The following is a 115343-nucleotide window of genomic DNA, read 5'->3' as shown; positions in this document are numbered from 1 at the left end:
CGGTTATCTCTGTATCTTACAGCGGAAATTCTTTCCTGGATACACTAGACACAGAAAATCTACCAGATATTGTACTTACAGATCTAAGAATGAAAGATGGTACTGGTAAAGATGTGGTAGATGAACTAACGAAACAATATATTGGTATCAAAACAATAGTTATATCATCGCATTACCAACCCAATTATATTGGGTACATGTTTAAATCAGGTGCTAACGCCTTTATACCAAAAGAAATCGACAAAAAAGAATTGGTAAAAGTAATCCGTAATGTAAATGCCAATGGTCATCATCTAGACATCGAACAAATGGAAACGATGCGAAAACAAATTGCATCAAATACCCCAGTAATTCCTACCAATAATATAGCCGAACTTACTCCAAGAGAGATCGATGTGCTCAAACTGTTATGCTATCAACTGACCGCCAAAGAAATTGGAGAAAAACTCTTTGTAAGCAGAAAAACAGTAGAAACTCATAAGTCTAATTTGCTTTCGAAAACAGGAGCTAAAAACATTGCTGGTCTTATCATTTTTGCCGCACAAAATAAAATCATAGAGTTAGATAAGATTATACTGACCTAAAAAAGCCCCACCATCATAACCCTTTTTTAGTTTTTAATTTCAGCAAAAAACTCATGTGTCATATTGATCAGTTCTACATAGGTATTTGGAAATTTATGACTAAGAGGGATTGTAAAGTATACCGTAATTGCCGGATTTTCCTCATGTAAACCATCGAATCCTACATTTTTGCATCGCAAGTCTGAGTATGCCAAAGTGTTTTCGAAATAATTGATAAATATGTGGTCTTTTAAAAGATCAAAAATCCATTTTAATTTAGGTCTATGCGGAAAAGCCAAATACACCTCCTGCACTTTATGTTCTAATTTTTGCAGCCATATCCCTGATCTGTTTTTGGCCTCTTCTGTTTGCATAACATCTTTAAAAAAAGTATCCAATTCTGGGTGAATAAAATCCTGAACTTCTCTTTTTTTTAACCCGGTTTTAAAAATGTAATTAACTTTATCATACGATGCTTCATTTCTCCACCGAAACGCATTAATCGTATTTTGGTTTAGTTCATGTATATACAGGCATTTGTAGTCCTCTGTAAGTAGTGGCACTCTAATCCCATTATACATCGATGTCCCAATAGAATTCTGCTGAAATCTTAACACTTCTAATGGGCACCCTAATCTTTCTAACAACACATTTAGTTTTTGATATACTGAAAGATCGTTGGCCTTATGATAAACATAGAAGGTGGGTTTGCATCGAGTTTCAATTCTATCCTTAGTAATTTTAAGAGACCATTCCAATATTTGAAGGCTGTCGCTGTCAAATAATGATCTAAACAGTTTTAATGGATCTCTTTCCAAATCAATTTTTGAATCAGCTATCATTACCATTTTATAAGATTATTCTGTACGTTTTTTTGCTATTTGAAAGCAACTCATTAAAAAATTAGTAAACTCATCCGCCCCCAAATTCTCTACCATACCCCCCAATAGAAAAATAAAAGTTAAGATGAGTTTATTAAAATATCATTACCAATGATCCCAATGAGAAACTGCATGCCATATATCTTTGGCTGCAGAAGCAAACTTTCCTCCAAGAGATTCAAAAGCGTCTTTAATTTGATTGGCACTATATCCTGCACCTTGCATGATGTCATTGATAACTTTTGGTGCAATTCCAAATGCGGATTGTAGCGCCTGTGCAGTTTCTTTGGCTCCAAATCCTACTACTTTTAAAGCACTAGCCACTTGTTTGTCTGAAGCTCCAAAAGCAGTCTTTAAAGCATCTGCAACCACTGTAGCCGGAGCACCAAATGCAGTTTTGAGACCAGACGCCACTTCGTTCATGCCATACCCCGCTCCATGCATAATGGAAGCCACTTCTTGTTCAGATTTTTTAAAAGCGGTTTTAAGACCTTTTGCTACCTCATGAACACCGCTTATAAAAGCTTTCTTCACAAAACTTGCCCATTTTGAAGCATCTTGAATTATTTCTTTAAAAATAGCTTCAGCATTATCCAAAATATAATGTTCGACAGCGGCTAACAGATCTTTTATACTAGAAGTATTAATATCAGCATCAAAGGGTCCAAATCTTAAGCTCAACCCTTCAAAATTGAAACCACCGTGCACCTTAAAATCAATGTCTGAAGTTGAAGTAGCTATCGCAAGTCCCATATTACAATCAGCTTTCACCTTCAGCGTACCTAAACTAAATCCTGCAATGGTAGGAAATGGCACATTAATATCTAATCCATAGCTGAAATCACCCGAAAAATTATGATAATTTTGAAGTATACACTTCATTTTGGTCTGTAGGATAGCCCCATAATCCAACTCAAAAGCTATCCCTTTTTTGGATATAGAAGCAGCGATCTTTTCTTTGATTATATCAAACAAACTTACCTGAGCGCCCAAAGTAAAATAAGGAGATGATGAAGTACTTACGGTCATTTCAGGACCTCCTGGAGCAACCAATTGTTTGGTTGTTGCATTTTCTATTACCTTTTTCTCTGCAGCTGTCTTGGGGATGGTATTGTTTGGGATTGGATTTCCATTTGCATCAACTTTTATCGTTACTCCCTTTCCATCTCCTGATAACTTGAACAACTTCCCCATCGCCAAAGGAGACATCGTAATATCTCCAGAAACACCATGAGTCATATCAATCTCTAAAGCCCCGTAAAAGGTTAATCCCAAAATATCCATATATGCACTAAAACCATACCCTATAGGAGCTAATGATCCATCGGGTAGCACTACTGGCTCCATTGGGTTTTCTGCCCATCGAAATGACAAATCACTAAAAGTAACGGGCACATCAAAATTGTACGAGGTATTTGTAAAAATGGTAGTTACCTCATCAAAATCCAATTTGGGCACATAGAATGCCAAATACAACGGGTTAGGCACCTCTTCTTCCATTTCGCAAACAATGGCAAATTGATCATCATCTAACTTAATTCTATCTTTTTGATCACCAATATGAAAAGTACCGTCCACACCTATGGCAAATCCTGGAGGTTCAAAAATCAATCCCATACCTACACCAAAGGAATCAAAATGCAATCCCTTGACAATGGAAGGTGTTAACAGCGAAGTTTTATTACCAGTTAATTCTACTCCAACTTCTGCTTCGATGTTATCGATGGTCATGGCTATTTGTGCGTCAAAAGTTGGGCTTTTGAATATGTTAAAAGGTATAGTAGCTTTTATCTCGAATACGACAAATTTGAAAAGTGGATTGATGGTAAGCATTAGGGTAGGTTGATCAATATCAAAGGTCTTACTGTTTCCTATCGGGATCTTGATATCATCTAACATAAACTTCAGGCATATGACCCCCATACTAAACCCTGGTTTAAGCACCACTTCTATATCAAATGTAATCTCTGGACTTGGTAAAAAGGAAAGAACATGATCCAATACACCTTCTTGAAATGTGACATTATGGATATTTAGTTTTCCTCCCAGTCGCAAAATCTCGTTAGCTTCAGAACAAAAGAAATCTGAGATTACTACATCAGGAAATCCTGATGGCCAATCAATACCCATATACTTGGATAAACTGCTTAAGGAGTACTCTTGTTCTTGTGGCGGTTTGTTTTTGGCTTCTGGCGTTCTTGCAATCGTCACCGCTGCCAGCATGTACGAAATAAATGTACATGAGGTGTAATCTTTGGTACCCTTAAAAAAGGTATTTACTTCATTGGGCTTTGCGTTCCCGCCTTTAATAAGCTTTTGAAAAGCTACACATTGTGGATCGTTAGGTGATTTTTCAAGTAATGTAATAAAAGACTGAGTTTGTGTCATAATAGCTACATCACCCTGATCAACAGTAAAAGTTTGAGGAGCGTTACCCATCGTAAATACCCTTTTTATCGGGTTATGGTTCGAATCATAAATGATATATGTAGAGATTGGCCCGTGTATAGGTTCAAAAACTTCACTCGCTCCGGAACTAACTGAAGTGAGATCGGTTAGAGCCCCAAAAAAGTTAGACAGGCTTTGATCATCTTTGTTATTCTGAAAAGCATCATATACGATTACTTCTTCAGATAATTTGTTGTCTAGTGTTATTTTTGGAAATGCCATGGTGTTGTTTTTTCATGAAATATTTACCAACGTATGAACTATTTGAGTTCAACCGGTTCTGCCTCTTCGTTACCTATACTGGCTTCGTATTCTTTTATTGAAGAAGCTTCTTCTGACTCCTGATACTCGGTGTCTATTCGTTCCCATTCATCGCTTGCCGATTGTGCGGTTTCAATAGCTTTATCACTGCCCGTTATCAAATCGTCAACCGTACTCTGATGAGCCTCACTTAAGGTTTTTACAGCTTCTTTTAATGTAGCTCGAGAAGATTCTAAGTCTGTTATCGCCTTTTTGACACCTTCTCCACTTTCAGAAGCCTCCTTTGCTGCTTTCACCTTCTTCCCAAGATCTTCCAGAGCATCTTCGAAATCTTCTGTTGGAGCTATACCATCAGTCTCCATTTTTTCTTTAATACCACTTAACAGTTTATCTACATCTTCCAAAGAGCTATCGATAGTTTTTTTGGATGGAGTGGTTAATTCTTCTTTTATTTCGGCGATTTGAGATTTTAGTTTTTTCAAAATGTCAGCATCGCTAATTGTGTTAAAATCCTCTACTCCCATAATATCACATACTTTTCCTTTTAAAGCATCGGATAGTTGAGTACCTGTAACAGATTTTGTAGTAAAACTTTCACTTTCGCCATTAGCAATCGCATTATTGGCAATTAGGCTTAAATGTTTAGGCTCAATATCGGGAGGCAAAAAGGCTTTTGAGGCCACACTATTCCCAAAATGTGGCTCCGTTTGTCCAGGTGACATATCTACCACATTATCTCCAGTGGTAGGTGTTGTACTCATGGGGTCTCCTTTCAACAATAATTTCCCCGTGGACTTATCTATTGTAAAATCAGAATCAGGATACTCTGCTACCTTCTCTATAAAATCTATCGAAGAAAAACCTACAGCCCTTTTGTTCTTAAAAAAAGCTCCCGTTTCTCCTAGGTCACTTCCACTAGATCGTCGCCCTAATTCTAATCTGATCCTCACAAACTTTTTTGTTTCGGTATCATATTGATAGTAGGATGAAAACTTTCCGCTTCCTTCTGTAAATGTTCCTTTAGAAGGATCTGTAAACCATGTAATGATCATAATTGTATCTTTTTAATGTTGTTATAGTGCCATTTCTCCTTCTGGGATCGAATCTGTCTCAGGCATGTCATCGTTTTCGTTAAACCCAGAATCATCAGCCTCATCTTTTATTTCCTGATCGTGCTCTTCTTGTGCTTTATCCAAAGCATCAGACTCTTTTGCTGCATTGTCTACAGCTTCAGAAGACTCCTCTAGAGATGACTTTTCCCAATCTTCCAAGCTACTCTCATTATTCTTCAATGTTTTATCCATATTTTCAGAAACATCACTCAACTTGGTATTGGCTTCAGAGAAATTACCATTCTCTATATCTGTTTTAATCTCTTCAAAAGAATTTTCCATTTCACTTACAGCATCCTCAAAATCTTGCGTAGGGGTATATCCTTCTTCTATTTGATTGCTTAATTCTTCTTGAATATTTTTAGAGGTATCCTCCATAGTTTCTGTCATCACATTCTCCTGAAGTGCTTCTGAAGTTTGGTTATAGCTTTGAGAAACATCTTCGGCATCTGTATTAAATTCTGATTCTTTTGAAGTAGCTTCTACCGTTACTTCCTGGTCTGGTGTCTTGTCGATTGTTTCTTCTCCGTCTTTAAAATCCTTATCCGAATTTGCTTTTTCTTTGAGTTTATCCACTTTTTCTTTGGCAGACTTTCCTATTTTCATCGCAAATTCTCCCAAAAAGAGGAGTCCGACGATTAATCCTACCATTTGACCTAATTTTGCAAACGACGCATCAAAAGAAGACGCTTTCTTAGTATTTATTTTTTTACTTTCTGGTAATTGCCTAGCAGTTTGTGAAGACACTACTTTCTTGTTTGCTACTGTACCAGTTACCGCAGGTCCTGCTAAATAACTAGAAACGGGAGTTCCGTTTTTCATGCTTGTTTGGATCACATTCATCCATACTGGTGTCAATGTAACCGATACATCTTGCCCGGGGTTATCATCCCCCATGGTACCATCTCCATTCATCACCACTGTTGTATGCTGAGGTGGATTGGCAAAAACCGGATTCCCTTTTGCATCTTCGCTACACATACTCAATGTTGCTAAATTTTCTTTGGCACTGGACACAATATTCAGGGTAGCTATCAAAACCGGAACGTAATTCGCAGGTAAAGGAGTTGGTGCTTCCTCATACAAATAATAAGGGCCTTGCCAACCTGAAGTAAACATCTGCAACCACGTTTGTACAATATTCCAGGAGCTAAGCGTACAATTTTTGAAGTTTTTTGTACTCGCAAAAAAAGCATTTACGCTATCTACGCTTCCCTTTTTGAGTGCACTGTATAAATTTTTGGTAAGTGCCGAATTTGGATTAGCCATGGTAAAGCGATGAAACAAAAAAGATTGGATTGTTGACGCTTTATCACTGGTTTCTATGCTATAGGCTAAAGGTGGTGGATTATCAAAGGTGAATTGAATAGCCGACATCGTTTTTATCGGAAATTGATAATAGTATTTATTGTCAAGTTGTTCTATTACTCCGGTAAACATGGCTTGTAGTAAAGATCCTTTTCTGATGGTCTTTACATCTAAAGTCGCTCCTGAAGCAATTGTACTCAGTTTAGTATATTGATACGCCTCTTTTACTCCTCCTTTTGAAGGATTAAAAACATCATATACCTCGATTTCATGTGGTAAGTTGTTGGTTACTTTTACTATTGGGTATGTATTATTGGTACTCATATCATTAGGTTTTAAAAGAAAAGAGAACAATACCGATGGCACTGTTCTCTTTAAAAATTAGTGTTCTGAATGTACAGGAACATTATTTATTTTTCCTCTTCCATAAGAGAACCCTCCTTGGCCATTCCATGAATCGTCTATATCCATATAGGCAGTAAATTTCTGCAGGATAGAACCGATTGCTGGTGGTGGGAACGAGTAGATATACTCTCCTTCTAAATTTACAATCTTGGTAACTTTACCATATCCAGTAGATCGGATATTTCCTTTTACCGAAAATATCCCGGTATTTCCGTTTTCGATCGCCTGGGTGATTTCTACAGAACCTGAAACCGTGTTTTTGGATGGGACTACGACCAAAGAAAAATGCGCGATAGGTGCTCCAGGCATACCCACATTTCCTATTGTCCCTTTTGCCAAATACGCTTCGGCAATTGCAGAGTTTGATTCGAGCTGTGCTGTACTCATGTCTTTGTTATTTAGACTTTATTCCTACTCTATTCAGGGTTTTCGGATTACCCCTTTGGGGAAATAGTTCATCTTTCTATAAAGTTGAAAAGTGTTAATCTTGACTCTTATCAAATTTCTTTATCTCTTTCCTATTTTCTTTCAGTGTTAATATGGAAATTGGTAAAATCGGTAATATTACCCTATTCGATAGATCTAAGATCTTACTCTGACTTTCAACCTAAATCAAATCAGGAATACATCTTATTTTTATAAATAATGCTAATCCCAAATTTTTAAAATTGCACTGTATGTCGGTAATTATGAATAAGTTGTTATTTTTGCTCAGCAAACTTTTACTATGAACGTTATAAAAGCCCTATGGATAAGCATGTTACTGGTTGGTAGCACTTATTCTTCCTTTTCTCAAGATACACTTGCTACGAAAAACACTTCTGGAACTCCTCGTTCCTCAGAACAAATGACGACATGGCAGATTATCAAATATGATGGATTATCTGTATATGGAGGCGTAAAACATGCATATACTCAACCTTTTAAATGGAAAGAAAAAGACTGGGCCCTCTTTGGCGGTGTAGTCGCCGGAACTATGACATTACTTGCCTTGGATGAACCAGCAAATGATTATTTTACGAATCAGGCAGAAGGTGTTCCCGATTTTGTAGAGGAAACAGGATTCAGATTTGGAAAACCTTTGGTTAATTATGGATTAACAACAGGCATATATGCTATAGGCTTAATCACTAAAAATGAAAAAATAAGAAAGACAGGAGTACTTCTTATTGCATCGGCTACAGCAGGAGGTGTATTTCAGACATTCACCAAAACGCTGGTAGGGAGAGCAAGGCCAAATACCGACGAGGGAAACCTCAGCTTTCGTTTATGGTCTAATGAAGCGGGATACCACTCCTTCCCATCGGGACATACTATTCTTTCTATTAGTACTGCACACGCTTTGGCAAAACAATTTCAAAATCCATATGTAAAAGGAGGTATCTATGCAATAGGTTTATTATCCCCCGTATCACGTCTTTGGTCTGGAGCGCATTGGTTAACAGATGTTGTTCTTGGTGCTGCCATTAGTATCGCTGTAGTGGATAGCGTTGACAACTACCTTAAAAAAGAACAACGCTACGCTTACAATCCTAAAAAGAACAAAATACGATGGAATTTAAGCTTTGGTGCCGGACAAGTTGGAGTCGTTGGCAGATTCTAATCTATTTGAAGTAGTCTACCAAATTTCTTAGTTCTCCAAAATAGGAACAAAGATTTCGGCTTTCCAATCTAGCTGATTTCCACCAGCCATGGGATTGTTATGAAATACTTCAAAAGGTTTGTTATCCAACTTGATGTTTTCTCTTTTTGCATAATCCAACAAGGCAAACCAAGCTTCGTCACTAATAGCATAATTACCGTAAAAAGTGGCTTTTAAAGCTTTTTGAGACTTGACGTTACCAAATACAATATTGGGAATTGTATCGGGAAGGGTGTCCTTATGAGCAATAGGGATTCCAAAATCAAACGTAATAGTATCTTCCTCCGTATCCCAATTCTTTATGTTTACAAAGGGAGGTCCATCTTGTGTAATACCGTTTTCAGCAAGTTTAGGATATAGATACGAGTTTGCTTTCATCATAGCAGTTGCCTTCTTATCTCGTTTTACCTTTGCATTTGTAGTGATTATTTCCATTGCTGGCATTTCACTTTCTCCATCAATAGTTACTTTAAACATATTGGTATACTTACTAAACTGCCATCTAAACAAAATCAACTCATCTTTTACTGTTTTTACCAATGGTGATTTCTTGAATAAAGCCTGTAAACGATGTTTTATGGAATTTTCTGTAGTAATGATCCCTACGTTTACTTTGGTAATAGTATCTGCTACAGCTTTAAATTTCCAATCCAAAATAACTTTTTGATTATCTACAAGCACTTCCTGTTTAAAGGATTCGAAAAGTACCTTGTCTATTATAATAGCATTATCTTGTATCGAAGTGGTATCAATAAATTTTGCATCCTTAACATGGTTATATACGCTACTTTGAGACGCATTTGCATTAAATGTGATTACATGGTCGTGTTCTTTTACCATTAAAAACCAGACTGCAACTCCAACTAAGATGACCAAAATACCAATTACAACTTTCTTCATTATTTTTTCCTAAAAATTACTTTTTCATTTCAAGTTTTGCGATCACAAAACTACCTAAATTACGTCCTTGTTCCAAACCTAGATCTATAGCTGCCCGATAATGTATCCCCCCATACAATCTACTAATAGCTGCTTCTTCTGCCGCTTTATTAAAAGATAAGAAAGATCGAATAGGTAAACCATAGGGTATTTCGGTATCATCATTAAAAGCAAAATCATCACCAAAAATCTCTGTGAGTACCGTAGAAGCAGCACCAGAAACTACAGAATGTCCACTAGTATATTCTGGAAACGGAGGTGTTTGTAAAACGGGCTCCCAATTCTCATCAATATGCTGATTGATTAGCGTTTCTGGACGAATTAAATTACTTCGATATTTTTCGTCCCAACAACTTATAAAAGCATCGGCTATGGCTATCGAAGTTTTAGTATACGCATATACTGTCTTTTCAAAATCCGAATTTGTTTTTCTGGTAGCAATTTTGCATATCCCAATCCAGTGTGCTCCCGGAGTTATCTTCTTGGTGGCAAACATCAAGTGGCCTTTGTGCGTAGACACATAAGGGTTACAATCCCAAAATCGAGCGATTTGAATCCTTTCTGAGCTTTCTCCTTCCTCTTTAATGGCTACCCCCACCTCATAGGTTTCTAAAAGTTCTTTGTAAAAAGGTGATTCTTTTTCCAAGGAGAAATCTGGGTGTCTAGAAGGTGTAAATTGAGAAGCAGAATCAATGATTGAAGGCCTGATTTCTCTCCAATGTGGTTCTATCCCATCCATATAGTCCGGTGGTGTTGGCTGCCATCTGGATGGATCTTCAGTGTTTACAGAAAACTTGGGCATTGTTCTGGTCTGTGCATAATTATCCTTGGATAACCACTCTTTAACATGCTCCGCAACTTCTAATCCATAAGTTTTGGAAGCACTGTAACTTTTTGCATTTTTCTTTTCCCAAACACCATACAAACTATCTTGGTAAGATGCTATTCGGTGTTCAGAAAAAACCAATGTCTTTCCTACCTCCAGATAAGCAATCAATGCTGCCAGTCTAAAATTAATTCCGCTAGTGGTATCGGCAACCGGTATAGGTTTAAGATCATGTAACTGCCCTGATAAAGTGTTATATTCTTGATTTCCTTGCGCTATGATTTCGTAGGCCGCTATATTAGGATAATTGTATATTCTACTAGCAACAGGAGGTGAGAATATATCATGTACCATTACTGCCGTCAGGTTATCTATGGCAGTATGATAATGATCTGCAGAGATTTCAATTTCTTCGGGTTGCTGACAAGAGATGAAACTCAAAACTGTCCCTAAAACAGCTAGTAATCTATATGGTTTATTGATGAATCGCATAAATTTCTGCTTTTCCATTATTTACTGTAATTATCAAATATTCCTTATTTGCAAAATTAATGATATTACTCGCTACTACCGCTTTTTGTGTTAGGTTAATATTGAGCTCATTTGCTTCCAAAATCTTACCATTTTTTTGAAGCAATGCGCCTCCAAAACCGTCAAATCTTCCATGATATGGCGTAACTCCAAAATAGTTCCCGGCTAGCAGCACTTCTTCTTTACCATCTTTGTTAAAATCGTGTGCTAACATCGATGTGATCGGTGCTATTTGTAATTCATTACTAAACGGCACGAATGTAAAGGTTCCTCCTTCATTTTTCAAATATCCTGATGCCAATTGATGCACCTCAAACAGAGTAGCATTACTCAATTGTTCTTCGTCAAAAATCTCATCAACTGTTTTTCCTGCAAACGATGCATAGGTAGTAATTTTTTTTCGTAAAAAATTAAGTTGAGCGGATAATTCGTCTAGTCCTAGAGCGGTATAATATTTCCCTTCTCTAGGGATTGCCACGATAGTCTCTGTTTTTTGATTGCTATCAAAGTCATCGTAATACATCCGTAAAGGGGTATCTGCTGAGGCTTTGAATTTTGTGTTCAACCCCCAATTACCTAAAATATAATCCAAATCTCCATCATCATCGATATCAAAAGCTTCAATAGACTGCCATAGTCCATTTAATTTTGCTTTGGATACCGATGTCGTAGCATCTACTAACTTTCCATTATCATTCTTAAAAAATGTAGGTGACATCCACTCACCAACCACAATTAAGTCCTTGTTGTTATCTCCATCAAAATCGGTCCAAATGGCATCAGTGACCATCCCTACGCTTTCTAACAATTCATGTTCCTGTTTTTTAAAACTTCCCTTCTCATTTTTAAGAATATAAGAGCTTGGAATTTTACCAAAATCCCCTGGCACTACATATCCTCCAACAAAGAGATCTTGATCTCCATCATTATCCATATCACCGGGTTGTATTACGGAGGTATGATTAAATAATTCGGGGAAATCGGTTTTATGCATTCCTTCGTCGGTATATAAGTAACGCCGATCCAATACTCTTTTGGAAGGGCCAAAAACCTCTCCATCTGAAGAAGCTACCAAAAGATCATTTGCTTTATTATCATTCAAATCTGTGATGACCGCTGCTACATCTTCTGCAATTTTATCAGTTTCAAAAGTTGTTGTTTGTACTTTTTCAAAGCCAGTGTTGGTTTGTATAAATAGTTGAGAAGGACTATTTCTAGAGCTCCCGAAAAAAATATCTTCCTTACCATCATTATTGAGGTCTCCTACCGCAGTGGCTGGTCCCTTATTCGATACTTTGTAGGGAATCAGTTTCTGTCCATTGAAATCCACATAATTATTCTCTCTATGCTCAAAGTCAAACCCTGGGATACTATCCACCTTTGAAAACCAACCTTTAGAATTTGGAAAAATCGTTTTATAATCAATCGTATTTCTTTTGTTTAATAACCGGATAGTAAGTGTTTGGTTGGTTTTAATACGTTCCGCCATCTGTATGGTATGGTCTGGCCAGATGATCTTCAACGAATCCACATACTTTGTTTTTCCATATCCGAAGTGAATCATAGCTTCAGAAGAAGATTGAAACCCCTTGCTCGTATACATTTGTCGATATTGAGGAATCCCTTGATGATAAGAAATGACCTTGGCCCCGATACCGAATAGATTTGATTTTTTATATTGAAGTTTTAGTTTCAAATAATTGGAGGTAGTATCCACGGTATTCTTATAAAAAGTGGCTTGAGCTCCACTATTATTCGTTACGATATCCAGATCTCCATCGTTATCAAAATCGGCATATGCACTCCCATTGGAGATCACTGCATCATTTGGTAACCACGCTAAAGATTGATCTTTGAATTGAATATCTCCTATCCCCTGAAACATCATATTTTGTACTATTCCCGGGGGCATAATCTCTAATGCTTCCTGATCAATCAGCTTAGTCTTCGTTATTTTTTCTTTGATTTGATCATTGGATATATATCGGATATAGTCCAAATCATTAGGACGTTTCGGGATCCCATTTGAGATAAAAACATCTTGCTCTCCATCTTGATTATAATCTGCAAAGAGAGCGGACCAACTCCAATCACTTTCTGCTACTCCACTTAACAAAGCAGTTTCAGAGAAAAATTCTCCTTTGTGATTGATGTGCAACATATTACGTGCATACTGGTAATGATAACCCAATTGATTCGTTCTCATCTCCAACATGTCCACAGTTTCGTCCCCGGCAGAGGCTTTGAGTACTTTCTCTTCTTTAGGGATCATATCTAAGGTCATGATATCTATATATCCGTCGTGATTGATATCTGCAACATCACTCCCCATCGAAAACCGACTGGTATGCCCCATCTTTTCTTTTAAAACTTCAGAGAAGGTCCCGTTCTGATTATTCAGGTAATAATAATCATCCTCATGAAAATCGTTACTTATATAAATATCCGTGTATCCGTCATTATTAAAATCTGCCGTAGCAATTCCCAATCCATATCCGTTGGCTCCTCCATAAATTCCGGCACTTTCGCTTACATCTACAAAAACATCGCCATCATTACGTAGTAATTTATCTCCACTACGATCATCTCTTTGGTTTCTGATAGCTGCTTTTCCAAAGGAATGTTGTGTATGCACCGCATGATTGAGCAAGTACATATCCAGATCTCCATCATTGTCGTAATCAAAAAATGCAGCGCTAGTACTGTAATTCTTAAAGTTTACTCGGTATTGCTCTCCCTTTTCGGTAAAAGTACCATCGCCATTATTAATAAATAATTCGTTACCCCCTTTTAACCCTTGAATACCGACCACGGCACACACATAAATATCCAGAAACCCATCTCCATTTACATCGGCCATTACCGTACCAGTATTCCAATCGGATTGTCCTGCTACACCTGCCTGCTCGGTAATGTCTTCAAATTCAAAATTCCCCCGGTTTCTATATAGTTTATTTTCTCTCTGGTTCGCGGTAAAAAAAACATCAACCAAACCATCATTATCAATATCTCCAACAGCAACTCCTCCTCCGTTATAAAAATATAAGTAGTCCAGGATATTCAGGTTTTCCGTGTTTTGTAGTGTATTCTGAAAGGTAACTCCACTGATTTCCGAAGAAACTTTCTGAAATAAGGTATTGCTATTTTCTGTTTGCTTACAGGAAAACAAGCTTATTGCAATTAGTATTAAAACTCTTTTAATCATTACTAGTAAGATGAATGAACTAAACCACTATGCTCATTCCTTATTTTTGAGTTTAAACATTCTTGGAGTTTCATTATTAATCCCAGAAATTAAATATTTAATTCCGGTTTTATTGGACATCCAATTCAGATTTTTGATCTCTCCTTCTACCAAAAAACCGGAAGATGAAATCGGTTTGTAACTTTGTTTTCCAGTACTTAACAAGACAATTCCTCTACTTGCATCTAGTCGGGAATATTGAGGTTTAAAATTATAGTTATTACCTCCTAACACCAGATCTAGAACTCCATCCTCATTAATATCTATAGTTTCTATAGCATTGATGCACGATAACTGGGCTACTTGGGGTAAATGTACAAATTCAAAATTGCCCTGACCATCGTTATAAGCGATAAGGCTAGAAAAGGTATTCACTTCTTTAACGATAGTGTTTTCCAGAACTTCTTTCGGAAATAAATCTTTGATTGATTTTTTGGCGTATTCTGAAAACTTAATATTCTGTTTTTTCAAGGAGTTGATTTGTGCCGTTATCTCCTTTTTGAGCTGTATAGGAACATCTCTGGAAGCAATATGTTGTGTTACTATCTGTTCTACTGTACCATTGCTATCAAAATCGTTAACATATAACCTCATCGGGTGTTGCTCGGTGGCCTGGTATTTGGCATTGAGGCCGCGATTACCCAACACCAAATCGATATCTCCATCATTATCCAGATCTTCTGCTTTGACAGTATTAAACCACCCCGAGATCTCATTAAGGTTATTGTCCTGATACTTTAGTTTTCCTTTGGCGTTCTTGAAAATTTTGGGTGACATCCATTCTCCTACCAAAATCAAATCTTTTAGTTCATCGCCGTCCACATCTTTCCAGATCGCCTCTGTGATCATCCCTATTTCTTTGATTTCTGGAGCATGGGTAAGCACTACATCCTTAAAATTACCATTACCCACATTTTCTAATAGCAAACTCTGAGGAGAAACTCCATATACACCTACCACATTTAAGCATCCTACGAACAAATCTATATCACCATCCTGATCATAATCATACGAAGCAATAGTCGATACATTGGCATTGGTAGCAGCAACTATCTTTCCTCGAGAAAAATTCCCCTTTCCATCATTGGTATAAAACCGAACTCCGGTTCTTGCACCTTTAAAATTTCCTCCAGACCCTACGATCAGGTCCAAATCACCGTCAGTATCAATATCCAGAAATGCCGTAGCTGTATCCTCAAAAACTTCCTCTGTTTCAAAAGATGACGCTACTACTTTTCCATTTTTTTGTTGCAAATACAATCTACCTGATTGTTTGAAGGCTCCTCCAACAAAAACATCTTCATTTCCATCTCCATTCACATCACCAATGGCTATAGCGGGACCTTCTCGTGATTGCATTTTATAGATCAATCCCTCATAGTCAAAATCTACATAAGGATCTTCCTCATGCGGTTGTAAGCCTGTAGTAACCTCATCAAAATAAGTCACCTGGTTTTCTGAAAATAGTTTATCTTTTTTCTTTCCCGCTTCTTGATCGAATTGTAATAGTGTATTGACATTTACACTACTAATACTTTGAGTTTTTTGGTTAGGAAATGTCACCTTTACTGAATCTATGTTATTGATCTTTCCGATTCCAATAGTCATGATATACTCTGTAGAGGATTGAAACCCTCTTGTGGGTACGAGCTCCTGTCTGATAATCTCATGATTTGCATAAATCTCAACGACACTCCCAATGGCAAAGGTGTTTTTATCTTTACCCTTAATTTGCACTCTCACAAAATTGTTTCCTAATCGCTCACTTTTGTTTTGATATACCGAGACCGGCATATTAAAATTATTGACAATAAGATCCAGATCCCCATCATTATCCAAATCGCCATAAGCAGCACCGTTAGAAAATGTAGGTTCCTCAAAACCCCAAGCTGTAGTAGCATTGTCAAATGTCAAATCTCCATTATTCTTGAAAGCATAATTCGAAATTGGAGTAGAAGGCATTCTATTAATGATGGAGTCTACCTCTTCCTTTTTACCGGTAAGTGTCATTTTTTGAATGATATCATTGGCAAAAAAGTTCATAAAATCCTGATCCGTTAAATCGTGATAAATACCATTACTCACATAAATATCCTTATAACCATCATTATCCATATCAAAGAGTAATGCTCCCCAGCTCCAATCAGTTTCTGCTACACCACTGTAAAAGGAAATTTCAGAAAACGAACCATTTCCATTATTGAGCTGCAATGAATTCTGCATGTATTGGTTATAGAAGTCTCTATTTTTCTTGAGTTGGTAGATATCATAATTCTCAAAAGAGGTGGTCTCTTTGAGCCGTTGATCCTTTTCTGGCAGCATATCGGTAACAAAAATCTCTGGAAGACCATCATTATTGATATCCGCCATGTCTGCTCCCATAGAGGATAGACTTAAATGTTGAATCCACTTTTTTACTTCTTCCCGAAAAGTGCCATCTCCATTGTTAATGTACAAGTAATCCCTCTCGTAAAAATCATTAGAAACATAGATATCAGGCAACAAATCTTGATTTACATCTCCGATCGTAACCCCTAATCCAAATCCAATTAGACTTCCATAAATCCCCGCCTCCTCGCTTACATCAGTAAAAACTCCATTATCATTACGTAACAATTTATCCCCACCTCCTTTAAGGATCTCGGGAATATTCCAGTCTTTTGCCCGTAAATCTCTTTTGTTGGTAAATCCCAAACTACTTACCGGGATAAAACTATTGTTCAAAATATAAGCATCCAGATCCCCATCCTGATCGTAGTCAAAAAATCCTGCATGTGTTGTAAAACCACTATCGGCTAAATTGTATTCTTCCGCCTTCTCAGTAAACGTAATGATTCCCGAATCTGCCGAAGGTCCATTATTGATAAAAAGTTCATTTTTTTGATCATCTCCTTTTACATTTCCCGCATTGCAAACATAAATATCCAAAAAACCATCGGCATTGATATCTACCATAACTACCCCAGTAGACCATGAGTTCTTACCTGTAGTTTTTGAGGATTTGGAAATGTCTTCAAACTTAAAATTTCCTTTATTGAGATAGAGTTTGTTTTCTCCTTGATTTGCGGTAAGATATACATCTGGTAACCCATCGTTATTAATATCTCCGATGGCTACACCTCCTCCATTGAAATAATTTCTGTAGGTGAAAATGTTGAAGTCTTTCTGACTTTCTACGGTATTCTCAAAATGAATATTAGATGTTGCAGCCGTCACTTTGGTAAACAAAGGCTCTTGATCTATTTTAGTTTCAGTATTTATTTTCTCCTTTTTACAAGAACCCAAAACCATAAATACTAACAGGCAGCTATATACTATTTTATTCATTGGTTGTTATTTTAATTAATTGAAGACTATCGTTATTAATTCCAAACAAGAGATATTTTTCTTGGTTGACATCGATAGATTGTATAGATCTTATTGCTCCTTTTATATTCAATTTTGGTTTATTCCCAACCTCAAAAGTTCCTTTTTGAGTATTCAATAGTACAGAACCGTAAGAGGCGTCTAACCGACTTAATTGTGTATTTACTTCATATGTATTACCTCCCAGTGCAATATCTGGATATTCATCCTGATTTATATCAAGAACATGCATGGCATGCACCGAAGATATTTGTGCTTCCCATGGTAGCTCTTGCGCTTCAAAATTGCGATTCCCCTTATTTTCAAAATAAGTTGTCGCCAGGGTAAAAACCTGCTTGACTTCAGCTTCTTCAATTGCCAAAGCCGAAAAATAATCTTTGAAATCTGCCTTTGCAAAAGTAGTATACGATAAGAATTTCTTATTCAGAACTGGAATTTGTTTTGACAGTTCATCTTTGGTTGCTACTGGTGTTTCTTTTCCTTTATAAAAATAGGTGACAATAGGGTCTTTTTTTCCGTTTTTATCAAAATCATTCAAATACAATCGTAATGGCTCTTCAACCGAAGCAGTAAGTCGGGTATTAAGTCCCCAATTACCTGCAATGATGTCGATATCCCCATCCATATCCATATCTTGAGCTACCAGGCAATTCCACCAACCTTTGGTATTTTTCAGCGAATGGTTCTCTTCTTTTTTGAAATTGCCTTTTCCATCATTCATCAATATCGTAATTGGCATATAATGTCCAACTAAAATCAAGTCTTCAGAATCATCATTATTAAGATCCATAAAAGCAGCATCGGTTACCTGGCCTATGGTAAATAATTCTTTAGCAACAGCTGCTGTTTGCTCCTCAAAAACGCCCTTACCATCATTCTTAAAAATATATTGTTTTGGAGTAACTCCATATTTACCAGGAACACTATTACTACCAACAAAAAGATCCAAATCTCCATCATTATCAATATCTGCGGATATCACCACAGATGCATTGATAGTATGATCTACAAATGAATTTTCAGTTTTAGTAAAGTTTCCTTTATCATTAATATACAAAGCTGGTGGACTTTGATACCCGGAATAATTTTCGTTTCCTCCAAATACGGTAATTAGATCCTGATCTCCGTCTTGATCTGCATCCAAAAAGCACTGTTGTACATCTTCATATTGTTGATCCATCTCGAGGGATGGCAACCTACTTTTTATAAAATCTCCGTCTACAGATTGTAAAAAGAGGGACGTAGATTGTAGTTTTCCTCCAGAAACGACAAAATCCGTGCGTCCATCGCTATCTACATCTGTTATGGCAATATGAGGCCCTTCGTTAGAAAATGCGTATGGCGCTAAAGGCTCTATACTAAAATCCTTGGTTTCAAAATCTTGATGTTTGAATTTGACACCTCCCAAATTACGTTCTTTTCCTCCGATAGTACTAATATTTGAATCATTAGGTAGAGTATCATTCTTATTGACAACCAGCGTCTGGTTTGACATTATATTTTTGAGGATAGACCTATTACCCTCTGGCCAATGAATTTGTAAAGAATCTACCGTTGTATTTTGTCCCAAACCAAAATGTAAAATTGGAGATACTGATGATAAATAGCCTTTGGTTGTAAAAACTTCGGCATGTTGCATTTTGCCCTCAACAAACAAGATCACTTTGGTTCCTATAGCATCTAAATTAGGCTTTGTCCCTTTGAGTTGGATTTTCAAATAATTGTGATTTGTCTTCTCTAAGGAGGTATTAGCATACACAAAAGCAGGTTCATTTACATTATTAATCACGATATCCAAATCTCCATCATTATCCAAATCTGCATAAACCGCTCCATTACTGTATGAAGGAGGGTTTTCTGCCCAAACATCAGATGTATTTTCGAAAGTCAGATCTCCTTTATTCTGATAAAAATAGTTGGAAGTTTTCTTGCTGGGTAGCTCATTGATCAGCGATAGATCTTCTTTGGTCATTCCTTGATTAATCCTTTCTTGGATCTTTTCATTAGCAATAAAACTGATAAAATCCATATCATTGGTCGCTCCCTTGATCCCGTTGGAAATAAAGATGTCTTTGTACCCGTCATTATCATAATCTGCAATAAGCGGAGCCCAACTCCATTCGGTGGCTGCAACTCCAGAAAAAAAAGCGACTTCGCTGAAATTAGCATCTCCTCGATTTAGCTGCAATGTATTTTGCATGTATTGTGGTTGATACCCATTTTTCAAATATTGATTGTAGGTAGTGTAATTGTATTCGGTACCTGAAGATTTATAGGTCTCCAGATTCTCGGGAAGCATATCCAATGATAAAATATCAGGAAGACCATCATTGTTAATATCACTGATATCTACACCCATAGAAAAGTGCGAAGTGTGCTGAAGTTGTTTTTGATTTGAAGAAATTATTTCTTTAAAAGTTCCATCCTTCTGATTGACATACAAATAATCATTTTCAAAAAAATCATTACCTACGTATATATCTGGATAACCATCATTATTGACATCACTTGTTGCTATACCTAGACCATAGCCTATAGCTCCTTGAAAAATACCTGTTTCTTGGGAAACTTCTGTAAAAATACCTTGATCATTTCTATACAGCCGATCTCCAGAGAGTGAATCTACCTGGTTTCGTTTACTTCCTTTTCCATAGGTTCTATTGGGATGCACAGAATGGTTCAACAAATACATATCCAGGTCTCCATCAAGATCATAATCAAAAAAACTAGCTTGCGTAGAAAACCCAACAATATCCAGGTTATATTTTTCTGCCTTCTCTTCAAAAATCACTTTACCCTCTGGATCAAGTCCTTTATTGACAAATAACTTATTTTTTCCTTTTATCGCTCTGTATTTCCCAACTTTACATAAATAAATATCTTTAAGCCCATCACTATTGATATCCACAACGGTAACCCCCGTAGACCACCCCTCATTGTCTTCTAATACTGTTGGTGTTGCTTCTTTAAACTGAAAGTTTTGCTGATTAAGATATAGTTGGTTCTTGCTTTGATTAGCCACAAAGTATAGGTCTTCCCAACCATCGTTATTAAAATCGCCTACAGCAACACCCGCCCCATTGTAATAATAAAGATAAGTGAGGATATTCAAATCTTTGGAGTCTTTCAATGTATTCTGAAATGTAATTCCAGTATCAGTACCCGACAAGTTTTTGAAGAGATAAGACTTTTTCTCCTTCTTACAACAAATCAAGGTAGTGAAGAGAAATACAAGAGTAAGTATACGATATCTAAGGTTATAAATCACTTAAGTTCTTAAAACTATAAAAATACGAATTAGCAGAGCCCCTCAAAACTGAAGGGCTCCGTTTCTAATTCATATAAATTCACTTAAAAATCTAATATCCAGGATTTTGAGGGAATGTTGACAATGCTCCTGCCGGAATTGAAAATAACACTCTTTCTGGTCCAGACTCGAATGATTTTAATTCTTTTGCATTCAAATAGGTACCAAATCTGATCATATCATTACGTCTCCATCCTTCCCACCAAAGCTCTCTACCTCTTTCTGCATAAATATCATCAAGAGATCCTGTGATTGCCGCTTGAGAAGCTCTTGCTCTAATAGCGTTTACAATAGATTCTGCCGTATCTCCACCTGTTGGTGTTCCCCCTCTTGCAATTGCCTCTGCCTTCATTAATAACGCATCAGAGTATCTTGCTAATACATAGTCATTATCAGGACTACCAATATTATCATAGTCTGGCTTATACTTCACTCCACGAACACCAGCTGTTTCTAATGTACTACCTTCGGTAAGCAGGGAAATCTCTTTGGTAAATACCAGAGGGTTTCCGTTTCTATCTTCCAGTGCTGTTCCAACCCCTGGTCCTCCAGGGCCAAATTGCTGTCCAATCTGGAATCCTAAATTATACCCACTATTAGTTAATGCATCAGCATCTGGGTTATTGATCCTAATATCATTTGGATCAAATCGATCGTAGTACTCTGCCAGGGTAGTAAAACCATTCCACCCATCAGGGCTTTGGTTATAGTGGTTCCCCATTCTCCATCTAGATTGCACATTTCCACCATCTCCACCTTGTATATTTCTAGATGCAAAAACGATTTCAGGAGAAATTTCAGAGTTATTAGGAACAAAATTATCCCAATAATCTGTTGCCAAAGTATTGGTCATAGCATCTACGTTTTGAATAACCGCATTCATATCTCCAGCATCAAAAGTGTAAGGACCAGCTGGGTTATCGGCCATAAATACGGCTTTGTTTAGATATAGTTTTGCCAATAAAAACCTTGCTGCATCTTTGTTAGCTACCGTAGGATCCATACGATCTGGTAAATCACTGATAATACTTTCTAGTTCATCAATGACAAACTGTGTTCCTTCTGCTCTTTCAAAAAATGTAGGGTCTTGAGTAAGTGGACTCCCTAACTCTCTAAACGGCATGATCCCAAACATATCTAACACAAAATAGTAATGATATGAGCGAATTAATCTGGCCTCTGCAGCTTGTTGTGGGGATGGATTATTATCCAGGACTTGGTTAGCATTAAAAACTCCAGTTAACATATCATTCCACGAATCTCTAATAAATCCATTCAAAGGATTCCAGGTATGCACATGCAACTGTCTCCAAACTCCATTGTCGTCCCAATCGGCTCCTCTGGTTGGCCCCACCAAGGCATCAGAACTATGTTCTGAAACAATATGTGATCTTGCTTGGTCCTGATACGTTCGTAAGCCCTGGTAGGCTGTCTGCAATTGGGAATCTACCGGAATAGAACTCCCACTTCCATCATTTGTAATCTCGACACCGTCCAAAATCTCGGCATCCAAATCCGTACAGCTACATATCATACCTGCCGATATGATCATAGCTATAAATAACAACTTTCTATTTTTCATGACAATCATTTTTTTAAAAAGAAACACTTAAACCTAAACTAAAGTTAGTCAATCTAGGGTAGGATAAATAATCTATCCCAAATTGAGAAACTCTTCCAAATGCAGTAGCTGCATCAACTTCTGGATCAAATCCGGAATAGCTTGTAATTACGAATAAGTTAGAACCTGTTGCATAGATTCTAGCTGATTTCAATTTCAAGGTTTCCAGTATTGCATCATTAAAATTGTATCCTATAGTTACGTTAGATAATCGTAAAAAATCACCTTTCTCCAAAAATCGAGTAGATGCTGCCAAAGGATCTCCTACTGCCTGATCGGTGTTCGCAAGATCTCCTGGAACGTTATTCCCCGCATTAAATACCCCTCTAGAGAAAAGCGCATTGGTTGTATTATTATAGATATAATTTCCTGCTACCCCATACCACGTAGTGTTAAAATCCCAATTTTTGTAAGCAAGATTGGTACTAAAACCAAAGTTTACTGTAGGCAATGGTTGTGCATCAATAAGGATTGGTACCGCCGTACCATCTGATACAGGAGTGCCATCTGGCCCCGTATATAAACTTACTCCATTCTCATCAAAACCTCTAAAATCCAGTAAGAAATAATTATACAGGTCTTCTCCCGTGGCAATCACCTGGGTAAACGCTCCTGATAATCCCTGACCATTTACAAAACCTGTGGGCTCAAAAATTCCAGGAATATTTACTTCATTTCCTAAGAATGCAGCATTTGCACTAATATCAAAGTTTAAGTTTTCACTTTGATATACATTATAGTTCAGAGAAAGCTCGATACCCGAATTATCTAATGTACCATCAAGATTGATAAACTGTCGTACACTTGGTCCTGGCTGATTGGCCCCGAGTGTTTTGATAAACAGCAAATTTTCTGTTTCTCTGGTAAAGTAATCTATCGACCCTGATAGTTTATCTGAGAATGCAGAAAAATCAACTCCGATTCCAAAAGAAGTGGTTTCCTCCCATTTAAGATTTGGATTGGCTGCAGTAACAGTTGCAAAAGCACCATTTCCTGTAAATTCTCCGATCTCTACAGCCGAGTTTACCGGGAATTCCTGGTTACCGGTGATACCCCAACTACCTCTTACTTTCAAGTTATTCAACAATCCATCTTCTCCTTCAAATACTTTGTATCCTAAACCAACTGATGGGAAAAATCCATATTGCTCGTTCTCACCAAATTTACTGGATCCATCAACTCTAAATGTTGCAGTATACAGCAGTTTCTTATAATCTCCATTAACTCTACCAAAGAACGACTGCACATCATACGAATTTCTGAATACTTCATCAAATCGATTTGGATCGAAATCATTTCTGATTTCCGTCTGTACCGCTCCTTCTGTATTATTAATCAAATCCGTTTGAGCAGGCACAAACCCTCTAGCAGTTATTGAGTTCCCATCAAAATTATAGTCATAAAAAGAATATCCTAATATGGCATTAAAATTCAACTCATTCCAAAATGTATTTCTATAGGTTAGCGTGTTTTCAAAAATCCTTGAGAAGGAATTATTATTGCTAATATCAGCTCTTCCTAATTTTTCTTCGTTAGTTATTGGATCTGTAACTGCTAAACCTTGGAAATCAAAAGTTGGCAACAATTGACTTTTACGTTCTGATCGGGTACGATCAACACCAAATAAAAATTTATATTCTAAATGTTGTCCTAATTTCAAAGTAGCAGAAACATTTCCTAAGATTCGTAAAGTGTTTGTAAAATCCTTATACGAGTCCAATAGTTCCTGGGGATTCAAATTAGATTGATTATCTACAAACGTATAACTCCCATCTGGCTGAAAAAGTGGTCTGGTTGGATTCCAACGCAAGGCTGCAGAAAATAAGTCTCCAGTAAATCCAGCATCACTTGCAAAAGCTTCAGCTTCATCTTTAAGTGAAGTTACTAAGGCATTTACATCGATAGTAAGCTTATCATCGTAATATTTGGTATTAGAATTAAATGATACGGTGTACTTGTCTAAGCCGGTATCTTTAACAATACCTTCTTGAGATGTGGCACCCAAAGAAAGACGATAACTAGATCTTTCTGAATTTTGTGAAATAGAAATATCGTTATTTACCTGGATGGCATCTCTTAGGATCACATCTGTCCAATCATATGATCTACCTCCCAAATCGTTCACAGTGATGTTTGGATCGTTTTGTGCAGTAGAAACAAATGCCTCAGGACTTAATAAATCGATATCTCTAGCCAATGTACTTACTCCAAAAGAAGTATTAAAAGTAATCGAAGGTTCTATACTTCTACCTTTTTTTGTAGTAATCAAAATAACACCATTAGCACCTCTAGACCCGTAAATTGCAGTTGCAGAAGCATCTTTCAAGATGTTTATACTTTGGATATCATTCTGATTGATAAAGTTTAACGGGTTTCTTGGTGCTGTTCTACCAAAAGGACTGGCACCTCCAGCACTTACGTTTCCACCATCAATAGGTACCCCATCAATTACAATCAAAGGATTATTCCCAGATCGAAGCGATGCACTACCACGTACCCGAATATTTACTCCGGCACCTGGCTCACCACTTGCGGTCGTTACCTGTACCCCAGATACCTTACCTCTAAGGAGCTGAGCTGGAGAGGCTGCCGCCACTTCTTTAAACTTATCTGCCTGGATGGCATCTATGGCACCTGTTGCGTCGCTTTTCCGTACACTACCATATCCAACCACCACTACTTCATCTAATTCTGCTGCATTTTCAGACATGGTAACATTTATTGTAGTTTGTCCGTTAACAGCAACTTCCTGAGTTCGGAAACCAATGTAACTAAAGACTATAATTGCATCTTCGGCAACATTGTCGATAGTATATTTACCGTCAAAATCGGTACTGGCCCCCTGGTTAGTACCTTTAACGATAACATTAATTCCCGGAATTGGTCCATTGGCATCTGAAACCACCCCAGAAACTGTAATTTGTGCAGACATCATACCCCCGGATAAAAAAATCAGCAGAAATATGAGCCTTTTAAGTATCATACTTTTCATAATATAGAGTTTGATTTAAATTTGAAAGTTCCTAATAATTGATTTATGGTTAATATTACTATTTCTAAATAAGTTAAAGTAACAAGGGAGGCATCGTAGCCTCATTACCACATTCTGACTGATTTCTGCAATTATACTGTCTTAGGACACTATTAAGTTACAAAAAAAATTGATGCCTCCATTGTTACACCTTTAAGAAGTTCTCAATACTGAGACCTCTTCGCTAACAAACAAAAACTAATTTCACTTTCTACAGTATAGGTGTCTGTTTTTAGTTCATTTCCAAAATCACTCCCTGGTAAGGTTTTAGTGTCATTTGGTTATTTTCTATATTTAAATCTTCGTAATTACTAATCAATATTTCTGAAGCAACATTACTTGTATCGAATTTAAATTCAATCTCCTCTTCACTAAAATTAAGTGCTACCAGAATTTCTTCATTTTCTCTTTTCTTTTTATAAGCATAAATATTGGGGTTGTTGAATTCCAGTTCTTCAAAATCCCCGTGAACAAATACATCGTATTGTTTTCTTGTCTTCAGTACTTTTCGATAAAAATTTAATATTGAATCTTTATCCTTGTCTTGCTTTTCTACATTAATCACTGCATAATTTGGATTCGTCTTTAACCATGGCGTATGCGTAGAAAACCCTCCATTTATTTCATCACTCCATTGTATTGGTGTTCTAGCATTATCTCTTCCTTCTCGATTGATCATTTCCAAAGCATCTCGGTTAGAATACCGTTTTGTCTCCAGGTTTTCATTGTAAAAATTCAAAGACTGTACATCTCTCACATCTTCTACAGATTCTAATACAATATTGGTCATCCCTATTTCATCACCTTGATAAATGTTTAAACTACCATTTTGTGTGGCTTGCATAAGGAGTAACATCTTGGCCGATTCTGACCAATATGAGGTATCGTTTCCAAAACGAGATACCATTCTTGCAAAATCATGATTTCCCATTGCGTTTGCCAACCAACCTTTTTCGTGAACCGCTTCTCTCCATTTTTTAAAGATGTTCTTCAGATTAACTAGGTTAAATACTGAAGATTCTTCAAACTTGCCGTTTACTATGGTACACTCTAAAACATCAAAATGATATAGCATATCCAGCTCTTTTCTATCCTTATTGATATACAATCCGGCATTCTCATGATTGATTCCAACTCCTTCGGCTAATGAAAATGCATCATATTGACTGACCACATTTGTATTCATCTCTTTCAAGTATTCATGCACTCTGGGTCCATTCGCATATACTTCTTCAATTATTTTTCTGAATCCTTTCTTTGGTGCATCAGGATACCCTTCTCTTTTTGATATTAGCGGAATAACATCCATTCTGAAACCATCTACACCTTTATCCAACCAAAATCGCATTGCATTATAAATCTCTTCTCGCACCTTGGGATTTTCCCAATTCAGATCCGGTTGTTTTTTGGTAAACAAATGCAGGTAATACTCTCCGGATATAGGATCTAACTCCCATGCACTTCCTCCAAAAAATGACTTCCAGTTGTTGGGTGGACCACCGTTGGTAGCAGGTTTTCTCCAATGAAAATAATCTCTATAAGGGTTGTCTTTCGACTTTTTTGCTTCCTGAAACCAACGGTGTTCGTCGGAACAGTGATTGGCCACCAAATCTAAAATCAATCGCATTCCGCGATGATGCGTTTGTTTCAATAGTTCGTCAAAATCTTCCATCGTCCCAAACTCAGACATGATATCACAATAATCACTGATATCGTAACCATTATCATCATTGGGAGACTTGAAAATTGGACTTAACCATAAAATGTCGACTTCTAAACTTTTTAAATAATCTAGTTTTTCTATAATTCCTCTTAGATCTCCTATCCCATCATTATTGCTATCGTTAAAACTCCTAGGATAGATTTGATAAATAGTTCCTTTTTTGAACCAAGTAAGCTCCATGCAATTCAGTTTTAAGATTTTAAAATCGTTGGTTGCAAAATATTTGATTTTCCTCCTGCATTTTAAACAATGTTTAATTCGAATTAAGCATTATTTATCCTAAATTAGCATAGCCGCATGGCACCTTGAGCGTAAGGTATTTTGGGGAAAGTTGATTAAAAAAATGACTTTTTTAAGTAGGTATTATTATGAATTGCTCAAAAAATCATAACGACTAATACAAATTACTAAACAATTCATATAACTGAGAAACAATCGATAGGTTTAAAAAAATGCAAACGTTTGTATTATCATATTTTTAGCGAAATTGATGTTTTAATAACAATTTTTTAACGTAATTTTAGGTAAATTTGAAAAAAAGACGGGTAAAACTTGAGGATATCGCTAGAAAGCTTAATATTTCTATAGCTACGGTTTCTAGGGCCCTGGACAAAAATCCCAGAGTAAAACCGAGTACCCGTGAGAAGGTTTTCAAAACCGCAGAGGCCATGGGCTATATGCCCAATCAGATTGCAAAAAGTCTCAGTTCTGGTAAAACCAACATCATAGGAGTCATCATCCCCAGATATGACGAACCTTTTTTCATTGAAGTTTGTCGTGGCATTGACCATTATGCCCGAGAACACAACTATAAAATCCTTATTAGCTCTTCCAGAAACTCTTTCGAATTTGAAAGAGAAAATCTTATTTCCTACGAAAGAGGTATTGTAGATGGTATTATTCTATCTCCTACCCATGAAACAGAAACGTTTACCCATATCAGGAGCATCATTGGCAAAGGTATTCCTGTTGTTTTATTTGACAATATTAAAGAAGAAGTTTCGGGTGCAGACCATGTATTAATCCAGGACGATAAAGCCTCTTATGAAGCAGTAGAACATTTAATCAAAACCGGTAGAAAACGGATCGCTTTTATTGGAGGCATTAAGGAGAAAAAGGTTTTTCAGGATCGTTTCAAAGGGTATTTAGACGCCATGCAAGCAAATCAAATTGAAGTTCTTGACGAATTGATTCTACATTGCAAATCTTTGGATAGAGAATTTGAAGATACAGAAATCAACGAGTTCCTAAGTAACTTACCAGAGTTTCCGGATGCTATTTTTACCTGTACCGATAATTATGGTTTACTCACCATGAAAACATTGCTTAAAATGGGATATCGTATCCCCGATGATGTTGCAGTGATTGGCTTTGGGGATTTGGGATTAGGTGAAGTTTTTGTACCATCAATGACTTGTATTGCGCAGCCCAGCTTTGAAATGGGACAAAAGGTAGCCGAGTTACTTATTCAGCAATTTAATGAACCCATAGATAAAAATCATCGTAAAAAGGTTGTGAAATTAAAAACCGAATTGATTTTGAGGGATAGTACATAAATCCATATATTTATCTACCACAATACGCTAATAAACAATACTAACATAGTTCTAAAGCAGGAGTTAATGCTATTAAAGCACCTTAAATAGCACACTACTATTAACTTAAATTGTTTATTGTTATGATCACACAAAAAATCAAAGGATTACTAGCATTTCTATTTCTCATCACCTTAAGTACCACTGCTGTTTCTCAAGAAAATGGATGGTCAATTTCTACTACAAATCAAGAAAATTATACCGGAATTGTAGCCGCCAACGGTAGAATCGGGATCCTTCCTGCTTCCAACATTTTCAAAACAAAACAGATTATCCTGAATAACGTTTACGACAAAGAATCTCCACTTGGAGTTAGTAGAATTTTACAAGGGATGAACTTTGGAAATTTAGAGGTAAAAATCAACGGACAACTACTTGATAATAATGTTATTGACAATTGGACCCAAACACTACACATGAAAGAAGCTCGTTTTACAACCTCTTTCTCCTATAAAAACCTAGCGACCATTTCGTATAGCATCTATGCACTTCAGAATGTTCCCTATACAGGATATATTGATGTCGAGATACAAGCCTCAGAAGATATTGACCTAAAAGTAACTGCAAAAATTCAAACTCCAGAAGAGTACAACTCACCAAATAGTACTTTTCGGATTCTGAAAGATCTTGAAACCACCATGCCCATACTACAAACTGTAGCAAAAAGTAGACTCAACCGACATACCGTAGCCTCTTCTGGAACCTTTATTTGGCATGATATCAACTCTACAAGAGAACACCAGCGACCAAAATTAACTCATCAAAAAGTATCTGAGTACGACAATAGATTATCGTTTGAAAAGAAAATAACAAAAGGAGAAAACTATCAATTTGCCTGGACTGGTGCACAATGTACAACGCAAGATTTTTATGACCCACAAACCGAAAGTGAGCGTTTTGTAATTTTTAATCTACTTACTCCTCAAAAAGATCTATTGGCACAACACAAAAACCGTTGGAAAGATCTATGGAAAGGTGACATTATTATTGAAGGTGACCTGCAATCACAACTCGATGTGCGTTTGGCCTTATACCATCTATATGCATTCTCTAGAGAAGATTCGAATCTGAGTATTGCTCCAATGGGGTTAAGTTCACAAAACTATAACGGTCATATTTTTTGGGACACCGAATTATGGATGTATCCACCATTACTGGTTCTAAACCAGGGAATCGCAAGATCATTAGTGAATTATCGCTCGGACCGCCTTGAAATTGCCAAGAAAAAAGCCATTAATTTTGGATATAAAGGAGCCATGTTTCCTTGGGAAAGTGATGATACAGGAGAAGAAGCGACTCCGGCATGGGCACTAACCGGAACTTTTGAACATCATATTACTGCAGATGTAGGTATTGCTTTCTGGAACTATTATCGTGTTACTAAAGATAAAACCTGGTTAAAAGAACGTGGATATCCATTACTTAAAGAAGTTGCTGATTATTGGGTAAGTCGATCTTCGCTCAATGCGGATGGCTCATACACCATCAAAAATGTAGTAGGAGCCAATGAGTTTGCTCCAAACGTAGATGATAATGCGTTTACCAATGGATCTGCCATCACCTGCTTACAATATGCTGAAAAAGCCGCAACCGAATTGGGTTTGCCTTCAAATCCAGAATGGAGCAAGGTTGCAAAGAATATCGTGATCCATAAATTTGAGGATGGCACGACCAAAGAACACAGCACTTATGATGGAGATCGTATCAAACAGGCAGACGTTAATCTACTGTCGTACCCATTAGATATTATCAGTGATAAAGCAACCATTCTTAAAGATTTAAAATATTACGAACCCAAGCTTGCAGAAGAAGGGCCAGCAATGGCACAAAGTGTATTTGCAGTTATCTATGCTCGTTTGGGCGACGCCGATAATGCATTTCGATTGTTTAAAAGAAGCTATGAACCCAACAAAAGACCTCCGTTTGGTGCATTAGCCGAAGCTGCAACCAGTAATAATCCTTACTTTGCAACAGGCGCAGGAGGAATGTTACAAACTGTCATTTTTGGGTTTGGAGGACTTCATTTAACTGACGACGGGATCATTCAGAAAAATCCAATTTTACCAAAACAATGGAAAAAACTAACGCTTACTGGTGTTGGTCCCGATAAGAAAACTTATGTTATTGACTAAATCTAACTTTATTTGGTAGATTCTCTTACAATCAAAGAAGTTTTTACGATCTCGGTTGCGGTTTTATAGTTTTCATCAAAATCATCGACAAGATGGCCCAGTAAAATTTCGGCGGCTTTTGCTCCCAAATCCTCCGCATGCTGAGATACTGTGGTCAACTTGGGATACGAATGCTTAGATAATAATCCGTCTGTAAATCCAATCACAGAAATATCTTGAGGAATTTTATACCCTAACTTATGAGATATATTGATAGTAATAGCAGCAGCGGTTTCATCAAGACCTAATACAGCATCAAGATCATTCCCTTTAAGAAATTTCTCAATTTCGTTTTCTATGGCATTAGATTCTTTTTCTACTAAATCGATTATCGTGTCTTTTACTTCAAGATTTATTAATGAAACATCTTTATTAGCCTCTGCAGCTTCTCTAGCTCCTTCTAATCTCAATTTAGCAACACTAATATCTCCAATAGTAGTAACTATGGCAATTCGTTTGCATCCTGTATCGATAAGGTATTGCATCGCATTTTTGGAAGCTACTTTGTCGTCTACAATCACTTTATCGCATTCAATTTCGTCACTTACTCGATCAAACATTACCACTGGAACATTTTCTCTTTTCAATACCTTAAAATGGTCTAATTCATTAAGTACTTGGGTTTCCTGACTCAACGCCACGATAAAGCCATCAACACTACTATAGTTGAGCATCTCTACATATTCTACTTCTTTTTGGTAGGATTCGTTGGTAATGCAGGTTACTATTTTATATCCATTTTTGGCGGCCTCTTTTTCAATTCCAAAAAGTGCTTTTGCAAAAAAGTGATTGAGTATTTCTGGTAAAATTACCCCTATGGTTTTGGTTTTGTTACTTTTTAAACTAACGGCTAATGCATTGGGTTTGTAATTGTAAAAACTTGCTAATTCGTGAACCCTATTGATTGTTTTTTGACTGATTTCGGGATCATTCTTTAAAGATTTCGAAACTGTGGATATCGATAAATTTAATTCTCGAGCAAGTTGTTTTAAAGTAACCTTTTTCCTCATGACCTATGTGTAATAAATTATAATTCTTATTTCAGAAATAAGAATATCTCGCAAATTGACTTTCGAGTCTAAATTAAGCTTTTTTCTTAACGTAATATTAAAACATCGGCACTTTGTGCTCTTATTCCTATGATGTTTAAGAAATAACCATTTTATTCGTTAAGGTTTTTTTATATTACCTAAACTTTAATTTTTCAAAAAAAATAAAGTTAATTTTAGAAATGTAGTGTAAGTCATACACTATAAACAACGACAAATAAATTTATTCCCAAATAAAACAACAGCATATGTCTAAAACATATTATGACCCGGCGGATCTTAGAAAGTTTGGTAAAATCACAGAATGGAGCGAAGAATTAGGTACTAAATTTTTCGATTACTACGGAAAAGTATTTGAAGAAGGTGCTTTGAGTGCCAGGGAAAAATCTTTGATTGCCCTTGCCGTATCTCATGTGGTAAAATGCCCATATTGTATAGATGCATACACCAAAGATGGATTACAAAGAGGAATTACAAAAGAAGAGATGATGGAGGCGGTGCACGCAGGAGCAGCAATCGAAAGTGGTGCTACTCTGGTACATGGTGTACAAATGATGAATAAGTACGAGAAACTCTCTATGTAGTTTCAAATCGTAAAAATATTAAAGGAAAAATGTCTGAAACAAAGAAAAAACAGTCGCTACATAAAAGAAATGACCAGTTAGCCAATACCCAAAGACAACTGGAAATTTTAAACAACGGTATTTTTGCCAATGGTGAATTACCCAAGTTTGCCGACAAAATAGCTGAAATTAATCAGTTCCCATTACGGCCTCGTAAGCTTGAAATACTACAAATCAACGTGGGATATATGTGTAATCAGGTTTGTGAACACTGTCATGTTGATGCCGGACCGGACCGAAAAGAGATCATGACCAAAGAAACGATGATGCAATGTTTGGAGGTGATCAGAAATACAGGAGCGCATACGTTGGATTTGACAGGAGGTGCTCCGGAGATGAATCCTAATTTTAGATGGTTTGTTGAAGAGGCTAGTAAAGCTGGAATCAAAGATTTTATCGTAAGAAGTAACCTTACCATCATAAGAGCTAATAAGAAATACTTCGATCTTCCGGACTTTTTCAAAAAGCACAATGTGCATGTGGTTTCTTCGATGCCGCACTGGACTCGTGGTAAAACTGACAAACAAAGAGGAGATGGTGTTTTTGACAAATCGATCAAGGCACTTCAGGAACTCAATGAACGTGGGTATGGGATGCCGGATAGCGATTTGCGATTGGATTTGGTCTACAATCCTTCGGGTGCGTTTTTACCTGGGGATCAAGCTTCAATGGAAAAAGATTTCAAAAAGGCATTACTCGAAGATTTCGGAATTCAATTCCATAATCTGTTTGCGATCACCAATCTACCTATTAGTAGATTTCTGGATTACTTAATTGCTTCAGAAAACTATGAAGACTATATGTATGCCTTGGTAGATGCCTACAATCCTTCAGCCGTTGCCAATGTAATGTGTACCAATACCATTTCTGTAAGTTGGGACGGTTGGTTATACGATTGTGATTTCAATCAAATGCTTGATCTTAAGGTAGCAAGCAAAGTAAAACATATCAGCGAATACAACGAAGATTTGCTAAATAATAGAAATATCGTAATTTCACAACACTGCTATGGTTGCACTGCAGGTGCAGGTAGTAGTTGTCAGGGAACAGTAGCGTAATAATATATATGCATTCAAAAACAGCCATATTAGTTTTTGCAAATTCTGCCAAAGAAGAATCATTGCATAAGCCTATGAAAGGTGGTGAGCAACTATTTGCTCAACTTAATGAATCCACCATCGCTGTTGTAAAAAGCACTGATATTCCTTACTATGTAATCACCGAAGAACAACAATATGGGGTTGACTTTGGAGAACGTTTTGTAAATGCTGTCCAAAGTATCTTTAAGAAAGGATACGAAAAAGTAATTACTATTGGTAATGATACTCCGCTACTCAATAAAACACATTTGCTGCAAGCTGCCCAATTGCTAGAGGAAGATAAATTTGTAATTGGCCCTTCTGCTGATGGAGGATTCTATTTAATGGGATTATCTAATACCCATTTTGATCCTTCTTTGTTTTTAAATTTACCCTGGCAATCAAGAACACTTACTGTAAATCTCATTGCCACTCTTGGAGCTTGGGAAGTAGCTATCTCCAAACTCCAAGTATTATATGATATTGATAGTGTTTCTGATTTAAAAATTATTCAAAAATTTAGCAGGAGATTATCACTTGGGGTTCTAAAAGCGTTGGAACTCATTCTTTCTCATTCTAAAAGTATTCGAAACGTAGTTTCTCTAGAAAACACTACCATATATCATACGATTGCTTATAATAAAGGATCACCTACCCTGTAACATTCCTTAATGGTCTTTTTTCGTCATTCAAAAGAAGTCTTGATTTACGAATCAGTTATAACTTATAAAGACCCAGATATTCTCAGAATACCATGGAGAATAGTTATCAAAACACCATAATGAATATTGAATAGCAAAATATTGCGCTAACTATATGCTTGTAAAAAAAGGTATCATCCTACTTTGTTTCTTATTCCCTTGGATTCATTCAGGTCAGGATTCTATTGAAGAATTATTGACCATGTATAATACCGAGAGCATCCCATATGTAACCATCGAAGATATAAAGGATGAAATCGACAACATTGTGGTTCTTGATTCTAGAGAAATAGGTGAGTATACGGTTAGTCATTTAAAAAATGCTATTCATATAGGATACGATCAATTTGATATTACTAAGGTTTCTGAAATCCCCGGAATCGATAAAAACACCAAAATTGTAGTGTATTGTAGCCTTGGGATTCGATCAGAAGTGACTTCAGAAAAATTAAAACTAGCAGGATATCACAATGTATATAATTTATACGGCGGAATTTTTGAATGGATCAATCATGGCTATCCTGTTTTCAATAGTAAAGAACAACGAACAGACCAAGTGCATCCCTTTTCTGAAGAATGGGAAAAATGGTTAGAAAAAGGCACTAAAAGATATCAGGAATGAATACAAAAAACTTGTTATTAATATTTACCCGTAACCCAGAACTGGGCAAGTGCAAAACACGACTGGCAGCCACCATTGGAGATCAGGCAGCTCTAGATGTGTACAAAATGCTTTTGCAACATACCGTTTCTATTACAGAAGGGTTAACATGTGTAAAAGAGGTACACTACTCGGTATCTGTAAACTCAAATGATATTTGGGATCCAACCATATACCAAAAGAAAGAACAATTTGGAGAAGATCTAGGTGCCCGGATGAAATACGCATTTGCCGAAGGGTTTAAACAGGGTTTTGAGAAAATTATCATTATAGGTAGTGATATGTATGACCTTGAGCAAAGGGATCTAGAATTTGCTTTTGAGCAGCTAGAAAATTACGATTATGTAGTAGGGCCAGCCCAAGATGGAGGATACTACTTGATGGGAATGAAATCTTTAAACAATGCTGTTTTTGAAAATAAAGCTTGGGGTACCGACACTGTTTTTAGAGATACATTACATGACATAGAACAACATAGCCATAAATTATTAGACATACGAAATGATGTGGATTATTATGAGGATATCAAAGATATTCCTGCATTTCAAAAATTTTTAAAACAAACAGATGATCAAATACATTGAAGAAACTACGAATTATTTAAAAGATAAAGGGTTTGAAGCCCCTGAAATCGGAATTATCTTAGGAACCGGATTAGGTCAGTTATTGAATAATATCGAAGTGATCAAAGAGGTGAGCTACAATCACATTCCTAATTTCCCAACAGCCACAGTAGAATTTCATAAAGGAAAATTAATTTATGGAAAGCTAGAAGGAAAAAAGGTGGTTGTTATGCAAGGGAGATTTCATTTGTATGAAGGGTATTCTCTTCAGGATGTGACATTCCCGGTACGTATTATGCATCAGCTTGGGATCAAAAAATTATTGGTTTCTAATGCTGCAGGTGCGATCAACTTGGATTTCAAAAAAGGAGAACTAATGCTAATTGACGATCATATCAATCTTCAGGGAGGATCCCCTCTGGCTTTTAAAGGAGTGGAACAACTTGGAAGTCGCTTTACCGATATGAGTGCTCCTTATCATCCAGAAATCAATTCAAAATTAGAGGCTATTGCGGCCAATCACAATATAACACTACACAAAGGTGTATATGCCTCTGTTGTGGGGCCACAGCTTGAAACTAGAGCAGAATATCGCTACTTGAAAATTATTGGTGCCGATGCTGTTGGTATGAGTACAGTACCAGAAATCATTGTAGCCAATCATCTGGATCTTCCCGTTGCAGCGGTATCCGTTTTAACCGATGAGTGTGATCCAGACAACCTGAAACCTGTTAATATCGAAGAAATTATCCAAATGGCTGGAAAAGCAGAACCTAATTTGATTCTCCTTTTCAAAGAGCTAATAAAATCTATGTAAACAAAAAAAGAAAGAACTATGAGTTATTTAGATACAACACATGATGTATATAAAGAAGCAGCCATAACCCCAGATGTTGGGTTATGCTGTACTACAAATCCTATCTGGGAATTACCAGGCCTTAAAATTCCTAAAATCATGCAGGAAATGAATTATGGCTGTGGGAGTACGGTAAACGCAAGAGATTTGACTAATAACCCCAAAATCCTTTACGTTGGTGTAGGTGGTGGAATGGAATTATTACAGTTTTCGTATTTCTCTCGTCAAAAGCACGGTGTAATTGGTGTTGATGTGGTTCAGGAAATGTTGGATGCTTCCAAAAAGAACTTTAAAGAAGCCGAAGCACAAAATGACTGGTTCAAAAGTGAATTTGTAGATCTTAGATATGGAGATGCACTTAATCTTCCTCTCGAAGATAACAGTGTGGATGTAGCTGCTCAAAACTGTCTTTTTAATATCTTTAAAGAAGAAGATTTAAAGAAAGCTATCGAAGAAATGTACCGTGTATTGAAGCCACATGGTAGGTTGGTGATGAGTGATCCTACTTGTGAGCAGCCTATGAATGACAACCTTCGTAACGACGAGCGGTTACGAGCACTTTGTCTAAGTGGAAGCTTACCGATTGCTGATTATGTAAAAGCTTTGACGGATGTAGGGTTTGGTACCATCGAAATTAGAGCACGTAAACCGTATCGTATTTTGGATCCAAAGAATTATGATACCGACGAATTGATCTATATCGAGTCTATAGAAGTTGCTGCCATCAAAGATCCAATGCCAGAGGATGGGCCTTGCGTGTTTACAGGTAAAGCTGCCATCTATTATGGAGATCAAGACTATTTTGATGACAAAAAAGGACATGTTTTATTAAAAAACCAGCCTATCGCTGTATGCGATAAAACTGCCGGTGCACTAGCAGACCTTGGCAGAGATGATATTTTTATTAGCGAATCTACTTATCATTATGATGGAGGAGGATGCTGCTAAAATTCAAGGCTAATTAACTATAATCATGAAGCCGGGAGCAATTGTATTTGCTTTCGGCTTCTCTGTTATGCAAATTTCTTGGCCATCGCTTTTCTAAACTCGTAAACAATTAGAAACATAGAACACCAAAGCGGGCTCATATTACGTTTCAATCCCTTCCCTTTAGAAAATCGTATCAGTTGCCTGGCATAAAACCCACCCTCTGCAGCGTCTTCAAACTGTTTCATTCCGGTTCTTAACACCAAATTTTCAAGTACTTTAACTTCTCCTTTCAAAAATCCAGGAATATCGTCGTTGTTCGTAATAAACGGACGCCCCATACCAATGAGGTCTACTTCCCCATTTTGTAAGACTTCATTACAAAAATCATACGATCTGAAACCACCTGTAATCATCAAAGGTAGTGTTGTAATTGCCCTAATTTTTTTTGCGAAATCAATAAAATAAGCCTCCCTTCTTTTGGTGCTCTCTTTTACCTCTTTCCCTTCTTCATTTAAGATAAAAAAAGCGAGTTTCTCATACGTCCCTCCAGAAATCTCTAACAAATCAATCTTTTCGTTATCCAGCATTTTTACCACTTCAAGAGACTCTTCTTCTGTAAATCCTCCTTTTTGGAAATCTGCAGAATTCAATTTTACGGCTATCGGAAAACCTGGCCCTACCTCTTTACGAACTTCTTTTACGATAGTGATTAGTAATCTACTTCGATTCTCAATACTACCTCCCCATTGATCTTTACGAACATTGGTTCTAGGTGATAAAAACTGACTCAACAAATACCCATGTGCCGCGTGGATCTGAACTCCTGTAAACCCAGCATTCTTTGCAATTCTTGCTGCTCTCACAAAACCAAGAATCACTTCTTGGATATCTGCTTCGGTCATTGCTTTGGGTTTTCCGAAGAGCCCCATTTTTTTAAGTTGTACCTCTGAAGGGGCTAACGGCCTTCCTGTACTAAATTTGTTAGTTTGCCTACCAGAATGTGAAATCTGTACCCAAACATGATTGTGATTTGCTTTCGCCGCATCAGCCCAACCACTTATTTTGGGCAACATGTCTTCGGTATCAAAGCATACATTACCGGCCGATTCTAAGTGTTTACGATCAATTACTACGTTTCCCGTAATCAATAAACCTGCACCCGTATCAGACCACATTTTATACAGCCTGTTATGACCATTGGTGGGCTCAAATTTTTTATCACTAATCCGCTCTGTCATTGCAGATTTAACTAACCTGTTTTTGATAGTCACTCCACAAGGAAGTTTCAATTCTGTACTAATCATATAAAAATAGTTCGATTACAATAATACATAATCCTGTAGGATAATACAATCTCTACTTGTCAACAAATGTTAAAATTTTAACAATTAAAACAAGTTTCTACTTACAAAACCTACGTTTAACCTGTAAATTTTGCATTTTATCGATAAATTTCGTTATTTTATGGATATAAAAAATATAAACCGATTCATTCTTAGTTATTTGAACAAATCTTAAACCTAACAAAGATGAAAAGATATAGAATACTCACAATATTTGTTTTATTGTTAACCATTGCTCAGACTTTCTCTCAAAAAAGGCCTGATCATACGGTATGGGATCAAATACTTATCCTCAATGTGACCGAACAGGGTAAAGTAAATTACGAAGGTATTATGAAAATCAGTCCTTTATTCTATAAATACTTTAGGTCTCTATCAGAAAACCCTCCTACAGACGAGTGGTCCAAAGACGAAAAACTTGCCTATTGGATTAACGCTTACAACTCAATTGCCGTAAAAATGATCATCGATAATTATCCGGTAAAAGATATCAATGAGTTACATGATCCTTGGAATCAAAAGTTTTTCAGAATAAAAGATAAACGATACAGTCTTGATGATATAGAACACACTATACTTAGAAAATTTAATGAGCCTAGAATTCACTTTCTAATCAATTGTGCGTCATTTTCTTCCCCTAAGCTAATGAACAGAGCCTACACTGCCGAAAATATAAACATGGCACTAGAAAAGTGTACCAAGGAGTTTATTAACGACCCTACAAGAAACATTATTACCCCTAGCAAAGTGCAAATTTCTCAGATTTTTGAGTGGTATAAAGATGATTTCAACCGAGGAGATGTGGTTAGCTTTATCAATAAATACTCTGACGTAAAAATTTCTGAAATACCTAAAGATGGTTACATCACTTATAATTGGGATTTAAATAATTAAATTCCTGAAAGGTTACCTGATCGGATTCGACCAAAAGAACTTCGCACGGGAACCGGAAAAATTGCATGTAGGAAACCACCAAACTTTGCCCCAAAATACTTGGACCTGCCAAGTTGGCCTGAATTTTGGTCTTAACTTCCTGCAAAAGAGATTGATTTATAGTATTTGATCCATATATAAAACGATATATCTATGGAAACACATACCATATTCGTCGAAATGTAGCCCAAAACCAGGTTTAACCCAATAAATAAACGAACTATGAACAGAGTACTTTTTATGTTATTGGTAGGGATGTCTTTTTCTTGCACTACAAGTAAAGCAGCAGTCCAGACCACGCAAGAAACGCCTATTGCCGAAAACATAACTGCTGAAAAGGATACTGATTCTCCTGATGTAATTATAGAGGAGAAAGCTCCTGATACCATTATTGTTGAAGAAGTAGAAGAAGAGAAATCTGAGAATATTACTCCCATAACTGACACTATTCCTAAAACAATAAAAGAAAAACAAGAACCTATAAAGGCAATAACAGAAAACACTTCTTTTGATCATGAACCATGGAACACCTTATTGGGTAAATACATCTCCAAAGATGGAATGGTAAACTATAAAGGGTTTAAACAAAACGGAAAAGCCTTTAGAGCTTATTTGACTTCCTTGAGCAATAATCCTCCAAAACAATCCTGGAGTAAAAATGAAAAACTTGCCTATTGGCTAAACGTGTATAATGCATTTACCGTAAAACTTATCGTGGATAATTATCCCGTGGTCAGTATAAAAGATATCAAAGACCCATGGGATCTTCGTTTCTTTAGGATTGGTAAAAAATGGTATACGCTAAATGATGTAGAGCATCGAATGCTGAGAAAAATGGGAGATCCAAGAATTCATTTTGGGATTAATTGTGCTTCATATTCTTGTCCAGCATTATCCAATAAAGCCTTTACCGCTCAAAATGTAAATCAAGAGTTGGAAAGGTTAACCATTGCCTTTATTAACGATACGAGTCGAAATCATATATCCAAAGACAAGATTGCGCTATCCAAAATTTTCTCCTGGTTTGCAAAGGATTTTAAGAAAGAAGGTACCATTATCGATTTTTTAAATAAATACTCTAAGGTTACAATTAGTAACACCGCCAAAAAGAGTTTCCTAAAGTACGATTGGGCATTAAATGAATAATAATTCATAGCTTTTTCTTATGTCTTATAACTCGTTACAACCTTTTTAATACCTTTAAAATCAAAAAGTTAATTTTTTTATAAATCTTTAATGAGTAAAATTTGCCTGGTTTGATCTCAACTAAAAAAGGCCAAAAACACAAATAACTGTTTTTCAGTTATTTACAATTTTTAATTTTGAGATTATTTGCATAAAACTCTCTGTTTCTTTGTTTATCAAATTCCTACAATCAACAACAAAAACCTGCACTTTGTGTAAGGTTAATTCTTAATTCCCTACTAAATCCCCACAATAACTGATCAGGTTACGACAATAAAAAACAATTAAGTATTAACCATTCAATTTAAAAACACAAAGAGATGAAAGCTCCAAAAAATATATTCGTTCTAATAGCAGTTTTATTTTTTACTCAAATCAACGCACAGGATAAATTTGATCATAGTGTTTGGGATCAAGCACTTTTACTAAACGTTTCTGAAGACGGAAAGGTAGATTATGACGGTTTTATGAGAGATAGTTCTCAATTGTATAGATATTTTCAACAACTTTCTGAAAATCCGCCACAGGAAGACTGGTCTAGAGAAGAAAAACTAGCATACTGGATCAATGCATATAATGCGTACACTATAAAATTAGTGATCGACAGTTATCCAGTAAAAAGTATTAAAGATATTGATAACCCATGGGGTAAGAAATTTTTCAAGATAGATGGTGTATGGCACAGTCTAGGAGAACTAGAGCATAAAATCCTAAGAAAGTATGGAGATCCAAGAATCCACTTCGCTATCAACTGCGCATCTATTTCTTGTCCAGTAGTATGGAACAGAGCATATACAGCAGAGAATTTACATACGGCTCTAGATCAGCAAACCGAAAAATTTATCAATGATCCAACGCGTAACGTAATTACAGAAAAAGTGGTAAAAGTTTCTAAAATATTTAGCTGGTACAAAAAGGATTTTAAAGTAAATGGTGGAGATGTAAAAGACTTCATCAACAGATATTCTGCAGTAAAAATCACGAATCAGCCAAACAAAGGATACAAAGATTATGATTGGGGATTAAATAAAGGAGCACAAGTAACACCAGCTTTTGTTGTTGACTAAACAAATAGCAAAACAACAGATAAATTTGGTACTTAAATATGTAAATTTATAACCTAATTCTAAGACTCCAAAATTGAAAATATCGATTGTTATTCCTATACTTAACGAAGCAGCTACCATTGGTAAGCTGCTTTCTTACTTAATTCAAAATAGATCTAATAATAATCATGTACAAGAAATTCTTGTTGTGGATGGAGGAAGTACCGATGGATCTCAGGACGTCGTCAATCAGTATGCCATCAACAGTGAAGTACAAGTTAGGTTGATCCCTTCAAAAAAAGGAAGAGCAGTACAACTAAATACCGGAGCGCGAAATGCTACAGGTGATATCTTGTATTTTCTTCATGCAGATTCTTATCCTCCAAAACATTTTGATCATGATATTGTGACCGAAGTTACTAATAGCAATCCAGCAGGGTGTTTTAGAATGAAATTTGATTCTCGTCATCCCTGGTTACTGTTTCTGGGTTGGCTTACACAATTTGAAAGTAAAAAGTGTCGAGGCGGAGATCAAAGCCAGTTTATCACCAAAGAACTATTCGACGAAATTGGTGGATATGACGAGGCTTATATCGTTTATGAAGATAATGATTTGGTAGATCGGCTTTTTGAAATCAACAAGTTTGTCATTATTCCTAAAAATGTGATTACCTCGGCAAGAAGATATCGAGAAATTGGGGTATGGAGACTACAATATCATTTTTTGAACATCCATATGCGAAGATGGCTAGGTGCATCTTCAGAAGATCTCTATCGATACTATAAAGAAAAAGTTGTTTCTTAAAACTTCTTCTTTATCTTTAAAGAAGTGAAAACATTTGATATCTTTTTGGTAGTACTACTTTGTATTGGTGCGATACAGGGTATTGTTTTTGGTATAATTTTATGGCAAAGACAAGGAGTACATTATATTGCTAACAGATTTCTTTCCACTATTCTCTTCTTTTTTTCTTATCGACTGCTGGTAGAAACTTTAAATCTGTTTGGACTTGGCAGGTATGATTTATGGTATCATATTTTATTAGAATACAATTGGATTTATGGTACTCTAATTTACTTCTTTGTAAAAAGTTACGTCAACCCAAAGTTCAAATTACTGAGGAGAGATTGGATTCATTTTCTACCCGTAATCATAGAATTTATTTGGAGTTTTTTTATCAAAGCTCAAAACTTCTTTTGGGATGGAACAAGAGAAAGCCTAACTTGGTTGGGGTACTGGGGGTATGTTGTTTGGATGCACTACCCAACAATGTTTGTCATTTCCGGAGCATTAATTATTTTCTATTGTATCAAAGCAGAAAAAATATTAGATAGAGATCTACAGATTGAAGGTTATCAAATTATCAAAGAAAAATTGATTTGGATTAAACGAGTAGTCACAGTTATGAAAGTATTTTCTATCATTTATGTGTTAGGAATACTCATTGACTTTTTCTTTTTCAATTTCGCCAGTAACTTTTTCTATGGTCACCCCGTATTTATTGGCATGGCTATTATCACGTATTGGTTGGGGTTAGAAGGGTTTTCTAGGAGAAAAGAAAGTGCTTTTAAAGAAGTAGCCACACTATCCACAAAAGAAAAAAAACAACTCGAAAATATAGCAAAAAGCCTGGAAGCAAAAATGAAAGATGATCAACTGTATAAAGATCCAGAGCTTACCTTATCATCCTTATCCAAAGCACTTTCTGTAAAACCCTATTTGGTAACAAAATGTTTGAACACCATTTATCAGAAAAAATTCAATGATTATATTAATGAATGCAGGATTGAAGAGGTAAAAAGATTAGTAAACGATCCCAAGAATGATAATTTCACCTTGCTTGCCCTGGCCTATGAGGCTGGTTTTAACTCCAAAGCTTCTTTTAATCGAGCAGTAAAGAAAATAACCGGAAATCCTCCTAGCGCTCTAAAACTGGCCAATTAGAGGTTTCAATTAAATAATTGAGCCCATTAACTTCTTTCAAAATAGTCTCATTTGTAGAATTGAAACGATTCTCTAATACTTCTGATTCATATTTGTACTCGTAAACATTTAAAATCAAAAAAATGAAACGATCAAATACCGTAGTACTTACAATTTTTATTACCATACTCAATGTTTCAGTTTGCTTATCTCAAACAGATACAGATAGATTGAATGTATTTCTTGGTGAATGGAAAATAGATCTCAGTCCTCAGGATACTACAGATACCAACTTTGCTATGATGCGAATTGATAAAATCAATAGTAAAACAGTAAAAGGTACATTTTATAGGGAAGGAGTAAAAATTACCGAGGGGAGAGTGAACACCCAATTAAATACTGTCTATGTTGCCTTGGTATCTGGCGACAACAGTGGTAGCTATAATACTGCATTTTATTATAAAGATGGAAAATTATATGGTTCTACGCATTCTATCGACAAGGATTTTCTGGCCGTATGGATCGCAGAAAAAAAGAACTAATCATGAAAAACATTGTACTTATTATGTTTGCTTTCAACTTATTTGTTGGCTATGCACAGAGAAATTATGGGACACCTATAAATGACGAACTACCTCAAGAGTTAAAAGAGCTTCGTAAAGTAATTGAGGTAACCAACTTCCCTAAAAAAATTGACCCTATAAAAATAGATGATCAATACTACTGGAAACACAATACGGCTATTTTGTGCAAAGAAAGTCAGATACAAATTATAGAATACGGGGCCTACCTCTTCTACAACGATAAATGGAACTTGAGAAAAAAATACCCGTTGAAAGAGCTCAACAAAAAATTTGGAACTAAAAAACAAATAATACTGCAAGCACATCCGTACACTTGGACAAATAATTGGAGGGTAGATAAAACATTATACGCTGGATGGGCCATGTGGTACTTTATCGGAATTACCAAAAGTGGAGAAAAAGTCTGCGGATACCAAAGGATCCAAACTACAGATCAACTTCTAAATTAACAACTTATGAAAAGCATAAAATTCATATTGATCTTGTCCATACTAATACTGTCAAAATACCAGTGTTGGTCTCAAGAATTTAAATTAGACATAAAGAACTCCAAAATATCCTGGACAGGTAACGCAGCCTTTAGCAGTTATTCACTTACCGGAACCTTAAAAGCAAAAAGTGGTATCCTAAAAATGGACCAGAAAACAATTACCAATTTAAAGGTTGTAATTGATATGAAAAGTCTAAACCATGAAAATAAAGATCTGAGAAGGCATCTCAAAAGTGAAGATTTTTTTGAAGTAAATAAATACCCCACATCCGAATTCAGGTTAGAACAATCGACTTCGGTAGATAAAGGTACCTTGTCTGGATACCTTGTCATAAAAAACCAAAAACATCAAGAAGACATCCCAATAACGTTCCTTATCGAAAAAAATCAAATTTCTTTTATTTTCGAATTTGATGTTGATCGTACCAAATATGGGATTAATCACAACTCGCCAAGTATCTTTAAGAAGCTAAAAGAAACTGCAATCGCCGATAATTTCAAATTAAAAGGACGATTAGTATTTACCAGGTAACTTTTATAGTAAGAAACCTTTATTCTAATATTCTAATTAAAAGTCTTACGAAACGCCAATGGCGATTGATTGGTTTTATTTTTGAATAATTTGGTAAACGAAGCAGGTCGCTCAAAGCCCAGGTTATAAGCAATTTCACTAACAGAAAGTTGAGTAACCGAAAGTTGTTCTTTTGCTCTATCGATAATCGTGTTCTGGATATGTTGTTGCGTGCTCATGCCAGTTAAAGATTTCAGCATGCTACTCAAATAGTTGGGAGAAAGCGTTAATTTACTTGCAACATATTCTACACTTGGCAATCCTAATTCTACCAAATTATCTTGATCAAAATACTCAGAAAGTATAATTTCTAATTGCTCCAAAACATGGTGATTGGATTTATTTCGGGTAATAAATTGTCGCTCATAAAAACGTTCTGCATAGTTAAGCAATAACTCCAACTGAGAAATAATGATTTTCTGACTGAATTTATCAATGTTTGCCTGGTATTCGAGTTCAATATTCTTTAAAATACGTATCATCATTTGCTCTTCTTTTTCTGACAAAAACAAAGCTTCATGAACTGAATATCCAAAAAATCCATAAGATTTGATCTTTTGGGCCAGAGTTGTATTCCAAATAAAATCAGGATGGATAAAAAGTAACCACCCTGATGGCTTTTTGGATCCTATATTTGGATTTTTATCCATACTCATCACCTGATTTGGCGAAATAAACGTCATCAACCCTTCATCAAAATCATACTTCTGCTGGCCATAGAAAAACTTATAAGGTACATTACGTTTTAAACCGATCGAATAATACTCTTGTACTAGTTTTATCCCCTTAACATCTTTTGGATATTGCACCCGGCTATACTCCACCAAACTAATCAGTGGATGTTCTGGTGCGGGAAGATTTGCAAAATTATGATAGTCGCTTATGGTCGAAAGTCGATGTATTGCTGCCATTATAGTAAAGGTATGAATTCACAGTTAATTTTACACTAGACAAGCATCCCTCCAGAAACTTCAAGTCGCTGTGCATTTACCCAACTTGCTTTGTCCGAACATAAAAAGGCCACTACACCTCCGATATCTTCAGGTTCACCGACTTTGCCCAAGGCAGTTATCTGTGAAATAATCGCTCTCTTTTCTTCATTATCACGATTTACTCCTCCTCCAAAATCCGTAGCAATAGCGCCCGGTGCCACTACATTTGCAGTGATTTTTCGATCTCCCAATTCCTTTGCCAAATACCTGGTAAATACTTCAATTCCACCTTTCATCATAGCGTAGACAGAAGCCCCCGGAAAACTAAATCTAGACAAACCACTTGAAATATTGATAATACGACCTCCTTCATTCATAAAGGGTAGAGCTGCCTGAGTTAAGAAGAATATACTCTTCAAGTGTATATTCATCATTTCATCAAACTGAGTTTCTGTAGTATCCTTTATCAAACTATGCAAGCCTGTACCTGCATTGTTAATTAAGAAGTCGAAATGTGTATTTCCCTGTGTCTCCTGAAGATAAACGGTTACCTCATCTATGAATTCTTTTCCTGAAAGTGGTTTTGTTGCATCATATTGAAAAGCTTTGGCCTTTGCTCCTAATGCTTCAATTTCAGAAATGACCTCGTTCGCTTTGGTAACATTTTGATGATATGAAAAGATAATGTGTACTCCATCTTTGGCTAAATTTAATACCATGTCTCTTCCTAATCCACGGCTACCTCCTGTGATAATTGCTATTTTTTGACTCATCTTTATTGTTTTTAAAAATTACAATACAAAGTTGAGCTAATTCTAGCATCGTTTTTTATCCAAATCTTCGTTTATATTGCCGATATCTACTATTTTGATACGGTTCCTTAAAAATACTGTCCAATACCAAACACAAAACCATTGGTAGCATCTTCGGTAACTCCATACCCATAATCTATTCTAAAAGTGGCATTAAAGATCCTTTTATGTATAAATCGTAGACCTACTCCAGGATACAATCGAAAGTTTTGAGAATCCCCAAAATCTCCAAAATCTCCACCAGGATTCCGCCAACTTCCTCCATCGATAAACATATTACTTTGCAGTACAAACCAATCTTTTTCGTACAACGTATGTCTGTATTCTGTATTTAATACAATCACTCCGGTTCCTCGATCAATGGTATTTCCTACACCTCGAATATTTAAGTTATTATCTACTGCAAAAGGAGCAAAGGGAGAATCATCATTAGACGCCAGACCTAAGCGAAGTCTCGAGGCCCAGTTTCCTTTTTTTCCTATACGAGCATGATATAAAAAGTCATTCCACCAAATGATGAAATCAGGGAGCACATTCTGTGTACTAATCACATATTGTGCATTAAACGTACTTTTAAAACCTGAAACATACTGATAATCATAATCTAAATTATCATACTCATATATAAGCTTGAACAAGAGTTTATTTACATCAAAATCCTGAGGAATCCCTTCTGCAGTTACTCCTCTTTTGTACTCATAATCTTCATTAAAGTAATTTACCCCAAGTTCTACTCTATTCTGAAAGTTGAACTGATAGAGACCTAATAATTCATATGAAGTATTGTTATACTTATAATCTGCAGTTCCATTCTCTAAAAAAACAGGTTCTTCGGTAGTGAGGTTACTATAATTTAAAGCCAATCCAAATTTCTTACTAAACAAAAATGGAGCTCTTAAATTGATTCCATAAGAACTATAAATATCATATTGATACAATCCTCCCAAGGTAATATTACGACCTAATAGATTAAATTCGTACAATCCCAATCTGAAGGCAAACTCGTCATCATTAGTAGTATAAAGATTAGCAGAAGGAATGATCGTAAAGTTTTCTTCAACTCCATAAACCACTTGATATCCTTCTTCTTTTTGATGCACCTGATAATAGGCATGCGCGATAGAAGGTAATCTTTTTAATCGTTTGATATCTTCTTCAATAAGCAACGAATCCAATGCAGCTCCTTTTTTTATAGAGCTCAATTTGAGTAGTGCCGAAGTCTTGGTCTTTTTATTCCCTTGAATAACAATTTCTGAGATGGTATTCTCCTGGGCTTGACCAAAAAAGCAATACAATAGGGTAAGTAAGACAAGAATTAGTCTTTTTCGCATTTAGTTCGATTTGTATGAAGCAATTTTATCACAAATGTAAGTCTTATTACACTCTAAATCAAAAATATTGGCCAATCCCAAAGGTAATTCCGTTGGTAGCATCATCACCAATACCATAACCATAATCCAATCTAAAAACAGCATTAAAAATACGTTTGTGGATCAAACGAATTCCTAAACCAGGATAAAATCGCAAGGTGCTGCCATCTACTAATTCTACCAGATCTCCTCCCGGATTACGCCACGTTCCTGTATCAATAAAAACATTACTCTGCACTACAAACCAACCTTTTTCGTAAAAGGTGTGGCGATATTCTGTATTCAAAACAATGGCTGCAGTACCTCTATCAATGGTGTTTCCTGCACCACGAATATTCAATTGGTTATCTACAGCAAAAGGAGCAAAAGGAGTATCGTCGTTTGATGCATAAGCCAATCGCAATCGGCTTGCCCAGTTCCCGAGTTTTCCGACTTTTTTGAAATATTCAAAATCATTTCTTCCAATAAAAAAGTCGTTGAGTAACCCTTCTCCACCAGTTACAAAACGTACATCCAATAAACTTCTAAAACCAGACACATACTGATAATCGATATCAATATCATTATACTCGTATTCTCCTCTATATGTGATTTTATCTGCCGTAAGCCGAGTTGGAGTTCCCAAAGGCAGATCACCGTCCAGAAAATCATATTCTTCGCTGGCGATGTTAATCCCTACTTCTGCTCTATTGTGAAAATTAAATTCGTATAACAGATTTGCTTCAAAAGTCCTGGTATCAAATCGATAATTTACAGTGTTGTCATTTTCGAAGAAAACAGGTTCTTGAGAGACCAGGTTTTTGTAATTGATCCCAAATCCAAACTTATTGGTAAAAAGGTAAGGAGCTTCCCAATATCCCCCATACGAATCAAAGACATCTCGTTGATAAAATCCACCTAAAATCTGATTTCTTCCTAATAAATTAAATTCGAAAAGCGAAACCCGAAACGCAAACTCATCATTGTTATCGGTAGCAATATTGATCCCAGGAATTATGGTGAAGTTTTCTTCAATAGTATAGGTAATCACATAATCAGATCCTTCTTTTTGCAGCTCTGACTCGGCATTGGCGACTCCCGGAAGTCTTTTTAGACGTTCTATATCGGTAGCTACACGTAATGAATCATAGGCAGCACCCGGTTTTACCTTAACTAATTTTCTTATAAAAGATTCCTTGGTTCTTTTCAATCCATTAATGCGTAATTCTGTAACTACCGCATCTTGAGAAAAAGCACAACAAGACATCAAGAAAACCAGAGAAATTAGGATCTTCTTCATAGCAATTTTTTTGTACTGCTATAGACGAATGAGTATGGCTTAGCTTACAAGATTATGGGATAAATCAAGGCTGAAATTGCCTTTGAAGCAAAAGATTGACCCAATTATCCTCGCTCACTCCCATCAATGTATATCCATAATCTTCTCCTACCTCTAAAGTAGGAGGAGTATCTCTGGTAATATTAAGGACAACATTATCTAATTTGTAGTATTGAAATTGCCTTTCGAAAGTATATGTACCTGATAATAATTCGTCATTACGATCAGAAACGACTTGAAAATAGATCTTGTTATCATCAAAAACCCCATCATTCCAACTAAATATTGGCATCCCTGCAACTCCTGTATCAATGGTTACTTGATCACTAAATTCTGTAGGTTTTGTAAGATGTTTCAGCCGAATCGGATTAGAAATATGAAGAACTTCATTTTCAAAAAAGGTGATGATCACCCATTTTTCATTGTCTGAAATTCTATTGAATTTTTTGAGATATCCATTAAAAAAATCAGTAGGAGCTATAGCAACGCTGCGGTAGGCAGTAAAATCATTTTTATCCACATCTAGAGAAGATGTTTCAAAATATCTGATATCTGTGGCTCCAGGTCTGGGATAAAGATAGGTAATGGTCTCATTTTGTTGGTCTGGAGATGAACTGGCACAAGCAATCACATTATCAATTTCTATAGTATTGACAGCTACCAGAGCGGCCAATGTATTGTCCACAACCTGATCATCATCACTTTTACAGGAAAAGAAAAAGATGATTACCAAACCTATACAATATGATAGATATCTATTCAATTTTATATAAAGATCTAATTAATGCTTCTGCAGGTTTATTCTGAATGGTAAAACGATTATTGTTTTTCCCGCCTACATCATCATGATTGTGATACCATTTCCATAAAAACCCTCCGGCAAACCATTTTTCTTGCCAGAATTCTTCATGCAACGCTGATAATGCATTGTTTTGCGCTACCAGATTAGTTTGTCCCTGATTTCTGCTAGAATCCCAGGGTTCTTTGCCTGTATAATGGATACTTCGATATCCAAATTCAGTAAACAAAACAGGCTTTTTTATTTTGTCTTTTAAAGCTACAATCTTTGCTTTATGTCTTTGCCAACCCGACTTTAATTCTTCTATACTTGGCGTATGACTATCTGAGACAGGAAAGTATGCATCTATCCCGATATAATCCAACTGGCTCCAAAAAGGAGCCTTTTCAAACTGATCCCAGTTCTCGGCATAGGTCAACTTGCCCTTATAAATACCTCTGATTTCTTTGATTAAATCGTTCCAATACTTTGGTCTGGTTTGCACGAACGTATGCAGCTCTGTGCCGATACATAGAATTGGTACTTGCATTTCTTGAGCTAAACTGGCGTACAAAAGAATAAAGTCCTTGTATGATTTCTCTAATTGTTTCCATTGTTCTTCAGATTTCATGTTAATATTACCAGTAAACTCACCTCTCCAAACCCAGATTTGTGGCTTTAACATCACCTTTATACCTCGGGCGTTAAGTAGTTCTATGGTTTTTTTGGCACCATCCCTTCGTTCTCCCCACCATTGTCTGTCGATATTAAATACTACAGTCGGTGTTTCCAGATTTCTAAGAAACCCAAAAGGCATCACCGCAGCCCAATTGGCATTTAGTTGCACCACGGGATCGATAGTTTCGGGACCTATCTCTTGTGGAGAGCCAACAAAACTAATCCCATTAATCTTGTTTTGCTGACCCGAACATCCACTTACAATGATTGTAAAAAGCAGTAAAAAAACCTTTTTCATTCGTTTTTTTACTGCTGAAAATACAATTTTATTAGAATACGGCTCTTAAACCTATATTAAAAGTTTCACCTAATCCAGTACTATTTCCTCGGACAAAATTGGTATAAAGTGCTTCTATATTTAATTCTTTGGTAAGCTGATACTTTGCTCCTCCGCCTAGTGCGGTAAAATCTTGTTCGAAATCATTCCCCAAATCAATTAGTTGAGAATGTTGCGCTAAAGCCAACACCGTAAATTTTGAGCTTGGGAAGTAACTAAAAAATACTCCCGGAGTTAGACGAATACTATTATTTGCAAAACTTCCTTGAACTGAAGTTCCGTTTTCTACGATATCTTCTTCTCCAAAGTTTAATTCAGAGTTTAACTCAGTAAATAATTGGAACTTATTCCCAGGAAATGTATAATCATAAAAGAAACGATTTTGCCAAATAAATCCGTTTTGATCAAAAAACACTCCATTTTCAAATTCATTATCCACTAATGGAATAAAAAATGAACTTTGGATCGAAAAGTTATTTACATTTTTAAAAGGAACAAACTTTACCGACGGAGCAATTGATGTTAATCCTGATCTTGCAGTATTACTTTCTCCATCAAACTGAAAAACCTCTAGCGCACCTCTATCTCCTACTACATTTGATCTAAACTCTAATATCAATCCAACATTCCATCGTTTGTTATCCCCAACCCCAGTGTAAGCCTCCAAAGTTGAAGTGAAAAAAGTTTCTCTATCCAAATCTTTGGTTACATCTCCATTATCGTTCGCTGCTCTAGTCTGCGTATATAGGTTATTGAACCATTTAATATCGTATTGACCTTTACCTATTAATTTTGAGGGTGTTAATGTTTGAATTACCGAACCTCCCTGATCATCTTCGTCTTGTGCAAATCCTACAGTGATCGCGAACAAAAATAAAAAAGTGGTTACGATGTTTTTAGTTGATTTCATTTTTTGAGTATTTATCATATTACTAAAACACACAGGGCATATCACTCCCTAATTTTAACAACATGTAGTTAATTATTATGATTATTTATTTGATTGCATTTAAATTCCAGTTGTATGGATAGTAGGAGATCTTAGCTTTGGCAGGAATCTTTTCTTTTCTGAATTGATTTACATAATCGATTTCTGACCCATTATGGGTAAAATCTTCTTTGTACCACTCAAAGATTTGAGACAACTGTACTTTGTTTCCTTTTACCTTGATAAACCTTGGATTATTAAGCGCCTTGGTCGTTTGACGTTGTAATTGTTTATCTAAAGACTCAGGGGTATATGCTTCAGAAATAATTGGGGGACATCCTAAACCAGCACATACCAAAGAAAAGTGAAACCTAGCTTCTTTTGGAAAATTCTTCCGAAGGATCTTATTCTCCAAATCATTAAGCGTAGTTTGCTTACCTCCTAGATTGTAAGTGGTTTTATCAAAAAACCCTTTAATGTTCAACGGTGATTTTACTGGATATTTATTCGTTACTCCTTTTATCACTGCCAAGTTATAGGCATTAATATAAAAAGCTTGAAATGTTTTAGGCTCACTTTTCGAAACTCGAATTTTTGCGGCCTGATCGATCAATTCATTTAATGAAGAGGGGTCTTTCTTAATCTCTGTATAGTTTACTTTACCGTTAACCACATAGGTTTTAAAAAATGCGTCCGCTTTTTTGAAAAACTCCGACGTACTTTGAGAAAACCCTAATTGGGAGATCAACAATATTGCGATGATGATTACTTTTTTCATGAGTATTTTTTTTGTCTATTTATCCTTTATAATGAAGATAAATCCTAATTTTCTACAATTCTAGATTACCTTGGTAACGGTCAATCAGTCGCACCCAAAATGTGCTGCTTACAAATAAATTTTGATTTTGTTCAATTTGTTTTCTACAACCAGAAACAAAGTGAACCATGTTCGATTTAGTTCTCGTTCCTTACAAACTCAATTGTTTTTAGACTGATTCTAAATTATTTGAAGCTCTTAAGTTCTTATATTTATGTACGACTTACTTTGGGAAGTTTTCACTTCTCATTAAAAATTGACAATCAACAACTATCACTTATGGAACACATCGTTATTATCGGAAATGGTATTTCGGGGGTCACTGCTGCTCGGCATATTCGTAAAATGTCTGACAAAAGAATCACCATCATTTCTGCCGAAACAGATTACTTCTTTTCCAGAACAGCGTTGATGTATGTATATATGGGGCATATGAAGTTTGAACATACACAACCCTATGAAAATTGGTTCTGGGAAAAGAACAATATCGAACTTAAACAAGGTTTTGTATCTCAAGTAAAGCATGAATCCAACGAATTAGTCTTTGATTCTGGAGAGACCATGAGCTACGATAAGCTTATTATCGCAGCAGGTTCAAAACCCAATAAGTTTGGATGGCCTGGTCAGGATTTGGATGGTGTCATGGGAATGTACCATAAACAAGATCTGGAGAATCTAGAGAATTATGCTCCCGATAATAAAACATGTAAAAGGGCTGTAGTAGTAGGTGGTGGATTGATCGGAATCGAATTAGCCGAAATGTTACATTCTAGAAGTATTCCGGTTACTTTTTTGGTAAGAGAAGATAGTTTCTGGAATGGTGTATTACCTGCTGGAGAGAGCGCAATGATCAATAGACATATCCTAAATCATCATATTGATTTACGATTAGGAGTTAACCTAAAAGAAATTTTGGCCGACGAAAATGGTAAAGCCAGAGCGGTCGTTGTACAAGAAACCGGAGAAGTAATTGATTGTGAGGTTGTTGGATTAACTGCCGGAGTATCTCCAAATATTGATTTCTTAAAAGACTCTGGGATAGAATTAGGCCGTGGAATCAAGGTAAATCGGTTTTTAGAAACCAATATCCCTAATATCTATGCTATCGGTGACTGTGCAGAACAACACGAATCTATTGGAATGCGAAGACCTATCGAAGCCGTTTGGTATACTGGACGTATGATGGGTGAAACGGTAGCACAAACAATCTGCGGAAATCGAATTGAATACAAACCTGGACACTGGTTTAATAGTGCAAAATTTATGGATATTGAATATCAAACCTATGGTTGGGTATTTGGTAGACCACAAGAATACGAACAACAATTTCATTGGAAACACGAAGACGATACCAAATGTATCACCGTATCCTTCCATAAGGACACCAAAGAATTTTTGGGGATCAACACCTTTGGGATACGAATGAGACACGAGGTTTTTGATCGTTGGCTGACCGAAAAAAGAGATGTGGATTACGTCATGACCAATCTGGCTGAAGCTAATTTCGATCCGGAATTCTACAAAAAACATGAATCCCAAATTCTTTCGGCTTATAACAGTCATCAATTTCAAACTGCATAAGCTTCAAAAAATCAAAACAACAAAAGTCTTTTGACTAAAAAATATTAGAAATGAGTAACAAATTAAATCATAGTATGTCTCTTGCTAGTCCAGATGCCAAGGGAATTACAACCAAACAAAAAGTAGCACTAGCTATTGGCTTTGTAGGAATGTTTATCATGATACTGGCTCTTGCCAATACCAATTTCCCTAACAAAGGAATCTTTTTAACCGCTGCTTTGGGCTTGATTACCCTGGGTACAGTTTTATTTGCCAACAATGCCTATCTCACAAAACTTGAAGGAATAAAAAATGACGGTGTTTGGTTCAAGTCGATGTCTTCTCGAGGAGTTTTAGGATGGCTTACCGGAGTAGTGCTTACCGCATTTTATATTGTGTTGTACTTTTATCCAGAATTATTGGGAATGGGTACAAACGGAGAAGCCAATACAGGATTGATTTCGCTTTTTGATCCCCTAAGTAATTTATTAAGTGGTAGACCAGCAAGCCAGTGGTTCGTTTATGGAACCTTATACACTATAGCTATTCTTGCTTTTGGATATAAATTCATTCTGAAATACAGACATAATAGATACCAACAGTTGCGAACTGTTTCGGTAATGTTTTTTCAATTAGGTTTTGCATTTTTGATACCCGAATTTATGTATGTTATGAATTCAGATGTGCCTTACTATGATCTTAAAAATATGTGGCCTTTGAATTATTATAACTTTGATCAATATAGAATAGATGCCTTTATCAAGACTGAAACTATTGGTCTTAGTCTATTAGCACTTGGTATATTATCCATTTTTGTAATTTCTCCGTTCCTTACCTATAAATATGGAAAAAGATGGTATTGCTCATGGGTTTGTGGTTGTGGTGGATTGGCCGAAACTGCAGGAGATGCATTCAGACAATTATCCAGCAAAAAAGTAAGCGCATGGAAACTAGAAAGATGGTTAATTCATACCGTACTTGTTTTTTCTGTAGTAATGACTACTGCGGTCGTGTATACCTATTTAGGTTATGATCCCAAAAAATATTGGCTGACAAAAGATGTATTCTTGATTAGCGTTGCTGTTTTCTTAACGCTAGTTTTTGCCGGAGTCTTATTATTCAAAAGAAAAGAATTAGGTAAAGATGCCAGATATGGTGCAATAGGGTATTTTGCAGTGATTATTGCTCTTGTAGCGATGCATTTTTCCGGTACTACAAACGAAGTATTTTTAATTAAGGCTGGAACGATGAGATCTGCTTATGGTTTATATATCGGTTCCATATTCTCTGGAGTAATCGGTACAGGATTTTATCCCATACTAGGTAACCGTGCCTGGTGTAGATTTGGTTGTCCTATGGCTGCAATCCTAGGATTTCAACAACGATTATTCTCAAAATTCAGAATTACTACAAATGGAGGACAATGTATTTCTTGCGGAAATTGTTCTACCTATTGTGAGATGGGTATCGATGTAAGATCTTATGCCCAAAAAGGAGAGAATATTGTACGATCGAGTTGTGTAGGTTGTGGAATTTGCTCTGCAGTATGCCCAAGAGGGGTACTGAAATTAGAGAATGATAAGTTAGAAGGTAGAATCAATCCTACAGAAGTTTTATTAGGTAATGATGTGGATTTGATGAATTACGTAAACAATAAATAAGCATACATACTGGAATACTTTCTTCATACAAATGCCACATCCAAAAATTAGGTGTGGCATTTTTAATTCATTAACTTTAAAAAAAATGTTAGTATCCCTATTAGCTTTCGTCTAATGCAGTGTTGTTAACTAATACATCATGATTCATAAATCGTTACTTCTCATCTTAGCCGTTGTATTTTCTGGCCTCACTGCGTTTTCGCAAAAAGAATATCATTACGATTTTTACGCAGATGGTACTGTAAAAGCCGAAGGTTGGTTAAAAGATGGAGTTAAAGTAGATTTTTGGCATTTTTACTATCCCAATGGTGTTGTTTCTAAAGAAGGACACTTTAAGAATAACAAGAAACATGGCTATTGGTATTATTATTCTAAAACCAAAGAATTAGTAAAAGAAGGTCATTTTATTAATGACAAAGCCGAGAAATGGTGGATTATTTACGATATTGCAGCCGGAATAACGCGAAAATACCAATATAAAAACAATAAAAAAGAAGGATATTGTCTACTGTATAGAAACAGCAAACTTTTCAAAGCAGAACGTTATGTAAATGATATTAAAACCGGTGAGTGGACCGACGTTTTCAGCTTTAAAAGAGACAACCCCAACGCTTCATTATAATGCCACCAATCATAAAAGTAATCATACCAGCTTTTAACGAAGAAGATTCTATTGCTCATGTTATTAAAGAAATTCCTGACATTGTTCAGGAGGTAATCGTAGTGAGTAATAATTCTACAGATCATACAGAAAGTGTGGCAAAAAATGCTGGAGCCACAGTATTGAAAGAACCTCAAAAAGGATATGGTTTTGCTTGCTTGAAAGGGATGGAGTATATCGCAGCGCAAGATATTAAACCCGAAATAGTGGTGTTTTTGGATGGTGATTACAGCGACTATCCCGAAGAACTTACAAAAATTGTCAACCCCATAATAGAAAAGGATATAGACCTTGTGATCGGTGCCAGAGTAAAAAATCTGCGAGAATCTGGTTCTATGACTTTTCCGCAAATATTCGGTAATTGGCTAGCAACCAGTTTGATGAAACTTTTTTTTAATGCAAAATTTACCGATCTTGGTCCTTTCAGAGCTATTAAGTACGACAAACTTCTTGACTTAGAAATGGTAGATAAAACCTATGGCTGGACTGTAGAAATGCAACTAAAAGCATTAAAAAAGCATTATAGTTATACCGAAATCCCAGTTCGCTATAAAAAGAGAATTGGTGTCTCAAAAGTTTCAGGAACCATAAAAGGTGCTATATTTGCAGGCGTTAAGATTTTAAGTTGGATTTTTAAATATAGCTTTTCATAATGGATATTGCTATCATTATAACGTATACATTGGCCCTACTCATTATTTTTATGTATAGTTTGGCACAACTGAATCTGCTTTCTAATTATTTAAAAGCACGAAAGCAACCTGATAATGCTCCCACTTTTGATTTTTCCAATCCAGAAGAAATCCCTCATGTTACTGTACAGTTACCTGTTTTTAACGAATTGTATGTGATGGATCGTTTACTGGATAATATCGCAGAGTTAGAATACCCAAAAGAGAAGCTAGAAATTCAGGTACTTGATGATTCTACAGATGAATCTGTGGTTTCTACAGCTGCTCATATCGAAAAACTTCAGAAAACAGGATTAGATATAAAGCATATCCGAAGAGAAGATCGATCTGGGTTTAAAGCCGGAGCCTTGAAAGAAGGACTTAAAATTGCCAAAGGAGAGTTTATTGCCATATTTGATGCCGATTTTTTACCAGGTAAGAAATGGTTATTACAGACGATTCCTTATTTCAAAGATGAGAATATTGGAGTGGTACAAACTCGATGGGGACATATTAATCGAGATTATTCGATGTTGACCAAAATTCAGGCATTTGCTCTGGATTTCCACTTTACTATGGAACAGGTAGGAAGAAATTATAAAGACCACTTTATCAATTTTAATGGTACCGCAGGAGTTTGGAGAAAGAAATGTATAGAAGATGCTGGAAACTGGCAAGGAGATACGCTTACCGAAGATCTTGATCTTAGTTACCGTGCCCAGTTGAAGAAATGGAAATTTAAATACTTGGAGGAAGTAGAAACCCCTGCAGAATTACCGGTAGTGATAAGCGCTGCGCGTTCTCAACAATTTAGGTGGAACAAAGGTGCTGCCGAAAACTTCCAAAAATTATACTGGAAACTGCTTAAAGACAAGTCGGTTCCTTTCAAAACAAAGTTTCATAGCTTTTTCCACTTACTAAATAGTAGCATGTTTTTGTTAGTATTGCTGGTAGCTGTCCTAAGTGTACCTGTGATGTATATCAAGAACAGCAACCCAATGTTTAGTTGGTATTTTAATGTGATCGCCTTCTTTGCGTTGAGCACCGTAATCTTTTTCTTTTGTTATTGGTTTACTTTCAAAAAAATACACGGAAAAGGATTCTGGAATTTTATGGAATACATCAAAATGTTCTTTACTTTTTTCTCTATTGCAATGGGATTCTCTGTTCACAATTCGATGGCAGTACTTGAAGGTCATTTTGGAAAGAAAAGTGAATTCGTACGTACTCCAAAGTTCAATGTAAAATCGTTGAAAGACTCCTGGAAAGGAAATAAATATATCAACAAAAATATTTCGGGGAATACGATTATAGAAGCCCTGCTGATGGCCTATTTCGGCTTTGCATTGTATAGCGCATTCGAATTGCAGGATTTTGGTCTGTTTTTATTCCACATCATGCTATTCCTTGGTTTTGGTTTTGTATTCTTTAAGTCGGTAACCTCTAAGCTATAATGTTACAACAATGGAAATACCATAAGTTTTCCATACTTCTTGTTGTACTGGGGTTATTATTTTATTGGAGTTTTGCCTACCAATTAGTCCGAACTGATTTTGTAAAAATGATTTTCCTTTGGGGAGGCTTGTTTGTTATATACTATAAGCTCATCCAGGAAAACACTACTCAATGGAGATTTCTTGCCATTGCTGCCCTACTTTTTCGATTGGTGTTTTTGTTTGCCATCCCCAATCTATCACAAGATTTTTATCGTTTTATCTGGGACGGAAGAATGCTATTAGAAGGGTACAATCCTTACCTATCCTTACCCGAAGTTTGGGTTGCCCAAGGCAATGCTCCTATCGATCAGGCTGCAGAGCTCTATGCAGGTATGGGAACACTAAATGGAAGTCATTTCACCAATTATCCCCCCATTAGCCAATTAGGCTATTTGATTGCTGCAATTTTTGCCAACAAGAGCATCCTAGGTTCTGCTATGGTATTTAGAGTACTACTCATTTTGGCCGATGTCGGCACCTTTTTCTTTGGAAAAAAGCTATTAGCATCACTCAAAATACCGACATATCATATATTCTGGTATATCTTAAATCCATTTATCATCATCGAACTTACCGGAAACCTTCATTTTGAAGCCATTATGGTATTTTTCTTAGTTTGGGCTTTATACCTTTTACATAAAGGATATTGGTATTGGGCTGGAGTCATTTTTGCATTTTCTATTTCGGTGAAGTTAATTCCTATGCTTTTCTTGCCAATATTCTTTCAGAAGTTTGTTTTAGCACAGAAAGAGAATCAAAAATCGAAACCTCTCCAGGGGCTATTGAGATTAACAGGGTTTTACGTTATAGTTTTAACAACAGTAGTCTTGACTTTTGCTCCCTTTTTATCTGAATCTTTTGTACAAAACTTTACCAAAACCATTAGTCTTTGGTTTCAGAATTTTGAGTTTAATGCCAGTATTTACTTTATCATACGCTGGATTGGTTATCAAATTGTAGGTTGGAACGTGATAGAAACCGCTGGTAAAATCCTTCCATTGGTAACTATAAGTATTCTTTTGGCCCTCACATTTTTCAGAAAAAACAAATCCACACCACAAATGATCACTGCTATGGTGTTAGGTATTTGTGCATATTATTTCTTATCGACCACAGTACATCCATGGTATTTGGCCGTACCATTAGCATTATGTGTGTTTACCAAGTATAGATTTCCGGTAATATGGTCTTTCACCATTATATTTAGCTATACGGCTTACATTCATCCTGATTTCAAAGAAAACCTATGGATGGTAGCTTTAGAATATCTAATTGTTTTTGGATTTTTAACCTGGGAAATTTACAAGATGCGAGGAAACAAAACTAATGAAGTACTTACAACATCTTCAGATTGATCACTTCTTGTTCGGTTAGTTTTCTCCAGTGACCACGAGGTAAGTCTTTCTTGGTTAGGCCACCAAAAATTACTCTATCCAATTTGATTACATCATATCTAAAATGCTCAAAAAGCTTGTGTATGATATTGTTCTTTGTAGAACTCAATTGGATTCCTATTTCTTTTTTTGAAGCGCCTTCGATATAAGAGATTTCTTCAACTTCGATATAGCCCTCGTCTAGCTTCACACCATTTTGGATCTTCTCGATGTCTTCGAACTTAAGATTTCGATCCAACTCTACATGAAAAATCTTTCGCACATCGGTATTATGATGCGTTAGTTTTTTCTCAAGGTCAACATCATTGGTAAACAACAACAAACCTGTAGTATTGCGTTCTAATCTCCCCACAGGCTTAAGCTTGACTCTTGAAGCGTTTGCCACAAGCTCCATAACCGTTCGGTTTTTATCAGGGCTTGTTGTCGTAATAAAACCTTTGGGTTTGTTCAATAAGATATATTCTTTCTTCTCGGGTGTGATGAGACGACCATCAAACTTTACCTCATCGGTAAGCTTCACCTTATAACCCATCTCGGTCACTGGTTTTCCATTCACCCATACACTTCCTGTTTGGATATACAGATCTGCTTCTCTTCTGGAACATACTCCAGAATTAGCTACAAATTTATTGAGTCGAATCTCATCGGATTCTTGTTTTACCACATTCTTTGGTTTCCTTACAGGCGCACCACTTTTGGAAGATGGTTTTCTTTTTGAATTACTCCCAAATTTCCCTCTGTTATTTCCTTTGCCAAAATTACCTCCTCGACTCATGTATTTATTTTTGTGCAAAGATAGTTCTTTAGAAACAAGGAAAACAACTATTCTTCATCAATCCACACCGTGCTTTGTCGTTCGCGATTCACACTAAGCTGCGTTACATCTGGTCTTGAATAATGACCTACCGGGTCAAAGTTTTGTCTTTCTTGGAATACTCTGTTAAAATCGAGTGTTTCTATCAATAGTCCTTCTGTATGCAATACAGGCTCCATCACCCATTCGCCATCCGGTCCGGCAATACAAGATCCTCCGTTTCCTAAAATCTCCGGAGCGTTCTTTAAAATTTCGTTGAGATGCGGTGTGTCTTTCGGGAAATCATCTTTTCGCATCAAGCTTGACACGGATATAACATAAGATCTGGATTCTCTCGCAATAAAGCGCGTAATGTCTTTGGTATTATAATCACTACCTGGCCAAACCGCAATATGCAGATTCTCTCCCTGACCATACAAAGCCGTTCTAGGCAAAGGCATCCAGTTTTCCCAACAATTCAACCCCCCAACAGTAAATGCTTTAAGAGGGTGTACTCTAAGGCCATTTCCGTCTCCTGGAGCCCAGGTTAATCGCTCTTCGTAGGTAGGCTGTAATTTTCTGTGCACCGACTTGATTTCTCCCTGTTGATTAATATAAACTAAGGATGCATACAAACTATGACCTCCTCTATCCAAAGGGCGTTCTATGATCCCCAGATATACTGCCAAATTATGTTCTTTGGCAATCGTACAAACAGTATCCAGATCTCCTTGTTCAATTACAACAGCGTTTTGGGCATAGTGCGCATGTATTTCCTTTTGTACAGCACTATCAAATTGAGCCCCATCGGTAAGAGAAACCCAAAAAGGATACCCCGGTAATAAAGCTTCTCCAAAAATGATTAATTCGGCTTTTTGAGCTGCAGCTTCTCGCATCGAGTTTTCAATTTTTCGCAGGGTCCCTTCCTTGTTTAACCACACCGGTGCTATTTGCGCCAAAGCGACTTTTAGTAATTGATTTTCCATTAACTAGTTTTAGCTATTTTTATTAAACTTTGATCAAAAATCTACTGATCCTTTCTTTATACATCATTAGAGAAATTCTAAGATTTCATTAACAATAAATTAACATGTAAAAAACTGATTTATAGTGGTTTAAATTCATTTTTAAGAAATTCAAAAAAAGTATTTCTTAACATTAAGGAAACATTAGAAAGGTCTGAAAAACGAAAAATTCGCATCGTTTTGAATCCTTTACTAAGAATACAGCAACACTAAAATCTATTCTACTATTAACCTCGAAAAGTAAACATATAAAAAGTATGTTTTAATCAAAGTTTAATTTACGTTAAAACGCACACATTTTAACTTAAACGTAATCCTAATGATACGTTCTAATAAACAACAAACCTCAAAAAAAATACACACTCGATCTAAATTTGTCTTGTAAAACAAAAACAACAATATTTATTTAATAATCTCAAATCTTAAAACCCAAAAACAATGAAAAAGTTAGCCGTAGTAGTATTAGCAATTGTATTAGGAACAAGTTCGTTATTTGCTTCTAATGAGAACCCTACTAAAAATGCTGAAAAAGATCTAAGAGATCAAATCGCAGTATTATTAGAGAGACCAGAAATTAAAGTAGAGAAACAAGAACTAAAAGCAGATATCGAATTTGTTTTGAATAACAAAGGAGAAATCGTAGTACTTTCTGTAGATGCAGAAAAAGAAATCATTGAAGATTACGTAAAAGCACGATTAAACTACAAGAAAGTAGCGCTTGAAAACGTAAAAATCGGAAACAAGTTATTTCAATTAACTTTAAAAATCGTAAAGCCACAAGCGTAGTTTTCGATCAACAAAGAACAAGACAAATTAAAGCAGCTGTAGTTTTTACTACGGCTGTTTTATTTTACCAGAGAATTCGATCCAAAATCATATTGACATCGATAAGAACAATACTAAAAGTACCTGCAACAATAATTAATTTCAGGATATTGTGTAACCAAACATAATGTGTTCTCCCTTTTGATATCCAAAGGGCAAGTAGCAAGATAAAAAGTAGTGCCACACAGAGATAAAAATACAAATACATATACCCAATCTCATAAGTGGTTAACAAGAGGTAGATAGGCCCACAAGAAATCAAAATAAGGACACTTATGATTCGTTTTGAAGTCAATTCTCCATAGGCTACAGGAATGGTTTTATAATTTTGTGCCATATCCCCTTTCAAGTTCCCCAAATCCTTTATCATTTCTCTAATCATGAGCATCAAAAACAAAAAGGTAGCATGAACAAAAATGACCTCATCAAAGTTCCTGTAATAGATAAAAACCGCAAAGAATGGAATAATGGCGAGTATAGATGCCACTGTATTTCCAACAATTGGAAATTTCTTTAGTTTATGAGAATAGAACCAAATTGCAAAGATGTAAAGCGAAAAGAAAGCCACCGCCCTAAAAGACACATAGCTTGCCAATACTACTGACAAAAAATTTAAAAGAAAATACCCTGTAAGTTTAGTCTGCTGACTTACCAAACGATCAAGCATGGTCTTTTGAGGCCTATTGATCAAATCTTTTTCTTTGTCGTAGAAGTTATTAATGATATACCCTCCTGCAATTACTCCAGCAGACGCTAATACAATCACAAAAAGATTAGGATCAAAAACAACATTTCTCAGCTTGATATGAGGAGCCAGAATAAAAATAGAGGTAAGATACTGAGCGATGATGATGATTAGAATGTTATAACCACGCACCACAGAAAACAAACTCAATAGTTTTAAAAAAAAGAGTTTATTTCTCCTACTCAACAACATGAGTTAATCCCTAAAAGTTGTAAACCACTTCTAACTTGTAGTCTTTAAGTGAAGCTTGAGCCTTTTCAAAATCCTGGGTAAAACCTAAGATGTAACCACCTCCGCCAGAACCACAAAGTTTAAGGTAGTAATCGTTGGTCTCAATTCCATTTTTCCATAGCGTATGGAACTGTTTTGGAATCATTGGCTTGAAATTATCCAATACCACGTGTGATAGTTGCTTGATGTTAGAAAACAAAGATTTTACGTCTCCTTTAAGAAAATCATCAACACAAGCATCGGTATATTTCACGAATTGATCCTTAAGCATGTTTCTGAAACCTTCTTGTTTCATGTTTTCCATAAAAATACTAACCATTGGTGCAGTTTCACCAACAATACCACTATCTAACAAGAAAACTGCTCCTTTTTTGTGTTCTGTACTTTGCGAAGGAATCCCTGCAGGCTCAATATTATCTTTAGAATGTATTAAAATTGGTAGGCTTAAGTAACTATTCAATGGATCCAATCCAGAACTGCTACCGTGGAAGAATGACTCCATCAATCCAAAAATTTCTTTCAGCTTTAATAGCTTATCTCTGGTTAGATTCTCAAGAACGGTAATTTTATCCTCGGCATATTTGTCATAAATCGCAGCTACCAATGCTCCGCTACTTCCCACTCCATAACCTTGAGGTATACTACTATCAAAATGCATCCCGGCATCGATATCTTCTTGAAGCTTTTGTAAGTCAAACTTGACCACACCTTGCTCCTGGATCTCTGCTAAGTATTTTGCAAAATTTCTAAGGTTTTGGTTAGAATCTTTGGCTTCTTGATCCAAATCATCAGCAACTTTTAAGGCGCCTTTGAAAAAATTGTAAGGAATAGAAAGCCCTTTGGAGTCTTTAATAATTCCGTATTCTCCAAACAATAATATCTTAGAATAAAATAGTGGTCCTTTCATTAGTTCTGGGTATATCTATATCTTATATGTCGCCTTACTAGGATAAAGTTACAATATTTTTGCTCCCCATCCTACTTTATCGCAAATATACTGCCCATTCTGGCAATACGCAACTAACTCGCTAGTAATGAACTCCAAAACCTGTTCTTTTTCCGAATTTGGGTATAAAACATGAACATTTGCACCCGCATCCAAAGTAAAACATATCTTGGATCCTGTTTTTTTACGATATTCCCAAATTTTCTCAATCACCAACAGCGTATTGGGTTTCATCAAAATAAAATACGGTAACGAAGTCATCATCATCGCATGTAGTGTCAAGGCTTCACTCTCTACAATCTCAATAAAAGCATCAAGGTCCCCAGAAGTCAATACCTCTTTTAATTTTGTTATGTTTTCTGTTGCCTGCTCAAATCTCTTGGAGGCAAAAGGGTGTCCATGCATCAAATCATGACCTACAGTGCTACTTACTTGTTTTTCGCCTTTGTCTATCAACAAAATCGTATCCTGATAGTTATCGAAATGTTCGTGTATTGGATATGGAAATTTGACTGCGAAGCCATCACTACTTCCAGTTATCTCCTGGTGCTTTCCCCAAACTGTCATAGGTCCCTCTATACTGCGACAGGCACTGCCAGACCCCAATCGTGCCAAAAATGAAGCTTTTTGCAAACATTCTTCATTGGTCATTTCAGGATGTATCATTTGCTCTAACTGCATGATGCAGAATGCTAATGCACTCATACCACTTGCCGAAGAAGCTATCCCGCTACTATGCGGAAATGTATTACTCGTTTCAATAGTAAAAGCGTATTTTTTTAAAAAAGGAACATATTTTTCGATACGTTCGAAGAACTTCTTAATTTTCGGGCGGAATTCAGGTTTGGGTTTTCCTTCAAAAAGTAAGGTGAAATTAAAATCCTCTGAAATTAGATCTTGATGCACATATTTAAGTGAAGTTGTTGTCTTGCATGCATCCAGTGTAAAACTGATTGATGCATTTTCTGGCAACTGCACTGGGCGTTTCCCCCAATATTTCACTAAAGCAATATTACTCGGAGAAGAACAGCTTATTATTCCTTCTTTTGGTAAATTTGCACCAACAGAAGAAGTAAATTCAAGATAATCGTTCATGGGATAAAATTTAAGCAAATATAAGTGCTGTATAGGACTTAAAAGTATAAGTAGTTAAAATAAATTGCTATTTTAGTATTGCACTAACTCATTTTAATGAAAATAAAGTTATTTCGTATTGGTATTGCCGTCGTATTATGCCTTTTAATAGGTTTTTTAAGTAGTATTGCTACTAAGACATCTATCGATACGTGGTATCAAACACTTAATAAGCCTTCATTTACCCCACCAAACTGGCTTTTTGGGCCGGTATGGGCGGTCTTATATATTATGATGGGTGTTGCAGCAGGAATTGTATGGAGCAAAGGTTTTTATCATAAATGGGTAAAAATTGCGTTATATCATTTTGGGTTTCAGTTATTACTGAATGCTGCATGGTCCATTTTTTTCTTTGGATTGCAAAACCCATTAATTGCATTACTGGATATTATTGCCCTTTTTATCCTGTTATTTTTTACCATTAGATGGTTTAAAGTTGTAAACAAAACTGCCGCTTACCTACTTATCCCTTATATTGCCTGGGTTGCTTTTGCGACTGCGTTAAATTTTGGCATATGGCGATTAAATTAAATGAAGAATAAGGAATAAGTTTTTGTATGAGCAAAAAAGCAATAGTCTTACAGACTACTCTAGAATTAATTACTAAACAAGGGATTAATGCAACCTCTCTTTCACAAATTATCAAAGAATCTGGCGTTGCAAATGGAACAGTATATCATCATTTTAAGAATAAAGAAGAAATTATAACAGAGTTATATCTAATGCTTACTCAGGATTTTGGTACGGTAGTTATGAGAAATGTACCCGAAGATGATTTAAAAAAGCAATTTACCGTGATGTGGCTCAATTTATTTTATTATTTCATCAATAACCCTTTGGCGTTTATATTTTCTGAGCAAATTGCCCGTTCTCCAGAGATCCCACAATCTCTTAAGGATAGGGCACGTGATTATTACAATGAAATTCAGGAATATTTTAAGAAAGGGATCAAAAAGAAAATCTTCAAAGCATACAACACCCTTGTTATGGAAGAATTGTTCTTTGGAAATGTAGTGTCTTTGGTGAAAATACACGAAAACGAGCAGCTAAAACTTCAGGAAAAACATATTAATCAGGCGATAGAAATCTCGTGGAGAGGTTTTTTGAAAGATTCAACGATTATCAATTAAAAATAATAAAACCCGCATTTTGCGGGTTTTATTTATATCATTTTTGATGCTAATTAAACACAATATTCACACAGGAATCTTTATACAAATTCTTTAAAACAAATTCTACAGCTTTTCTAGAATTTTCTGCTCTGCCTATGTCCCCTCCTTTAAACGTAAGTTTACCAGTATCTCTGCTCCAATAAAACTCTTTATTATCAGATTTGATAATTCTCTTATTGTCTTTGGTGGTTACCTGAAACGCATCAAATTCCTGACTGTATTCTAACCCTGTTGGAAAATATACTTCGGTAACAAACTTGGTAGTCCCTTTACCATACAAGTAGCAAACGCATTCTCCTATATCTTTAGCTTCAGAAACCCGAACCATATTATTTTGTACGATTTTCCATACTCCATTGGCTCGAATAGCAACCATATCCATCAACATTGTTCCTTTTTCTGCCAATCGCTTGTCGATAAAAGATTCGAAATTAACTACTGCAGAAATGGTTCCTGCTCGTTCCTTTTGGGTTTTGAATACTACTTTATCCAGAGTCAGCCTGAACTTGTAGTTATTATCATCAATAATATCATCTAATTGGGACGATATATCCTTCTTACTGTAGTTTTTCCTTACCAATGCTCCTGATAAGTTTACATACACTGTATTTCCACTATATTTCTCATCAAACAGCTCTAATACGTCCATTTTATTGGTTCCTTGCGTAAGGGCATTCATCTTATTGATATACTCGGATAGCAATTTTTCAATCGGTTGCCCATTGTTGGCCCAGCTGGCCGATCCATCAAAAACAAAAAGCAAAACAAGGAAAAGGGTAATTTTTTTCATAGTTAACGAGGTATTGGTTAAACTCCTTTAATTTACGAAAAAAAGCTTAAAATAGCTAGTTAACACCCTCTTAAAACCTACAACAAATTACTTAATTCCAACAATTTAACCACAGTTTTCAAATTCCGAGTAGTAGCACTGCAGTTCAATTTTTTTTCAAAAAAATTGTTACTTAGTTTTGTTTTTCCATAGCCATTGCCTGCATAGAAGTATACCACTTCGTGTCTAATCTCAATTTTCTCTTTTTCGTGCGAAGCTGCTGAAATTTCATGCATACGAGACTCATTAGGGGGGCTTCCTAAAAACGTAAACAGCATTTTTTTCTCGTCCAGTTCTTCGTTCTCTAATTGTGTAAAAAAAGGATTAGCATGATAAATCGATAGCAGCACATTGGTAGACAATACCAAAACAGGAACATCAAAATCAAATGTATCTTTGATTCCCTTTTTGATTGTTTCGGCAATCGTATGTTTATCTATCATTTCACTTTCAAAAACGACATTCCCACTCTGTATATAGGTAGTTACATTACTAAACTTCAATTTCTCAAACACGGATGTAAGATCAACCATTTTTATTTTCTTATGGCCACCTACGTTGATTCCTCTTAATAGTGCTATGTACTTTTGCATCTTGGTTATGGTATATCTAATTTTTATTCTGTGGTAATCTCCAGGCCGAAAGACATCTGTATTACGAATTTATAGCTTGTGCGGCAATAAAAGCACCAGTCCAAGCATTCTGAAAATTAAACCCTCCGGTAATAGCATCAATATTCAGGACCTCTCCTGCAAAATATAGGTTTTTATGTTTTTTACTTTCGTAAGTCTTGAAATTAACCTCTTTCAAATCTACTCCTCCCGCAGTTACAAACTCTTCTTTAAAGGTACTCTTCCCTTTTATGGTGAAAACACCTGCAGTTAACTCTTTGGCTAGTGCCTGAAGTTGATTTTTATTGATATCTGCCCATTTTTGATCCGATTGAATTTGAGCTGCAGTAACCAGGCTTTGCCAAAGTCTTTTAGGCAACTCAAACTGTGTATATTTTGAAACCTGTTGCTTCGCCATTTTTGTTTTAAAAATCTTCAGTTCTTCAAGGGTTTCATCAAAGGTGTAGTATTCCCTCCAATTTACCTTGATTTCGAAATTGTAGTTTAGGGCATGCAGCTCTGCTGCTCCCCAGGCCGACAACTTCAAAATGGCGGGCCCACTCATCCCCCAATGCGTAATCAACAATGGGCCTTCACTAGATAATTTGGAGTTCTGAATCTTTACGGATGCTTGAGTAACCACTCCCATCAACTCCTTAATTCTCGAGTCTTTGCAATTAAAGGTAAACAGCGATGGAACCGGATCAACAATGCAATGACCCAAATCTTTAAGCATTTTCCATATCTTGGGATTGCTACCTGTTGCAATCATCAATTTCTTGGCTTCAAAATCACTCGCATTAGTAGTTATCCTCCAACAATCATCCTTTGGTTGAATTTTTTTTACCGCTTGATTGGTCAACACCTCAATATTCAATCTTTTGGTTTCTCCCAGAAAACAATTGATAATAGTTTCTGAAGAATCTGTAACCGGAAACATTCTACCATCTTCTTCTATCTTCAACTCAACACCTCTTTGTTCAAACCATTCTATAGTATCTCCTGTCATAAAGGTATGGAAAGGTCCTTTTAATTCTTTTTCTCCTCTGGGGTAGTTTTTTACCAGTTCGTTAGGAATAAATTCGGCATGAGTAACATTACATCGCCCACCTCCAGAAACTCGTACTTTTGACAATACTTCTTTTCCTCGTTCCAGAATAGCAATTTTCAATTTTGGATTGTGTTCTGCGGCATTGATCGCGGTAAAAAAACCCGCAGCACCACCACCCACAATAATCAAATCATAGTTCATAGTGCAAAATTCGGAAAATCTGTGATCACTCCATCAACATTCCACGATTTTGATTTACGAATCAACGATATATCGTTTACTGTCCATACAAATACCTTAAAACCCTTGTCTTTTGCCAATATAACTTCTTCTTTGGTAAGGTTGCGAATTGGCGGATGGACAGAAAAGGCTTCTAATTCTTTTGCAACCAGTAGAGCAACAGCAATACTTTCTTCAGTGAGCACACCAATTCTGTATTTTGAAGTAACTGTTCTAAACTGTCTTAGTTGTTGGTGATCAAAACTAGATAAGATAAAATCAGCGTTTTGCCAATTTGAATTTGGAATATACTCATCCAATAACTGTAAAGTGGGTAAGGCAGTGTGTTTCCCTTTCAACTCGATATTTAATTCACATCTGCCATCAATGAGCGCTAATACTTCTTGTAAAGTCGGAATCAAAAAACCCTCTTCGGTACTGAATTGTCGTAATTCTCGTAGTGTAAAATCAGAAACCTCTCCTTTGCCATTGGTGGTTCTTTCCAAAGTTTTATCATGAATCACGACTAACTCTCCAGAACGGCATTGATGGATATCAATCTCGATCCCATCTACTTTGAAACGCAAGGCTTCCTTTACTGATTCCAGCGTATTTTCTGCTACCAATCCGGCAGCCCCTCGATGACCAAATATTTTCATATCTATTTCAGAAAAAAAATCTTCAGTTTCAGAATTTGAAACTCTCCCGCTGTACTATTGCCTTGTAGATGAATTATAGGTTTATGAATAAGGTATATAATGAGTACCTAAACAATTATTCTTCTATGGGAATATAAGCTTCAATATCCATGCAAGGGTAGGACGAGACATCGGATTTGAAGCGATACAGTCAATTTATTTGCTTTTGACGATTAACTGTTTTTTTGCAATTCCCTAAATTCTCCTACACCGAGGTGTAGGAGAATTTTATAATTATTATTTAAACGCCGGCATCCCGGTAATATCCATACCTGTGATCAACAAGTGGATATCGTGAGTCCCTTCGTACGTAATTACACTTTCCAAATTCATCATATGTCTCATGATACTGTACTCTCCTGTAATTCCCATACCTCCGAGCACTTGTCTTGCCTCTCTTGCTATTTTTATGGCCATTTCTACATTATTTCGTTTTGCCATAGAAATCTGGGCAGAAGTTGCTTTTCCTTCATTTCGAAGTACTCCTAAACGCCAGGCCATTAACTGTGCTTTGGTGATCTCGGTGATCATTTCGGCCAATTTCTTTTGTTGTAACTGGGTAGCGGCAATTGGCTTATCAAACTGAATACGTTCTTTGGCGTATCGCAATGCAGTATCATAACAATCCATAGCAGCTCCAATAGCTCCCCAAGCGATCCCATATCTAGCAGAATCTAAACATCCCAGAGGTGCTCCCAATCCACTTTTATTCGGTAACAGATTTTCTTTGGGTACTTTTACATTATCAAAAATCAACTCTCCAGTGGCAGATGCACGAAGTGACCATTTATTATGGGTTTCAGGTGTTGAAAATCCTTCCATACCTCTTTCTACAACAAGCCCATGAATCCTTCCTTCTTCATTTTTGGCCCAAACCACCGCAATGTCCGCAAATGGCGCATTGGAAATCCATAGTTTGGCTCCATTTAACAAATAATGATCTCCTTTATCTTTAAAATTGGTAGTCATCCCACCAGGATTAGAACCATGATCAGGTTCGGTAAGACCAAAACACCCCATGAACTCTCCTGAAGCTAATTTGGGTAAATATTTTTTACGTTGTTCTTCATTTCCATATTTCCAGATCGGATACATTACCAATGAAGATTGTACCGACGAAGTAGAACGTACTCCAGAATCACCTCTTTCAATCTCTTGCATGATCAAACCATAACTAATTTGATCCAGCCCTGCTCCTCCATATTCTTCAGGAATATAAGGTCCAAAAGCACCAATTTCTGCTAAACCTTTGATAATCTGGTTGGGAAATTCTGCACGTTGTGCATATTCTTCTATAATTGGCGAAACTTCTCGTTTTACCCAGCTACGAGCTGCATCTCTTACTAATTTATGCTCGTCTGAGAGTAATTCATCGATTTGATAATAGTCTGGAGCTTCAAAAAGATCTGGCTTCATATACAACAATATTAATTTATGATATCTTCAAAAATAGTGAGATTCATTAACAAATAATCAAAATAGTACAGGTTTTATTTTCCTTTGCTTTAAAAAATGTTATTTCCCTTAAAAGAACCTTAAAACAAAACAAATTTGACTTTCCTCTATATTGTTTTACTGTTCAAAAACCTCAACTTGAGATACCTCTTTGTACCATAATTCACTATAAAATTCGTGTACGAATTCCGCAGTCAATATTCTTTTTCTACACAAATAAGAATTCCTTAACAATTTTTATGAAAACGTTCGTTTCATGTTCAAAAAATTGAAAATCAAATAGATACACCAAAAACACACCTTTAAACTTCTTATGGCATAATTCTTCTATTAGATAAAGCGAATTAAATTTTTAAAACCTAAAAGAGATTAAACGATGAAAAAATTATTTGTATTGCCAGTATTAGCATTAGGGTTATTAGTAGGAACACAAAGCATTAATGCTCAAGAAATTGCCTCAAACGATACAGAAACTGTAACTCCGATTCAGGATAAATATATCGATTTGGCTGTAGAAAATCTTCCACAAAAGGTCTTGGATGCGGTTGCAAAAGATTTTGCAGGAGCTTCTATCGAAAGTGCCGCAGCCAAGGAAGATGCTTCTGAGTTCAAATTGATCCTAAAACAAGGAGATAAAGAGATGGAGGTATATTGTGATGCTGATGGAAATTGGATCACGAAAAAATAATAGTGTACGATCTTAATTCACGCTGTTTTCACATTTAGCGAATTAAGCTTTGTAGAGTGATTGGATTTCGGGAAAGGAAGGCTTTTGTAGCTTTCCTTTTCTTATTTTACATTTTTAGATAGAAATCTTTTACAAGGTCAACGTATTCATCAGTATATAGATGTCTTGATTTTTCGATTACCAGCTCCTCTACTTCTACTTCCTTTCTATCTCTGGTAAACACTAATAGGCTTCTTTTTATTTTGGTACTAGGAGCACCTTTGACCCTGGTATTTTTTTGCACAAACAATCCTACTTGCTCTGCTATACGTATCACTTTTTCTTCTTCCTGAAATGGGACAATGATTGCCAATCTGCCACTTTCAGATAACAATTTTGATGCTCCGATCAACAAATGATCAAACGGGAGCGCATCCTGAAACCTTGCCAAATCTCTTTGATCACTATCGGTTTTGTAATCTTCAGCAAAAAATGGAGGATTACTGATCAGTAGATCATATTGCTCATCGATTTCCTGCACGAACTCTTGAAAAGAAGCATGATAACAAAACAATCGATCTCCCCAGGATGAAGCTTCAAAATTTTCTACCGCTTGCTCATAGGCATCAGCATCGATTTCTAAAGCATCTACAATTTGAGCCTGACTTCGTTGTGCCATCATCAAGGCGATTACACCAGTACCTGTACCAATATCTAAGATAGCGTTAACAGTGTCGTCTATTGGCACCCAGGCACCAAGCAATACCCCATCTGTACCGATTTTCATGGCACAACGGTCTTGTTGAATCGTAAATTGTTTGAATTGAAAAGGCTTATCCATAGGTCTCCCGGATTCTATTGCAAGTATAAATCGATCAACCCTTCTGGAGTGGTTACATGCACCGTCTTAGTATCTCGATCTACGCTATCGATAAACTCATCGTTCATTGGGATCAGAATTTCGATTCCTTTCCGATCTATCTCGAACAATGCCTGAGCCGTACTATCGTTGATCGCTTTGATGACACCTACTTCTCCAAAGGAAGTATCTATTATCGTAAAGCCAATTACCTCGTGATAGTAGAACTGATTTCCTTCTAATTTTGGAAGTAAGGACAACGGAAGATATATTTCTGCTTTCATCAGATCATCGGCATCTTCTTCAGAATCTACATCTTCAAATTTTACACGTAGTAAATCACTTTTATGCAGTTTGCTTTTTTCAATAAAAAATGGAACCAAGTTATTGTTGTAATTAACAAAAACTGATTCCATTTTTAAATAACTTTCGGGCTCATCGGTATCCAATTTAATCAATACCTCCCCCTTAAAACTGAATTTACTTACGATTTTACCTAGATAGAAGCAATCTTCTTTCTTCATCATAAATAAAGCAACTATTCTTCTTCGTTGCTAGCTTCTTCGGTTACTTCTGCTGCAGCTTCTTCTGCATTAGCCTCTGCTTCAACTTGAGCAGCCTCGGCCGCACGCTTAGCATTAACTTCTTTTTCAGCTTCTAAAATTTTAGCTTTTGCATCAGCATCAGCTTTAGCAAGTGCATCTTTTTTAGAATTGATACTACCTTCTTTTTCTGCAACCCAAGCCTGGAATTTTTCCTCAGCTTGTTCTTCAGTCAAAGCTCCTTTTCTTACACCACCAAGTAAATGGTTTTTAAGCATCGCTCCTTTGTAAGATAAGATTGCTCTAGCAGTATTGGTTGGTTGCGCTCCATTTTGCAACCACTGTACAGCTCCATCGATATTTAAATCGATACTCGCTGGATTTACGTTTGGATTGTAAGTTCCTAATTTTTCAAGAAATCTACCATCTCTTTTAGCTCGAGCATCTGCTGCTACGATCCAGTAAAAAGGCTTCCCTTTTTTACCATGTCTCTGTAATCTAATTTTAACAGGCATATAAATTAATTTTTGGGTACACGACCCGGTTCATAATTGAGGGCGCAAAGGTAAGTATTTTGAAACAAACAATATACAATTTAGCTATTTATTTGATTTATACTCATCTCCCTCTTCAAAATTCATCAAACCCTATAGCATTAAACTCTCTATAAAGCCACAAGAAAATTCGTATAAACAAAACAATATTTCTTTAAAAAACATCATAATTGTGTATTTCATCGATAAAATGTGCTTTTTTTCGACCAAAAAATTGTTTTACTCAGATTTTCATTATATGTTTGTATGGTAAACACGTGACTATGGTCCTACTGTAGTCTAAATTGCAAAGCCCCAAGCCTATGACTAAAATAACTACTCTATTTTATGTACTTCTATGCCTTTTAATTACGTCTTGTTCTAAAGACATTGTAATTAATGATCCTTCATTACAGGCAGAAATAGAAGGAGAAACATTTAGAACTTCCATAAAGAAGGCCGTTATTTATGATGATGGTACTTTAGTAATTTCTGGTAGTGAAGGTGAAAGAACGATAAGTTTTACCACTTCTTCTACCAAACTTGGAACTTATAAATTAGACCAACAAACTGTAAGCAAGGTTAGCTACAAGAATTATGAAAAAAAATTCATTCCTGTAGATGGAGAGACCGCTGGAGAAGTAATCATTACTGAAATTTACAACAATGAAATTTCTGGTAATTTCTATTTTAAAAATCTTAAGGACGATAACGGTGACATAGTAGACTTCAATCATGGATGGTTCTATAGACTACCTTTAGAATCAGGAAATGTCGACGAAGAGCCAGAAATAGAAATCAACCCTTGTTTATTAAACGCTTCATTGACAGCACTTGTTGATGGTAACGAGATGATCACCGACGATCATACTGCAGATATTTTTGGTGTAAAAGATACCTCTATATTAATAAGAGCCACGAATGAAAATAGTGAAATCGTAATTGTAATGCCCGCAGATACAACTCCAGGAACATATTCATTAACTGGATCTGGTGATTACAGTGCTACTTATGCATGGAGAGGTGATAAATCATCTGCATTGTCAGGAACATTAATAATTAGTGAACATAATATAGATACACAATGTATCAGCGGAAGTTTCGAATTTGAAACCAGAAGCGGTACACAAGTAACTGAAGGTTTCTTTGATTTTGGTTATTAAACTCAATCTCAACTTGACCCGAAAAGCGCTTATCTTGACCATAAGCGCTTTTTATTTTTTATGCCTCCCAAATTACGAATTCGAAAGATCCAAAATTACCACTCACAACTACTCAAACCTTCCGGACTCCCAGTAAAATAAGTTAGCTAGCTAACATTTACCTCTTTCAAGAGCACGAAAAAAAGAGCTGATTTTTGTTAATTAACTCTTAATAAAATGATAAAATTAGCACTTTAACAATCATCCTTGTAAGCTACTTTTTGAGCCCTTATCCCTCATAAACACTCATATTTTTTACTTATTGAAAAAAAATTAACAATAAGTTTCTTCTATTATTTAGTTTTTTTTGGTGTAAGTCCTAATTCTTGTGGTCGTCTCAATTTATATCAAAATCGAATGGTTTTGATTTTGAATCACAAAAACGATTGGCCAGTTGTTTTTCATGAAATATAAACACACAAAAAAAACGAAAAATGAAAAATTTAAAGACCGTATTCTTAAGCCTATTAGTTACTTTTTTAGCTGCGTCTTGTAGTGATGATGATGCAGTGATCCCACCACCAAATCCAGATCCTTCTGAAGCAAGTTTGTTATTAGAAAGTATCAGAGAGGATGGAGGTATCCCCTATGATGCAGATAATCCTGCACTAACCTTTACTGATGCACAGAATGTATTTTTACCAAGTGTATTAGGTATTGACTTTCGTGTAGATCGGTCTGTGGTACCGGCAGGACCTACAGCGCGTTTTCCTATGTTCCGTGGTTGGGAAACTACACCAAACGGACCAAGAGAGTTATATTATGTAATCACTGAAGCTTCAGACAGAGAAATGGCTAGAGACTTGGGAGTAATTTTTGCCCCTAGAATGGCGGCCGCTGTCGGATCCGGAGGAGAGCAAAATGCAACTTTTACAGATGATGGAAGATTGGTATTTGAGGGGTCTGTTGATTTTTCACCAAAACGATCTCTAGTTGCTGGAGGACAAGATGGGTTGTTATTCGGGTTCCCTCCTGCAGAAGTTAACCCTGGTGCTATTGCTGATGCAGCATGGTCTTCATACGTAGTATTACCAAGTGGTATTGTGATTAATGCACAACCTGTAGCAAATAGTACTGGAATTCATGATAGAATCCCTAATCCAGCAGGTAACGAGCAAGAGCAAGAAGATGACTTAAACAATCCTAATTTTGCGCCAGATCAAGCTTCTGTAGTATTGCAATTGTTAGACGGATGGCATGACGGAAGACCATATTACTTCCACATTGTAACAGATACTTCAGATCCTGCTCCAGCAACGATAGAATTAGGGGTTTTTGCGCCAAGATTAGCACAATTACCAACTTTTGGATTGTTCCCAGGAGGATCTATGCTACCATTTAGCCCAACTGCAAATGGAGTATTGCCAGAAGCTAATAACCCAAATGGTTTCCAAGGTTTAAACACAGCTTCTTTAAGTAATCGTCAGCAAAACGATCCTACAAACACATTCCCAATTGACCCTAGCGACGAGAGATACGCTCCAATGTGGGATGCACATATCACCGAATTTACAATTCCGGCAGAAGATCGTCCAATCCTACAAAGTTTTGAGCAAATTAATGATCTTTTGGCAGATGGAACTTTAATTCCTTTCAGAGGAAATATAAACCCAAGCCCACTAGATAACTCATTATCCAACTTACTTACTGCAACAGGAGCTATCATTAACTGTCCGGTTATTACACAACCAGATGCAAGTGTTATCGGAACTCAGATAGGATCACCTCGTAATAATTAATAATAGATATCATTGAAATAGAATTAGCAAAAAATATTTCTTGGAATATCTCAAAGCTTGGCTACAAAATTAGCCAAGCTTTTTTGTTTTTTATTCGGTTAATAATTCTGGATAACTTTTCGAAAATCCAACCTATTATTTTATGTATTTTTGAGAGTTAATTGTTAGGGATACACTTTCTTGTAAAAAAACTTCTATGTATTTAATTTTCGATACCGAAACCACTGGATTACCGAAACGTTGGGACGCACCTATTAGTGACACTGATAACTGGCCCAGATGTATCCAGATCGCGTGGCAGCTACATGACGAGTTGGGAAATTGTATCGAGCATCAGGATTACCTGGTAAAACCAGAAGGGTTTAATATCCCTTATGACGCAGAAAAAATACACGGTATATCTACCGAGCTTGCAGAACAAGACGGAATAACGCTACAAGAAGTTCTAGAAAAATTTAATACCGCTCTTTCGAAGACCAAATTTGTGGTTGGTCAAAATGTTGGATTCGATGTCAATATCATGGGGGCCGAGTTTTACCGACTTGGTGTACCCAATAATCTTCAAGAATTACCGGTATTAGACACTTGTACAGAAACTACAGCTGAACTTTGTAAAATCCCTGGAGGTCGTGGAGGTAAATTTAAACTTCCTACACTTACTGAATTGCATGAACACCTATTTGGTGTAGGTTTTAACGAAGCACATAACGCAACTGCCGATGTAGAAGCCACAACGAGATGTTTTTTGGAACTGATTCGTAAAGAAATCTTTACGATTGAGGAGCTAGATGTGCAACCAGACTATTTTCACAATTTTAAAGAAGTCAATGCGGATCCTATACAATTAATTGGACTTAAACATATTAATCTCAAGAAGGCTTCTCAAAAAATCCGTGAAGAAATTACTGCGCAAGGCACAACTTCACTTTCTCAAGAAGAAATTAATGAAAATATTGCCGCTCTTGATGAAGTTGGTTTTGCACACCTGCATAATCATACTCAATTTTCTGTCCTACAATCAACAACAAGTATTCCCGATTTGGTAAAAGTAGCGGCGCAACATAAGATGAAGGCTGTAGCAATGACAGATCATGCCAATATGATGGGAGCTTTCCACTTTGTTCAAGCAGTATCTAACCATAATAAAAGTGTAAAAACCGCCAATGCCGAAGCTATTGAAAATGGGCAAGAGCCCGAAGGCATAGAAATAAAACCAATTGTTGGCGTTGAATTTTTTGTTTGTGAAAATCACAAAGACAAATCTCGTAAAGACAATGGGTATCAAATTGTGATGCTTGCCAAAAACAAGAATGGATATCATAACTTAGCAAAGATGTCTTCTATTGCCTTCGTAGATGGTTTCTACTACCTACCTAGGATCGACAAAGAAGTTATCAAAGAATATAAAGATGATATCATTGTTCTAACAGGGAATCTATACGGCGAAGTTCCCAGCAAAGTCTTAAACATTGGAGAGAAACAAGCTGAAGAGGCACTACTCTGGTGGCACCAGGAATTTGGAGATGATCTTTATATTGAGATCATGCGCCATAATCAGGAAGACGAAAATAGAGTTAACCAAGTACTTATTGAGTTTGCTAAGAAACATCAAATAAAGACCGTTGCTACCAATAACACCTATTATTGCGAGAAGAAGGATGCTAATGCACATGATATTTTATTGTGTGTAAAAGATGGTGAAAAGCAAGCTACTCCTATTGGTCGTGGTCGAGGATATCGCTATGGATTACCTAATCAGGAATATTATTTCAAATCTCAAGAAGAGATGAAAAACCTCTTCAAAGATTTACCTGAAGCAATTATTAATGTTCAAGAGATTGTTGACAAAATTGAACCTTTTGTGCTTGCTAGAGATGTACTATTACCTGCCTTCGATATTCCCGATGAATTTTTATTTGAAGAAGACAAGTTGGATGGAGGGAAACGTGGAGAGAATAAATATTTAAGACATATCACCTATGAAGGTGCTAAAAAAAGATATGGAGAAATCACCCCCGAGATTGATGAACGTTTGGATTTTGAACTTAAAGTAATTGAAAAAACAGGATATCCTGGATATTTTTTGATTGTTGAAGATTTCATTCGTGCAGCACGTGACATGGACGTATCTGTAGGACCCGGACGAGGATCTGCAGCAGGTTCAGCAGTCGCTTACTGTTTATGGATCACAAATCTGGATCCGATCAAGTACGACTTACTTTTTGAGCGTTTCCTAAATCCGGATCGTGTAAGTATGCCCGATATTGATATCGATTTTGATGATGAAGGACGAGGACGAGTAATGGATTACGTAATCGAAAAATATGGAGCTAATCAGGTAGCACAGATTATTACCTATGGTACCATGGCTGCCAAATCTTCTATACGGGATACTGCCAGGGTACTGGATCTTCCATTAGGTGACGCAGATCGCATTGCCAAGTTGATCCCAAACATGTCAAAACTGGGTAAAATTTTTGGTGTTGACGAAGCTACATTAAAGAAAAAATTCAGAAGTGACGAATTAGAAAAAGTAAACGAATTACTTAACATCGCAGAAGGTAGTGATCTCGAAGCAGAAACTTTGAACCAAGCACGAGTTCTGGAAGGATCTGTTCGTAACACTGGAATTCATGCCTGTGGGGTAATTATTACTCCCGATGATATTACCAAATTCGTTCCTGTGGCTTTGGCCAAGGATTCTGATATGTACTGTACGCAATTCGACAACTCGGTGGTAGAAAGTGCAGGACTACTAAAAATGGATTTCTTAGGTCTTAAAACTTTGACCTTGATCAAGGATACCGTCAAAATTGTGAAGGCTAAACATGGTGTCGAGTTGGACCCAGAGAATTTTCCCTTGGATGACGAAGAGACCTATGCACTTTTCCAGCGTGGTGAAACAGTAGGGATATTCCAATATGAATCCCCTGGGATGCAAAAATATTTGAAAGAGCTAAAACCAACGGTATTTGCGGATCTCATCGCCATGAACGCACTGTACCGCCCGGGTCCACTAGAATACATCCCTAGTTTTATTAATAGGAAACACGGGACCGAAGAAATCATTTATGACCTCGAAGCCTGTGAAGAGTATCTACAAGAAACCTACGGAATCACAGTATATCAGGAGCAGGTGATGCTACTTTCTCAAAAGTTAGCAGATTTTACCAAAGGTGAAGCCGATGTATTGCGTAAAGCGATGGGTAAAAAACAAAAGGCGGTACTTGACAAAATGAAACCCAAATTCATTCAACAAGCAGCCGCAAAAGGGCATCCTGAAGACAGACTCGAGAAAATCTGGAAAGACTGGGAAGCTTTTGCTGCATACGCGTTCAACAAATCTCACTCTACTTGTTATGCATGGATCGCATACCAGACAGCATACCTCAAAGCACACTATCCTGCAGAGTATATGGCAGCAGTACTATCCAATAACATGAACGATATTAAGCAGGTCACTTTCTTTATGGAAGAGTGTAAACGAATGAAACTAGATGTACTGGGGCCAGATGTTAATGAATCCTATCGTAAGTTTTCTGTAAACAAAGACGGAGCGGTTCGCTTTGGTATGGGAGCGATCAAAGGAGTAGGAACAGGTGCAGTAGCTACCATAGTAGAAAATCGTAAAGAAGACGGTCCTTACAGATCAATTTTTGATCTCGCTAAACGTATCGACCTTAGAGCAGCCAATAAAAAAGCTTTTGAAAGTTTGGCACTGGCAGGAGGGTTTGATTCATTTTCTGACACGCATAGAGGGCAATATTTCCATGAAGAAGGAGATGGGATTACCTTTCTCGAAAAAGCGATGAAATACGGATCCAAATACCAGGAAAGTGAAAATTCCTCGCAGGTAAGTTTATTTGGAGAATCCAGTGAAGTGCAAATCCCAGAACCTATAGTTCCACCTTGCGAAGAATGGGGGACCATGGAGAAATTGGCACGAGAGAAAGAAGTAGTAGGGATTTATTTATCTGGGCATCCGCTAGATGATTTCAAATATGAAATGAAATATTTCTGCAATGCCACGCTATTAAATTTTGCAGATTTAGAAAGCAATGTAAATCGAGAACTTTCTTTTGGTGGAGTAATCACCAATGTAGAACATCGTACTTCAAAAAACGGTAAAGGATGGGCTACGTTTACCATTGAGGATTATAACACTGCACACGAATTCAGAATATTTGGCGAAGAATATTTAAAACATCGACCCTTTTTGGTAAAGAGCACATTTGTATACTCCAAAGCATTTATAAAAGAAGGATGGGTAAACCGAGATACTGGAAAAAAAGGAGATCCCAGAATTCAATTCAATAGCTTTCAGCTGTTACATGATGTAATGGAAAGTTATGCCAGAAAGCTAACAATCCAGCTAGATATCAACGAATTGTCAGATGGTAGAATCGATCAATTAAAAGAGTTGTTTACCGAACATTCTGGTAGTCATACACTCAACTTTGTAATTTACGAAATGGCTGAACAATTAAAATTGCATATGCCAAGTCGAAAACAGAAGGTGAATATTTCGCAGGAATTGTTGCGGGCTTTAGAAAATGAATCGGTATATTATAAGTTGAATTAATCAAAAAAACTCAGCGCCCAATTTTCCGCTTCATCCAGTTCATTAAAGAAAGTAAACGCTTCATTCCATAAAGGTTGTTCCTGCATGGCTCGTTTGATCTCTTCTGGATTCTTGGAAACTATCGCAAAACCAATCATATTCTTTAGTATCCTACCTTTATATACTGCAAGATCAATATCATGCGGATATTTGCGGTGGGTAATAAAAATAAAATTTCGCTCTTGGTAATATGATGCCAACAGATCGGTAATCTCTGCAGCTGTTTCGATGGTTATGGCAGATCCCTGGTGCATGACTAAAATCGCATGTGTTTGTTTGAACACCAGATTGCAATATGGTAATTGGATTTCTTTGGGCATGTTAGTTAATCTGATATAAAGATACCGTTATTTTTTTTCTTTCTTCCCGACATATTTCAAAACATGATTTTGAGGTAATTATTTTTTTTAATTGTAAATTACAGTATATTCCCTCATTAGGCAGAATATGATTTTGTATCAGAAAAACAAATGCCTCTATAGGCAAAACAAATATTACGTTTGTAAGCTTTGGCAGAATTATTGACTAATTTTGTGAATAATTAAAGTAAATAGAAATTTTTAAAACAATAAATAACTATGGCACTAGAAATAACAGACGCTACTTTTGATGAAGTAGTACTTAAAAGTGACAAACCGGTATTGGTTGATTTTTGGGCAGCGTGGTGTGGTCCATGTAGAATGGTAGGTCCTATCATCGAGCAAATTAGTGACGAATACGAAGGAAAAGCAGTAGTAGGAAAAGTTGATGTTGATGCGAATCAGGAATTTGCTGCTAAGTACGGAGTAAGAAACATCCCTACAGTGTTAGTTTTCCAAAACGGAGAGGTTGTTGGACGTCAAGTAGGAGTATCTCCAAAAAATGTATATGCTGACGCATTAGATTCTTTATTGTAACAGCATACTTAATAAAAAAAAGCAAAAGGTTTGACGAATTGTCAAACCTTTTTTATTTTCACAAAAATCAATATGCTTCGAATGGATATCCAGAAAGAAATCAACAAAACAGGAGGTTTTACTAATCTCGAATTACTTGCCAAACAAGTAGTAGAGGGTTTTATTTCTGGCATGCACAAAAGCCCGTTTCATGGGTTTTCTGCAGAATTTGCAGAACACAAAGTGTACAACAACGGCGAAAGCACCAAGCATATCGATTGGAAACTTTTTGCCAAAACGGACAAACTTTTCACCAAACGTTATGAAGAAGAAACCAATTTGCGATGCCACATCATTTTGGACAACTCCTCTTCTATGCATTATCCTAAAATCAATGAGCATAGTATAAACTCTTTAAACAAAATTAGTTTTTCGGTTTTGGCTGCTGCTTGCCTGATGAATATCCTGAAAAAACAACGTGACGCTATTGGATTGAGTATTTATAGTGATGAATATGATTATTATGCACCAGAAAAAGGAAGTGAAAGACATCATCAAATGCTCTTAAATCAGTTAAATCAGACCATCACTCACCCACCCGTTGAGAAAAACACAGACACTTTTCGATTTTTACATCAAATAGCCGAAAAGATTCACCGAAGGTCTATGATTTTTTTGTTTACGGATATGCTTCAAGCCTCTTCCAGCCCAGAAAAGCTATTTGAAGCGCTAAGACATTTGAAATACAATAAACACGAGGTCATTCTATTTCATACTATCGACAGCGAGAAAGAAATTAATTTTGACTTTAACAATAACCCTACTCGATTTGTCGATGTAGAAACCGGAGAATTTATCAATCTCTATGCAGATAATATCAAAGAGAATTATAAAGACGCAGTATCCTCTTATTTTTATGATCTCAAAATGAAATGTGCTCAATACGACATTAAATATGTTTTGGCAGATACCACAAAAGATTTCAATAAAATACTTACAACATACTTGGTTGAAAGACAGAAATTTGCTTAATCTATTTTTATGAAAGCAAAAAAAAACTAAAAAAACATTTGCGGGTAATAAAATGAGGTGTATATTTGCATCCGCAATAAGGCACTGGTCTGGTAGTTCAGTTGGTTAGAATACCTGCCTGTCACGCAGGGGGTCGCGGGTTCGAGTCCCGTCCAGACCGCAAAATTGTAAAAGCTTCAATCCCTATTGAAGCTTTTTTTAGCAATTAAAAATGTTGTGTTGTCTCACGCTTGTCGTGAGTGGTTTAGTAGTAAACCAATGAGAAGCTTTTCCATTTAAACTTGGAGAGGCTTTTTTTAATTCTACACGATATATTTTCTAGAAAAAATTAGACCAATGATCCCAAACCTGTTGGATAAATAGTACAAGAAAGGCAACGGCTACTATAAATTTGATAAACGTACCAGTCAAAAAGCCGATAAACGACCCAAACGCTGCTTTTAGCGCTTTTGAGGTTTCAGAACTATCTCTTATAAACTCACCTAAAAAAGCTCCCGCAAAAGGTCCTATAATGATTCCAAAAGGTCCTAAGAACAGAATCCCAACGATAAGCCCCAAAGAACTGCCAATCATCCCGTATTTGGTGCCCCCAAACTTCTTGGTCCCCAAGGCAGGTACAATATAATCCAGTATCCACACCAAAATAGCAACCCCAAGGGTAATGCCCAAAAAGGTCCAGTTTTGCGGAATGGCATCCGAGAAACTAAGCGTAAGCAACCCAATCCACGAAGTAAATGGACCTGGTAATACCGGTAGAAAGCTACCGATTAGCCCCAATAAACAAAGAAGAAAGCCAATTATTAATAAGGCAATATCCATATCTGTCTTTTTACCTATTTGACGACAACTGCATCAGTTTGTTACATTTTTTTAACTAAAAAATTAGTTTAAACTAAAAATTTAGTTATATTTGTTCCAAACGTTCTCAACAATTTTTAGATTTTATGAAATGAGCCTGATCATTAAACTAATTCTCAGCAAGAATGATTAGTGGCGATTTCCATGTGACTTCTAAAACAATTTTAAAACACATGAAACAACTCACAAAAGCAGAAGAAGAAGTAATGCAACTATTGTGGCAACTGGAAGAAGCCAATGTAGCCACCATTATAGAACAGATGCCGGAACCTAAACCAGCTTACAATACGATCTCTACTATCGTTAGAATTCTCGAAAACAAGTCCTTTGTATCCCATCGAAAAAAAGGTAAAGGATATATCTACTTCCCTTTGGTAATGAAAGAGGATTATAGCGATCAATCTCTCAAAAAACTAATGAACAACTATTTCAATGGGTCTTTTAAAAATATGGTATCATTTTTTGTAAAAAAGAACGATATGGATATCAAAGATCTAGAGAAGATTTTGAATGAATTTGACCATAAAAAATGAAACCATGCTTCACTATATTTTACAAATCTTAGCTTTTCAAACCCTTTTCCTTCTCATTTATGACCTTTTTCATAAAGAAGATACATTTTTCAACTGGAATCGGTTTTACCTGCTCTTCACTCCGATACTTTCTTTGGTATTGCCTTTTATCAAATTAGAGATATTTCGCAATCAACCCTCTCAGGTAGTGGTCACTCAGGTAGAAGAAGTAATTACCTTATCTTCTGATAGCTTAGTCATTTTGGGTACCACAGGGCCTGAAGAAAATCCGATAAACTGGTGGGCACTTACCTACTTTATTGGTTTTGGTATCAGCCTGCTTATACTCGCTTTCAAATTATATAAACTTAAGGTTCTTACTAGTTTTTCTTTCATCTCGAATATTAGCAATAAAAAAGTAATTACACTTCCTAATAGCAACCAAGCATTTTCATTTTGGAACACTATATATATAGGGGATCAATTGCACGATCAAGAAAAGAAGCAAATTTTGATTCATGAACTGATACACGTAGAACAGAAACATTCTTTGGATCAAATTTGGTTTGAGATTTTGAAAACTTTCTTTTGGTGGAATCCTTTGGTCTATATCTATCAATCCAGAATGACCGTATTACACGAATACATCGCTGATGAAGCTGTTACCAAAATGATCAATAAAAGAAGTTACATAGACCAATTGCTTAATTCGGTTTTCCAAACACAGGAAATCTCATTTGTGAATCAGTTTTTTAATCATTCATTAATTAAAAAAAGAATCCTCATGCTACAAAAACCTAAATCCAAATCCGTAATGAAATTTAAGTACCTTTTATTAGTCCCATCTATTGTTGGAATATTGACGTATACCTCTTGCAAAGCAGAAGGTAGTGATACTAATAGCATCGAAAACACAGATAATCCGAACTATGTTGGATTATTATCTATCAACGAGCCTGAATGCCCGAATAAGAATTCAGAGTACGATAAAGAGTTGGATAACTACTTAAAACTAACTTCTGGAGACAATGAAGAAGTGATTATCGATATAATATCACAAGAGACTTCAAAGAAGATACGAACCGTTCATCTTACTCGAAACCAAACGTATCGCGCACAAAACATTCCTGAAGGAGTCTACCAATTACAGCTATTATATGGGGATGGTTATGCTGAAAAGACAGTTGATGATGAGTGCGTTAGTTATTTTGAAAAGCCAAAAGCCAAGGAATTAAGTCATCAAACGCTAGATTTTAATGCTGTTATAACTCCTAATAACCAACGGAATATTCCTTCATACTCTATGGATGTATATTTGAAAGATCCTCAATCGCCAGAACAAAATTTAATGGCCAAAGTACAAGATACCGTAAAAAAAGATATTCCATTCGCAGCACTAGATAAAGTCCCTTCTTTTGAATCCTGTCAAGAATTCACAAACAATAGTGAAATCAAAAAATGTGTATCACAAAAAATTCAAAAAATTGTGGCTACCAATTTTAAAACCGAAGTCCTGGCAAAAAAAGGATTAGTTGGGACTGTAAAAATGTATGTACGGTTCAAAATAGATACCACTGGGAACATTGTAGATATTAAAGCCCGTGGCCCGCTACCCGAGGCAGAAGCGGAAGCCAAAAGAGCAATCACCAAAATCCCACAAATGATCCCTGGCGAGCAGAACGGGAAAAAAGTAAATGTACTGTACTCTTTACCCATAGTTGCCATGATTAAAGAAACAGGGGTAAAAATGGAAAAAGAAAAGCAGGAAGCCAGAGCAGCTAGTCTTGCGAGTATGACTGACGCACAAGTACTAACGGAGAATTTAGGCGATTATAATGAACATGATATAAAAGCGGGATATTATTTGGTTACCAGTATTTTTAAGAGTCCATCTTATTTTGAGAAAGGTTTAAACAATCTAAAAAAAATAGGGCTTCCCGCAAAGGGATTTAAAAACCCAAAAGATGGATACTATTATGCTTACCTTGAGAGGTATGATTCTCTAGAAAAGGCAAAAGAAATGCTATTCAACAATTTTAATGATCAATATTTTGGAGATACTTATATCTTAAAAATAATTACCGAATAAATAGACGCTGTAACCTATGGATAACAAAATTGCATCACTTTTCCTTTTTGTTCTTTTTGCTGGAATTGCCAAACATGTTGCTCAAGACTCTGTAAAGGTTGCGGATAGCCTCTACACCATTGGAGACTACTCTTCAGCGATAAAAACCTATACAGACATTACGCCCAAAAGTGATCATATATTGGCTCAAATGGCTCGATCACATAAGGCAAAAGGCACTTATGATGATGCCCTGGTATTTTACCAACAAGCTATCGAAACTAATCCTAAAGCATTGATTGTAAAAATGGAATACGGTAAATTATTGATGACCACCAAAAATTTTCAAAAAGCGAACGGCATTTTTGAAGGATTGGTGGCCAAACATCCCCAAAATCCAGATTTTCAATATCAATTGGGGCTCACCAAAGAAACGCTAAAGGATAGTGCAGCGATCTATCACTACAAAAAGGCATTTGATCTTGACCAATCGCACCAAAAAAGTTGCTATAAAGTAGCCAAGCACTTTTTGGTACGCAGAGAATTTGATAGTGTAGTAAAATATGCCCAAACAGGATTGTCTTACTACAAAAACAATGTAGAATTGATCAGCATCCTCGGGCAGAACTATTATAAAATGGAAAGATTTGACAAAGCTATTCCCTACTTCTTACAACTGGTTGAGCTTAATTATGTTAATGAGTTCATTTATCGCTACCTGGCAACATCATATTACAAAGAGTATGAATATGAAGAGGCCTTACAGTATTATAAATTATTGCTTAACTACGATGATGAAAACCCAAGGTTGTACAACACGCTTGCCGAGGTAAGTAGTAAACTAAAAAACTATAAAGATGCAGAAAAATACTACCTCACTGCTATAGAGCTACTTGATTATAATCTGGATGGGGAATATTATAAGCTAGCAATGACCTACAGATTTCAAGAAAAATGGGAAGATGCCATGGCTTATATGAAAAAAGCAATAAAAGAAAACCCTGGTAATATTAATGCACAGTATGAACTGGCCGCTTTTGCTGATGCATATTACAAGGATCCTGAAATCAAGCTTTCCTACTACAACAAATACTTAGATAAATTTGGAGAGAAAGAGGATCCCACAGATAAACCCACTAAGATGGCCTTTAAACGTTTTATTCAGGAAAGAGTACAAAAAAGAATACGTCAGTTAGAGCAGGAAATAGCTACAGATAGTCTTGGGGCAAAAAAGTAATTCTTGTTTTACAAAAAGAAAAGGGTCGCTTAAAACAGCGACCCTTTTTTATAACATGATGTTTTGGATTATTGCTTGATTATTTTTTGTGTTGAAATAACCGTATTGGATTTATGTTGTTCCAAAACATTCAAAATATAATATCCCGAAGGTAGATCACTAACATCAATGGTATTGTAACCATCTTTGATCACCATTTCCTTCTGCAAAATACCGATAGAATTAAATATCTTAACTCTAGCGCCTTCCGCTGCTCCCGAAACCTGAATCATATTGGTCATTGGGTTAGGATAGGTTTTGATATTGCTATTATCTGCCTCAATTCCTCTCTGTGCTACATTAGGCGAAGAAGAATAGGTAAGGATCAATTCTGGTTGTGCGATGTTTTGATTCTCTTTTGAACCAAATGCAAAATCATTACCAGAGGTCATGTTCAATACCAAAGAAATTTGATCTCCGGTTATTGCTGCTGGATCCAGATCTATGGTCTTCTCATTCCCTAATCCAAAAGTAGTGTTCAAACTACCTAGCAAAGCTCCTGTAGCAGGTTTATTCGCATTAGACAAGTTAGTTTCGGTCCATGTATCAGAAGCTCCTTTATGGATGGTAAGGTTTCCGTTTCCTGGATCCGAAACCACTGTAAATTTCAGTTTCGCGTCGATTACCGTTCCGCTAATAGAAGACAGATCGAACATGAGGTATCCTGTTCTGCTGTTTTGCTCAATTCTAACGATAACCTCGTTGTAATTGCTTGCCCCTTGAAGATACGCGTCATGAACTGGCGATAGTGTAGTCGTTTGTTCTACCGGCTCTATTTTTGAAGCCTCAACCTTATCTACATTAAACAAATAACCTGCACCACCTCGATAGGCTAATTTTAAGGTCTTGTCTCCTGCAGATAACGAAACGTTTACCGAATACTTTTGGTAATTATGCCACTGTCCGTTTACAGGAATCGCAACGCTACCTATAACACTATTACCTTCAACGATATCAATTGTTCCTCCTGCACCTGAACTAGATCCGTAGAAATCAAAGGTATATTCTCCTGCAGAAGCTACAGTAACTGCATACTCTGTATAATCTCCATCGTTAATAAACCCTAGGTTTTGGCCCGAAGTACCAGGAGTACTCTCGATACGTACACTTCCTGACTTGGTTGCAAAGCCTTCTGCTTCAAAACTACCAGGTATATTGATTGCTGGTGGCGGTGGTGGAGGCGTATTATCCTCTACAGTAATATCTACAGCTCCAGAAGTAGCAGTAGCTCCTTGATTATCGGTAGCTTTTGCTGTTACTGTATAGTTCCCTGGTGCAGCAATTGTTGTAGTTGTATCGTATGGAGCCTGGTTCTCTGTTGCTACCAAGTTCCCGTTTAAGAAAAATTCTACTTTTGCAATGGTACCATCACTATCTGAAGCCTCTGCGGTTAATGGTATAGTAGCTCCGGTTTGATATGTACCTCCATTTGCCGGAGAAGAAAGATTAACCTGTGGAGCAGTGTTATTTCCACCACAATCTACTAACACCTCAGCCGGTCCAGTTCCTGTAGGTTTGGTATACACTTTCGAAAGTACAAACTTATCCAGTTCAAATCCGTCTTCTCTCATCGAAAAAGATATGGTGTGCACCCCTGCTGTAGGCACATTAATGAAGATCTTTTCTGGCTCTCCACAGTGATTTGCACTGGTACGTTGCTTGCTCTCCCAAGTCCACTGGTTTTTACCAGAACACCATTGCATTCTTTGTCCAGAAGCTGGCCAGGTTCCATCGATACCAACGTGTACTCCATTATCCTCAGATCCGGTAGAATGTGCTCGCACCCATACAAAGTATTTTCCTGGGTTTGTAAATTTTACCTTGTAGTTAATAATCGCTACTTGTCCAGGTGTGTTTGAGAAGCTTACTCCATTTTCCAAAGGATCCGAATGTGTAACTCTGGTATCTGGTAAAATCTCTAAGTACCCACCTTCACTAGCTCCGCTAGCATGATTTGGATCTGGGTCTGGTGTTGGTGTTCCTGTAGTACTGGCATCAAAAGCATACCATTCTCTATTGGCAGTTTTGGTCTGGTCTACAAAATGCTCTGCTTCTACAGCTACTACTCCATTTTCTTCCAAAGCCACACAATCACCGCCAGAGCCATCTCCGCCGTCTCCACCGCCATCGTTACACTCAAGCTCAAGGATTAACTTTGGAGCAACACTCCCTTCTTTTGACGAAAAAGAAACATCATTCCCTCCAGTTTGTTTTACAATAAGAGAAATGGTTTCTCCGGGAGTCACTCCTGATAGTGTCCATTGATAAGATTGACTCACTCCATAGCTAGTATTCAATGATCCTAATTTAGCTCCTTCTCCCGGCTTATTGCTGTTAGAAAGATTGGCCTCTGTCCAGTTGTTTGAAGTTCCTTTAAATACTTCAATTAATCCACTTCCACTATCTGAAGACACTGCTAATTCTAACTTCACTGCAGTAACCGTCTCTGTAGCCGAAGGCACGGTAAACTTAAGATATGAAATCCTGTTACCACTCTCTACACGAAGGTCTCCGTTGTTAAAACGAGTGGTTCCTTGTAAATATGCATCATCTGAAGCAATAGCTACTTTGGTATTATCACATCCTCCGCCGTTTCCGTTTCCATCTTTGCTAGTGATTAAAGCCACCCAGTCATTATTATCTGGAGCTACCAAATTACCACCTAAGGTTGTTTTAGCAGTAAGATTTCCACCAGCTCTTGGATTGTACCATTGTACATCATACTTATTGTTCCCTGCAGGTAGACTTAGTCCAGTAGATCCTCCATTCGGACGATATACAGCGTATACATTTCCTGCTTTGGCCAATACATAATCATTATTGTCTGAAGTAACACCATCTGCACTTACCATATCAACCATGGTGCTTTGCAAATGATCATTAAAGAATTTCAAGGCATAACCACCTTCTTTGTATTTCTTACCTCTTTTTCTGTGATCATTACCATTGATATCACCATCGTCGTTGGTATATCCGCTATAGTATTCTACTCCGGTTCCTCCGGCCATTAGGGTTCCCCAAAGCACTCTATGTCTTACTTCTTTGTCAGATATTCTAACTCCTGTAGAAGCAGGACCTTGTTCATCATTGGCTACCACCCACTTTTTACCTGCATTTCTTGATTTCTCTAACCATCTTTTTACATCATTATGTACATTGTTTTTTCCGGTTTGTATCGATGCTCCGGTTAGTTCAGAATTGTTTCCTAATAGTGGATTGTAACGCTGGTCTTGCTGGTTTGGATAAGTATGTATCACGATATTGTGATCATAAGGATCTACATTTTTGATATATGCTGCCGTAGCTTTGGCCACATTATCTGTTAATGTAGTCTCCTCAGTCAAATTCCAGTTCAATGCCAAGTGGTGCGCAAAACGTGCAATAAGTTCTCTGTAGTATAACTTTCGTTCTCTCCCAAAGTTATTTCCATCCATTTTATTGTCGTTCTCGGTCTCCATGGTTTTAAAATGCAGGTAAACTCCCTTTTTATCTGCATACTCCATGATCTTTTCCCACTGATCCGTTTTTGAAACATCAAAACGATCGTGATGTACTTTGTTCCACTGTTGACCTCTGGAGGTATTTCCATATTCCTGCTCGGACACTTTTAGCACATGAGGAAAAACTGCTCCTCCGTCACCATCGGTGTTCCAGGTCAAGAAAGACATCACATTGGCTCCTTCGCCAGAAAGGTAATTGATCACCCCTAGCATTTCGGTTCCTTTGCCATTACCCCAGGTATATGCGCTTGCATCTGCTGCTACATAATCCCTTTGGTGAGGCTGCCAGGTTTTGCTTCCTATCTTATTCAAATTGTTATTAAAACTTGGCGTAGCATCAAAATCCACATAGTTCAATGCGTTTTCTGGAGAATCCGCTCCTGCCTTTACAAACCAAGGTCCGTTTGGATTTGCCGGGTTAGTTCCCACGTGCTTTAAATAGTGTTGTCCTACATATTTAAGTCTTCCAAGTTCTTTACTTCTGAAATCTCTTTCAGACTTATCAGATTCTGCCACATTGAAAGATCCGGTAGCACCGTTCATAAAGCCTGCTCCAGAACCTCCGCCGTTGATAGCAACGTTGGATCCCTGTTTGAAAGACACCGACCAGTTCCAGGCCCCTGTTTGATCTGGCGCAAAATGTACTCTCCATTTATTTCCCGAAGCACAGCCATTATTTGCTGCATTCCCACAAGCAGCAAAATAACCAGGAACTTTGTAACTACGGTTACTCGCCTGATGTGTAAAGGTTACTTCCAGATTATAATCTGAAAATGGATTCGGGTTGGCCGTTTCTGAGGTGTTTGGCCCATTAAATGTCAAGGTAACTTTGTGCCACCTTTTTAATTCTCCTTCTGGGGTTTGGGCTTGTGCCAATAACCCCAAAACGAAAAATGCAATTAAGCAATTAAGTTTAGTAAGTTTCATAATTAAATTGATTCTAGTTAAACGTATTATTTGTTTGTAATTAATTTAATGACTCTCGTCATCCGTGTAACTAGGGGTAGTGCTTGCGAGGTGCCCACACCTCATGTTTATGATCTATCGGTTAATTATTATTTTTTTTCTGATTTGTGTATTTGTTTTATAGTCTACAATTTCTAAAATGTAGATCCCGGATTCTAACCCATCTACAGGTATTACCGTTTGAATGTTTTGTTTTCTTTCTTCAATAAATTTTGTAGTAATGGTCAAACCTGTAAGGGTATATAGATGTAATTGTAACTGAGTGATTCCACTATGTTTTTGTAGTTCATCTTGCAATATATCTACATGAATATAGTTTACCGCTGGATTAGGACTTATCACTACATCCGTTTCTGTCATCCTAGCAGCAGTAGCATTGGTGCAATCTGGAAAAATAGAAGACGTACTGAAGTATATTGAAAATCCTTGCGATTTGGAAACCAAAACAAAATTGCTTCCATCCAATCCTACCCAATAATCTCCGTCAAGTCCAGGAATTCCCGAGGCTGTTATCAAAATTGAAGGTTGTGGTGTATCAAAACTATGGGTTACCTTCGGTAAGAGATCATTCCACCAATTTGGAATACCATTGCTGGTATTCATAGAAAATTGATAAAATCCACTATTTGTTTGGTCCCAGTTTACTTCAAACTTGATAATATTACTTAAATCCGGACCACCATCTCCCAGAACGAATACATTCTGGAAAGCACCGTTGATTGATGGAAGTGCACTATCCAGTGGAGTTCCAAAAGTGCAATCACCACCGCCACTGTTTGCTGGATTTCGGAATACGGAAATCGAATTTGAAAAATCGAAATCCCCAACTAAGGTATTGATGTTTACATTCATAGCTAACCCTTGTAAACCATCTTCGTAACTCAAATGCCAAATAAGACAAGTCCCTGCACCAGCGGTATCAAAATCAACAGATTCAATAGTCGCTGGTAAGCCAAGAATGTTATTTTGATCATCGGTAACCACCCATTGTGAGTTGGCTCCCGTATTACCAACCAACGAAATACCAGAAACATTATCAATCATACCATCTCCAACGGTAAAAGAGAAAGGTCCACCAGAAATACTTCCTCCATCGACTACAGGAGTAGGTGCTGTCCCTCCATCGCAATTAGGTGCAATCACCGAAGTACTGAAGTAAATGGTAAATCCACCATTTTTTGACACTAGCACGAAATTATCGGCGTCGATAGTAGCCCAATACGAACCATCTAAACCACTAAATCCAGAGTCGGTTATGGTAATTTCTGGTTCTGGCGAATTAAAATTCTGGATTACTTTCGGTAAAAAATCATTCCACCAGTTTGGTGAACCATCATTGGTACTCATAGAGAGTTGATACAATCCATTGTTACCTACATCCCAATTGATTTCGAACTTGGTTACATTATCCAAATTTGGACCCCCATTCCCTAAAACGAATACATTCTCAAAAGAGGTATTGATCGAAGGCAAGGGAGTTGCCAAAGGCGCTCCAAAAGCACAACTTACATTTCCATCGGTAACTGTAATGGTCTTGGTGACACTATCTGTTTGACCAGATGTATTCGTCACTACAAGTTTTACCGTATATGTTCCTGGACTAGAATAGGTAGTCGTTGTTATTGCCGTTGTTGCCGTTTCTCCATTATCAAAATCCCAACTGTAGGACAAGCTTTCTCCTGAAGGATCGGTAGACCCAGTACCATCAAAAGTTATTGTTACCGGCGCCACTCCTCCATCTACATTAGAAGTTATTGAAGCAATCGGATTTTGATTATTGGTATCAGGTTTATATATCTTAAACTCTCCTGCCAGATGCATAAAACTCATCATGTACAGCAAACCATCATAATATCGAAACTGTCCTGATGGTATCGACAATTCAAATAGTTCATCCACAAAAGGCCAAATCTTGGCATCTTCCAACGCTAAACTCCCCACTGCATTACAGGCTACCAACCCAGGATTGTGATCTGTATTTCTAGGTGTACCATCGAGTGTCCATAAACCAGGATAATTAGGTTTATCTTTAAAAAAGTCGATCTGTCTATTGATCAAAGGTTGAATAGATGTTTTATTTTTCTGAAACCAGGCAAAATCAAACCCCATATTCATGATATTCCTCCAGGCATCAAACTCAAAATTCGCATGTGTCCCAATATTTTTGGGAGTCCCGTCGAATTCTGAATAATCGGGCATAAGACCTGTTACCGGATGTGCAGCTCTTGGTAAAAGATAGGTTCTACTCACATCTGCCATTTCTGACCAAAGTGTATTATTATTATCCGCATACAATGCCCATATTTCATAAAACCCAGCCAAATGATACGAAGGATCAGTAAACGTTGCCGATGTACCACAAGGGGTAAAAACGATTTGCTTCTCTGTGAGATTAACAAGATCCGTAGGACATTGCCCACTATCCGAACTTGGTTTATTAAGCATATTGTCCAGGATATAATTAGCCTGTCCTCTATAATCAAAGACATCCGTCTGCGGATCAAAATTACCATCAGCAACGCTCCCCCATTTAGCATCAGCAAAGAACAATGCTGTGGCAAAATACTCTTCGCCGTCGGGAGCCGGATTTTGATCAATCATAGAAAAGTCTGTTGTGGTTAACTGCCATGCAAAAAGCCCTTCTCTGGTAGTACCTGGTTGATGCTGACTATGCGTTTTCGCAAACTTCCATAGTTTATCAAATTGTTCTTTCTTATCCAATTGCACACAAATCATCATTCCGTACGACATCCCTTCAGATCGAATATCATTATTTCCCGTATCCAGAATATAGGCCATGTCATTACCCACTTCATAATACAAGCGCTCAGAATTCACATCTCCATTAACAAAGAATTGATTCCATATTTGATCCAGTCTTGTCGAAACTTCAAGAGTTGTTCGCCCAGATTCTACAAACATGTTTCTGTAGATATCGGTTGTAAATGAAGGCTGATCAGGAATAACTGGCGCAGGTCTGGAATCACCATTGCTCACAGTTATTATTTTTTCTGCTTTTGAAGTACTTCCGTTTCCATCATCAACAGTTAACATTACCGTGTAGGTGCCCGGATCTGCAAACGTCATTGAAGGAGTTACGGCGGTCGCCGTTTGCCCATTTCCAAAATCCCATGCATATGTTAAAGTATCACCATCGGGATCTAAGGATGTAGAAGCATCAAAATTAACTTCCAAAGGCGCTGCACCAGAGGTTACACTTGTAGTAAATGCAGCAACAGGAGGATTGTTTGTTGTATCTCCTTCTTTTGTAAAAGTCATTGTAGAGAAGTTAAACGAACCACCATCTATAAATATTCGCATCACCTGCTCTCCTGCATTGAGCGTTACGTTTGAAATCTTTTGAGGGATGTAGCTTGTCCATCCACCTGTAGAAGTTACCTGTTGAATTCCGGTAACATCAATTCCATCAAATTCTAAATGGTAAGCCCCTGTAGATACTGCCGAAGCTACTAGCACATCAATGGTATACGTTCCTGCTTGCACTACATCTAAGGTGTATTCTATCCACTCTCCTGTAGCAGTATATCCAATGTTTCCACCATCACCTCCAGATTCGGTATCCACATCTTCGTCTTGTCGTATCCCGTCACCTTCATTTCCTACGGTAGTATCATGATAGGCAACCACTTCACCACCCAGATCAAAAGAAGTAGCCTTTATTTTTCCTGGGATACTTTGTGGTTGTCCGTTTACATAAGGCACTTGCGGTGGTAACGGTATTGCCGCAAAAACCACATTGATCGTATGATCACTGGCTACATTAGAGAATGTATAGGTATTTATCGCTCCCAAAGAACTTCCATCTACTACCACATCTTCAATCTTAAAGCCCCGATCCGCTGTGATATCAAATATCTGGTTATCATTTTCAGAAACAATAACGTCTCCCGAAGGCGATATACTACCTCCTGTATCGGCTGATGCTACAATGGTATAAGTAACTCCACAAGCGGGAATACCTGGATTTATCATTGATTGCGGAATCACAGAGGTGTTTTGTATAGAATTTATATCGGTTACACATACTTCCTCTGCAAAAGTTGTTGCCCAATTTCCAAACACTCCATCTGTAGTGATATCTAATTCGCTATTGGGTGCTCCACAATCATTATTATCTACAGCTCCCCATGACCAGCTTAACCAACCGATTTTTTCCTCTTCCAATCTTTTGATCATTTCTTTATAAGGAAAACCTTGCCCACAAGCCACTGGAGAAGCTACTTTCTGTGGGCCTTCACCTATGATATAGGGAAGTTCTTTTTGTCTCGCATCAAGAATCATAGCATTAAGACGATCTATTTTAGCTTGATCATCACCATTAGTCCAATAGGTATGTACCGCAAAAATGATATTGTGCAACGGGTCAAATTCTAGTAATTCTTTTCCTCCTTCAAGAAAATAGCGTTCCTGATTTCCGTAGCCTCCACAATCTATCATCAAAGGGGTATCTACTCCCGCATCGCGCAGTTGTGTAATCGCATCTTTGTAATAATTTACCCATTGGGCGGTAGACTCGGATCCATTACCGACCTCATTTCCGATATTAACGATTAACCATTTTTTATACTTTTGAATGGTTGCCAAAACCGCTGGTTTTTTCCAATAATCCAACAATAGTTGAAGTTTACTAAAATCACCTGTGGCATCATGTAATTCTGCTACAGGAACCATTTTATTCTTAATACTATTATTAATTAAAGCATCCAATTCATTTTCTGGACCTTCGGTTGTCCAAACCAATCGTACGGCATTGGATCCTGTTTTTGCTATTTCAGGAAGAATTCTTTCACCTGTTCGGTCCTGAGACCAAACAAACATTTCGTTAACTCCCCTCATTACTATTTCTTCTCCACAAGAAGAATAGATTTTATCTCCTTGGACACGTATCGTATTTTGCGAAAACACTTGATGATTATTCCATACTAAAACCAATAGAGCAAACACCAAAAGTGTTTTTAAAAATTTACTTGGTATATTCATGATTGCTAGTGCTTGGTTTTATTTTATCACTTGTTTTACAATCGTCTTATCCCCTTTTTGAATCCTAACAAAATAGGTCCCAGGACGTAATGCGCTAAAGTCAAATGATGTACTATTGATATCTTCTTGCACTTGCTTTTCCTGGAATACTTTACCGGAAAAATCAATCACCTTGATGTTTGTATTTTTAAAAGATGTGGTCGTATTTACTATTAGCTCGTTTACTACTGGATTTGGTGAGACGATCACTTTTGAAGACGCTATCGTTGCAGAAACAGCAGCAGGTTCTGTACCCCAAATTAGGTTTCCATTTTGATACATGGTAATTTTATCATTCGCCGTGTAATCCAATGCTGTTGCATTAAATGAGTAGTCGTCGGCTTCATCAAAAGGAGTCCAATTTGTTTTGGCAAAACGCCCTTGTATCGGACCAGAATTTTGCGATGCACTTATACTTCCGGCAGCTGGATCAAAGGATATTTCGAGATAATCCATTCCATTGGCCTCTCCAAAAACTCCATTTACAAAACCACTACCCAATTGAGCCCAATCACACCAGAAATTAAGGTTATTATTCTCTTCTGAAGTGAACCAATATCTAATCGTAAGATCACTATACCCTACAGGCTGATTGCTGTTATTTACAATTCTCAAATGAGGATTGATCATATTATCAGCGGTGTTTCCTCGCCCTCCATCTTTATACTCAATAGCTAAATCAGATACCGTTGGCTCGTCGGTAACCGTAATAGTAACGGATGCTATGTCTGTTCCTCCTTGTCCATTATCCACAGTTAATACAACGGTATATATTCCTGCCGAAGTGAATGTATGTGTTGCTAATTCTCCAGTCCCAGTATTTGTATCTCCAAAATCCCAGGTATAACTCAATACATTCCCCTGTGGATCCAAAGACCCTGTTGCATCAAAATTTACAACAAGCGGTGCTATACCAGAGGTCACATCTGCTGCAATACTGGCTATTGGGTTTCCGTCTGTAATCGTTATTGTTTTGGTTACCGAATCATCAAGTTGACCATCATTTACGGTAAGTTGTACTGTAAACGTACCTACCGTATTAAATAGGTAAGAAGCAGTTACTCCTGTCGCTGTATCTCCGTTTCCAAAATCCCAGGTATACGTTAAGGTATCATTATTAGGGTCTGTAGAAGATGAAGCATCAAAATTAATGGTAGCTGGCGCAATAGCGGTATCTGTATCTACTACAAAAGAAGCTACCGGAGGTTGATTAGGATCAGTAACGGTAATCGTAATGGTATCGGTATCGGTATTACCACTAGGATCACTAACTGTTAAGGTTACCAGCTGATCCCCGAATTCGGTAAATTCGTGATCTATAGCAGCTCCTGTTTTGGTGATTCCATTTCCTAAATCCCAAAGATACGTCAACACATCTCCATTAGGATCTGTAGATCCAGAACCATCAAAAGAAACTAATAATGGTCCGTTACCAGATGTGGTACTAGCTGTGATCAAAGCCGTTGGTGTATCTACAGTAGTTCCCGGTTCAATACCACTAATCAATTTCCCGTTAAGGTACAGCGCTACTTTTTCCCATACGGCAAAGTCTTTTTTGGTGCCATCATATGAGTAATCGTTTGCCTGATTTGTTATAGACCAGGTGCTATTTGCTATTTTCGGCTCCATTCTACCAGAGCCATCATTTCTTCCCAATAGCCCTGCAGCAGGATCAAAAGTAATTTCAAGGTAGTACATGTTACCTTCAGTATTTACGATAGTACCTTTAATATTTTCACTTCCGATCATGGCATAATCCACAAAAAAGTTAAGAGGTAAGTCTTCTTCGGTTTCAAACCAATATCTGATACTTAAATCGGCATATGGAACATCGTCTGAAGAATTATTAAATATTCTGAAATGTGGTTTTATGATATTGCTTTCTACCGCAGTTGATGCATCTTTATATTCTAATGTTAAAATACCTTCCCCTCCTATCTGAATATTTCTCGCAGAAGAGGTTTTGGTCACCCCATTTACTCCTGTGGCCACTGCAGTAATCTGGTATTGACCATCTGGTAAATTATTTAAATCCAATTCGTAAGGAGCAAAAACATCTTCTCCTACCAACGCTCCGTTACTAAAGAATTCTACTTTGGCGATTGTATTGTTTTCGTTTAATAAATTGGCTTCAATATGTACCGGACTGCCAGACACAAATTTATCTCCTGATTTTGGAGAACGTAGCGAAAGGTAAATCGCTTCTCCTCCCGACATTTCTTCCATTCGGAGTGCATGTTCTTTGTAGATCGCGACCTCAACATCACCTTCAAAAACCGCGAACTTATCTCTCGGGGTATTATTATCCGGGAACCACCAGAAACCACTAGCGCCAATCTTATTTTCTTCGATAAAGCTATACATCTCTTCCCACCATTCGTAACGTTCTTGTATCTCTACATTGAATTCGCCGATGTATAAGGGTTTTTTGATAATATTATGGGATTCGTCTGCCCATTGTGCCATTAATTGCATGGTTTGCTCCAAAGTAAAGTTGGACCAGCTCTCCCGTATATACGGGTGAGCAGAAGTAAAATCTACATAAGGAGATTCATGAATTTTGATAAAATCATTCCCTTCATCTCCTCCAAATCCATATTTTAATCCGTGTGCCTCAAGACCTGTTCCTAGCAAATGGTTAGGATCTATGGTTTTAATAAAAGCTCCCATTTCGTCTACCCAAGCTCTTAAGGTTTCTGATGCCAAATCGTCTCCAAACCCTTGATATCTGGGTTCATTCATCAGCTCCCAAGCTAGGATGGTAGGGTCATTTCGGTATTCGACTCCATCATAATGGTTTACCCGGGTGATGAAGTATTCTACATAATCCTTATATCCTTCTATAGCAGATCGATTGGTAAAAAACTGTCCTTGATCATGTATCCCTGCTCCTTGTACATCAATTCCTTCCCATTTCAGGCGGTCTTTGATTCCCCCATAGTCGTTCCAGTAATTTTCGAGCGCGACGATTAACTTGATTCCGTTGGCCTCTGCGGATTTTACCACATAATCAAATAGGGAGAATTGCCCTTCGCTGTAGACTCCTTTTTGAGGTTCAAAACCGTGCCAGTCTTCATGACTAAATCCCCATAATCGAACTACCCGTACTCCATTTACATACAAACGCCTCATATGCTCATCGATACGATCTTTATCCATGAATTGAGTTTCGATATCACCACTTGATGATCCGTATGTGAAGAAATCATAAACGTTGGCTCCAGAAAAATAGAATGGTTTTCCGTCTAACATAAATTTATCTCCTTCGGTATAAACAAAACCTGCTGGAGGGGTCGTTTGTGCAGTCATAAAACTGACATTTAGAATCGAAAGAAAGCTCGCTAAGAGTATCTTTCTAATTGCTGTTATTTTCATTTTTTTGTGTTATAGTTAGTTGGTGTTCTTGTACTTTTTTATGCACTGATTTATCATCAGTAAGCATTATTTATATTTCAAAATTTGCTTCACTACAGTAGCTCCTGCATATTGTATTTGCATGAAATACATTCCTGATTCTATACCGTCTGTAGCCAAAGTAATTTGAGATGTATCTTGTTGAACTTGATGGGACTGTATAATTTTCCCGTTAAGATCAATGATGGTAATACGAGCTCCCAGAAGAGTCTTTGCGTTACTAATGGTAATCTGATCAACAAAAGGGTTTGGTGTCATTATTACCTGTAACTTTTTATCATTGTTCGTGGCTTTTACAGCGTTTTCACAATTTGGTGCTGTAGCTGCATTACTGAAGTATATGGTAAAAGTTCCTGCTTTGGATACCATCACAAAATTATCTCCATCTTTTGCTACATAATATGTTCCATCAAAGTTGGTAATACCGGTACCGGAAAAAGTAATTTCTGGTTGCGCCGAATTAAACGTTTGATTTGTGCTATTGGCCATCAAATTCACCCACCAATCCGGAACACCATTATTGGTGTTGATCGATAATTGCCATAGTCCGTTATTTTCCAGACTCCAATTGATTGTAAAATTGGTCACATTGCTTAAATCAGGCCCACCAGTACCCAACACATACATGTTTGAATAGGTACTGTTTTCGATCGTGGGTAACGGATTTGCAAGCGGTGTTCCAAAGGCACAATCATTACCCCCAACAACAGGTTCTTCGATTACGATGTTCTGGGTAGTTGTATCTGAAATACCATTTGCATTAGATACCGTTAGGCTTACTACGTAGTTTCCTGCAATAGTATATTCATGAGATACCGCTGCTCCTGCATCAGAGGTTCCATCACCAAAATCCCAATCATAGGACAATACACTATTATCTGAAATTGTAGAACCAGACCCGTCAAAATTAATGATCGCAGGTGCTGTAGCAATTCTCGCATCTGCTACAATATTAGCTGTAGCCGTTGGAATTGAAGGGTCAGTTACCGTAATGGTAACCGTTTCTGAAATATCAGAATTTGCTCCATCACTAATGGTAAGCACAACCGCATAAGATCCTGTTTGTGTATAGGTATGCGAAGGATTTTGTGCTGTACTTACATTTCCATCTCCAAAATCCCAAGAGTAGCTAATCACAGCATTACCAGGAAATACAGAAGATGAACTATCAAAATTGACTACCAATGGCACAGTTCCCTGGGTTGGTGTAGCCGTAAAATTAGCTTCCAAAACAGGTATGGGATTGGTTACAGTGATCCGCACGGTTTCAGTATCAGCACCTCCCTTGGAATCATTGACCGTAATAATCACATCGTAATCTCCCGCTTGTTGATAGGTATATGCTACTACCGCTCCCGTGGCGGTATCTCCATTTCCAAAATCCCAGTTGTAGGTCAACACATCTCCATCGGGATCACTAGACCCAGAAGCATCTAAGTTGAGCGCTAGCGGAGCAACACCAGAATTTGTATCTACTGTAATGGCCGCAGTTGGAATCCTATTAGGAGTTGGCACATTATTGCCATCCGGCTCCAGCCCCCAAACCAAAGTCCCCTTGTAGTATAAGGTTATCAATACATGGGGTTGTAGTGAGGTTTTCCCTGCATCATACGAGAAGTCATTACCTTGATTGTGCGTTTGGAAATTAGAGTGATGTAGTCTTGTTTGAATAATACCTGACTTTCCATTGGCTGGTAAATTTCCTGAAGATGCATTAAAACCTAATTCAAGGTAGTTTTCTGCTCCTCGAGTTCCAAAAGTCCCTGCCACTCCGGTCACTTGTGCATAATCTATATTGAAACTCATAGGTGTATTATGCTCTGGAGTAAACCAATACCTAACCTTAAAATCGCTTAGTGGTAAACTTTGTGCAGACTCACTTACAATTTGGAATATAGGTTTTAATTCCGAAGTCGATACGGATGAGCTATTATCACTATATTCTACACTAAAATCAGTATCGGGCAGATTATTAAATCGTTCATCTACCGTTATTGAAATTTCTGCAGGATCTCCTGTGATTTCTCCGTTGGCTTTGGCTAATACCAATTTGATGGTATGTTGTCCTTCAGGAAGATTGGATACTGCAATTGGTGCTATCGAAAATACTGATCCTTGCTCTACATCATCAATGAAGTATTTGACATGTTGCCCACCTGGAGCAATATCCCACAAAAATGTTGAGAACTCAATAGAAAAATCAGGGCCTACCAATCCACCATTAGAAGGAGATTCGATGATCGCTGTCGGATTTTGAGGTAAAGGATCATTGGTTACAATTACGGTAATAGTTTCTCCAAGATCTGTTAGAGAATTATCACTTCGTTCCATCTGTAATGTTAACTCATGAGGTCCTTCTGATAGTGCAGTGGCATCTGTAAATTCTCCTTCTGCACCGATCAATCCACGATCACTACCATCGATTCTAAATCGAAGTTTGTATTGCTGCGACGGCAGATCCCAACCTTCAGTTTCAAAATTGATTTGTAAAGGTGTATTGACCAATTGCCCATCTGTTGGGGATTTAAAATATACATCGGGTAATGGTCCGATTGGAGTGGTTGCATCTCCCCCGTGTAATGTCCACAGTACAGCAGCATCAAACATTTTGAGCCCCTGATCGGTAAGCAAATGCATAAACTGATCTCGAAGTGGAAAAGCAACTCTACGAGAAGGAATTGAAATACTAGGTTCATACCCAAATAGTATCGGTTTTGTACCTGCTTTGGCAACCACTATGGCTTCGTCTGAAGGGTTCCCAAATGGCAAACTTTGTGTAATCGAATATAAAGCCGTTTGTATACCAGCTCCTGCAGCCATAGGGTGATCTGTAGCAGTAATGGTTACATTAGTAAATCCATCGGGAGTAATCCCATACCCCGTATTTAACTCTCCACTGGTCATTCTTAGTTTCCCGTACATAAAAGGATTCCAGGTCATTAGTGGGACTCTCGCCCCTTCCAGGTCGTTCCCTAGTTCTCTAGGATCTACAGTAGAGGATACCAAGACCAAATCGAATGGGTTTGCAGATTGTGGACTGGTAGCTTCTTCGTCAGAGAATAAGGTGATTACAAATCCTAATTTTTGCTCCAATCGAGACTTAATTCGCTGGTCTTCACCAGACAAATTATTCTTATCTCCAACCACAAACATGACCTTGATCGTGTTCTTGAATTTGGTATTGATCTCTGGTGTAATTGAGGCTGTCTTTCCATTATTATAAAACACTTTGGCCGCAATGGTATACGATTTCCATATAATCGGTTGCCAAGAGGATTCAAAAGGTGGAGTAGTTACCTCATCTACCAAATCATTATCTACATAATATTCAATCTTTGTAACTCCTTCAATATTGGTGTTTACACTTAGTTTTACTGGATCCGAAGTATCAATTTGAGCTCCATCTTTTGGCGAGGACATTTCTAATTCTTGTGCAGATGTTACTCCAATTTCAGACCCGTCTATTTGTTTAATATAGGCTTCAAGCTGATCAATTTGAGTTTGACTTAAAGAAGATATGTTACCATGTGCATCCCCGGTATTATAGGTGGTAAGAACATCCCTGATGGTCTTTGCCGAACCATTGTGTAGGTATGGAGCTGTTGCCCATACATCTTTTAAGGTAGGTACATCTATCCCTAGCAATTGTTTTTGCAAACGGTTACCACTATTGGCTACAACCGTTCCTACATCATGCAATTTACCAGTGTTACTATCGGTAAAGCTGCTCCCTCCGTGACAGGAGTTACATTTCAGATCTTCGAACAAGGATTTTCCTGCTACCCCTTGTGTGGTAAGAGACCCATCAGGGTTTCGATATGGACTAGGATCAAAGGCATTCAGTGATTCGATATAAGCGGTTAAGGCATCCAAATCTGCAGATTTTCCAGCCTTAGGACTCCCAAGAGATAAGGCAGTAGTTCCATCATTAAAATCGGCATTACTCATAAATCCTTGCCCCTTAAAATGGAATCGGATATCATTCTCAAAATCCTGAATTTCATCAAAATTGGCACTCCAATGCACTCGCCCATGCCCGGTACCTGCTCGTCCAATCAACGAAATTGTATTCCGTAAACCTTCTCCTCTATCTGTAAAATCCCAGGTTCTTCCGTCTTGAGTACCGTCGATATGACAACTAGCACAACTTATATATCCATCAGTACCCATTTTTAGGTCGGCGGCATCATAAAAAATTTGCTTCCCTTTGAGTACTGTAGCACTAAGTTCTTCTTGACTTACTGTAGTAACATCAGATACTTTTTCTAAGGTTGCGGTACCATTTTTAATCATTTGTTCTGCATCAAAAACGGTTACCGATCGATCCATAAAATTCTTTACAAAGAGTCGATTGGTTACAGGATCAACAACAAGTCCTTGCGGTGCTTTACCTGTATCCATTTTTAATAGTTCTATGCCTCGTTTTGGGTCTATTACCACGATCCGATTATTCCCTTGCATGGTTACAAAAAGGTAGTTACCACTAGGGCTAAATAAAGCAGAAGACGGCTGCCCATGATTGTCAATATCCAACCTACTGGGGAGTATTTCGGTACTGGTGACCAAATTGATTGGAGATATTGCTGTTCGAACAACATTATCAAATGTTAGGGGCTGACCGTCTCTTGCCAAACCTCTTAAAATATTATCTTTTTTGGCCACAGACCAGGCCGTTTGATTATTAGGGTGTATTGTTACGCCGGAAATGTAGTTGGGTAATCCTCTACCTGCATTTCCATTATCTTGTGTAAAATCATCAAGAGGCAAAGAAATGGTGTTTTTGAGACTGCGAGTGTTGATATCCACTTCCCAAATTTGCCCTTCACTATCTGGAGATATAAATCGCGTAACTAACAAAGTTTCACCATCTCCAGTAATCCCTAATGCTCTTGGTGTATCCCCGATACTAAAGGATGTACTCACCGAATTGGTTTGCGAAGAAACTTCAATAATATTTCCGGATCCGAATCCAGAAACGAAGCCTTTTTCTCCATCAGGAGTAAAAACCATTCCGTATGGTCTGGTTCCTTTGTCCAGGGCTATTGTTTTTTGTACGGTTCCTTGTGTATTTAGAATATACAATTGATCAGAGTCTCGACAACTCACCCAGGCATTGCTATTCTTATCTATCGCAACACTAATAGGATCTTCACCTACTGTAACTTCTTTGATTATGGAAAGATTATCTGCATTGATAAGGGTCACCGAATTATTATCCGGGTTTACAGACCATACGATTCTATTGATTTCATCTACAGCAATTGGACTGGATTGGGTAGGACGAAGAGCAGATAGATTTCCTGTTACTACCAAAGATTGCGAAGCTACAGCAAATCCTCCGTTGTTATCGCTTACCTGAACCTGAACGGTATAGTTTCCTGAATCTGTATAGGTGTGCGTAACCGTATTACCTACCCATTCGGTTTTTGGAGAGCCATCTCCAAAATCCCATCGATAATTGAGGGTATTTCCTTCCGGATCTGAAGCCTCGGCAACAAACTGAAGCTGAGTTCCTGTAGCAACAGGCGAGGGTTGATCCAAGTTAATCCCAGTAATACTAGGCGACTGATTGGAAGCATCTCCTCCTGTGGTGAAATAGAAAATATATTCTTCCATCCCGTTACCCACGGCATCTTTGATTCCTCCTTCTACAAATTTTACTTCGTACGTAGTATTGGGTAGTAATTTTTCTTTTGGAGCGTAATTGATAACCTGATAAGAGGTTGTGGTTACATCTCCACGTATTGGGTCACCTCCCAAAGGACTTACCTGAATGGTTTGATCATTGAGTGTTAAATCATTTAGCGTTTCATTGATTACAAAACCTATGGTAGTGGTAATAGGTTGATTGATGGCTCCTGCTATAGGAAAGTGATGCCCTACCGAGGGCGGGTTGGTATCCAAACCATCTTGATGTGCAAAAATTGAAGTTTTATCATCTCCACTCGCTACCAAAATATGTCCAATAGGCATCCATTGATTATCGATAAACTGAAGGGTTTCATCACTAGACGGAGGAAAAAATTCCTGTTCGATCTCCATCGTTTCAAAATTGAATTTTACTCCTCTGTCAAATCTTCCGGAAAAACCAAATTCATCCTGAAAAATCATATAACGCCCTAATGTAATTTGATCCGAATGCAAGCTGAATCCTCTTTTTACATCAGTTGGGTCACTAATATCAAATCCAACCAGTGCATCTGGTCCCTGATTTCCACTCATAAATACCAGGTAGTTTCTCCAAAGTTGAATCCCAGTACTATATTGCTCGTGAGGAATATCTCCTCCAAATGAGCCTAAAAATTTGATGTCGTTTGGATCTCCAAAATCAAAAACAGTAATAGCTCCGGTTTGCGGAGCGTAAAATACATAGTTCCCAACTCGGACCACAACATCGGGTACCGCAGCAGACACAGGAATATCATCTACTTGTACTCCAGATCTCATGTCAAAAACACGACTTCCAACAATCGTATGGGGGAAAGTTTCTAAATTATCGTAATTCGCTTGCCCGTCTTGTACCGTATACAAAATATCGGAAGCTGTTACCGGTTTACGATCCAACATGTCTGATAAATCGAGGTATTTATATCCTGTTCCTTGTACTTCGGGCACAGAATATTCACGATAAAACAAATCCCCTTCCAGTTTCCACCAACGATGTCCGTTATTGGCTGCATCACTAAATTGAACTCTTTTGGGTGCTGTAGGATTCGAAACATCCCAGATTCCGGTTCCAGCTTGACCGTTGATCATTAAATAGTTTCGGTGATAAGTATTGATTCTGTCTCCTTCAGGGAAATTGGCAAGAAAAGTCCCTGCTGGCCAGGTTTGTGTTGTCATTTCAGGCCCCTTGGTGCCATCGTACACTTGTCTTACTGACTTTACCACCAGACCGAAGGAAATAAACACGGCGATGGCTATCCACAAGCGATAGTTCGTTTTTTTAAAAAGCATAAGCCAGCTAGCTCGCTTTTTATATGCAGGCTTCATAGTTATGATGAGTTTGTGTTTGCATGGGTTCCTAAAAACCCATTAAGTCTTAAGAGAATGATTAGGTGTAAGGGAGGAAGCTTTGAGCTTCCTCCGCTTTGGTTTTCATTTCAGAATTGATCTATCTATTTTTTAATAAACTGTTTGGTTAAGGTTTGTTTGTTTTGATATATTTTAATGAAATATAATCCTGAATTGAGTTCGGAAATATCCATTGTCATTTGTTTTGTGGCTTTATCTATAGTGATTGATTTTATCACTTTCCCCGTCATGTCGATAATAGTAATCACACTACCTAGCATGGATTCATTTCTAGAAATGCTGATTTGGTTGATCACCGGATTTGGAAAAAGTTTTATATCCGTAAATCCAATAGCTTTACTAGCACTTTGACAAACAGGAGGGGTGCCACTATTGCTAAAATAGATGGTAAAGTTTCCTGTTTTGGATACCATAACGAAGTTAGTGCCATCCATAGTCACGTCGTATGCTCCATCAAGGTTGGCAAAACCAGTTCCTGAAAGCGTAATTGAAGGTTGTGCACTATTAAAAGTTTGACTGGTAGTGTTACTCAACAGATTATTCCACCAATCTGGCACACCATTACTGGTATTCATAGAAAATTGCCACAATCCGTTATTCGTCAGGTCCCAATTAATAGTAAAATTGGTTACGTTACTTAAATCGGGGCCTCCATTACCAAGTATATGTGCATTGGAGTATGAACTATTTGCAATCGTTGCTAATGGATCGGCTTGAGGTGCCCCAAAACTACAATCTCCACCTGGTGGATTTGATGTTGTAATTGTAACCGAAGTGGATGCGGTATCCGACACTCCATCAGGGTTAGTAGCAGTTAATGTTACCGTGTAATTTCCTGCTGCCGTATATTCGTGAGCCACCGTAGCACCACTTCCTGTACTCCCATCTCCAAACACCCAAGAATAGGTTAATGTACTACCATCTGAGCTTGAAGATGCAGATCCATCAAAAGAGATGGTCACTGGAGCAACTCCTCCTGTACTACTTGCTACTATATCCGCTGCAACAGTTACCGGAGTTGTATTACCCACTGTAATGGTTGTGTTTTGAGTATCGTTTAGAGCTCCATCGCTTACGGTAAGTGTAACCTGATAAGTTCCTGATTGAGTAAACACATGAGAAATTCCAGCTCCTGTAGCTGTGGTACCATCACCAAAATTCCAGGAATACGACAGTGTATCGTTATCAGGATCAGAAGATCCTGAAGCATCAAATTGCACCGTTAAAGGAGCATCTCCCGAAGTAATATCTGTAGTAAAACTTGCTACTGGTGGTCGATTACCGTTTCCTCCTACCACATTAGGAATAAAAGGGGCGAAATGCGGTCTTAATACATCCATTTTCCATTCGTTTACTGTAGACCAATCATCTGCCAGAATACCTCCGGTATCTCCAGAATTAGGATTCATGGTCCAAAATGTCCAGGAATAGATATCTCCCATAAAATTCACCCACTCCGTAAACCAGGTAAACGCAATCCCATTGAAAGCATCCTGATCTTTAATACCAAATTCTCCAACAAAAATGGGAGAAGTTTCGTTTTCGTATAAATAGTGGAAATGATCTCTCCAGATCTGAGGCATATTTTGAGGAAAATTAGAAGCAGTAAACCAATCCTGTGTGGCTACTTCTGGTCCATACTCATGAGCAGAGTACATCAATTTACTTGGGTCTGATAATTGAACTGGGTACTGTTCTGCCCCCATCAATTGGCCTCCCCACCAGTAGGAATCTCCTTCAAATTCTCCTACACCTTCTACAATGATTAAAACGTTAGGATTCACTTCCAAAATGGCATTTCCACATCGTTCGGCCGCTTTGTTCCAGTCGGTAGCAGGGTTGCTATTTCCCCAGGAAGAACCATGAGGTTCATTGTTTAAATCCATACCCACTACAGCAGAGAAATTTTTATATCGTTCTGCCATAAATAACCAATCGTTGATCCAACGCTCTTCAGAATATTCATCGGTATACCAAAAAGCCTCATTTAAGAAGCCATCGGCTGCACGAGAGTGATTATCCAGTACAATTTTTATATCATTATCCTGACACCATTGTACAATTACATCCATCAACTCTATTGGTGATTTGATATTGGTTTCAACTTCATTCATAGGAGAAATACCCGTGTAGGGATCACTTCCATATGAAGGTATATCAATAGTAGCTCCCGGATTTAGCATTTCATTACACCACGGTACTCGAATCGTATTAAATCCCAAATCTTTGATCTGCTGAAGGACACTTTTGGTATCTCTAGTCCATATTCCATGAGGCATATAAAGTGAGGTCTCAAAACCAAACCAATTTACCCCGGTTAGACGTACTTCTTTTCCTGTGCTATCATACAGCTTATTTCCTGAAACATTTAGGAAATTTTGTTGCTGTGCAAGCGTATTATTAGTAGAAAAACCTATACATAGTACTCCTAATACTATCAAGGCTTTCTTTAAAAATCTAGTAAAGTTTTTCATGATATAAATAGTTAAAAAGAGAGAGGCGAGCAAACACCTCTCTCTTATATTCATCCTATTATCGAGTTATAATGATTTTCTTTCTGGTTTTTTGATTCGTATTAAAATCAAGGATTTCTAATACATACAATCCAGAAGGCAATCCATTTACATCCATGCGAGTTTGTTTCTGATAGTTTTCTACGTACTCCATTTTGATAACGTTTCCGGTAAGATCCACTAATCTCAAACGCACATTTTCAAGTCCTTTTTTGGTAGAAACATCGATAAAACTTTTTGCCGGATTAGGGCTAGCGGTAACATCGATTTCTTTTACTACCTGTACAGATCCTGCAGAAGTATCGTTAGCAAAGAAGAACCCATATTCTGCATTGGCAAGAGCCACTTCGATTTGTGCCCAACTTCTGTGGTAGCGTTGTGTATATTCCTGACCAGCATTATAGGCCGTTTCTAGTCTTGCAAACTCAGGATCATTTCTTAAATCTGATCTGATATCTAAGAAAGACACTCCAGGCTTAATTTCATCTCCATTTGGCATCGTTCCTGTAAATCCGTTTGGAACGAATACTTCTTGTTCGAAGATTCTGGCAAAATCACCGCGATCTTCTACTGATGAAACTCCTTTTTCGTCACGATATGTCACCCACATTCTATCCAACACTTCTTTGGCCAAGTCTCTAGCTTCAGTATCTAAAGTAGCATATTTGCGAGTTGCAGCAGCATAGTAAATCAAGGCTTTTGCCATAGAAGCAGCTACCCCAAGATCTTGTCCGTAATCAGTAACTGTAACACTTAAGTTATTATTAGCCCCTGGACTTGCTGGATCCCAAGTATCAGGCTCTCCAGTCCATTCTAAAGTAGCAGGGATTTCAAAGTCATCACTTCCGATTAATCGAACTTCGCTTTTCACCCAAGTTGCCCATTTGTCCATTAAGTTTTTGGCCATTGGATCGTTGGTGATGTAGTAGTACTCTGCCACTCGCTCCATAGACCAGGCTTGCCATCCAAACCAAGTACCACTACCTGGATCTTCGTATACTGGATTGTCATCATAGGCCATATCATAGAAAGTTGATTTACCAGCAGGATATGGACTGTAATCTCCATTCCAACTATTGGTTGCTCCACCGGCAATTGCTCCTTCTTTTGATTGTAACCAGGTATAAAACTCCATTTGTCTCTTCAAACTCTCTGTCCAGTCTCTAACTCCATTTTGTGAAGTTGGTTTTAACTCATCTACCTGAGTTAGTGCATAAGCTGCAACTGGGTTTTGATATCCAAAGTGACAGTGGCTAGAACTAATTCTAAATGCCCATTGTGAAGCAGGATCGGCAGAACCACCCCAAGACATGTACCACGACATTAAATAGTGAGCACTGTCGTATCCAGATCCCGCTCCACTGGTTGCACTTTGCACACCTAGAGGCTTGAAATATTTATCAAACATTGAGATTCTTAGGTAATCTCCCATCTTGATTGCTTTGTCTAAGTCTAAAGACGAAAGGCTTGTACCTTGTTCTTTGGCATATACCTGAGCCCAGTACATTGCTTGTACCGCTCTGGCATCTGCATCAGGAGCACTTGTATATCTCCATTGCTTTGCATAATTCTGATCTAGAACAAAAAGTGGTAAGTATCCACTTGGTCCTCCCCAATCAAAACTCTCCCAAGAAGGGTGTGGTACAGTTTCGTATACAGACTCTTGCTCTCCTCTTTGGAAAGTATTGATGTATGAAGGCGTACTCACACCATCACCTCTGTTTCCGTATCCATAGAAGTTATCATTATCTAACAACCAGTGCATCTGATATATATCTGGCCCATAGGTTGCTGTTAGGTCTGAAGATACTGGATCTGCTCCTACTGGCGCACTAAATTCTAGTGGAGCCGGATAATCGCTAGGTAAAGGGAATTCGCTTGCATACGCAGCCGGAGATGACGGATTGTAAGCCGCGTTTGTTGGCTGATCTGCAGTAGTTGGAATAATAAATTGTTCTATTTTATTCCAAACATTGTTCAATGGAGTCCAGTCTCCTGTTACACGTCCATTCATTACCTCAAGCCATAACCAGTATGAGTACAACTCACTTGTAGACTCGTGTCCATGGTCTGGTGCTTCTACAATTAATGTTTCTATTGAGTGGTGTGGAGAACCATCTGCACTGAAATATCCATTGGCAGGATCATAGAACTCATTTCTCATTTCTATAAAACGATCAACATACTCATTATCTCCTGTTGGTGGATTGATAATGATATCCCCATCGGTAACGGTTATTGAAATTATGGCTTGATCTTGTCCGTTATTACCGTCATCTACTGTTAAGGTAGCCTGGTAATTCCCCAGAGCAGTAAATGTGTTATCTACCGTTACACCAGTTCCTGTGTTTCCATCTCCAAAATCCCAGGTATATGTCAATGCGTCTCCATCGGCATCAGAAGATCCAGAAGCATCAAAAGATACTAGCAACGGCGCTTCTCCAGAAGTTGGTGTTGCAGAAATATCAGCAACTGGATTTGTATTTCCTCCTGTATCACCACAAGTTGGTGCTGTAGCAGAAGTACTGAAATACAATGTAAAACCTCCTGTTTTGGATACCATTACGAAGTTTCCTTGATCTTCGGCAACCCAATAATCACCATCTAATCCTGTTATACCTGTTCCAGAGAAAGAAGCTTCTGGACTTGCTGTATTAAAACTATAGGTAAGACTACTTCTTAAATCCACATACCAATTAGGTTGACCGTTGTTGGTATTGATTGCAAAAACGTACAATCCATTATTCGCCAAATCCCAGTTGATATTAAACTTGGTTACGTTATCTAAATTTGGTCCTCCATTTCCTAGCACATAAATGTTTTCGAATTCTGCATTAATAGCTGGTAATGCATTTGCTATTGGAGTTCCAAAAGAACAATCTCCTCCTGTAGATACAGGATTTCTTACCACTTCGATACTATTTGACAAATCGAAGTCTCCGGCTAAGCCAGCAAGGGTTCCATCCGCAGCAAGACCTGTAATCGTTCCATTATAACTTAGGTGATAAATAAAACAAGATCCAGCACCAGCACCATCAAAATCAACAGCCTCTGGTGTAGGAGGCAATCCTAGTATTTTTCCTTGATCATCAGTGATTACCCATTGACTAGTTTCTCCAACATTCCCTGTAAGGGTTACTCCTGAAACATTATCAGCAATACCATCTCCTACAGTAAATGCAAATGGACCACCAGCAATGGTTCCTCCGTCTACGGTTGGTGTAGCTATAGGGTTTCTTACGACTTCGATGCTGTTTGACAAATCGAAATCACCAGCCAAACCAGCAAGAGTTCCATCAGCAGCAAGACCTGTAATGGTTCCATTATAACTTAGGTGATAGATAAAACAAGATCCAGCACCAGCACCATCAAAATCAACAGCCTCTGGTGTAGGAGGCAATCCTAGTATTTTTCCTTGATCATCAGTGATTA

General features: G+C 37.1%; 81 protein-coding genes and 1 tRNA gene (1 of these 82 running past the window's edge). 38 read left to right on the top strand and 44 right to left on the bottom strand.

Annotated features, from left to right (window positions below; genetic code table 11):
• Positions 1–584 carry the 3' portion of a response regulator transcription factor gene (locus ACXAGJ_RS21465; RefSeq protein ID WP_474842796.1) on the top strand. Its footprint begins 88 nt before the window's first position, so the window shows 584 of its 672 coding nt (coding positions 89–672); its start codon lies beyond the left edge, outside the window; it ends in the stop codon at positions 582–584.
• A gap of 26 nt (positions 585–610) precedes the next feature.
• Here ACXAGJ_RS21465 and ACXAGJ_RS21460 read toward each other — a convergent pair whose 3' ends face one another.
• From ACXAGJ_RS21460 to ACXAGJ_RS21440, 5 genes are all read right to left on the bottom strand, one after another.
• On the bottom strand, positions 611–1411 hold the full coding sequence (locus ACXAGJ_RS21460) for a hypothetical protein (RefSeq protein WP_474842794.1): 801 nt from the start codon (positions 1409–1411) through the stop codon (positions 611–613).
• Between the two features lie 138 nt (positions 1412–1549).
• A complete protein-coding gene (locus ACXAGJ_RS21455) occupies positions 1550–4114 on the bottom strand; it encodes a hypothetical protein (RefSeq protein ID WP_474842792.1) in 2565 nt (854 codons plus the stop codon).
• Positions 4115–4152: 38 nt separating this feature from the next.
• Positions 4153–5205 (bottom strand): hypothetical protein, encoded by a 1053-nt coding sequence (locus ACXAGJ_RS21450; RefSeq protein ID WP_474842790.1) that lies wholly within the window; start codon positions 5203–5205, stop codon positions 4153–4155.
• A 21-nt stretch (positions 5206–5226) separates the two neighbouring features.
• Positions 5227–6897: a hypothetical protein gene (locus ACXAGJ_RS21445; protein WP_474842788.1), complete on the bottom strand. Its 1671-nt coding sequence runs from the start codon at positions 6895–6897 to the stop codon at positions 5227–5229.
• A 57-nt stretch (positions 6898–6954) separates the two neighbouring features.
• A complete protein-coding gene (locus tag ACXAGJ_RS21440) occupies positions 6955–7365 on the bottom strand; it encodes a DUF1842 domain-containing protein (RefSeq protein ID WP_474842786.1) in 411 nt (136 codons plus the stop codon).
• A gap of 340 nt (positions 7366–7705) precedes the next feature.
• Between ACXAGJ_RS21440 and ACXAGJ_RS21435 the strand changes: the two genes are divergently transcribed.
• Entirely contained in the window at positions 7706–8581 is an 876-nt protein-coding gene (locus ACXAGJ_RS21435) for a phosphatase PAP2 family protein (protein ID WP_474842784.1), read from the top strand.
• 27 nt (positions 8582–8608) lie between these two features.
• Here the strand turns inward: ACXAGJ_RS21435 and ACXAGJ_RS21430 are convergent, their stop codons facing one another.
• The 8 genes from ACXAGJ_RS21430 to ACXAGJ_RS21395 form a co-directional block, all read right to left on the bottom strand.
• The gene (locus ACXAGJ_RS21430) at positions 8609–9520 is read right to left on the bottom strand and encodes a GyrI-like domain-containing protein (protein WP_474842782.1); all 912 of its coding nucleotides are present in this window, start codon (positions 9518–9520) and stop codon (positions 8609–8611) included.
• A gap of 16 nt (positions 9521–9536) precedes the next feature.
• On the bottom strand, positions 9537–10877 hold the full coding sequence (locus ACXAGJ_RS21425; RefSeq protein ID WP_474842780.1) for a vanadium-dependent haloperoxidase: 1341 nt from the start codon (positions 10875–10877) through the stop codon (positions 9537–9539).
• Positions 10861–14121 (bottom strand): VCBS repeat-containing protein, encoded by a 3261-nt coding sequence (locus tag ACXAGJ_RS21420; RefSeq protein ID WP_474842778.1) that lies wholly within the window; start codon positions 14119–14121, stop codon positions 10861–10863. Before ACXAGJ_RS21420 ends, ACXAGJ_RS21425 begins: the two co-directional genes overlap by 17 nt.
• Positions 14122–14154: 33 nt before the next feature.
• Positions 14155–17487, bottom strand: a complete 3333-nt coding sequence (locus tag ACXAGJ_RS21415) for a VCBS repeat-containing protein (RefSeq protein ID WP_474842776.1) — start codon at positions 17485–17487, stop codon at positions 14155–14157.
• The gene (locus ACXAGJ_RS21410; protein WP_474842774.1) at positions 17480–20695 is read right to left on the bottom strand and encodes a VCBS repeat-containing protein; all 3216 of its coding nucleotides are present in this window, start codon (positions 20693–20695) and stop codon (positions 17480–17482) included. The genes ACXAGJ_RS21415 and ACXAGJ_RS21410 overlap by 8 nt, the downstream gene beginning before the upstream one ends.
• Positions 20696–20885: 190 nt before the next feature.
• Complete coding sequence (locus tag ACXAGJ_RS21405; protein WP_474842772.1) at positions 20886–22415, bottom strand: RagB/SusD family nutrient uptake outer membrane protein; 1530 nt, start codon at positions 22413–22415, stop codon at positions 20886–20888.
• 13 nt (positions 22416–22428) lie between these two features.
• The gene (locus ACXAGJ_RS21400) at positions 22429–25446 is read right to left on the bottom strand and encodes a SusC/RagA family TonB-linked outer membrane protein (RefSeq protein WP_474842770.1); all 3018 of its coding nucleotides are present in this window, start codon (positions 25444–25446) and stop codon (positions 22429–22431) included.
• Between the two features lie 271 nt (positions 25447–25717).
• On the bottom strand, positions 25718–27388 hold the full coding sequence (locus ACXAGJ_RS21395) for a glycoside hydrolase family 13 protein (RefSeq protein ID WP_474842768.1): 1671 nt from the start codon (positions 27386–27388) through the stop codon (positions 25718–25720).
• Between the two features lie 350 nt (positions 27389–27738).
• Here ACXAGJ_RS21395 and ACXAGJ_RS21390 point away from each other — a divergent pair, with 350 nt between their 5' ends.
• Together ACXAGJ_RS21390 and ACXAGJ_RS21385 are read left to right on the top strand one after the other, a co-directional pair.
• The gene (locus tag ACXAGJ_RS21390; RefSeq protein WP_474842766.1) at positions 27739–28764 is read left to right on the top strand and encodes a LacI family DNA-binding transcriptional regulator; all 1026 of its coding nucleotides are present in this window, start codon (positions 27739–27741) and stop codon (positions 28762–28764) included.
• A 122-nt stretch (positions 28765–28886) separates the two neighbouring features.
• Positions 28887–30935: a glycoside hydrolase family 65 protein gene (locus ACXAGJ_RS21385; RefSeq protein ID WP_474842764.1), complete on the top strand. Its 2049-nt coding sequence runs from the start codon at positions 28887–28889 to the stop codon at positions 30933–30935.
• 8 nt (positions 30936–30943) lie between these two features.
• Here ACXAGJ_RS21385 and ACXAGJ_RS21380 read toward each other — a convergent pair whose 3' ends face one another.
• On the bottom strand, positions 30944–31984 hold the full coding sequence (locus ACXAGJ_RS21380) for a LacI family DNA-binding transcriptional regulator (RefSeq protein ID WP_474842762.1): 1041 nt from the start codon (positions 31982–31984) through the stop codon (positions 30944–30946).
• A 287-nt stretch (positions 31985–32271) separates the two neighbouring features.
• On the opposite strand from ACXAGJ_RS21380, the gene ACXAGJ_RS21375 reads away from it, so the two are divergent.
• From ACXAGJ_RS21375 to arsM, 7 genes are all read left to right on the top strand, one after another.
• The gene (locus ACXAGJ_RS21375) at positions 32272–32607 is read left to right on the top strand and encodes an arsenosugar biosynthesis-associated peroxidase-like protein (protein ID WP_025742421.1); all 336 of its coding nucleotides are present in this window, start codon (positions 32272–32274) and stop codon (positions 32605–32607) included.
• 29 nt (positions 32608–32636) lie between these two features.
• The gene (gene arsS / locus ACXAGJ_RS21370) at positions 32637–33704 is read left to right on the top strand and encodes an arsenosugar biosynthesis radical SAM (seleno)protein ArsS (protein ID WP_474842760.1); all 1068 of its coding nucleotides are present in this window, start codon (positions 32637–32639) and stop codon (positions 33702–33704) included.
• An 8-nt stretch (positions 33705–33712) separates the two neighbouring features.
• Positions 33713–34387, top strand: a complete 675-nt coding sequence (locus tag ACXAGJ_RS21365) for a TIGR04282 family arsenosugar biosynthesis glycosyltransferase (protein ID WP_474842758.1) — start codon at positions 33713–33715, stop codon at positions 34385–34387.
• A 154-nt stretch (positions 34388–34541) separates the two neighbouring features.
• On the top strand, positions 34542–35048 hold the full coding sequence (locus ACXAGJ_RS21360; RefSeq protein WP_474842756.1) for a rhodanese-like domain-containing protein: 507 nt from the start codon (positions 34542–34544) through the stop codon (positions 35046–35048).
• Entirely contained in the window at positions 35045–35671 is a 627-nt protein-coding gene (locus tag ACXAGJ_RS21355; protein WP_474842754.1) for a TIGR04282 family arsenosugar biosynthesis glycosyltransferase, read from the top strand. The genes ACXAGJ_RS21360 and ACXAGJ_RS21355 overlap by 4 nt, the downstream gene beginning before the upstream one ends.
• On the top strand, positions 35655–36467 hold the full coding sequence (locus ACXAGJ_RS21350; protein ID WP_474842752.1) for a purine-nucleoside phosphorylase: 813 nt from the start codon (positions 35655–35657) through the stop codon (positions 36465–36467). The genes ACXAGJ_RS21355 and ACXAGJ_RS21350 overlap by 17 nt, the downstream gene beginning before the upstream one ends.
• Positions 36468–36485: 18 nt before the next feature.
• On the top strand, positions 36486–37454 hold the full coding sequence (gene arsM, locus ACXAGJ_RS21345) for an arsenosugar biosynthesis arsenite methyltransferase ArsM (RefSeq protein WP_073321303.1): 969 nt from the start codon (positions 36486–36488) through the stop codon (positions 37452–37454).
• Between the two features lie 65 nt (positions 37455–37519).
• Here arsM and ACXAGJ_RS21340 read toward each other — a convergent pair whose 3' ends face one another.
• Positions 37520–38740 (bottom strand): NADH:flavin oxidoreductase/NADH oxidase family protein, encoded by a 1221-nt coding sequence (locus ACXAGJ_RS21340; RefSeq protein ID WP_474842750.1) that lies wholly within the window; start codon positions 38738–38740, stop codon positions 37520–37522.
• Positions 38741–38965: 225 nt separating this feature from the next.
• Here ACXAGJ_RS21340 and ACXAGJ_RS21335 point away from each other — a divergent pair, with 225 nt between their 5' ends.
• The 8 genes from ACXAGJ_RS21335 to ACXAGJ_RS21300 all read left to right on the top strand — a co-directional run bounded on the left by ACXAGJ_RS21335 (position 38966) and on the right by ACXAGJ_RS21300 (position 45473).
• Positions 38966–39673: a DUF547 domain-containing protein gene (locus ACXAGJ_RS21335; protein WP_474842748.1), complete on the top strand. Its 708-nt coding sequence runs from the start codon at positions 38966–38968 to the stop codon at positions 39671–39673.
• 261 nt (positions 39674–39934) lie between these two features.
• Positions 39935–40858 (top strand): DUF547 domain-containing protein, encoded by a 924-nt coding sequence (locus tag ACXAGJ_RS21330; RefSeq protein ID WP_474842746.1) that lies wholly within the window; start codon positions 39935–39937, stop codon positions 40856–40858.
• Positions 40859–41217: 359 nt separating this feature from the next.
• Positions 41218–41964 carry a DUF547 domain-containing protein gene (locus ACXAGJ_RS21325; protein ID WP_474842745.1) on the top strand — a complete coding sequence of 249 codons (747 nt, stop codon included), beginning with the start codon at positions 41218–41220 and terminating at the stop codon, positions 41962–41964.
• Positions 41965–42037: 73 nt separating this feature from the next.
• A complete protein-coding gene (locus tag ACXAGJ_RS21320) occupies positions 42038–42748 on the top strand; it encodes a TIGR04283 family arsenosugar biosynthesis glycosyltransferase (RefSeq protein WP_474842743.1) in 711 nt (236 codons plus the stop codon).
• Between the two features lie 24 nt (positions 42749–42772).
• A complete protein-coding gene (locus tag ACXAGJ_RS21315) occupies positions 42773–43888 on the top strand; it encodes a helix-turn-helix domain-containing protein (protein WP_474842741.1) in 1116 nt (371 codons plus the stop codon).
• A 122-nt stretch (positions 43889–44010) separates the two neighbouring features.
• On the top strand, positions 44011–44409 hold the full coding sequence (locus tag ACXAGJ_RS21310; RefSeq protein ID WP_474842740.1) for a hypothetical protein: 399 nt from the start codon (positions 44011–44013) through the stop codon (positions 44407–44409).
• Between the two features lie 2 nt (positions 44410–44411).
• Complete coding sequence (locus ACXAGJ_RS21305; RefSeq protein ID WP_474842738.1) at positions 44412–44900, top strand: hypothetical protein; 489 nt, start codon at positions 44412–44414, stop codon at positions 44898–44900.
• Between the two features lie 6 nt (positions 44901–44906).
• Positions 44907–45473: a YceI family protein gene (locus tag ACXAGJ_RS21300; RefSeq protein ID WP_474842735.1), complete on the top strand. Its 567-nt coding sequence runs from the start codon at positions 44907–44909 to the stop codon at positions 45471–45473.
• Between the two features lie 32 nt (positions 45474–45505).
• Here ACXAGJ_RS21300 and ACXAGJ_RS21295 read toward each other — a convergent pair whose 3' ends face one another.
• The 8 genes from ACXAGJ_RS21295 to ACXAGJ_RS21260 form a co-directional block, all read right to left on the bottom strand.
• Positions 45506–46423, bottom strand: coding sequence for a helix-turn-helix domain-containing protein (locus ACXAGJ_RS21295; protein WP_474842733.1), 918 nt, complete (start codon positions 46421–46423; stop codon positions 45506–45508).
• Between the two features lie 35 nt (positions 46424–46458).
• A complete protein-coding gene (locus ACXAGJ_RS21290; RefSeq protein ID WP_474842731.1) occupies positions 46459–47217 on the bottom strand; it encodes an SDR family NAD(P)-dependent oxidoreductase in 759 nt (252 codons plus the stop codon).
• 107 nt (positions 47218–47324) lie between these two features.
• The gene (locus tag ACXAGJ_RS21285; RefSeq protein WP_474842729.1) at positions 47325–48587 is read right to left on the bottom strand and encodes a POTRA domain-containing protein; all 1263 of its coding nucleotides are present in this window, start codon (positions 48585–48587) and stop codon (positions 47325–47327) included.
• Positions 48588–48645: 58 nt separating this feature from the next.
• Positions 48646–49905, bottom strand: a complete 1260-nt coding sequence (locus ACXAGJ_RS21280) for a POTRA domain-containing protein (RefSeq protein WP_474842727.1) — start codon at positions 49903–49905, stop codon at positions 48646–48648.
• Between the two features lie 64 nt (positions 49906–49969).
• A complete protein-coding gene (locus tag ACXAGJ_RS21275) occupies positions 49970–50707 on the bottom strand; it encodes a hypothetical protein (protein ID WP_474842725.1) in 738 nt (245 codons plus the stop codon).
• Positions 50700–51698 carry a glycoside hydrolase family 113 gene (locus ACXAGJ_RS21270; protein ID WP_474842723.1) on the bottom strand — a complete coding sequence of 333 codons (999 nt, stop codon included), beginning with the start codon at positions 51696–51698 and terminating at the stop codon, positions 50700–50702. The genes ACXAGJ_RS21275 and ACXAGJ_RS21270 overlap by 8 nt, the downstream gene beginning before the upstream one ends.
• A gap of 31 nt (positions 51699–51729) precedes the next feature.
• The gene (locus ACXAGJ_RS21265) at positions 51730–52647 is read right to left on the bottom strand and encodes a hypothetical protein (RefSeq protein ID WP_474842721.1); all 918 of its coding nucleotides are present in this window, start codon (positions 52645–52647) and stop codon (positions 51730–51732) included.
• An 85-nt stretch (positions 52648–52732) separates the two neighbouring features.
• The gene (locus ACXAGJ_RS21260; RefSeq protein WP_474842719.1) at positions 52733–53443 is read right to left on the bottom strand and encodes a DUF547 domain-containing protein; all 711 of its coding nucleotides are present in this window, start codon (positions 53441–53443) and stop codon (positions 52733–52735) included.
• Positions 53444–53761: 318 nt separating this feature from the next.
• Here ACXAGJ_RS21260 and ACXAGJ_RS21255 point away from each other — a divergent pair, with 318 nt between their 5' ends.
• From ACXAGJ_RS21255 to ACXAGJ_RS21230, 6 genes are all read left to right on the top strand, one after another.
• Entirely contained in the window at positions 53762–55063 is a 1302-nt protein-coding gene (locus ACXAGJ_RS21255) for an NAD(P)/FAD-dependent oxidoreductase (protein WP_474842717.1), read from the top strand.
• A 50-nt stretch (positions 55064–55113) separates the two neighbouring features.
• Positions 55114–56703 (top strand): 4Fe-4S binding protein, encoded by a 1590-nt coding sequence (locus tag ACXAGJ_RS21250; protein WP_474842715.1) that lies wholly within the window; start codon positions 55114–55116, stop codon positions 56701–56703.
• Between the two features lie 139 nt (positions 56704–56842).
• Positions 56843–57325, top strand: a complete 483-nt coding sequence (locus ACXAGJ_RS21245) for a toxin-antitoxin system YwqK family antitoxin (RefSeq protein WP_474842714.1) — start codon at positions 56843–56845, stop codon at positions 57323–57325.
• On the top strand, positions 57325–58017 hold the full coding sequence (locus ACXAGJ_RS21240) for a glycosyltransferase family 2 protein (RefSeq protein WP_474842712.1): 693 nt from the start codon (positions 57325–57327) through the stop codon (positions 58015–58017). Before ACXAGJ_RS21245 ends, ACXAGJ_RS21240 begins: the two co-directional genes overlap by 1 nt.
• Complete coding sequence (locus ACXAGJ_RS21235; RefSeq protein ID WP_474842710.1) at positions 58017–59489, top strand: cellulose synthase family protein; 1473 nt, start codon at positions 58017–58019, stop codon at positions 59487–59489. Before ACXAGJ_RS21240 ends, ACXAGJ_RS21235 begins: the two co-directional genes overlap by 1 nt.
• 107 nt (positions 59490–59596) lie before the next feature.
• Positions 59597–60886, top strand: coding sequence for an MptA/MptB family glycosyltransferase (locus tag ACXAGJ_RS21230; protein WP_474842708.1), 1290 nt, complete (start codon positions 59597–59599; stop codon positions 60884–60886).
• On the opposite strand, the gene ACXAGJ_RS21225 is transcribed toward ACXAGJ_RS21230, so the two are convergent.
• Both ACXAGJ_RS21225 and ACXAGJ_RS21220 read right to left on the bottom strand, forming a co-directional pair.
• A complete protein-coding gene (locus ACXAGJ_RS21225; protein ID WP_474842707.1) occupies positions 60867–61700 on the bottom strand; it encodes a pseudouridine synthase in 834 nt (277 codons plus the stop codon). The genes ACXAGJ_RS21230 and ACXAGJ_RS21225 overlap by 20 nt on opposite strands.
• 47 nt (positions 61701–61747) lie before the next feature.
• Complete coding sequence (locus ACXAGJ_RS21220) at positions 61748–62704, bottom strand: carbon-nitrogen hydrolase family protein (RefSeq protein WP_474842705.1); 957 nt, start codon at positions 62702–62704, stop codon at positions 61748–61750.
• 477 nt (positions 62705–63181) lie between these two features.
• On the opposite strand from ACXAGJ_RS21220, the gene ACXAGJ_RS21215 reads away from it, so the two are divergent.
• On the top strand, positions 63182–63529 hold the full coding sequence (locus tag ACXAGJ_RS21215; protein WP_474842703.1) for a hypothetical protein: 348 nt from the start codon (positions 63182–63184) through the stop codon (positions 63527–63529).
• Between the two features lie 64 nt (positions 63530–63593).
• On the opposite strand, the gene ACXAGJ_RS21210 is transcribed toward ACXAGJ_RS21215, so the two are convergent.
• Genes ACXAGJ_RS21210 through ACXAGJ_RS21200 form a run of 3 tightly spaced genes read right to left on the bottom strand, consistent with a single transcriptional unit; the run spans position 63594 to position 66585 of the window.
• On the bottom strand, positions 63594–64502 hold the full coding sequence (locus ACXAGJ_RS21210) for a UbiA family prenyltransferase (protein ID WP_473287000.1): 909 nt from the start codon (positions 64500–64502) through the stop codon (positions 63594–63596).
• 13 nt (positions 64503–64515) lie between these two features.
• On the bottom strand, positions 64516–65451 hold the full coding sequence (locus tag ACXAGJ_RS21205) for a mevalonate kinase family protein (RefSeq protein ID WP_073321232.1): 936 nt from the start codon (positions 65449–65451) through the stop codon (positions 64516–64518).
• A gap of 48 nt (positions 65452–65499) precedes the next feature.
• The gene (locus tag ACXAGJ_RS21200) at positions 65500–66585 is read right to left on the bottom strand and encodes a diphosphomevalonate decarboxylase (protein WP_474842701.1); all 1086 of its coding nucleotides are present in this window, start codon (positions 66583–66585) and stop codon (positions 65500–65502) included.
• A 96-nt stretch (positions 66586–66681) separates the two neighbouring features.
• On the opposite strand from ACXAGJ_RS21200, the gene ACXAGJ_RS21195 reads away from it, so the two are divergent.
• A complete protein-coding gene (locus ACXAGJ_RS21195) occupies positions 66682–67155 on the top strand; it encodes a TspO/MBR family protein (RefSeq protein ID WP_474842699.1) in 474 nt (157 codons plus the stop codon).
• 26 nt (positions 67156–67181) lie between these two features.
• Entirely contained in the window at positions 67182–67754 is a 573-nt protein-coding gene (locus tag ACXAGJ_RS21190) for a TetR/AcrR family transcriptional regulator (protein WP_073321225.1), read from the top strand.
• A 49-nt stretch (positions 67755–67803) separates the two neighbouring features.
• On the opposite strand, the gene ACXAGJ_RS21185 is transcribed toward ACXAGJ_RS21190, so the two are convergent.
• The 5 genes from ACXAGJ_RS21185 to ACXAGJ_RS21165 form a co-directional block, all read right to left on the bottom strand.
• Positions 67804–68586, bottom strand: coding sequence for a hypothetical protein (locus ACXAGJ_RS21185; RefSeq protein ID WP_474842697.1), 783 nt, complete (start codon positions 68584–68586; stop codon positions 67804–67806).
• 77 nt (positions 68587–68663) lie between these two features.
• Positions 68664–69218: a DUF1697 domain-containing protein gene (locus ACXAGJ_RS21180; RefSeq protein WP_474842695.1), complete on the bottom strand. Its 555-nt coding sequence runs from the start codon at positions 69216–69218 to the stop codon at positions 68664–68666.
• Between the two features lie 61 nt (positions 69219–69279).
• Positions 69280–70488 (bottom strand): BaiN/RdsA family NAD(P)/FAD-dependent oxidoreductase, encoded by a 1209-nt coding sequence (locus ACXAGJ_RS21175; protein WP_474842693.1) that lies wholly within the window; start codon positions 70486–70488, stop codon positions 69280–69282.
• Positions 70485–71165, bottom strand: a complete 681-nt coding sequence (locus ACXAGJ_RS21170; RefSeq protein ID WP_474842691.1) for a glycerophosphodiester phosphodiesterase — start codon at positions 71163–71165, stop codon at positions 70485–70487. Before ACXAGJ_RS21170 ends, ACXAGJ_RS21175 begins: the two co-directional genes overlap by 4 nt.
• Positions 71166–71441: 276 nt before the next feature.
• Positions 71442–72620, bottom strand: coding sequence for an acyl-CoA dehydrogenase family protein (locus tag ACXAGJ_RS21165; protein ID WP_073321212.1), 1179 nt, complete (start codon positions 72618–72620; stop codon positions 71442–71444).
• Positions 72621–73035: 415 nt separating this feature from the next.
• Here ACXAGJ_RS21165 and ACXAGJ_RS21160 point away from each other — a divergent pair, with 415 nt between their 5' ends.
• A complete protein-coding gene (locus ACXAGJ_RS21160; protein ID WP_473283001.1) occupies positions 73036–73347 on the top strand; it encodes a hypothetical protein in 312 nt (103 codons plus the stop codon).
• A 106-nt stretch (positions 73348–73453) separates the two neighbouring features.
• Here the strand turns inward: ACXAGJ_RS21160 and ACXAGJ_RS21155 are convergent, their stop codons facing one another.
• The 3 genes from ACXAGJ_RS21155 to ACXAGJ_RS21145 are packed head-to-tail and all read right to left on the bottom strand — an operon-like array spanning position 73454 to position 75242.
• The gene (locus ACXAGJ_RS21155) at positions 73454–74167 is read right to left on the bottom strand and encodes a tRNA1(Val) (adenine(37)-N6)-methyltransferase (RefSeq protein WP_474842689.1); all 714 of its coding nucleotides are present in this window, start codon (positions 74165–74167) and stop codon (positions 73454–73456) included.
• 14 nt (positions 74168–74181) lie between these two features.
• On the bottom strand, positions 74182–74709 hold the full coding sequence (gene rimM, locus ACXAGJ_RS21150; protein ID WP_474842821.1) for a ribosome maturation factor RimM: 528 nt from the start codon (positions 74707–74709) through the stop codon (positions 74182–74184).
• A 14-nt stretch (positions 74710–74723) separates the two neighbouring features.
• Positions 74724–75242 (bottom strand): 30S ribosomal protein S16, encoded by a 519-nt coding sequence (locus ACXAGJ_RS21145; protein WP_474842687.1) that lies wholly within the window; start codon positions 75240–75242, stop codon positions 74724–74726.
• A gap of 341 nt (positions 75243–75583) precedes the next feature.
• Between ACXAGJ_RS21145 and ACXAGJ_RS21140 the strand changes: the two genes are divergently transcribed.
• The 3 genes from ACXAGJ_RS21140 to dnaE all read left to right on the top strand — a co-directional run bounded on the left by ACXAGJ_RS21140 (position 75584) and on the right by dnaE (position 82783).
• Positions 75584–76423: a DUF6252 domain-containing protein gene (locus tag ACXAGJ_RS21140; RefSeq protein ID WP_474842685.1), complete on the top strand. Its 840-nt coding sequence runs from the start codon at positions 75584–75586 to the stop codon at positions 76421–76423.
• A 473-nt stretch (positions 76424–76896) separates the two neighbouring features.
• On the top strand, positions 76897–78201 hold the full coding sequence (locus ACXAGJ_RS21135) for a hypothetical protein (protein ID WP_073321195.1): 1305 nt from the start codon (positions 76897–76899) through the stop codon (positions 78199–78201).
• Between the two features lie 196 nt (positions 78202–78397).
• The gene (dnaE, locus tag ACXAGJ_RS21130) at positions 78398–82783 is read left to right on the top strand and encodes a DNA polymerase III subunit alpha (RefSeq protein WP_474842683.1); all 4386 of its coding nucleotides are present in this window, start codon (positions 78398–78400) and stop codon (positions 82781–82783) included.
• On the opposite strand, the gene ACXAGJ_RS21125 is transcribed toward dnaE, so the two are convergent.
• Positions 82780–83142 (bottom strand): hypothetical protein, encoded by a 363-nt coding sequence (locus ACXAGJ_RS21125; protein ID WP_474842681.1) that lies wholly within the window; start codon positions 83140–83142, stop codon positions 82780–82782. The genes dnaE and ACXAGJ_RS21125 overlap by 4 nt on opposite strands.
• A gap of 258 nt (positions 83143–83400) precedes the next feature.
• On the opposite strand from ACXAGJ_RS21125, the gene trxA reads away from it, so the two are divergent.
• The 3 genes from trxA to ACXAGJ_RS21110 all read left to right on the top strand — a co-directional run bounded on the left by trxA (position 83401) and on the right by ACXAGJ_RS21110 (position 84889).
• Positions 83401–83718, top strand: coding sequence for a thioredoxin (gene trxA, locus ACXAGJ_RS21120; RefSeq protein ID WP_073321186.1), 318 nt, complete (start codon positions 83401–83403; stop codon positions 83716–83718).
• 81 nt (positions 83719–83799) lie between these two features.
• On the top strand, positions 83800–84729 hold the full coding sequence (locus ACXAGJ_RS21115) for a DUF58 domain-containing protein (protein ID WP_474842679.1): 930 nt from the start codon (positions 83800–83802) through the stop codon (positions 84727–84729).
• An 86-nt stretch (positions 84730–84815) separates the two neighbouring features.
• Positions 84816–84889: transfer RNA gene (locus ACXAGJ_RS21110), tRNA-Asp, on the top strand.
• Between the two features lie 158 nt (positions 84890–85047).
• Here the strand turns inward: ACXAGJ_RS21110 and ACXAGJ_RS21105 are convergent.
• Positions 85048–85548, bottom strand: a complete 501-nt coding sequence (locus ACXAGJ_RS21105) for a DUF456 domain-containing protein (RefSeq protein ID WP_474842677.1) — start codon at positions 85546–85548, stop codon at positions 85048–85050.
• 212 nt (positions 85549–85760) lie between these two features.
• Between ACXAGJ_RS21105 and ACXAGJ_RS21100 the strand changes: the two genes are divergently transcribed.
• The 3 genes from ACXAGJ_RS21100 to ACXAGJ_RS21090 are packed head-to-tail and all read left to right on the top strand — an operon-like array spanning position 85761 to position 89404.
• The gene (locus ACXAGJ_RS21100; RefSeq protein ID WP_474842675.1) at positions 85761–86120 is read left to right on the top strand and encodes a BlaI/MecI/CopY family transcriptional regulator; all 360 of its coding nucleotides are present in this window, start codon (positions 85761–85763) and stop codon (positions 86118–86120) included.
• A 4-nt stretch (positions 86121–86124) separates the two neighbouring features.
• The gene (locus ACXAGJ_RS21095) at positions 86125–88188 is read left to right on the top strand and encodes a M56 family metallopeptidase (protein ID WP_474842673.1); all 2064 of its coding nucleotides are present in this window, start codon (positions 86125–86127) and stop codon (positions 88186–88188) included.
• Between the two features lie 16 nt (positions 88189–88204).
• On the top strand, positions 88205–89404 hold the full coding sequence (locus tag ACXAGJ_RS21090; protein WP_474842671.1) for a tetratricopeptide repeat protein: 1200 nt from the start codon (positions 88205–88207) through the stop codon (positions 89402–89404).
• 68 nt (positions 89405–89472) lie between these two features.
• Here the strand turns inward: ACXAGJ_RS21090 and ACXAGJ_RS21085 are convergent, their stop codons facing one another.
• From ACXAGJ_RS21085 to ACXAGJ_RS21060, 6 genes are all read right to left on the bottom strand, one after another.
• The gene (locus ACXAGJ_RS21085) at positions 89473–93870 is read right to left on the bottom strand and encodes a CBM96 family carbohydrate-binding protein (RefSeq protein WP_474842669.1); all 4398 of its coding nucleotides are present in this window, start codon (positions 93868–93870) and stop codon (positions 89473–89475) included.
• A gap of 114 nt (positions 93871–93984) precedes the next feature.
• On the bottom strand, positions 93985–98910 hold the full coding sequence (locus ACXAGJ_RS21080; RefSeq protein ID WP_474842667.1) for a glycosyl hydrolase family 8: 4926 nt from the start codon (positions 98908–98910) through the stop codon (positions 93985–93987).
• Between the two features lie 18 nt (positions 98911–98928).
• Positions 98929–102258 (bottom strand): PKD domain-containing protein, encoded by a 3330-nt coding sequence (locus ACXAGJ_RS21075; RefSeq protein WP_474842665.1) that lies wholly within the window; start codon positions 102256–102258, stop codon positions 98929–98931.
• 132 nt (positions 102259–102390) lie between these two features.
• A complete protein-coding gene (locus ACXAGJ_RS21070) occupies positions 102391–109356 on the bottom strand; it encodes a PKD domain-containing protein (RefSeq protein WP_474842663.1) in 6966 nt (2321 codons plus the stop codon).
• A 125-nt stretch (positions 109357–109481) separates the two neighbouring features.
• A complete protein-coding gene (locus ACXAGJ_RS21065; protein WP_474842661.1) occupies positions 109482–111872 on the bottom strand; it encodes a cellulase family glycosylhydrolase in 2391 nt (796 codons plus the stop codon).
• Positions 111873–111930: 58 nt separating this feature from the next.
• A partial coding sequence (locus ACXAGJ_RS21060) for a glycoside hydrolase family 48 protein (RefSeq protein ID WP_474842659.1) occupies positions 111931–115343 on the bottom strand: 3413 nt, incomplete at its 5' end.

The sequence above is a fragment of the Aquimarina sp. AWH4_224 genome (genome assembly GCF_056160245.1).
Note: the sequence above shows the minus strand (reverse complement) of the source record. Positions and strands in the feature narration are given on the sequence as shown.

What these genes read in the sequence shown, in the direction of transcription:
- ACXAGJ_RS21090 (WP_474842671.1), top strand. Translation starts at nt 88,205, where the DNA reads ATGGATAACAAAATTGCATCACTTTTCCTTTTTGTTCTTTTTGCTGGA.
- ACXAGJ_RS21070 (WP_474842663.1), bottom strand. Translation starts at nt 109,356, where the DNA reads ATGAAGCCTGCATATAAAAAGCGAGCTAGCTGGCTTATGCTTTTTAAA.
- ACXAGJ_RS21400 (WP_474842770.1), bottom strand. Translation starts at nt 25,446, where the DNA reads ATGAAAAGTATGATACTTAAAAGGCTCATATTTCTGCTGATTTTTTTA.
- ACXAGJ_RS21280 (WP_474842727.1), bottom strand. Translation starts at nt 49,905, where the DNA reads ATGAAGAAGATCCTAATTTCTCTGGTTTTCTTGATGTCTTGTTGTGCT.
- ACXAGJ_RS21285 (WP_474842729.1), bottom strand. Translation starts at nt 48,587, where the DNA reads ATGCGAAAAAGACTAATTCTTGTCTTACTTACCCTATTGTATTGCTTT.
- ACXAGJ_RS21460 (WP_474842794.1), bottom strand. Translation starts at nt 1,411, where the DNA reads ATGGTAATGATAGCTGATTCAAAAATTGATTTGGAAAGAGATCCATTA.
- ACXAGJ_RS21080 (WP_474842667.1), bottom strand. Translation starts at nt 98,910, where the DNA reads ATGAATATACCAAGTAAATTTTTAAAAACACTTTTGGTGTTTGCTCTA.
- ACXAGJ_RS21175 (WP_474842693.1), bottom strand. Translation starts at nt 70,488, where the DNA reads ATGAACTATGATTTGATTATTGTGGGTGGTGGTGCTGCGGGTTTTTTT.
- ACXAGJ_RS21100 (WP_474842675.1), top strand. Translation starts at nt 85,761, where the DNA reads ATGAAACAACTCACAAAAGCAGAAGAAGAAGTAATGCAACTATTGTGG.
- ACXAGJ_RS21250 (WP_474842715.1), top strand. Translation starts at nt 55,114, where the DNA reads ATGAGTAACAAATTAAATCATAGTATGTCTCTTGCTAGTCCAGATGCC.
- ACXAGJ_RS21085 (WP_474842669.1), bottom strand. Translation starts at nt 93,870, where the DNA reads ATGAAACTTACTAAACTTAATTGCTTAATTGCATTTTTCGTTTTGGGG.
- trxA (WP_073321186.1), top strand. Translation starts at nt 83,401, where the DNA reads ATGGCACTAGAAATAACAGACGCTACTTTTGATGAAGTAGTACTTAAA.
- ACXAGJ_RS21235 (WP_474842710.1), top strand. Translation starts at nt 58,017, where the DNA reads ATGGATATTGCTATCATTATAACGTATACATTGGCCCTACTCATTATT.
- ACXAGJ_RS21140 (WP_474842685.1), top strand. Translation starts at nt 75,584, where the DNA reads ATGACTAAAATAACTACTCTATTTTATGTACTTCTATGCCTTTTAATT.
- rimM (WP_474842821.1), bottom strand. Translation starts at nt 74,709, where the DNA reads ATGAAGAAAGAAGATTGCTTCTATCTAGGTAAAATCGTAAGTAAATTC.
- ACXAGJ_RS21215 (WP_474842703.1), top strand. Translation starts at nt 63,182, where the DNA reads ATGAAAAAGTTAGCCGTAGTAGTATTAGCAATTGTATTAGGAACAAGT.
- ACXAGJ_RS21290 (WP_474842731.1), bottom strand. Translation starts at nt 47,217, where the DNA reads ATGAGTCAAAAAATAGCAATTATCACAGGAGGTAGCCGTGGATTAGGA.
- ACXAGJ_RS21340 (WP_474842750.1), bottom strand. Translation starts at nt 38,740, where the DNA reads ATGATTAGTACAGAATTGAAACTTCCTTGTGGAGTGACTATCAAAAAC.
- ACXAGJ_RS21065 (WP_474842661.1), bottom strand. Translation starts at nt 111,872, where the DNA reads ATGAAAAACTTTACTAGATTTTTAAAGAAAGCCTTGATAGTATTAGGA.
- ACXAGJ_RS21195 (WP_474842699.1), top strand. Translation starts at nt 66,682, where the DNA reads ATGAAAATAAAGTTATTTCGTATTGGTATTGCCGTCGTATTATGCCTT.
- ACXAGJ_RS21270 (WP_474842723.1), bottom strand. Translation starts at nt 51,698, where the DNA reads ATGAAAAAGGTTTTTTTACTGCTTTTTACAATCATTGTAAGTGGATGT.
- ACXAGJ_RS21425 (WP_474842780.1), bottom strand. Translation starts at nt 10,877, where the DNA reads ATGCGATTCATCAATAAACCATATAGATTACTAGCTGTTTTAGGGACA.
- arsS (WP_474842760.1), top strand. Translation starts at nt 32,637, where the DNA reads ATGTCTGAAACAAAGAAAAAACAGTCGCTACATAAAAGAAATGACCAG.
- ACXAGJ_RS21310 (WP_474842740.1), top strand. Translation starts at nt 44,011, where the DNA reads ATGAAACGATCAAATACCGTAGTACTTACAATTTTTATTACCATACTC.
- ACXAGJ_RS21165 (WP_073321212.1), bottom strand. Translation starts at nt 72,620, where the DNA reads ATGAAGCCAGATCTTTTTGAAGCTCCAGACTATTATCAAATCGATGAA.
- ACXAGJ_RS21255 (WP_474842717.1), top strand. Translation starts at nt 53,762, where the DNA reads ATGGAACACATCGTTATTATCGGAAATGGTATTTCGGGGGTCACTGCT.
- ACXAGJ_RS21295 (WP_474842733.1), bottom strand. Translation starts at nt 46,423, where the DNA reads ATGGCAGCAATACATCGACTTTCGACCATAAGCGACTATCATAATTTT.
- ACXAGJ_RS21230 (WP_474842708.1), top strand. Translation starts at nt 59,597, where the DNA reads ATGATTTTCCTTTGGGGAGGCTTGTTTGTTATATACTATAAGCTCATC.
- ACXAGJ_RS21200 (WP_474842701.1), bottom strand. Translation starts at nt 66,585, where the DNA reads ATGAACGATTATCTTGAATTTACTTCTTCTGTTGGTGCAAATTTACCA.
- ACXAGJ_RS21430 (WP_474842782.1), bottom strand. Translation starts at nt 9,520, where the DNA reads ATGAAGAAAGTTGTAATTGGTATTTTGGTCATCTTAGTTGGAGTTGCA.
- ACXAGJ_RS21170 (WP_474842691.1), bottom strand. Translation starts at nt 71,165, where the DNA reads ATGAAAATATTTGGTCATCGAGGGGCTGCCGGATTGGTAGCAGAAAAT.
- ACXAGJ_RS21115 (WP_474842679.1), top strand. Translation starts at nt 83,800, where the DNA reads ATGGATATCCAGAAAGAAATCAACAAAACAGGAGGTTTTACTAATCTC.
- ACXAGJ_RS21225 (WP_474842707.1), bottom strand. Translation starts at nt 61,700, where the DNA reads ATGAGTCGAGGAGGTAATTTTGGCAAAGGAAATAACAGAGGGAAATTT.
- ACXAGJ_RS21450 (WP_474842790.1), bottom strand. Translation starts at nt 5,205, where the DNA reads ATGATCATTACATGGTTTACAGATCCTTCTAAAGGAACATTTACAGAA.
- ACXAGJ_RS21220 (WP_474842705.1), bottom strand. Translation starts at nt 62,704, where the DNA reads ATGGAAAATCAATTACTAAAAGTCGCTTTGGCGCAAATAGCACCGGTG.
- ACXAGJ_RS21420 (WP_474842778.1), bottom strand. Translation starts at nt 14,121, where the DNA reads ATGATTAAAAGAGTTTTAATACTAATTGCAATAAGCTTGTTTTCCTGT.
- ACXAGJ_RS21330 (WP_474842746.1), top strand. Translation starts at nt 39,935, where the DNA reads ATGAACAGAGTACTTTTTATGTTATTGGTAGGGATGTCTTTTTCTTGC.
- ACXAGJ_RS21075 (WP_474842665.1), bottom strand. Translation starts at nt 102,258, where the DNA reads ATGACTGCACAAACGACCCCTCCAGCAGGTTTTGTTTATACCGAAGGA.
- ACXAGJ_RS21095 (WP_474842673.1), top strand. Translation starts at nt 86,125, where the DNA reads ATGCTTCACTATATTTTACAAATCTTAGCTTTTCAAACCCTTTTCCTT.
- ACXAGJ_RS21375 (WP_025742421.1), top strand. Translation starts at nt 32,272, where the DNA reads ATGTCTAAAACATATTATGACCCGGCGGATCTTAGAAAGTTTGGTAAA.
- ACXAGJ_RS21350 (WP_474842752.1), top strand. Translation starts at nt 35,655, where the DNA reads ATGATCAAATACATTGAAGAAACTACGAATTATTTAAAAGATAAAGGG.
- ACXAGJ_RS21245 (WP_474842714.1), top strand. Translation starts at nt 56,843, where the DNA reads ATGATTCATAAATCGTTACTTCTCATCTTAGCCGTTGTATTTTCTGGC.
- ACXAGJ_RS21455 (WP_474842792.1), bottom strand. Translation starts at nt 4,114, where the DNA reads ATGGCATTTCCAAAAATAACACTAGACAACAAATTATCTGAAGAAGTA.
- ACXAGJ_RS21415 (WP_474842776.1), bottom strand. Translation starts at nt 17,487, where the DNA reads ATGAATAAAATAGTATATAGCTGCCTGTTAGTATTTATGGTTTTGGGT.
- ACXAGJ_RS21145 (WP_474842687.1), bottom strand. Translation starts at nt 75,242, where the DNA reads ATGCCTGTTAAAATTAGATTACAGAGACATGGTAAAAAAGGGAAGCCT.
- ACXAGJ_RS21180 (WP_474842695.1), bottom strand. Translation starts at nt 69,218, where the DNA reads ATGCAAAAGTACATAGCACTATTAAGAGGAATCAACGTAGGTGGCCAT.
- ACXAGJ_RS21355 (WP_474842754.1), top strand. Translation starts at nt 35,045, where the DNA reads ATGAATACAAAAAACTTGTTATTAATATTTACCCGTAACCCAGAACTG.
- ACXAGJ_RS21435 (WP_474842784.1), top strand. Translation starts at nt 7,706, where the DNA reads ATGAACGTTATAAAAGCCCTATGGATAAGCATGTTACTGGTTGGTAGC.
- ACXAGJ_RS21405 (WP_474842772.1), bottom strand. Translation starts at nt 22,415, where the DNA reads ATGAAAAATAGAAAGTTGTTATTTATAGCTATGATCATATCGGCAGGT.
- ACXAGJ_RS21365 (WP_474842758.1), top strand. Translation starts at nt 33,713, where the DNA reads ATGCATTCAAAAACAGCCATATTAGTTTTTGCAAATTCTGCCAAAGAA.
- ACXAGJ_RS21325 (WP_474842745.1), top strand. Translation starts at nt 41,218, where the DNA reads ATGAAAGCTCCAAAAAATATATTCGTTCTAATAGCAGTTTTATTTTTT.
- ACXAGJ_RS21260 (WP_474842719.1), bottom strand. Translation starts at nt 53,443, where the DNA reads ATGAAAAAAGTAATCATCATCGCAATATTGTTGATCTCCCAATTAGGG.
- ACXAGJ_RS21445 (WP_474842788.1), bottom strand. Translation starts at nt 6,897, where the DNA reads ATGAGTACCAATAATACATACCCAATAGTAAAAGTAACCAACAACTTA.
- ACXAGJ_RS21360 (WP_474842756.1), top strand. Translation starts at nt 34,542, where the DNA reads ATGCTTGTAAAAAAAGGTATCATCCTACTTTGTTTCTTATTCCCTTGG.
- ACXAGJ_RS21105 (WP_474842677.1), bottom strand. Translation starts at nt 85,548, where the DNA reads ATGGATATTGCCTTATTAATAATTGGCTTTCTTCTTTGTTTATTGGGG.
- ACXAGJ_RS21240 (WP_474842712.1), top strand. Translation starts at nt 57,325, where the DNA reads ATGCCACCAATCATAAAAGTAATCATACCAGCTTTTAACGAAGAAGAT.
- ACXAGJ_RS21160 (WP_473283001.1), top strand. Translation starts at nt 73,036, where the DNA reads ATGAAAAAATTATTTGTATTGCCAGTATTAGCATTAGGGTTATTAGTA.
- ACXAGJ_RS21335 (WP_474842748.1), top strand. Translation starts at nt 38,966, where the DNA reads ATGAAAAGATATAGAATACTCACAATATTTGTTTTATTGTTAACCATT.
- ACXAGJ_RS21380 (WP_474842762.1), bottom strand. Translation starts at nt 31,984, where the DNA reads ATGAGGAAAAAGGTTACTTTAAAACAACTTGCTCGAGAATTAAATTTA.
- dnaE (WP_474842683.1), top strand. Translation starts at nt 78,398, where the DNA reads ATGTATTTAATTTTCGATACCGAAACCACTGGATTACCGAAACGTTGG.
- ACXAGJ_RS21135 (WP_073321195.1), top strand. Translation starts at nt 76,897, where the DNA reads ATGAAAAATTTAAAGACCGTATTCTTAAGCCTATTAGTTACTTTTTTA.
- ACXAGJ_RS21395 (WP_474842768.1), bottom strand. Translation starts at nt 27,388, where the DNA reads ATGGAGCTTACTTGGTTCAAAAAAGGAACTATTTATCAAATCTATCCT.
- ACXAGJ_RS21185 (WP_474842697.1), bottom strand. Translation starts at nt 68,586, where the DNA reads ATGAAAAAAATTACCCTTTTCCTTGTTTTGCTTTTTGTTTTTGATGGA.
- ACXAGJ_RS21190 (WP_073321225.1), top strand. Translation starts at nt 67,182, where the DNA reads ATGAGCAAAAAAGCAATAGTCTTACAGACTACTCTAGAATTAATTACT.
- ACXAGJ_RS21305 (WP_474842738.1), top strand. Translation starts at nt 44,412, where the DNA reads ATGAAAAACATTGTACTTATTATGTTTGCTTTCAACTTATTTGTTGGC.
- ACXAGJ_RS21205 (WP_073321232.1), bottom strand. Translation starts at nt 65,451, where the DNA reads ATGAAAGGACCACTATTTTATTCTAAGATATTATTGTTTGGAGAATAC.
- ACXAGJ_RS21385 (WP_474842764.1), top strand. Translation starts at nt 28,887, where the DNA reads ATGATCACACAAAAAATCAAAGGATTACTAGCATTTCTATTTCTCATC.
- ACXAGJ_RS21155 (WP_474842689.1), bottom strand. Translation starts at nt 74,167, where the DNA reads ATGGATAAGCCTTTTCAATTCAAACAATTTACGATTCAACAAGACCGT.
- arsM (WP_073321303.1), top strand. Translation starts at nt 36,486, where the DNA reads ATGAGTTATTTAGATACAACACATGATGTATATAAAGAAGCAGCCATA.
- ACXAGJ_RS21265 (WP_474842721.1), bottom strand. Translation starts at nt 52,647, where the DNA reads ATGAAATCAACTAAAAACATCGTAACCACTTTTTTATTTTTGTTCGCG.
- ACXAGJ_RS21300 (WP_474842735.1), top strand. Translation starts at nt 44,907, where the DNA reads ATGAAAAGCATAAAATTCATATTGATCTTGTCCATACTAATACTGTCA.
- ACXAGJ_RS21125 (WP_474842681.1), bottom strand. Translation starts at nt 83,142, where the DNA reads ATGCCCAAAGAAATCCAATTACCATATTGCAATCTGGTGTTCAAACAA.
- ACXAGJ_RS21440 (WP_474842786.1), bottom strand. Translation starts at nt 7,365, where the DNA reads ATGAGTACAGCACAGCTCGAATCAAACTCTGCAATTGCCGAAGCGTAT.